Below are 115,343 nucleotides of genomic sequence, written 5' to 3'. Positions count from 1 at the left end.
CGTTTAAAAGATGCTTTTGTACTGAAAAATATTGGCGAAGACGAATTTGGACAAGTATTCGAAAAGCAAAATGGATCAGACGCAACGGTAAAAGGAGTCACTATTGAATTGCGTGCAAATTTCAACAGAAAATTACAACTTGAAACAGCTTATACAGTCCAAACCAGTAAATATGCAGAAGCCGTGACCTATATAGACGGCGTAGCTCCAACAAAGAATTTCTTAAGAACACCCAACCAATACGGATTTGCAACAGCGACTTTTACTCCAACAAAACAATGGAACATTAACCTGAATTATGTGTATACTGGAAAGATGAAAATTGCTCATTTTGCTGGCGCACCAAATCAAACGGTAGATGAAATGGTAACAAGTAAAAGTTTTTCGGAAGTCAATTCTAAAATTGGCTATACTATTGAAAGCAAAAAACTAGGTTTTGATTGTGAAATTTATGGTGGTCTAAAAAACATCTTTAATGCCTATCAATCTGATTTTGATATTGGAAAAAATCGCGACAGCAATTATATTTATGGTCCTGCTCAACCCAGAACAGCTTTTATCGGAATTAAATTGAAGAATTAAATACTGAACAGCAATAGAATTCTTTATTTTTGAAAAGAATTCATTCCAAATCCATGAAACACTACCATTATATTTTTACCGGTTCTGGTCTGGCCGCTTTGATGACGGTCTATAAAATGGTTCTATCAGGAAAATTTCAGAATAAAAATATTTTGTTATTGGATAAAAATCCTAAAAAAACCAACGACCGAACCTGGTGTTTTTGGGAAAAAGAAAAATCAACCTGGGAGACCATTATTTCTAAAAAATGGGAATCTGCTTTGTTTGCCAATGCTGATTTTAAGCGAAATTTAGATTTAGCACCTTATCAATATTGCAAAATTCAGGGATTGGATTTTTACAATCTGGTTTTTGAATTCATTTCTAAACAAAAAAACATCAGTTTCTTAAATGAAAAAGTAACTGATATTAACGAATTGGAGAAGCATGTTTTTGTGGCTACCGAAAATCAATCTTTTACTTGTGATCAGGTTTTTAATTCCATTTACGACAAAGCTATTGTAACAAATCAAACCAAGTTTCCGGTTTTACAACAGCATTTTGTGGGTTGGTTTATTACATCCAAAGAAGCCGTTTTTACTCCGGAACAAGCAACTTTCATGGATTTTTCTGTGGAACAAAAAGGCAATACAAGATTCATGTATATGTTACCAACATCCAAAACCGAAGCTTTATTGGAATACACCTTGTTTTCACATACGCTTTTAGCAAAAGAGGAATACGAAACCGAAATAGAAAATTATATCAAAAAACTCGGCATTACTGATTACAAAATCATCGAAAAAGAGCAAGGAAGTATCCCGATGACGTCTTATCCTTTTTGGAAAAAAAACACCAAAAGAGTAATAAATATAGGTACTGCCGGCGGATGGACGAAAGCCAGTACAGGTTATACTTTTAAGAATTCCGATAAGCAATCGTCACGCTTGGTCACTTTTCTAAAACAGCAGAATAATTTTAGAAAATTCCATCGCAAAACGAAATTCTGGTTTTACGATTTGTTATTATTAGACATTCTAGACAAAGAAAACGAGTTAGGTTCTGGCGTCTTTTCTTCTATGTTTAAAAAAGGAAATCCCGCTTTGATTTTTAAGTTCCTGGATGAAGAAACCTCACTAATTGAAGATATTCAGGTTATTCTAAAATGTCCTAAATGGCTTTTTATAAAAGCATTATTCAAATCGGTTCGTTATTTATAATTTTAAAAACACGCTGTTTTCGCTTTCAAGAATAGCTATTAAACTATAACAAAACTTTATAATCCAAAACATTTTGTTCAGCAGATTCTTCGTAACTTTGCCTATTCAAAAATTACAAATTAAAATTCAAACAATATGTATCCACAAGAAATGGTAATCCCAATGCAAGCTGAATTAACATCTGCAGGATTTCAAGATTTACATAGTGCACAAGACGTAGAAAACGCTATCAAAGCTGAAGGAACAACATTAGTAGTTGTAAACTCTGTTTGTGGTTGTGCTGCAAGAAATGCACGTCCAGGAGCTAAAATGAGTTTAGAAGGAGCTAAAAAGCCAGATCATTTAATCACTGTTTTTGCAGGAGTTGATAAAGAAGCAGTTGATGCTGCAAGACAACACATGTTCCCTTTCCCTCCATCTTCGCCATCTATGGCTTTGTTCAAAAACGGAGAATTGGTTCACATGTTAGAGCGTCACCACATCGAAGGTCGTCCAGCTGAAATGATTGCTGAAAACTTGCAAGATGCTTATAACGAATTTTGCTAAGTAAAGCTTTTTAAAAAATATAAACCGCAGATTCGCAAATTATTATTTTTAATTTGTGAATTTGCGGTTTTTTTATTTGGTGCTATTTCCAAGTTATTCGTTTCAGTCTTTTCAGAATAAAAATCAATATATACATTTGATTTGCTTGCAATCTATTAAACAACTCTAAAAATTTAAAAATGATTTCTGAAGAGGAAGCAAATGAATCTCTAAATAGAATTGAGAATCTTGATAAAATATTAAATAAATTATCTAATCATTATTCAGAACTTAATTCTAAGTCGATTTTAAGAGAAGATATTTTTGATGCTCTATATCTATCTTTAAAAAATAAATTGGACTGGGAACACCCACTTGACTTTTGGGATTTAGAAATCAACGAAGATGAGGCAAAAAATGTGTTATCTGACTTTGATTTTAAGACTGTATTTTTTAAAGTACATACAAATAAAAATATAATTCCTCAGGACTTATTGATGCAGTACAAAGTCAAAATTAAATCTAATGGTTTAATTTGGCTAATTCATAAATATGACGCTGACCCTTTTCCTTCTAATCCTCACGCACATGAATTAAATAACGGAATAAAACTAGACTTAAAAAATGGTAACTGTTATCGAAAAACTCAATTTTTGCATACAATAAAAAAGAAAGACTTACTTGAAATAAGAAAACAAGCTAGTAAAAAATTTAATTTACCTGAATTAGAAATCTAAAGGATACTTAAAAACTTTGCATCTTTGCGGTAAAAAAAATGGAAAAAGAACTCAAAACCATCAGCTTCACAGTTATTGAAAACGGAACTAGAATTCCCATTTCAACCCGTCATGGTCGATATCCTAATTTGATGTTTTTGCTCAAAGACGAATTACAGCTGGAAAGTTTTGGTGAATGTGGCGGTGTTGGAAGATGTGCGACCTGTGTGGTACAAACAATGGGAATCACAGGAAATTCAGCCCTAAAAGACCGAAACGAACCCGCAACCTTATCCAAATTAGGTTTCGAAGAAGCATCTATTCGCCTTTCCTGCCAAATCTATATCACAAAAGATCTTGATGGAGCTGAAATTACTATTTTAGATATTTAATCACAATTTTCTATTTGCGGTAAAAAACAAAAAAGCCACAACATCTCTGTTGCAGCTTTCTGTATAAAAAATTCCCGTTGCCGGTCTCACTTTATGTGATTGCTTCGTCCCTCGCAATGACGAACTAATGGTATTATCTTCTCTTCACATAATCCAATTGCTCGTCCTGATCGATGATTTCAAATTCGGCATCTTTTTCCCAAATTTCCATCTCACAAGGTTTGCAGTTGAATTTCAGTTTGTATTCGTTTTCACCATGTTTTAAAGTAAGCGGTTCTGCTACTTTTTCCCCCATAGTTTCACGTTGGAAACGGGCACATTTACCCAACTCGTATTTCACACAATATTTGGTGGTCATTACACGGGCTTTCCCGGGATCCCATTGCAATTCGAATGCTTTTTCAATCTCAGTTACCCCGTGTCTTTTATAAAAAGCTCTGGCTAATTTATTCGAAACATTAAACGTAAAATCCAGTTTTTCTGTTGGATAAGGATGATCCGTTGGAACGATTTGGAATTCCTCTCTGTGGTATTCATTAATACGGATATCTATTAATTGTTCCAAAGCAATTCTACGTACTTCATTCACCTTTGAAATAGGTAAAAACCAGTTGTTGCTGAATTCCACTTCAATCGCATCCACGATAAAAGGTGTATTTCCTGTTTTAGCTAAGTTTTTCGTAATATTTGGAACAACTGATTCGGCACTTTTTGCTTCTTCTTTTGCTGTTTCTAAACTAGCAATACTTTGATGACCGTCTTCATCGGTAACAATCAGTTCAAAACCATTTGCTGTTTCTACAAATCGCATTGCAACACCAATTTTACGAACCGCAGCATTTTCTTTTTCTACAATGCGGTTAAATTCCGCATCCGAATTACGGTAAATCATGGTTCCAACAGGAATATTTTTGAACGTATTCGGCACCACAATATCATTCACAATAATATTGATTTGTACTCCATCAGCAATTCCATCTGCATTTATAAAATACAGACCATCGCCATTGTTCAGCTTTTCGGAATTTTCAATTACATAACCATTGGCTTTGATTTCTGTTACTTTACCAATATGCTGTCCTTGTGATTTTGGACTTTCCCAGTTACCAATTTTCTCTTTTCGTTGGTTTACAAAATAATCGGTGTAGCCTCTGTTGAAACTTCTGTCCATTTCCGGTTCGAAATTATAGAACGTTCTACCGGAAGATGCTTTTTGGAAATTCTCATTATTTTCTAAGAAAGCATCTAATTTCTTTCTTAAAAACGAAGTATTGTTTTTTACATAAACAATATCTTTTAATCGGCCTTCGATTTTAAATGAAGTAATTCCCGCTTCGATCAAAGCCGGTAATTGATCACTTAAATCCAAATCTTTAATCGAAAGCAGATGACTTTCGGTCAATAAAGTCGTTCCGTTTCCGTCAATCAGATTGTACGGTAAACGGCAGTTTTGAGCACAGGAACCGCGGTTGGCACTACGTTCTCCACCCGCAATACTCATGTAACAATTCCCGCTAAAAGAAACGCATAATGCTCCGGAAACAAAGAATTCTAATTCTACATCAGTTGCAGCAGCAATATCACGTACTTGGTCTAAATTCAGCTCACGCGCTAAAACCACACGTTGCATTCCGGCATCTTTCAGGAACTTCACATGTTTAGGGTCACGATTGTTCGCCTGTGTACTGGCATGAATCACAATGGGAGGCAAATCCATTTCCATAATAGCCATATCCTGTACAATCAATGCATCGACACCAATATCGTATAATTGATAGATTAATTTTTTACAATCTTCTAATTCGTTATCGTACAAAATGGTATTAATCACCACAAAAACCTGTGCCTTAAACAAATGGGCGTATTTGACCATTTCGGCAATATCTTCCACAGAATTCGTGGCATTAGTACGCGCTCCATAATGTGGTGCTCCAATATATACAGCATCTGCACCCGCATTGATAGCGGCAATTCCCTGAACCAGATTCTTAGCCGGAGCCAGAATTTCTACTTTCTTCTTTGTCATTTCAGTCCTTGAATTCCTTTTTTTTTGGAATCAGAGTGCAAAAGTATAAAATACTTCTCAAAAAAGCAGGATTTTAGTGGGATTAAGATTTAAATGATTTGAAAAACAACAACTTATACAACAAAGAATTAATTGAATTAAAATAGATACATAAAATTGAATTTATATCTTTATTTTTGATAGTATCAAATGATAGTATCAAAATGAAACCGCCATACGAAATAACCTCAGTAATTTTAAAATATATTTCTTCCATTTCTGAAAAAATTGGGGAAGTGAATGCTAAATATCTAGTAAAGACAAATCCAACTTTACGAAAACAGAATCAGATTAAAACAATCTATTCATCATTAAGTATTGAAGGGAATACTTTATCTGAAGAACAAATCACAGCAATATTAGAAAACAAAAGAGTTGTTGGTCCCCAAAAAGACATAATAGAAGTTTTGAATGCTTTAGAAGTTTATAAAAACTTAAATACCCTTAAACATCATTCTGAAAAAGATTTTTTAAAAGCACATAAACTGCTAATGAAAAATCTTATCGAAAATTCAGGGAAATACAGAACCAAAAGTGTTGGGATTGTAAAAGGTTCAAAAGTAGAACATATTGCACCTCCTTATGAAAATGTTCCTTTTTTAATGAAAGATTTATTTCAATATTTAAAAGATAAATCTGAAATCTCATTAATTAAAAGTTGTTTTTTTCATTATGAGATGGAATTTATTCATCCATTTATAGATGGAAACGGAAGAATGGGAAGATTGTGGCAAACTCTAATTTTGAAAGAAGAATATTCTGTTTTTGAATTTTTGCCTTTCGAAACATTAATAGCAAAAAACCAAGAAGCTTATTACAATTCATTATCCGTTTCCGACAAGGAAGGAAAATCAACTAAATTTATTGAATATATGCTAGGTATTATAGATGAATCTTTAAATGAGCTTTTAGATAATTCAACAAAAAAACTTTCTGATGAAGAAAGAATTCAAGTTTTCATTGAAAATTTCACATCTATTTTTACAAGAAAGGATTATTTAAATTTCTTCAAAGATCTATCATCAGCAACAGCTAGTAGAGATTTAAAAAAAGCGGTAGACAACGGAATCATTTCAAAAACTGGGGATAAAAAAACAACTGTATATCAAAAAAACTAACATTCACAGGAATGACAAATCTATGAGTTTAACAAAAAAAGCACGAATCGAAATCCGTGCTTTTTAAACTAAAAATATCGAAAAAATTATTCCACTTTAATATTCACAGTAGCAGCCGTAATATTTCCTGCTGTTGTGGCTTCCAAAGTTATATTTTCGGCCTTTTTATTTGATTGCAAAATTACTACGCATTTTCCGTTGTACAATTTGCGATAATCGGCTTTAAAAGGTTCTAAACTGGCTTGGTAACCATTATCAACACCAACAATTTTAGCACCTCCCGAAACTTTAAAGTTAATTAGATTATCAGCTTTTGGAAGTGGATTTCCGTCTTTGTCCTGCAAAGAAACCGTCACGTAAGCCAAATCATATCCGTCGTTTTTAATACTCGTTTTATCCGATTTTAAATCAATTTTAGTGGCTTCGCCAGCAGTATGAATTTCAGTTTCTTTCACCACTTTGCCTGCTTTTCTGGAAACGGCTTTCAAAGTTCCTGCTTCAAAAGGCACTTTCCAGGCAATATGCAATTCATCTCCTTGTTTGGTTTTCGAACCTAAAGATTTTCCGTTTAGGAATAATTCCACTTCATCGGCATTGTTGTAATACGCCCAAACATCTATCACTTGACCTGTTTTCCAGTTCCAGTGTGGCAACAAATGCAAGACTGTTTTATCACTCCATTCGCTTTGGTACATATAATACACATCTTTAGGCAAACCAGCCAAATCTACAATTCCAAAATACGAACTACGGGCAGGATACGGATACGGATCAGGTTCTCCAATATAATCGAAACCGGTCCAAACAAAAGTTCCTGCTATAAAATCATATTTCTTAGCCGCTTTCCAGTTTTCCTCATGCGTAGTTCCCCAGAAAGAAGCAATATTATCAAACGCAGTTACGGTCCAATCATCATTTCCATCAAAAGGCGCATTGTATTTTACGGGCCACATTCTGATGGTGTCTGTTGGCATATCATAATGACCACGAGTTTCTAATGCCGAAACACTCTCAGAAGCTATGATTTTTTGTCCTTTAAAACGTTCGGGGAAAGTTCCGTAATCAGCATGTTTGTAGTTAAATCCTAAAAGGTCTAACGCACCCGATTGATAGATAAAATTCTTCTCTGGAACATTCTCTGTCAGCGCCGAAGTTACGGGTCTGGTTTTGTCTAAGGATTTCACAATTTGTGCCAGTTCTTTAGTAATCGAAACTCCCGTACTATCAAATTGTTCCCGGATTTCGTTCCCAATACTCCACATCATCACCGATGGATGGTTACGGTCTCTTTTAATAAAATCTTCCAAATCACGTTTGTGCCATTCGTCCCAATATTTGTTGTAATCATGGCTTACTTTTTTCAGTTTCCAAACATCAAAAACCTCATCTTGCACGATAAAACCCATTTCGTCGCACAGCTGAAGCATTTCTAACGAAGGTGGATTATGAGCCATTCTGATAGCATTCACGCCCATTTCTTTCATGATAGTCAGCTTTCTTTTGATAGCATGATAATTAGCTACCGCTCCTAAAGCCCCATTATCATGATGCAGACAAACGCCATAAATTTTCATTGGAATACCGTTTAAAGAGAAACCTTTTTCGGCATCAAAAGCAAAAAATCTAAATCCAAGAGGCGTTTCATATTCGTCTATCAAAGTCGATTTTTCATAGATTTTTGTCACTACCTTATACAAATTAGGATTTTTAGTATCCCACAATTTTGGATTTTTCACTTCAAATTTTTGTCCTTTTTCCAAAACAGCATTTGCAGCAATAGTTTCAGTAGATTCTAATTTGGTCACCACATTATTATTAGCATCCAGAATAGCTGTTACCACTTTAAGCTGCTTTTGCATAGCAGCATCATTTTGAATATTAACCTGATAATCTACCGTAGCTTTTTCCTTTGAAACTTCAGGTGTAGTGACATAAGTTCCCCAATGTGCCACATGCACTTTATCGGTAGTTACTAAACGTACATTTCTGTAAATCCCAGAACCAGTGTACCATCTGGAACTCGGCTGAGCATCATTATCCACTTTTACAGCAATGTAATTTTTTTGGTTGCCAAAGTTCAGATACTTGGTCAAATCATACGAAAATGAAATATACCCAAACGGACGTTTTCCTAAATAATGGCCATTAATCCAGACTTCGCTATTGCAAAAAACGCCATCAAATTCGATAGCAATGCTTTTATTTTTTGCCGATTCCGGCAACGTAAATGACTTTCTATACCAACCTATTCCCGCAGGCAATGCACCTTGTTTCGGTTTTGTTGGATAATCTGCGCTAAAAGTACCTTCGATACTCCAATCATGCGGCAAATCTAAAGTACGCCAATCAGTAGCATCAAAATTCTCTTGAATTGCCGATGGATAATCGCCCAATTTAAAATTCCAATCGGGATTAAAATCGGCAACAACACGGCTATCCTTTTTTGTTGAGGCACAAGCAACCAAGAACAACAAACCAATTACTATTGCTCCTTTTCGTAAAACACTTTTATTCATATAATATTCGTTTAATTCCATTAATTGCAAATGTCAGTCTGAGCCTGTCGAAGACATCTGAAACACTTCGACAAGCTCAGTGTGACAAAACAATTCTATTATTTATTGAAACTCAAAAGATTCCAAACGCAATCCTTTCATGTTATCCGATTCAATTCTGATTTTATAATTTCCAGCATTGATGTAGCCTCCTGAAGTGGTGTTTAAAACCTTCCATTTCTCTGTTGGCACTGGAAAATCAATTTCATCGTTTCGTAACAAAATTCCATAAGCATCTTCGATAATCAATTTCACTTTTATCGGTTCATTGGTCATGTTCATGTATCTAAAACGCATCAAATACACATTAGCAACACCTGGATTCACTTCAAACTCGATGCTGTTAGGCGTATTTTTAGTGAATTCGATATAATCACTATTTTTAAAATTCCCTTTTTCTACTCCTTCTCCAGTGGTTTTAACCGCTTCGGCTTCTAGTTTTAACGATGGTCTATCGTCTTTAACTTTTCCCAAATCAGAACTTGGCACCACCACAAGGCTACTAGCATTTCTTTCGAAAAGAACTTTATTACCTTTTTTAACTTCTTTTTCGAAAACTGAAAAAACAACTCCTTTACTATTCTTAGCCCTTTCTTCTGATTTTTTATAATCCGAAAGCCAAGCCAGAGTAGTTCTAATTTTAGAATCTACTAAAACGTAGACCGTAGCATCTTCTTTTGAAACAAAAGAACCCGAAATCTCTTTTTCTTTCGAAAAGCGAAGATAATCGGCAGTGTATAAATTAGCTGGTAATTGTGTAAAAACATCCTCAGCATCCACATATTGTTTCTGATTAACATTTAACCAAGAACCAACTTCGAACGGAGTTTTAGTGACTATATTCAAGATATTTTTTGGCGAAGACGCAGCCCCTTTCAATGATTTATCTTTGGAAGCAATGGCAATAGCTGAAATAATTCCTTCTCCAGAAGTCACTCTAGGAAAATCTATAACCAATTGACCATTTTTGCTTTTCACTACAAAAGTTTTCTTTACCGCTTTCGCAAAACCAACTTCCTTCCAAATATCAAAATCTTTTAGAACTACTTGGTCGTTGATGGCTACATCAAAAACGCGCCAATCTTTACAATCCAATCCGCCACCGGTTCCGTACCAAGGTTCAGAGAAATACAAATCGACTACATATTCGCCATCAGCAACAGGAAATTCATATTTTAACTTATCCATTCCGTAACGAAAATTTTGGAATAAGCCATCGTTTTGAGTTCCATCAACCTCGTCAAAAGTCATTCGTTGACTGGCAAAAAAGGCTGGTATATTTTTATAATCATCTGTCCAAGACAAAGAACCCCAAGTATTCGCTTCTGTTTTATGAACATCAGCAAACCATTGATTTCCATCTGTATCTAGGAAATCTGGGCCACCACAATTGACACGATAGATGTAATTGTACTTGCCTTTAGATGAAACTACTTCTTCTTTAGAACGTAATATTTTTAAATGCGGTGCTTCTGGCAAATTATTCAAAACAATATAATCTTTGGCAACAGCCAAACCATTTACATAACCCACAGCGAACAACACATTATACTGAACACTCACATTATTCCATTGAAAATGTTCTCCTCTTCCAGGATTTTTCAACTTCCCTAAAGACTGATTGTTGACGTCATTGAACAATTCGACTTCATCACAATTCGAATAAACATCGATTCCGTTTTTAATTCCTGTAGCATCCCAACGATTCGGCCAAGTGTGCGAAACAATATACACCATCGGATTGGTTTTATTGGACACATAATTAGCACGGTACATATAATAGGCATCCAAAGGTTCGCCCCAAATGCTAAACAAACCTTTATAATTGACTGGTCCCACTTGGTCAATGGCTCTAAATCCTTCACCATTTTGATCACGCCCTGGATTTTCATGCGAAGCAAACAACCAGTTGAATTGTCCCGCCACCTTATCCTTTACTGATTCTGCTTCTCGCACTTTAATTTCCATTAATTGCGAAAAACGATTTTCGCTCAAAATTCCTTTTTGGTCAAATTCGCCTTCTGTGTGCAAGTCGATACTGCGCCAGGCACCATATTCGCCATTTAGCAATTGTTCTGAAAGTTCTACATGATAATTGGACGGATTTCCACCATAAGTACCTGACCAGTTTTGTACCACATTCCAATCCGTTCCTTCCCCACCGTTGCAAGTGGTCACTTTTCGTTGCGAGGATGCTGTGGGATCCATTTCGCGAATAATCGCTGTACATTCCTCGGCAAATTCCTTTGGAATGGTGCTTTCATTTTGTAAACCCCATAAAACAACGGAAGGATTATTACGACGTTCTTTAATCCATTCGCGTAATAAGGTTTTGAAATTCTCCTTAAATTCAGCCGTATCATACCAAATATGAGCCGAAAACTGACTCCAAAACAAGATACCGCTTTCGTCTAATAATTCCTGATATTTCAAATTATGTGGCTGGTGCGCTTCTCTAAACGAATTGAATCCAGCCGCCTTGATTTGTTCAATTCTGGCTTTGATTTGCGTATTCGAAAAAGCATGACTTTGACCTAATTGGTGTTCGTATTCACAAGTTCCATTAATAAATACGGGCGTATCATTGATAAAAAAGCGTTTATCATCTCCTTCTCTTCCAACTGGCCAAGAAATCCAACGAATTCCATAAGGCGTTGTAATTTTATCCAAAACTTTATTTTTTTCTAAAATAGTAGTCGAAAGGCTATACAAATACGGATTTTCTGGCGACCATAAATTTGGATTTTTGATTACTGGTAAAGTTTGCGGAATCTCCTTTGTTTCATTAGAAATCAAAACGGAACTCTTAGCCGAAACCACTTCTTTTCCATTTTTGTCCAAAAGCGTATTGACTACGGTTATCGTTCTATCCGACGCACTGTAATTTTGAATTTCGGTTGTGGTATGTAAAATTGCTTGTTCTTTAGACACCGATTTATCGTTCCAAATATGAACGCCAAAAGGTTCAACACGAACGGCATTAGTAATGACTAAAGTTACCGGTCTAAAAATCCCCAAAGGTTGTGAACCTTCCGAGAATCCCCATTCGCCAGAACAACCTCCGCAAACCCAAGGCAAATCGGCAATGAAAGCGGGATGTGCTGCTTTGACCAGAATTTTATTATCTGTATTGAATTTTACCGCATCGGTAATATCTAGTGTAAAAGTCGTTCGACCGCCTTTGTGCTGCCCTACTTCTTTTCCATTTACCCAAACCGTCGCGTAACTGCTAACCCCTTCGAAAAACAAAAAGAGTCTTTTTCCTTTTTGCTGTTTTCCAAGTTTCAATTTTTTCGAATACAAAGCTGTTCCGTGCAAGTTCCCATGTTTCATTTGGCGAAAGCCTTCGTATTGGTCCCAATTATGGGGAACATCGACGGTTTTCCAATTGGCATCAGCTTCAGAATTCTTCGAAAAATCTTGGTCAGAATTTGGGTTTGCTTCTACCATAGTAGTTTTCCAATTGGCATTCAACGGAATTTCTTCACGCGTTTGCGCCCACGCAAAAGTGGTTATTAGAAATAATATGTATAGTATTTTTTTCATTTTTATGCATTTAACCCATTCAGAGTTTAAAACTCTGAATGGGTTGAAATCTATTCTCTTCTTAGTAAAATAACCAGTCTACGGCTTCTTTTTCGTCTTTTCCAATATAACCCACATCACGGGCATTGATTTTTTGATTCGCATCAATAAAACCTAAAATAAGCACTCTTCCTTTTCCTAGTGTAAGTTGGTTTTCACCTACTTTAAAAGTATAAGTATGAATATTAATTCTTGGCAATTCTTTTAAATTCATCGCATTTGCCAAAATTACTTCGGCTTCACCTCTTTCATTTCCTGCTGCATTAGTTTCGAGACTTGGAGGAAATAAAAATCGTTTTTGATCCGAATTGAAATAACCCACAACTAATTTTACTGCGGTATCATTTTTAAATTTAATTGTTGTTCCTCCTGTATTTTGTTCGTCTTCTACAAAAGTAATTCCTTTTAGATTTTTAAGTTCCGGTGCTACTTTTTCTAACTCAGAAATATCCGTTCCATATACTTTAGTTCCAGCTTTCACATCATAAGAACCTAATTTTGGACTCAATACAGTAACCTTAGCTGTTTTCCAAGGTGTCACTTCTTTTGGTTTGATTTTTCCATCTTTAGCTTCTTTTAGCAACACTAAATTTCTTTTAAAATTAGCCAATTCGCGCTCATAATGCGGCAACAATTCCGTCCAAGTTTTATTGTTTCCATCATCTCCACCAATTGGAATTCTACGTTGAGCCGTTTGCATACTATTAGCATACAAATAGCTATCCTTAGTCAATTTTACCAATTCTTCATAGTAGTTCAATGCTTTTTCCAAATGAGGAACGGCTTGGTCTAAATCGGCAATATCATTAGAATAACTATATCTTAAAACCAACATAGCGGCTTTTACTTTTTCAGAAAAACAATTGGCAAAAGCATCATAACAATACACATCATTTTTAAGACGGTTGAATTCTTCCTTGTCTTTAGTCACCTTTGGCGCTGCTTTTTCGATGGCTTGCACGGCAATTTTTCCGTGTTGCACAATCTCGCTAATCAACTGCGGAGGTATTTCCCCGGAATGAGCTTCATGGTTCCATTCTTTCTTTGCATATTCCTGAAGCAATTCTCCCGGAGGTCCGCAAGATTCGTGAAATCCAGGATATACACGCCATTTGGCTGGATTAACCAATTGACTTTCGAACATTCCTAACAACAGCGTTTGGCGATTGCCTTCAGTAATTCCGAATTTTCGAAGCGTTTTAGGCGCAATTTCGCCTATTTGTTCGTAGGCTTCTAAAATATTTTTTCCTGCTTCAGCATCTACTCCGTATTTTTTAACAAATTGGTCGTCCCAATATCCAATTTCTTTGGTTCGGTCTCTTTTGCTATCCCAGGCATAACGCGCCCAAGCTTGATACCAAATCCAATCACGATCCATTTCCATGATGCGTTCACCAGTTTTAGTTTTATCAGCAGTATAAGGCCAATCCCAGTAAGATGCTTGCGGATACAAATGCAGCGCATTAGCCCCGTGAGCACTGTGCATAGCCTGAACTGTTTTCTGAATAAAATCAGGTGAACCGTATCGGAAAGGTTCTAGATTAGCCAAAATATGCACATTTTCGATATGAATGGAACCCAGTGAACTCAACTGCTTGTGTGTTTCTCCCCAAGGTCCTCCCGGTGTATAAGTCGTCAATGACTCTCCGTTATACTTACTCATGGTATATAAATTTTTGTATAAAGGCAAAGCTTTAGCCATAACCGCTGGCGCATCGGTATCATGAGAACGCAAAATAATGGGTGGTTCTTGCGTTTTCCCTAAGGCTTTCAATCCGTCCTGAACGCCCGGAATAATCGTTTTGGTAAACCAATTTACGTCATCTTCAACGGTATTCATGGCTTCCCCTAAACAAACTAACAAACCTACATTTGGGTATTTTTCTATAAAAGCAGCAATTGATTTTTGAGTATAATCGGCAATTAAAGGTGTAATAGGACGCTCTCGATCTTGAGTTTTAATATTGTAATGCTCTGCAAAAGGTTTGGAAACAATAATATTATAAAACATCTGAATCACCCAAATTCCTCTTTTATTTGCTTCCTCAGTTAAGTATTTGAATATTTCCTCGTTCTTTTTAAAATCTTCGTCGCTTACCTCAACGGCAAAAGGATAATCCTTTAATCGCACTAAAGATGCAAAAGGATGTCCATTCCATAAATACAAAGAGTTCATGCGGTTTTCCACCATCATATCCAAGTACTTTGTCCAAAGCGCTTTGTCATAAAACCAAGGAAAACTTTTTGGAGTATACGGATATTCATATACACCGCGACCTTCTAAATAAACTGGTTTTTGAACCCCAATACAAGTTCCTCTTAAAACCATTTCAGGACTGTCACTTTTATTAATTTCAGTTGGCAATTTCCCAACTTCTTTAATCTTGTCCGCTAATTCCAAAGCACCATATAAAGCACCCGAAGCATCAAAACCTTCAATAAAAATGATGTTCTTTTGCGTGCTGATTTGAAAACCTTCCTTATTAGTCAATTGACTTTCGTCTAAAGTAAATTTGGCTGTATTTTGTTTCCAACTTGCAGTTCCTTTTTCACCAATTACAACTACTTCATTTTTAGATTTTTTAGGTATTTTTTCTAAAAAAGCAACTGTATAGCCTTTTTCAGTGGCAATTTTGGCTAATTTTTCGGCTCCAAATTGAATACGAGGTGAATTAACATCACGAACAATAGTCAGTTTTTGCGCACTTGCAAAAGTCACACAAAAAAATAATAGTATCAGGCTTAGATATCTCATCTATGATAGTTTTTGAATTATTAATTTTGAAAAATCTTTTTTAAATAGGCTACATTAGCACCATAATTGGCTTTCACGTTATGTACCTGAGTGGTATCTCGGGAGCGCTCTACAATCAACCAGCCTTTCCAATTCATTTTATCCAAGGTGTTTTTGATTTTTGGCAAATCAATAGCTTTATCATTTTGAATCCAAAATCCATCGGTATTAGAAGCATGAATTTGAGCCAAATGTTTTTTGCCTAAAATTTGTAATTCCGATGAAATGTCTTTACCGTTTTCAATTGCATTCGAAAAATTGAACGAACTTTTTATTCTTTTACAGCCTATTTCTTTTAAAAAATCTTTTTCAGCTTTGGCATCTAAAGTAGTTTCAACAGCAATCACTCCTCCTATTTTAGCTACTTGTTTTCCCGCCCAACGTAAACGCTCGATAATTACAGGACGTAATTCAGGGAATTTTTTCAAATCACATTGATTTCCTAACGGCAAATAAGCCACTTTGACTTTCATGGTTTTCATAGCATCAATACAATCCTGAACCATACGTTTTACTGTCTCACGCTTTGCAAATGATTGTCCGTAAAACCCAGACATCGCAATTGAAGAGATACCAACATTGAATTCTTTAGACTTGTCCTTAAATTTTTTTACTTCAACAGGATTAGCCAGCTTACTATCAAAAGTTTCCCGATTACCTAAACCGCCCATATCCAGTTCGATTCCGTCCGCTTTTATTTCACTTGCTAATTGAAATGAACCTAACTTTTGTCTTTTTAGAATCATCCAATCGCAAACGGCTACTTTGTAACGTTGTTTTTTTGAGGACTGTGCAGAAACGGTACTATTGAATATCCCTGACAAAACAAGCAGCAATACACAAATTACGCTCCTTTTAAAATTCACTTTGTTCATGTTTTGTATTTTTACCATTAAAAAATTAAGTTTATTAAGTTCCTTGCTTAATTTTCTTAATTCCTTAATGGTTCAATTTAAATTCTTATTCTTCTTCAGCCTTAACAGCCTTTACTTCTTTTCCTTTTTCACCTGGCCATATTCCTTTTTTTATAGGCAATGCCACTAATTTAGAAGGGTCAATTTTTACATATTTGATTTTTTCTCTTCTCCAAGTGTACACAATATGCACCATTCCGTCTGAACTCTGAATTATTGAAGGATATGAATATTGGCTGATATTTGAATCTTCTAGTACTAAAGCTGCTTTCCAGTGAATTCCATCGTTAGAAATAGAAACGTTTAATGGAGTTCTTGGTCCTTTAGTTTCGGTTCCCGGTGGTAAAACGTGATTGTAAACCAATAAATGTTTTCCATTTTTCAAAGTCACCGCATCAGTTCCTGAATTGTTGTTTGGCATGTCTAACAATTTTAAATCAGACCAAGTTTTCCCATTATCTTTAGAGAAAGTACTAAACAAAGCTCTGTTTCGGGTTCTTCCTATGGCTTGAATGCTTCCATCTTTATGAAATAAAATACTTGGTTGAATGGCATTGATTTTTTGTTTTCCTCTTGGTAAAGAATCAGTCATGTGCCAAGTTTTTCCATTATCAGGAGTAGACTCCATACGCAAGTGCCATCCGCCTTCACCTTCAATACTAGAAGGACATAAGAGTGTACCGTCACTCAATAATACTGGTTTATTTTTTACCGGCCCTATGTAATCTTTAGGCATTTTAACAGGTCTTGACCAAGTTTTTCCATTATCAGAAGAAGTCAAATACATTCCCCACCACTCAGATGGTTTAGGGCCAATTTTATAAAACAACATCAAATCGCCACCAGGAATTTGATACAAAACAGGATTCCATGTTGGAAGCCTAGGCCCATCGGCCATAATTCCATCGGCAACATTTACACCTTCACTCCATTTGTCACTTCCTTTCTTTTTGATACTTACCCAAATACAAACATCAGGATGTCTTTCATGTGTACCACCAAACCAGGAAGCTACTAAATCGCCATTAGTTGCCTCAACAATAGTAGCTGCGTGGCAAGAAGGATACGGTGCTTTATCATAAATAAATTCGTCAACCAAAATTCCTTCTTTCCAAGTTTTATGTTTCAAAGCAGAGCTACAACTCCCTAATGTTATTAATCCAATAAGCAATAATGCTACTTTTATTCCTCTCATTTTTGTATGTATTTAATTATCTGTATTTCTATTTAACATTAATAGTATATTCTCCTGATGGCAAACTTAACAGTTGTTGATTTCCTTCCTCCTTATGGACAATGGCCGTTTTTTCAAGTTTGGTTTTGTTTACCACAATATTTTTTATGTTTTGTGTTGGTAAATAAACCTTAGCCGTTGTATTAGCCGGAATAGTAATAGTCCAATCCAGTCCTTTTTTAGTTTTTTTCCAGTTGCTTTTTATTAAGCCGTGAATCGATTCGTAAGAGGCATTTACAAAAGTCAGTCCTGCATTGAAATCGGGTTTCATAATGATTTGTTTAAAGCCCGGCAATTCTGGATTAGACTTGATTCCCGCCATATTTTCGTAGTACCAAATCATTAAATCGCCCAAAAGCATCACGTGATTTTGAGAATTCATCGTTGGGTCGGCAGTGTTGCCATTCCATAATTCCCAAATGGTTGTCGCTCCGTTTTCGACCATATACCCCCAGCTTGGGTAGGTTTTATTAGAAGCTAGTTTATAAGCCAAATCCCCTCTTCCAAAATTGGTCAAGGTTCGCATCAAAAATTGTGTCCCAATTACTCCTGTGCTGATATGACCGTTTTTAGTTACTTCTACTTCATGAACCATATTTTGGAATACTTTCTCTTTCAGGTTTTCTGGAACCATTCCAAAAGCCAAAGGCAAGACATTAGCTGTTACCGTATTATTTGCATAGCTATTTGTGGAAGTATTCAAATATTTCGCATTAAATGCTTTTTTGATTCTTACTGCCAAATCATCATAATGCGCAATATCCGCTTCTGCATTAGCGATTATGGCAAACTTTTTCAAAATTCCCAACAAATGATAATAAAACGCACTTGACAAAACCTCTCCATCCGTTAGACGAGCTGGATCTTTGGAACGAATCAACTCTAAGGATTCCGGTGGTACGCACCAATCACCGTATTTGTCTTTGTTCATCAAATCGTTCTTCAGATAATTTTCTTCCATATACGTCATCCATTTTTTCATAGATGGGTATTGCTTTTTAATTACTTCAGCATCCGCAAATTGTTGGTATAACATATCCGCAACCGTAATATAAGTTCCTGGCCAAGTTACATTATCACCATAATAACGCCAAAAAGCAGGTGCGACATCCGGTAATCCTCCGTCCTGTGTTTGCGAGTATTTAATATCATCGAGCCATTTGGCATACAAAGTTTGGTTATCAAATAGAAAACTTTCACCATAAGCACCCGTAGTTCTGTCTCCCAACCAAGGCTGGCGCTCGTTACGTTGCGGACAATCAATAGGCATTCCTTTGTAATTTCCGCTGATTCCCCACCAAGCATTTTTGAAAATCTGGTTCATCGTTGCATCCGAAGATTCAAAAGTTCCAGTCGTTTTGATATTGTCATAAACGACTTTTCCAACAAAATTATCCACAGTTGGTTTGGTCGGAAATCCCGAAATTTCTACAAATCGGAAACCATGAAAAACAAATTTAGGCTCCCAAACTTCTTCTCCTTCTCCTTTTAAAGTATAAACATCTGTTGTTTTTGCATCACGCAAATTGGCAATGTATAGCGAACCATCATCTTGTAAAGATTCGGCAAATTTCATTGTGATTTGGTCTCCAGCTTTTCCTTTTACTTTCAGTTGCAACCAACCCACCATATTCTGACCCATGTCTAAAATGTAAGTTCCACGTGGAGTTGCCTTAATCGCAATTGGTTTCACCTCATCCATAATTTTCATGTTAGGAGTCATTTGGGCTTCAAAAAAACCACCCGGTTCCTGCACATATCTGGCATTTACCCAGGATGAATCATCAAAATTGGTCGTGTTCCAACCCTTCATTTCCTTGCGAGCATCGTATTCTTCACCGTCATATTCGTTGTTTGCCAAAATAGGTCCATCGGTAGTCAACTTCCAGCTATCGTCAGTTCGAATTATTTCGTTAGTACCATCGGCGTATTCAACAAACAATTGCAAAGCCATTTTAGGGAAACCAAAAGATTTTATTTTATACGGTTTGTAATCCTGACGCATCGCAAAAAAACGTCCGTTTCCTAAAATAGTTCCCAACATATTTTTGCCTTCTTTCAATTGCGCAGTCACATCAAAAACATTGTATTTTACGTTTTTGGTATAATCTGTTGGAACAGGAGCTAAGACTTGGTCACCAATTTTATTTCCATTGATATACAACTCATACAAGCCCATTCCCATGATATAAACCTTAGCACTTTTGACTTGTTTTTTTAAATCAATTGCTTTTCGCAAATAACGGGCTGAAAGTCTGGAATACTGAGAAACACTATCATCCTTCGATAATTTTTCATAACCAATCCAACGGGTCGATTTCCAATCGGCATAGGTTAAAATCCCGATGCTAAAATGGGCATTTTCCGTCGATTTGATTTCTCCTTTATTGGTAAAAACGATTACTTTCCAAAACGCATTTTGTCGGTCTCCCAGTTTTTTCCCGTTGTAAATTATATTGAGCGATGCATCGCTTTCTACTTTTCCGCTATCCCACAAATCAGCTTTGTTGGCATTTAAATTTTCTAAAGTTGAAGCCACTAAAATTTGATAAGCAGCTTGTTGTACATCATTAACAGTAGCTTTTATTTGCCAGCTCAAACGCGGTTGCACCACATCAATTCCTTCTGGATTGTTCAACATTTCGCATTGCAGATTGGAAATGCTGATTTTATTTTGGGCTTTCGCCAAAGAAAAACTGAGCGCCACAATGAGGATAAAGGTATATTGAACTATTTTTTTCATGAGTTTTATTTTGTTTTTCAAACTAATACCTAACAGGTTTTAAAAAACTGTTAGGTCTATTCTATTCTGAAACTAATCTTTCTAATTTATCCGAAGCGGCAATTTCCTTTCCGTTTTTGAAAATTCTGAAACCTTTTCCTTTATGGTATTTCTCTCCTGTTTTGTCCCAAAGAATAGTGATGATATTCCCGTGATTCAATACATTATCTAAACAAAACCAATCCCATTTGTCTTGTGGAATTAATGGATTTACTTCAATTTTCTCATCGGCTCTCGGACGTAATCCTACCAATCCTGTAATCACTAAATCGTTAAAAGTAGAGTGATTGTAGTAACGACTGCGCTCTTTGTCGCCCATTAACCAATAGCCCGTTGTTTCGTCTAAATATTCACCCACGTAAGGTCTACCACGGTAATATTGCGATTGCACATACAATTCCAATTGTTTGAAATAATCAGTTTTATCTACCACCTTTTGGTCATAATTATTCAAAACATTGGCCAAAGCCGTCAAGGTTTGCGAAGTAGCAAAAGGCCAAATAGCACCATCCCATTCGCAAGTTCCAGTTCCATGCGTTCTAAATCGTGGACTTCTTCTCTCAGCAGTAGTTAAACCAAACGGAGCCGAAAATCCTTTCTCATCCTTTAGTTGTTCCCAAGCTTTCTCAAAACCTTTACCTTTTTCAGGTAAATTAAAATACCAAGGAATAAAACCAATGGCTTCTCTTACTTGTGCCAAGGTATCTTTCTCGGTAAAGGTTTCAAAGAAATCAGCTTTTGGATTCCATAATTTTCTTTCGATTAAGCTTTGCAAATTATTCGCTTTGGCTTTGAATTCGTCTTCCAATACTTTATCCCCTTTCATAGCAGCCATTTTAGAAATTGCCACCGCATTTCCGTACATATAACTGTTAATGGTTGGTCTTGCATTTTGCACTTTTCGCCCGCCACTAAGAGATTCTTCCATTCCGTCTTTCACATCGTGTTGCCAAAACAATCCATCTTTACGCATGCGGTCTTTTTCCCAAACTGCATAATCCGTAACCATATCGGGCATCATGTCTAGCAGGAAATTTTTATCGTTGTTTACCAAATACATATTATACAATGCATCAGCAGTCCAACTACTAAATTTATATAATTTGTTCATCGGCTTTCCTTCATTGCCTCTATACCACAAATGCACATCTTGTTCAATGTATTTTGGATCATGTAACCAACGGAATTCGTTAATATGATGTCCTAAAGCGCAGGCAATCATATTGTATTTATCGGCATACGAACGGTCTACCAAAAATTCCGTAATAGCATAACCTTGAGGGGTATTTTTGATGTGCTTACGTGCCGACCACCAACGAAAATAATAGATTTCCTCTACATTTTGCTGCGGACATTCAAATAATGGAATATTCTTTTCCATCCAAGTCCAAGCACTGTCATTTGGAATGGCAAATTTCAAATTCTCGTCTTCCATGGTGTTGAAATAATCAACATAATGCTTGAAGTTTTCTTTTTGTAAAACGGCTGCCGTATCTCTTTCTGTATGTGTCACAGTCGATTTACAACCGCTAATCATTCCCGCAAGTACTACTGCAGATGCTATTATTTTATATTTCAATTGGTGTAACATATTTTTTATTTTAATTTTCAACATAAACCTAACAGGTATTCAAAACCTGTTAGGTCTAATTCTAATTTGCAGAGAAAACATAGGTTTGACCCGCTTTCATTTCTACATCATATTCCTGATACTTTGGCAATTTTACTTTTGGTAATTTTGCCTTATCTGAAATAATTGGTTTCTTCACATTAGCTGTTTGAAACAATGGATTTGGATTTTGTCCTTTGGCTTTTTTCATTGCAAATCCATCCGCTTTTAAAGTATTTTCCAGTCTTAATCGGCAATTTCCATCTAATTTAGCTTTAATTTTCAACATAGAAACCTTATTATTTTTCCATTCGATATCCAGTACATAACCGCCTCTGGCTACTATTCCTTTTATTGAACCATTTTTCCAAACCGATGGTAAAGCTGGTAATAATTGAATGGCTCCTTCCTGACTTTGCATCAGCATTTCTACAATTCCTGCGGCACATCCAAAGTTACCATCAATTTGGAATGGTTGGTGCGCATCCAGCATATTTGGGTAAGTTCCGCCACCTTTTCGCTGTTCAGGAGTGACCAAATGCAATTGATCCTGAATTAATTTATAGGCATGATTTCCATCTAATAAACGAGCCCATAAATTTACTTTCCACCCCATAGACCAACCTGTAGATTCATCGGTTCTGTAAATTAAGGATTGTTTGGCCGCTTCAAAAAGTTTCGGTGTTCTAAAAGCCGAAATCTGGTTACTTGGAAACAAACCATACAAATGGGATACATGGCGGTGATTGTCCTTTGGATTATCCCAATCGTCCTGCCATTCTTGTAATTGATTGTGTTGTCCGATTTTCATCGGAGGCATTTTAGCCAAAGCTTCCTGTACTTTTTTGGCAAAAGTCGCATCTTCTGACAGAATATCGGTAGCCCTAATTACATTAGTAAATAAATCAAACAACAATTGGTTATCCATTGTGGTTCCCGAAGCAATAGTTGCTTTACCTGAACCTCCTGCATGTGTATTTTCAGGTGAACTTGCCGGAACGACCACCAGATATTTTGTATTTGGGTCAACTACCATAAAGTCCAAAAAGAATTGCGCCGCACCCTTCATCAAAGGATAAATTTCAGCCAAATATTTTTTGTCTCCGGTGTATAAATAACGCTCCCATAAGTCCTGACAAACCCATGCACCTCCGGTTATCCACATACCCGAAGTAGCGTGGTCGATAGGACCTGTAATACGCCAGATATCCGTATTATGATGCAATACCCATCCGCCACAATTGTACATGGTTTTAGCCGTTTCGGCACCAGTAACCGCTAATTCTTTTGCCATTTGGATAAATGGCTCGTGCATTTCTGAAAGATTGGTCAGTTCAGCTGGCCAGTAATTCATTTCAGCATTGATGTTCATGGTGTATTTACTTTCCCATGGCGGCGCCAACATATCATTCCAAATTCCTTGCAAGTTGGCTGGTTGTCCGCCGGGTTGCGAGCAAGAGATTAAAAGATAGCGTCCAAATTGATAATAAAGAGAAACCAATTGTGGGTCAAATTGCTTTGCAAAATTCTTGATTCGTTCATCAGTCGGTGCATTCATTGCCGAATTGCTGCCTAAATCTAAACTAGCGCGGTTGAAGAATTTTTGATAGTAAGCCACATGAGTTGCTTTTATTTCCTCGAAATTTTTAGTCAAAGCCGCTTCAAGAAAACGTTTACATTTTTGCTCCTGATTTTCGTCTAAAGTTTTGTAATCAACAAAGTTTGTTGCAATAGAAACATAAATAGTAGCTTCATCAGCAGCATCAATACTGATAATTCCGTTTTTAGAGGTTACGGTTCCGCCAATATTCTTTACAGCGGTGCGTCCCTGAAATTTAATTCTTCCTTTTTGTCCTTCTACAGTACTACCTACTCCCGAAAGTACACTTTCGCTTCCTTCAGAATATGGATCTGTTTTATCAAAAGGACTGTTCATCATTAGGTTGCAAGTAATCATTCCCGGCTTACTTGCCGTCAATCGAACGGCTACCACTTGATCGGCAAAAGCGGTTAATATTTCTCTTTTGTATTCTACACCATTCACGGTATATTTTACCGTAGCCGTAGCGTTTTCAATATTCAAATCACGATAATAATTGCTGAATTTATCATGACCGGAAAAAGAAATATACAGACTTCCAAAGGTCTGATACGGCATACCATTATTGGTTTGCGACATGATATCTGAATCAGCCAAAGCCTGTGCTTCATCAAATTTACCTTCGAAAATTAATTTTCTAACTTTTGGCAAAGCCGCTAATGATTTGGAATGCGCGTTAGAATTGGGCGAACCAGCCCAAATGGTTTCTTCATTCAATTGCAATCTTTCAATTGATGGATTACCAAAAACCATTGCACCCAAACGTCCGTTACCCAAAGGCAAGGCTTCGTTCCAGATAGCGGCAGGTTTATCGTACCATAATTTTAAAGGTTGTTGTTGTGCCCATGCAAAATTCACTCCCAATAAAACCATTAGGAATTGAAAAAAGAATCGGCATTTTGTACTTGTAAAATTCATTATTGTTTTAAGTTTTTCTCTCCAAAAAGAGCGTATAATTGATTAATATCTTTTAATGCATTTACCGGTAGTTTTTCACCTTTAGCACCAAAAACCAATAAGTTTTCTGTTGGTTCTATCACACAAGTCGATTCGTCAATTTGCCCTTCTTTATTTTTTACTTTATTGATATCTAAACCTAAGTGTTTCGCCATAAAAGGGTACATCGCCATGCGTTTCGATTCACCATAATTATGTCCTTCTTTAGTAAAATGAGCATTTTCGACCAAACTTTGCTTTCCATACAATCCATAAGTTTTTTGGATAAATGGAAATTCTAATTCCGGTACTGTAGCCGTCCAATCACCACCATCAGAAACTACTAATTGTGGTTTTGGAGCTGCCATAGCTGCAATTTCAGCATTATTGGTACCGTTTCCGCACAGATGCAAACCGCGACCACTCTCACAAGGACAACCGCCTGAAAAATGAGATGACGTCATCACTACCGGCACAGAAACGGTTATTCTATCATCAATTGCAGCCAGAAACATTGTCATGGAACCACCACCAGAACCACCGGTAACACCCACTCGGTTTTTGTCTATATACTTTTGCGAAAGCATATAATCTAATAATCTTTCGGCACTCAAAACCTGAATGGTTTGTGCGATACTCTGTCTGTGCAAAGTAGAATCAAACTGCAAAGTCGATTCGCCCCAGGCAAACAAATCAAAATTTACTACCACTGCTCCCATTTTGGCCAGAATAGCACAACGCAATTGCTCGTCTTTTCTGTATCGTCCATCCCCAAAATGTCCGTTAGGTGTAATCACTACCGGTGCTTTTCCTTTTAACGGATAAGGTTTGTAAATGGAACCCGTAGCATAAACGCCCGGCATAATTTCTAAACCAATATTCTCCACTGTATAATTACCATATTTTCTAACTTTAGTTAAAATTGGTTTTTTGTTTGGCATTGCCGGTGCTTTGTCTAAACCAATGGAACTAATCATACATTGTTTCAACTCCGCTTTTCTGGTTTCCCAAGCTTTCAAATTAGGATACAAATCCACTAAATATTCCAACCGCGCTTTACCTACAGCATCCGAATTTCGGGCATATTCAAATTTACGAATGCGATACACAGAATCATTTTCCTTAAAATAAGTCAGATTAAAAGGCGTCAAAACAGCTGTCAGGGAAACTTCTAAATTGTCCTGACGGATTCTCCATCGGGCATACTCTAATTCTTTGTCTTTAAGCAAACCATCTTTGTCATTTATACTAACCTTGAAAATGGATTCAATCGTTTTTATCGTTTTTACAATCGGTTCTTTGTAATTATCATCCGAAGTTTGCGCTATTGCTTTTGGCAGTATCAATAACAGCATTAGCAACAAAAATGTCTTTTTCATTATATCTCTTATCATCTTTAAAAGTATCATTTTATTTTTATTTACAAAGCACTTTCCACGACATATATTCCTGAACCTAAGACAAATGTGGTTTTTCCATTCTCATCTTGGCTCTTTTTAGCCTTACTCAGTTTTTTTCCATTTACTTTGATTACTGCATTTTTAGCTACCGCTAATTTTACAGTTGCCGTTGTATTGGCAGGAATCGTGCATTTATAAATTAATTTATTCCCTTTTTTCTCCCATTCTGATTTGATTTCGCCATAAACCGAATTATAAGTTCCTTTAACAAAAGTCATAGCTCCTACCATTTCTGGTTGTAAAAAGAAATGGGTAAATCCCGGATTTGCTTCATCGGGTACAAGCCCAACCAAACTTTTATAGAACCATTCTTCAATTTGCCCTAGCATAAAATGATTCCAAGAATTCCCTTTTCGCGGATCCCATTGCTCGGTTAAAGTGGTCAAGCCAAATTTAATTTGGAAACCATAACCTGGTGCGTCAAAGTGGTTGTGCATTTTATACATCACCTCATTCAGACCATTATCAGCTAAAACCTGAAACAAATAACGGTTTCCTACATCGCCAGTGGTCAATCTATAATTTCTGGCTTTGATGTCGTTGACCAAATTGTCTAAAACAGCCTGCCTGTCTTCTGCCGAAACCATGTTTAAAAACAACGGAATGGCATTAGAAAACTGACTTCCGGTACCGTATTGTTTCGTCTTTTCATCAAAAAACTTGCCATTAAATGCATTTTTTACACTTATTGCTAAATTTTTATAAGTAACGGCGTCTTCATTTTTACCCAAATGCTTTGCCGCTTTGGCAAGTAAATCAATTCCAAAGTAGTAATGACTTGTTGCTGAGAGCGCTATAGGACTGTTTTTAGAATAACCCGCAGCATGTTCTCCGTAGTCATACCAATCGCCTAGACCGTAAGAAACAATTCCATTATCAGCTTTTGAAGTCAGGTAATCCACATATTTTTTCATCACGGGATAATATTCCTTTATTAAAGAATCATCTCCGTAATATTCATAATACATCCATGGCAAAATGACTCCTGCAACTCCCCATTCAGGCGAATCTGTAAAATCACCACCAAAAACCACATATTCAGGAGCAATAGTTGGAATCATTCCGTTTTCACGCTGTGCATCGGCAATGTTTTGCATGATGCCCGGAATATAATTTTTTAGCTTGTAATTGTAAATTAATCCTGGACCGTTTAAATGGGATTCTTCCAACCAACCTAATTTCTCACGATGCGGACAATCCGTCAATACCGATTGAAAATTACTCTTTATGGCATTATTAATCAATTCATGTGTACGGTTGAAAATTTCATTGGAAGATGTAAAACTCCCAGCCGTTCCCGCCGAATTATATATAAAATTGGACTTTAAGTCAACAAGCGTTGGCAAGGAAGCATCTTTAATTTCTTTGTAATTGATGCCTTCAATCTGAATGTATTGGTAGCCGTAATAACTAAATTTAGGCTGCCATTCTTCAACACCTTCACCTTTTAAAGTGTAGTCATAATAATAAGGTTTTCCAGATCTTCCCTGGCCTACCGTTCCGTCATCGTTTAAACCTTCGCCTACCCAAATTCGAACCGTTTGTCCTTTTTTTCCTTGTACTTTTATCGTTGGGAAACCGGATAAATTTTGCCCCATATTAAAAACATGAACACCTGCTTTAGGTTCCGTTACTGCTTTAACAGAAAATTGTTCTTCAACCTTTACCGGAGCCAATTGTTGCGGTCTTAAAACTCCTTTTGGCGCTTCTTGAACAACCACTGGTTTCCAATTTTCATCATTAAAATTAGCCGTATCCCAGCCTTTTTGTTCTAGATTAGCGTTATAATCTTCACCACCAAAAATACTATTGAAAGTAATGGGACTTTTAGCATACTTCCAGCTTGCATCTGTTTTTACAATTTGTTCCGAACCGTCCTCATACTTTATTTTCATTTTTAAGAATAAAGTTGGCGGACCAAAACTTACATAAAATTTAGCATATCGTTCAGCAAGCGTATTGTACATTCCGTTCCCTAAAACCACCCCAATCGCATTATTCCCTTTAGGCAAATCAGCTGATGGGATTTCATAAGTATTGTAATAAACGGTCTTATCATAATCTGTCCACAAAGGAGCAAATTCGCTATTCCCCACTTTCTTTCCATTCAAAGTCAATTCGTAATGCCCCAAACCGGAAACATAAATCACGGCTTCTTTTATTTTTTTAGAAATAGAAAATGCTTTTCGCAACTGAATACTTCTGCGTGACAAGGAATCACTAGCATCGATAATAGCTTGTTTTTTCTCTTTTTTGAAAGTCACCGCGTGGTAATTTCGGCCTTCCGGCAAATGACTGTCGGCTTTAGTAATGGCACCAATCCAAACGGGATTCAAATCCGAAGGCTGAGTTCTGAAATAGGCGCTTTCACTCCATGAAGACACCTTTTTATCATTAGACCAAACTCTGACTTTCCAGAAATATTTGGTTTCACTTTTTAAAGCTTTTCCGCTGTAAGGCACATCCTGACTTGTTCTAGAAACCAACTTCCCACTATCCCAAACATCTCCATTATTTTGCTTTAAATTTTCTTCAGAAGAAGCCACTAAAAGTTGATAACCTAATTGCAAAACATTAAAATCCTTTGCTGTTAGTTGCCAACTAAAACTTGGTTTTAGCGTATTCAAAGCCAAAGGATTCGTTGTGCTATTGCAAGTCAAATGGCCAACAGCAATTTGTCCATTAGAAATGAAAGTTGTCAGAAGACAAAAGAGGAATAATACGGATTTTGAAATATTCACTTTGTAAATTTTTAATTGAACCATTAAGAAATTAAGTTTGCTACGCCTGTTCGCTATCACTCGAGTCATTAAGCTTAATCTCTTAATGGGGAAAACATTATAATTTTTTCGTAACCAACGATTTTATATTGAATACCGCCTCTGGAATTTCTACACCTGTATTAGGTAAATCAACATAATCTGGTGTATCTGGTTCCGTATCTGGATTTGGCGTGTAGCGTTGCTCACCTGTACGGAACATAATGCGTGAAATTCCATCAACTGGTGCGTAGAAAATTTTGAACGACTCTTTACTATCGTTTACTTTCACTGTGTAGGAACGAGAAGTTACGTCTAATTTTACGCTAATAGTGTATTCTTTTCCAGCTTCGTATTTGGTAATTCCACCATAACGAGCTCCATTTTTAGCTTTTAAAACACCATCAGCATCAAAAACCAATCGGATAGCAGGCAAACCTTGTTTATTTAAAAACTCAATTTGCAATAATCCTTTGTCATTTTGCTCTGGCATCACGGTAAAAGTCGCCTCCATTTTTTCAGCAAAAGGCAAAACACGTTCCACACGAGAATAATCAAAAGCATCATGATCACGAAGTGTCAACCATTTTTTACCATCGGCTTTCTTTTCTATTTTGGCGGAAGCCCAAGCTAAATCATAGGTGTTCCAAAGTTTTAATTCTTGGCCGTTTGGCAACTTATCAAACACCTCATTCACATCTTCATTGACTTCGCTAGTTACAGGAACCGGAACAGAAGCCACCCAAATATCTTCTTTATTCACACTATAAGAAACCCAAAGTTTCCCATCAGGAGGTGTTCCGTTTCCTTCTTGAATACCACGAACATATTGTGGTCCTGCCGATTTGTAATTCCCACCGTAACGCATTGGCGAAATTTCTCCATGTACCAATAATAAATCCTTGTAATTCATACCGTCATCACTAGTTGAAATGGCTAATGGCCAACGGTATTCAGATGGATTATAAACCGTAGCATAACGGTTATCAGATGTTTTTTGTCCCCAGATTTTTGCATTACTATTTACAAATCCGGGCGCTCTTAATGGTTCATATTTCCAAGTTTTACCATTATCTGTACTCATAGAAGTCAAGGCGTGTTTCCACAAACCTATTACATTTCCGTTAGGCAAATGATAATATGAAAAAGCTTTGAATTGTTTCTTTAACGGAATCAACTCGTCATCTCTGTCTGCTTCTTCCACCCATTGTTGCATTTGCAATGGTTTTGAAAGCAACTCATCGCAAGCTTTGATAAATTTCTTATCCTTACTTTTTTTGTAAAAAGGAAAAGAGGTATTCTTTTCGTTCCAATTTTTATTGTATCGAATAAAATAAATTGGACCAAAACTACCGTCTTTATAAATTTCTCTCACCACACGACCAATTCCTTTTCCGTCATTTGGATCGTCTTTTTTATTCATGGCAATTCCGTAATACCCAATTGAAAGTAATCGGTTATCCGAAGTAACATAAAAGCCCATACGCTGGTGCATAACGGCATCCAAATCTTTAGCCACACCTTCTACTCCTTCTTTTTGTGTTCCATCAGGCACACGATAAATAGGAAAAATAGTTTTAGGTTTGGTCCAAGTTATCCCATCTTTAGAAGTCATATAAAGTGTTTGTCCTGGCGGAATATGTTCTCCCGAAGGATCCGTTAAATAATGCAAATAATAGGTGTTGTTCCAATAAGCCATCATGGGTTGGTGGTTATAGGTCCATCCTAATCCATCTGCTTTTTCAGGATGTTCACGGCTAGCACGCATAATTTGTGTAGCATGAACTCCTACGGCTGGACTCAATTGTCCGTGATGGTAATCGATATTTGAAAGTGTTTTGCCTACATAATGAATAGTATCTTGCTGCGCCGAAACCGAATAAACAGTTCCAACAGTCAACAAAGCTGTTGCTACTACATTGTGTTTTATGTTTTTAAATAGAATCATTTTTTTATTTTTTTTCCATTAATCCTTTCAAAACTTTGTTTGAAATCTTAGTAATCGTTCCATGCTTGTGTCCTTCCGGCAATTGAATTTGAGTACTTACATCTTCAAAATGTACAAAATCAGAAGTCTTAGCGGCTTTGTAATTTTTGGCTCCATAATTATCATAATAAATCAGCCAATCGTTTCCTTTTTTCAACACCGTTGGTCCTTCTGAAAGAAAATCTGTAAAAGGAGCTGAACTTTTTCCAAATGGCCCTAAAGCCGATTTTCCAAAAGCTACTTTAATATTTCGATTGGGTCTGGTATTATCTTTTAAGACCAAAACATAGTCGTCCTTAGCTCTTTTTACAATCACACAATCAATTACACTGAAACCAGGTTCGTAAAACAATTTGGCATCCGAAAATGTTTTAAAATCCTTAGTGGTTACATAATACATTCGGTGATTGTTTTTTTCTTCTTCTTGCCCTTTTTCATAACGAAATGGAATGGTCGAAGCCCAAATAATGATGTACTGATCTTGTTCGTCATCATAGAAAATTTCTGGTGCCCAAACATTCACTACTTCAGGTTCGTTTTTCATTACTGGAATATATTCTTGTTTGGACCAATGAATTAAGTCCTTAGAACTGGCGTAACCAAAACCGTTTCCTCCTTTCCAATCCGTTGTCCAAACCAAATGATAGATTCCGTCTTTGCCTTGTACAATGGATGGATCACGCATGATTTTAGTTTCGCTATTCCCAATTTCAGGTTTTAAAAAAGAACCTTCTAATCCATTCCAATGGTAGCCGTCTTTGCTGTATGCTAAATGCAAACCATCTGTTGCCGGCTCTCTAAAAGAAGTAAACAGATATGCTCCTTTAGAGTTAGAACAACTCCAAGTACTCAAAGCAATTGCTAGGATAAATAGAATTTTTTTCATGAATTGTAATTTGTTTATTGAAAAACCTACAAGGTCAGAAAAGACCTTGTAGGATTATATTTTTATACTATTCAACAATAGCATTTTTGTCTAAGGCTGCTCCTTTTTTCACAACAGTACTCACATTATTGAACACATTGTTTTTTAAATAAATCCCTTTGGTTTCCTTGCCATCTGCTTCAATAAAAATAGCTGTTGCATTGAATGGAAAGTTATTAGCAATCATTGCATTCGACACATTGTCTAATTTAATCACAGGAACTCCTTTTACAGGAGTAGAAGAACCCACATTGTCTAAAATAATGTTTTTAGCATCGGAAATTTTAAAAGAAGAACCAATACTTGCGTTTACTTTCACATCATGGAATTCCACATCAGTGGCAGTACTTACTGTAAAACCTTCTTTGGCATCCATGTTAATATTTGAAAATGAAATATTTTGAACCGGCATCTCGGCAATTCCTAAAATCATCCCCGCTTTATTTACATTCGAACCCGTAATATTGCTCAAATGAATGTTTCTAAAAGTTGGAGTTTTCTCGGTTACCGGCTCAGCTTGAGTGCCTTTGTCATAAAAAAGATTCAAGACAATAGCTTCTTCTTTGATGTTTTTCATCACAATATTATCCACGCGAATTTCTTCTACAACGCCACCGCGACCACGAGCCGATTTGATTCGGATTCCTCTATCGGTTCCATCAAAAACACAATTAGAAATCGTGATTTTTTTAATTCCACCCGACATTTCACTTCCTATAACAACACCTCCATGACCACTTAACATGGTGCAATTAGTAATGGTTACATTCTCAGTAGGTCTTGCATATTTACGTCCATCCTCATCACGACCTGATTTAATGGTAATACAATCGTCGCCCACACTAATATGGCAATTAGAAATATGTACGTTCTTGCAAGAAGAAGGATTTATTCCGTCCGTATTAGGCGAATGTGGATTATTAATAGTGATTCCCGTAATGTTTATATTATCGCAAAAAACAGGATTTATCGTCCAGAAAGGAGAGTTTTGAAACGTAACACCTTCTATTAAAATATTCTTGCAGTTAATGGTTTGAAAGAAAGCAGGTCGGAAAAAATGTTTATCAATCGTTCTTTGATAATAAGGCATATACACAATGTCTTTGTTTTGTTCCACCCACATCGTTTGGTATTTCGTTGGCGGAATCGGTCCTTTAGCAGTTTCAATTCGGTACACTTCATTCCACCAAGCTTCACCTTGTCCATCAATAACTCCTCTACCTTTGATGCTAATGTTTTCGACATCTTTAGCATAAAACAATGGCGAAAAAGTCTTCATCATGATTCCTTCGTAACGCATTTCTACATAAGGCAAGTAATCATCAAAATTATTGGAGAATTTCAAAACCGAACCTGCATCCAGATAAATCGTGATATTGCTTTTGAATTTTATTGGTCCTGTTAAATAATTTCCAGCAGGAAAGAAAATAGTTCCACCTCCATTTGCAGCCGCTTTTTCAATGGCCTTTTGAATGGCTTGAGTACACAAAATACCTTTGTTATTTCCGCCTTCGTTCAAGATGTTAATCCATCCCTCATTTTTAGCTTTGGCTGTAGCCAATGTGGAAATACAAACCAAACAGAGTACTACATATTTTTTTATAAAATGCATCAATCAATTATTTTGAAGTTAAAACTAAAACCCAGTCATTACCATCTACTTTTTCTCCTGGTGGATCAAAGTCTAATACTCCTTCGTTCTTGAATTCACCAATGGATTTTTCTTCTCCATTTCTAGGATCGAACCAAGCAGCTTTTACTTTTTCTCCTTGAATTTTACCCATATTCAACTTCATTGATTTTCCATTGTAGGTATACACTAAAGCATAATCATTTCCTCTTGTTGCTGCTAAATAATCGTATTTTTCACCTTGATTTACAACCATTGATTCATCCGGAATGCGGTCAAAATAATTGTGTTCTAAAATCAATTTTTTTACATATTGCATTTGACTTGCACCTGGATCATTAATTGCATCACTCCAAATATCTTTGTTCCCGTAAGCGCCTTTCTTTTCGCCTTTATGAAACATTTGCATTACCGCATTATTCCCATAAGTAAAACCAGCTCCACCGGCAAAAACAGACCAATACGCATATCTTCTTAAATCATGATCTTTCCATTTAGGTTGCAAGGTGTCGTGTAAACCATGAGGAATTCCTTCGTATGATGGTTCTCCGTCCAATGTTGGTTTTGTAGGTTTTAAATCCCAATCTCTACTAACATATTTATAATTATCTTCTTTAAAAGCACCTTTAGTAGTGTCCTGAGCATAAGTTCTATGACCAGATTGGAACATATTGAAATCCAACCATTCGGCATTGTGATAATTCTCAGAAGAATCCGTACGCCCAAAAGGGTGAAAAGTCACTAATTGGTTTGGATTATTGTTTTTCAACGTACTTCCAATAGCATTCCAGATATCCATGAATTCTTCGCCATGGGTATCGCCACCATTTAGCCAAATTACATTGGTTCTGTTTTTAAATCTATCTGCTAAAAATTTAGCATATTTTTCAACATCAGCTTTGGTTACCTTACTGTCTTTACTACTCACATTAGTTCCCCAAACAGGAACCATTGCTAAATAAATTCCATTTTTTTGCGCTACATCTAAGGCATAATCTACATGATCCCAATAATCGTATTCCTCTGGATTTTTAAAATCATTTCCAGGCGTTGTCAATGGTTTTGAAACATCACCATCTACTAAAGCGAAATCTCCATAGACATTTTTTACAGCCAAAGTATGTAAAACCATAACTTGAACTACATTATAGCCTTTTTTCTTTCTATCTTGAAAATAGGTATTCATCTCTTCACGACTCAATTTCCCAAAAGTCAACCAACCCGTATCACCCAACCAAAAAAATGGTTTTCCATCTTCTGTTTGGAAATAATGTTTATTATTAGACACTTCTAATTTGGCTAAAGGTTTCGCTTCCTCTTGATTTACTTTGCATGAAATAGCCACACAGCTCAATACTGTAAATAACGCTATTCTACCAATCTTCTTTTTAGAAATCATTATATTCATGTTTTATTTCTTTTTAATGTATGCTACCATTTTAGTTCCTTTTCCAGCTGGAATTGTCAATGTATGTATCGATTTTCCTTGAATTACTTCTTTTGCAACTTGACTTCCATTTTCAGGATTTATCCAATATACTTCATAAATTCCTTTATAATCCGACAAATCTAATTTTGCTTGATTTGCTTTTTGGAAGTAATACAAATAAGATTCTCCTTTGTCTTCTAGCGTCCAAACCGCGCTGTTGTAGTTTTCATTTTGAACCGTTTTCATGTTTGCCACAGACTCATAAAAATCAGGCACTGCAATCTTAGGAATGGCTGGTAATGAACCTCCTGCCATTAAAACCGGCCAACCAAATCTATTAGCTCCCGGAGTAGAATAAATTACGGCTTTGTGGTATGTATCGCGATATTCACGTACCGCTCTATACACCTGCTCATCACTTTCCTTACCTACTTTCATTTGTCTAGCGTGCTGTCTTGGCGCTAAATTTTTTCCTCCTTCTGGTGCGTAAGCAGTTCTGTCATCTTTATAATACCAATATCTAATATCAATGACATCCACTGTTGTAGCTCTTTTGGCATCATTTAAAATAGCATCTTGAACATCTTTAGTAGCACTTAATGCAATTTTAGATTCGTTTTGATGTGTCTTTTTATAATTTGCAGTAACATCTAACCAAAATTGCATGAAGGTTAATGGACCTGTATATTCGGCACTAGTCATTTGCAATACATTGGCATTATCTTTAAAATTCTCTAAACTTTTTTCGATAAAACCTTGGTGTAATTTTCTAATATTTTCATTTCGAATATCATAAAACTGTTCCGCAATAAAAATCCTTTTATCCCCCATATATGGTGGCGGTTCAGGAAGTCCTGTATTGTTTACATTATTGGCCGGACGCCAAGGAGAACTAGCCCAATGTGCTCCCGCTTCTAAAATATTATGTTGAAAATATTGTTCGTTCATTAATATTTTATGCTGTTGAGCGGCTAAATCAGCAAAGGTTTTTAATCTGTTCCAATACCAGATATTAAAACGAGTTAAATCGTATTTACTCAAATGATCCCAAGCTGTTCCTTGTCCGGTTCTATCAAAAGGTTGTTCGTAAAAAGGAGCCCAAACATCTGCATCCATGCGACGAATGCGTTCGTGATCGGCCATTCTTTGTTCGTACCATAACCCATAATTATGGTCTAAAGAAGCTTTATTGTTATTTACCAAAAATTGTACGGTTTCCGATAAATTATCAGTATACCCCAAACCATCATGCCCCGGAACAAAACGGGTAATATGTGGTCTTGCTTTAGACACATCCGATTCGCGCAAACTACCTCTCCACCAAGGAATATCGATAAGTTCACCAGCAAGTAACTTTTTATTAGCTACTAAAAGTCCGTTTTTAATTTCCACTTTATCTGCTTCCGCTTCCGCAACAGCTACTGCTGCTTTCACTTCGTTAAAACGTTTTGCTTTAGAAAAATCTATTGCAATTGGGTTTCTTGTAGCTGCTTCGGCAATCCATTCTTTTAATGTTTTTAGCAAATGATAGGATTCCTTAGTCAAGGCAGCTGCTTGTTCAATTGTTGGGCTAGAAGAAGGTTCTGAACCTAAGTCCATGATTTGCGATGGCATTGGCAATTTTCCAAGACGTTGTTCTAACAAAGCATAATACAAACTTCTAGGGTTAATATGACTGTTTACATCATTCCAATGTCCGTTACCAGCCCATTGTGCCCAAACGCCAAAAACCCAGTTATCAGCCGTAGGTGGACTAAAGTTATCAATTTTAGAAGCCGAAGTTTCCCACATGACACTATTGGCAGCATTCCAACCAATTCCACGACCATCTTGTCCTAGATTTTTAAAGCTTAAAGCATTGCCGTCAATTAAAGTTACGTCAAACAAAATTCCTGTTGCCCAACTTCCAATAGAACCACTAAAACTATACGGTATATACGATTGACATTGCAAAAACACATTAGGTCCAGCAGTAGCATAACCTCCAACAGCAAAATCATTATAACCGTATTCCGAATAACAACGTTGAAACAAGGTTTGTTGCCCTTCGGTATAAAAAGTATTTCTTCTAAAAGCGGCAATTTCTGAAATAGGATTCAAGGACATACAATCCTCAACCGTTATTCTTTTAGCCGATTTTAAAATCGAAACAGCACCTCCGGCAAATTGTTCGAAATTAACTTGTCTTACCCAAATATCTTCGGCATTTTGAATCGAAATTCCGTACCATCTGTGTTGTTCGTCTTTAGCATTTGTAGCATCAAAATCTGATTTTAAAGTCAAATTTTCTACACCCACATTATTAATTCGGCCTGACCATGAATAAACTACCACATTTGATGTGGCTAATTTTTCATTTAAAGCATTGGTTAATGGAGCATCAATGGTAATTTTGTTTTGCTGTACCTGAGTCACTTCTCTATCGGCACGAATTACAAAATCATCTTTTTTCCAACCAATCCATCCTGTTTCTCCACCAAAATCTTTCACCCCCAAACTATCAATCCAATTTTGAGTAATAGGAGTATTGATTAAAACATGATCTCCTTTTTTAATAGCAGTGGCACTTTTTAAAGCAATAGTGGTACTTCCAAGCGGCGTATAATCAGCTGCTACTTGAAATGTATCTTTTAAAACACGATTATTAATTCCAGAAATAGAAACAATGGCACCTCTGTCTGTTCCAGTTGCTAAAAGAATGGTTCCGTTGTTCCCAACACCACTTCCGCGTAAAACGATTCCGCTTTCTTTTAAAGATAAAACACCCGAAACCTTAAAAATTCCTTTGTCTAAAAGTACTACACCTCTAAAACCTTTAGAATCTGGTTTTAATGTAGCCACATAATCAATTGCTGCCTGAATGGTAGCTGTGGCATCGTCTGAAATATGAGGTATAAATGCTTTTATGGTAACATCTGGAATGGCATATTCGCCAGCACGATATCCAGCAAAAGAAAAATCAGGAATTTGATTTCCAAGCTTGTCTTTTGTTAGGATTACTTTTCCAGCCTTATCTTTAGTAATTGTTGGAAATTCATTTTGCGCATTTAAAGATCCCACTAAAAAGAACAACAAAAGTGTCTTCAAAAGAAGACACTTGTTGATTATGTTGTGATTACAACATTGAATACTATTCAAATATGGATATTTGTTTTTCATATATAAACCCTAAGGGGAATTAAATATTAAAATTCAAAAACTATTGTAACAACACCGCTGTAAGCGTTTCTTTGTTGTTTTCTGGTTTTGACCAATCTACCTTTTTAGTAGGATCAATTCCGTTGATATACTTTTCAATATTGGTGTATCCATCACCATTTAAATCTCCATTAGCATCAGAAGCATCTTTAGGATTTAAACCATATTTTTTCTCCCAAGCATCTGGAATTCCATCGTTATCTGAATCTTTGTATGCTTTTCCTTTGTACACAGGATAACCTCCTACTTGTTCTGGACTTGTAATAATTCCTTTTTTATAAGAATCAGCAGGCAATCTTCTTTTGATAAATGCTGCACCAATACTGTTTTCTAAACCGTCTTTTACTTCAATTTTACCTGTACGAACCTGCTTGATCACTCTTTCATCTACAGCATCTCTTTTAGGCAAAGTAGCTCCTACATTATTCAATACAAAATCATAAGCCTCTTCAGCACTCATAACGGTAATTTTTGGCATAGGAAATGCTTTATCTTGTTTAATATAAGCCAACTTATCTTTAGCTTCTTCGAAGGTAAGATTTTCTAATTGAACACCACCATTCCAGTTGTCTTTAGTAACTTCAGGAACACCATCAATATAATTTCCGTTTACATAAGCACGTCCAAAAGTTTTTGGAACCATATAACCCGATTCTGGTTTTAAAATTCTATAACGAATAGGTTCGTCTTTTGGAGTAATAGGTCCTGGTTTGAAATAATTATTGATAATATTAAACATCGAACGATAATCGCCTCCATCTAGTGAACGATTCCACCAATTAAACACTACATTATTAACAAAATTAAAATCGCCATACATACCGATAGAACAGTTTCTTGAAATATTATCTGCCCAAAGGTTACGCATAAAAGTACTGTTTAAGCCTCCAATAGTACTTCCAAAAGCATGGTTGTAAGTATCTAAACCTTCTGCCGAAATGGTGTTTTGAATGGTAATATTACAAGTAGGTAATTTTTCTAATTTAGACTTTTCATTTGCTTGAAATTGGTGACGGTACATTGAAATGTTTTCATCTAACCCCCAACTTACAGAGCAATGATCTACAATTACATTTCCAATAACGTTTCCGCCTAAAGCATCATCTCTGCGAGTTACATCAGTAGCTCCTCTTCTAAAACGCATATGACGAATAATAACATCATGAGTATCTACTTCTAAGGTTTCTCCCGCAATGCAAATTCCGTCACCTGGAGCAGTTTGACCTGCAATGGTAACATAAGGTGCTCGCATACTAATGCGCTTTTTCAAATGGATAATCCCTGAAACATTAAACACAATTGTTCTGGCTCCAACAGCTTCACAGGCTTCTCTAAAAGTACCTGGTCCACTATCTTCTAAACTGGTAACCACAAATATTTTTCCACCTCTACCACCTGGTGTAAATTCTCCTCCACCTTCGGCTCCAGGAAAAGCTGGAATAGATGCATGTATAAAATCTTTTGGATACGCTGCCCAAGGTAAATAAGGACGACCTTGTAATGTTTCGGCTTTAATTACATCAGCATTATCAGCCCAAATTTTAGCTAATCGTACTTCTTCTTGTGCTAAAGTAGCATCTGTTTTATCTTGAATTTCTTTTGGAATTTCAGGATATTGGGCATGCATAACGGAGCAACTAAATAAAAATATGCTTAGGTTAAACAGCTGTTGTATATTGTATTTCATTTTAAAGGGTTTTATGAATGAATTATAGTAGCTTATATTATTTTTTGTTTTTCTCTCTTTCTTCTAATCTTTTATGCCAGTCAGCACTTTCTTTGTTCAAATCATAACCCTGTTTAGAAAGATAATTATTGATTCTTCCTTTGTATTTACCAAACCAAGCGTGTTTTTCTTTAGAAGAACCTCCATCCATAGCATGCTCTCTAGCTTCAACCAAAGCATCATAAATGTATTTTTGTTGTTCTTGAGTCAAGTTAGGTAACATATCATTGTAACCTAAAACGGTAATGGGCAACACTCCATAAGTCATTCCATCTTTAACCTGAACAATTTGACTGTTATTTAGCTTTTTACCTAGTTTTTTCAAATAGGATTTATGCAAAGACATGATTTTTTTATCGGCATCATTCTTTAATTTTTCAACTGCTTTTTTTTGTTTTTCTTTATCAGAAACAGTCTTTTTTACTTCGTCAATCTTGGCATCACGACCATCTTGAATTTTACTTAACGAGCGGTATTGTTCCGCAATAATATTTCTAACTGCTAATTGATCATCCGGAGATTTTAATTTTAAATCATCCACAATTTTTTGGGCACGTTCGTTGGTTACTTTTACATATTCAGGATCATTCCCAGATTGCGCTAAAACTACATTTGAACCAACAAAAAGCATTATAGCCACTATTAATTTTTTGTACATTTTCATTTTATTTTCTTTTAAAACTTAAATCTTATAAAGCAAAATTCTTGCTCAATCTGTTACCAGATTAGGCAAGAATTATACCAAAAAACATCGATTTACTTCTTATACTCCGCTAATCCTTGTTCATTTTTAGCTAAAGTATCTTCATTATTATCCAAGTTTTTCCAATCCACTTTTTTAGTTGGATCGATACCGTTGATGTATTTTTCGATGTTTGTATAACCATCACCATTCAGGTCTCCATTAGCATCAGAAGGATCTTTAGGATTCAAACCATATTTTTTCTCCCAAGCATCTGGCATACCATCATTATCTGAATCTTTATACGCTTTTCCTTTGTATTCTGGATAACCACCTACTTGAGAAATATCAGTAATAATTCCTAACTTATAAGAATCTTGACCTAAACGTCTGTGTTCAAATTGATAGAAAGACTTTGGATCCAAACCTTTTGCATATTCTGGTTTTCCAGTTTGCACCACTCTTATAATTCTGGTATCAACAGGATCTCTTAATGGCAAAGTTGCTCCCACATTTTTAACAACAAAGTCGTAACTTTCTTTTGCTGTCATAAAATTCTTTAACCATGGCATTGGCATTGGCTTATTGACTCTCATCTTAGGAAAATAAGTAGATGCTTCTTCAAAACTCATTGCATCTCCTTTTTTGTTTTCCATTTGCACGCCACCAGCCCAGTTATCATTAGAAACTTTTTCATTTCCTTCAACAAAATTCCCATTTACGTAAGCTCTACCAAAAACTACATATGGCAATTTACTTCTACCTGACTCTGGTTTTAAAATTCGGTAGCTAATAGGTTCGTTTTTATCCGTTGCAGGACCTGGTTTAAAATAGTTATTAATGATGTTGTATTGAGCTGTATAATCCCCTCCGTCAATAGAGCGATTTACCCAGTTAAAAATCACGTTATTAGCAAAATTAAAAATTCCATTCCAACCAATAGATGGATTTCTTCCTGTATTAGAAGACCATAAGTTCCTTACAAAAGAACAATTTTCTCCTCCTAAAGTACTACCAAAAGCATGGTTATAAGTATCTAAACCTTCTGCAAACAAACTGTTTTGAATAGTAACATTTACTGTTCCCAATTTCTTATCAGGACCTCCTGTTCCATCAGCATACATGTGTCTGTAAAAAGACATATTTTCGTCTAATCCCCAAGTTGCAGAAACGTGATCAATAATAATGTTTCCAACTGGATTTCCTCCAATAGCATCATCACGACGACCTACAAAAGTTTCTCCTCTACGGAAACGCATGTGACGAATAACCACATCATGTGTATCAATCCAAATCGTTTCTCCGGCTACACAAATTCCATCTCCTGGAGCGGTTTGACCTGCAATAGTTACATAAGGCGCACGAACAATTAATGGACTTTTTAACCTGATAATTCCCGAAACATTAAAAACGATAATCCTAGCTCCACCTTGTTCCAAAGCTTCACGCAAAGTACCTGGTCCTCTGTCCTCTAGACTGGTAACGGTATATACCTTACCTCCATGACCTCCAAAACTGTACATTCCTCCTCCTTCAGCACCTGGAAAAGCAGGAATATCAGCTTGTGGTAAATCAGTTGGTCTAGATGCCCAAGGAATATAAGGTTTTCCTTCACGCTCTTGTTCTTCCACAATGACTTTAGCTTTTTCCCAAGCCTCATTAGAAAGCTTCTCAGCTTCCGCCTTAATCGCATTTTCTCTCGCCTGTACTTCAGGTGATATTTTTGGGTATTGTGCAAAACAATTTACACTAGCTCCAAAAACAAAAAAAGCCAATAAAAAATTTAATTTGTTCATTTTAAAATTTTCTTAATTAATAAAAAACATTTGGTTAGAATTGCTATTTATTAGAGTAAAATTTTGGTAGTTGTAATAGTAGAAATGCCTGAATAAATCAGGCATTTCTTTATTTTATTATTCTAATTTTGATAATTAAAAGTTCCTGTTGAACCTGAAGCATCACCCCATCCTATAGTTTGTTCCAACCAAGGATTTTGTTGCAAAGCTGATAAATTAAGCCCACTAATATAATAATTTTGTCTCCATAAAATATTGGTTGCTACACTATTTACAGCATCCATAGGTGTTGGAGGAGAACGTAACTCAAAATTAGTATTATAAAAGTTAGCTAAAGCTGTTATTTGAGTAGCAAAATTAGCATTATCCGGATCAACAGAAATAGAAGCACGAGCAGACGCTAGTGGATCTGTACCAGAAGCGCTAGTTCCTAACTTATAATGCAAATAATTACCTATTCTCTGTTTTCCGTTTAATGGTTCTACATCAAGTTTTGCACATGTCGTATTATTAGCAGTTGCATCATCGTTAAACAACATCCAACGTTGAATATCCCAGAAACGTTTTCCTTCGTAAGCTAACTCAACACTACGCTCATATAAAACAGCTTCAATAGCTTCATATTTTGTCGCTAAGATTCCAATTCCATAATGATCACTGTTAGTATTAGTAATACCCACTCGTTTTCTAATTTGTTCCAAATAAGAAGTTGCATTCGTAATATCACCCGTAGCCGCATAACATTCAGCAATGTTTAACACCAATTCTGCAAAACGGTATTCCATAATATCAGTTCCTGAGTACTGGAAATTACTTGCATTACTTACAGTAGGACTAGACATTTTTCGAACAAAAGCTGGACTTGCTACATCATTACCCATACTATAAGCTACACCTGTAGTGGCATTTGTTGACCAACGATAAGCCCAAACAGTTGGCTGAGTAGTATTTCCAAGAGTATTATTATATGGCCAATAACAACCTGAAAAACCAAAAGTTCTGTAAAAACGAGGATCACGATCTACGAAAAACGTGAAAGCATTATATCCGTTAATTGCAGTTCCATTAACATCAATTGGACGTTTACCATTACTCATTGGAAATAAATCAATCATCATCTTAGGAACATCAACTCCTCCGCTACCATTACCTCCCTGACTAGCAAGACGCATTGTTCTTTCCCAAGAATTATTTGAATATAATGATGTTGTTTGGTCTGATAAAAGTTTAACGGTAATAGCTTCACTAATCTTAGCATTATTACTAATGTAGAACATTTCTGCCCATTGCTTAGCTGTAGTTCCATACAAACCATAACCATCGGCTTTTAATTGTGTTTCGGCCGCTAAACCAGCTGCTAACGCTGCATTCCAACGCGTCATATCAGTATCCCAGTTTTTATTAAATAATGGGCTGGCATAAGTTAATAATACACGAGACTTTTGAGCCATTGCTGCCCCTTTTGTAAAGCGACCATAGTTAGCTGAATCCCAATTTGGTGGCAATAAAGTTGCTGCCATATCTAAATCAGCAGTAATTTGATTAACCACTTCTGTTACAGAAGCTCTAGGTAACTGAATACTAGGATCATCGTTTGTAGCATTCTGAACTGTTAAAACTATTGGAACCCCTCCATAGGTGCGCATTAAATCATAATATTGAATGGCGCGTAAATAAAACAATTGTCCTTTAATTTTATCACGGAAATCCTGCGATAAATTAGCACCTAAAACATCAATGTTTTCTAACATAGCATTACAGTCTCTAATTCTGGTGTAAGGTACATTATCCAATCCATCTTTTAAAACATTCCCATAATAACCTAATGCATCTGATGCATTGGTAAATGTAACATTAGGATTAATGAAATTAGAAATTCCTCCAACTTCTTCAGTATACGAAGCTTCAGTAGTTGTAAAAGAACCTACTCTAATCCCTGCAGGTGTTTTAAATCCATCAAAATAACGATAATACAAACCACTCAAATACTGATTAACACGTTCTTCACTTTGATAGAATTCTTCATCGTAAAATTTATATTGCTTTTTATCTTCTAAAAAATCATCACTACAGGAAGAGGAAATCCCTAATACAAATAAAAGCGATACTATTATATATTTATTAAATCTTGTTTTCATAATTTCAATTAATTTTAAATTAGAATGCCACATTCATACTAAGAGACCACGTTCTAAGCGTAGGATATTTAGTTGTTGAATCATCATACATATTACGGTATTTTTTTGGATAAGGATTATACAAATCCCAAAGGTTATTTCCAGTAATTCCGAATTTAATACCATCGACTTTAATAGTTTTTAAAGCTTCTTTTGGAATTTCAAAACCAATTGTTAAATTTCTAACTACACATCTAAAATTACTTAATTGCCAGAAATCTGATGGTGCAAAAATGTAATCCTGTTGCCCCATGCTAGGATATTTTCCATTAGGATTATCTGTAGCATCATACATATCATTCCAGAAAATTTCGTGAGCCCAATCATTGTGTGCTGAAGATGTCCCTTGTTTTATTTGATCTAAGGTATTATATCCTCCCCATGATGTAGCAATTTGTGATCTCAAATAAAAATTGTTATATTTAAATCCTAAGTTAGTAGTAAAACCATAAGTTCTATTTTGATTCACTAATTTTTGATAATCTTCATTTCTTACAATTTTACCATCAGCATCACCTCTTTCACCTGTTGCGGCATTATAAGTACTTGCTACATCCTGATAAGCAAGCATACCTTTTCTTAGACCTGCAGAAGTAGTAATTGCTGTACCAGTTGGATTATATACTGGTGTCCCCCCAAAAGCAGTAGCACGCTCCGTTAAATAATTCCAGTAGTTTGCAATATCCTCATCTGTACGTAAAATACCATCACCTGTTGAAGTTCCTTTCCAAACTTTGAATCCCCAAACCGGCATATACATCGATCTTCCTACAATTCTATCATTGAAAGACGGATCCCTATCAGCTGCCTGCGGATATTGTTTGATTTCGTTATTAGAAAAACCAAAGTTCACACCAACATTATAACTAAAATTATCTTTTATTTTATCATTCCAGTTTACTGCAAACTCATAACCCCACGCATTAATTGCTGCATAATTTTGTTCAGCAAAGGCTCCTCCTACAGAAATAGGTGTTCCAACTTCACCAGCCAAACTAATTAATGCATCTGTTGTTTTATCAAAATAATAATCTGCACTAATTTGTAATCTATTATTAAAAACAGCTAAATCAATACCGTAGTTATTTTTAATAGTATTATCCCATCTAACATCCGGATTTACAGTTACCCTTGGATCAATAGAAGCTCCTAAGGTACCTCCGGCTGAACCGAATTGAGCACCTTTATCCACTTTAGGATCCCATAACTGCAACCATCTCCAAGCTTGGATATTATCTTTTCCTGTCTTACCAATTGAATAACGCAATTTTAAATTATCAACCCAAGACACATTATCTCTAAACCAGTCTTCCTTAGAAATCACCCATCCAAATTGTGCTCCCGGGAAGAAAGCTCTGTAATTTTGAGGTGCAAACTTTGTAGAAGCATCTGAACGGAAAATAAATTGTGCCAAATATTTGTCTTTAAAACTATAATTCAAACGCCCTAAATAAGATAAAGTACCTGCTTCACCTTTATCTGCTGTAGAGTTTGTACTAATTGTCCCAGCAGATGTATTAGATCCTAAATAATCTTTACTTGTTCCTTCATAAGCTAAACGCACGTTACTATAATCTGATTCAGAACGCTCGATACCTGCCATCGCATCAACTGCATGATCTCCAAAGGTTCTGGTATAGGTGGCAAAAATATTAGACTGAACCACTTTATTTAAATCGGTATTATAATATACCCTTGATCCACGCACATTTGTTTCAGGCTTACCGCTATTTGCATAAGTAGAATTTTCATTCAACAAGTGATTACCCCCAGTATTATAATTTGAAATTCTCAATAAATCATAAGGCAATTGCACCTGCTCAGTTTTAGAACTTGTTTGACTTCTGGCATAACTTCCTTTAATAGACATCCCTTTGATAAAAGGCACTTTATAGGTCAAATTCAAATTAACATTATAAGCAAATTCCTGGTCAATTTGTGTCCCTGAATCTAATGCTGCAAAATAGTTCCAACCTGCAATTGTAGTATTGGCATTTGCAGAGTTTAAGTTTCTATCAGTACGTGCAAACGGAGACATCCAATAAGTTACACCATCCTTAGTTGTTTCCCAAGGAATGTATTTAGGCATGTGTAACAAATACATATAATCTGCCTGTTCTCCTCCTCCAAGCGCACCAAAACTACTATCATTCAAGTTTGCAGAAGCTTTTGTAAACGACTTTTGTATATCAGTTGTATTAACAGAAATAGCTGCAGAAAAATCTATATCATCTGTAACTTTTGCATTAATACCAGTTCTGAAATTCCATTTATTATAATCCTGATCACCCATATTAGCACCTTGAGTAAAATATGTAGCTCCTGCAAAATAAGTAAACTTATCCGTACCACCACTTACATTAAGTACGTGTCTTTGTTGGGTAGCTGATTTCCAAGCTTTTTTCAACCAATCATAATCCAAACCTTTCATTGCCTCTAACTCATCTGCAGAAAAATAATTTGCAGTATTAGCATCACCTCTTGAGTTTAAGAATCTATTCTTCCAAATTCCGTGCTCATACGCATTCATTGTTTTAACATGACTGATTGCATCATTAACTGCAAATTGAGAATAATAAGTAAACTTCGTTTTTCCTTCTTTACCTCTTTTTGTTTTAACGATAATAGCACCTTGTGAAGCACGAGAACCATAAATAGCTGCAGAACCATCCTTCAATACTGTAATACTCTCAATCTCTGAAGGATCTAATCTATTAAAAGCCTCCTGAGAAGGCAGCCCTGATTCAGGGTCAATTTGTACCATATCATCAATTACAATCAATGGAATACTTGAATTTCCATCTTTTGAAAAACCAAAAGTCTGACGAATAGTAACATCAGCAGCTCCACCAGGACGACTGGAACCATTAGCATTGCTAATTGACAAACCTGGAATCTGACCTCTAAGTGCTTCTGTTAAATTTGAAACAGGTAAATCCTGAATATCATCAGGTTTAATTGTCGCAATTGCACCCGTTAAATTCGATTTTTTCTGAGCTCCATACCCTACCACAACTACCTCATTCAAAGTAGAAGCATCCTCCTGCATCGTTATATTAATAGACGAAGCAGCACCAACGATTCTCTCTTGGGTTTTCATTCCGATGTAAGAAAATTGCAACACCGCCCCCTTAGGCACTTGAATTTTGTAATTACCATCCATATCGGTCAAAACACCATGTTTTGTACCTTTTTCGATAACATTTAGACCAATGACTCCTAGTCCATCTTTATCCACCACCTTTCCAGTGATAGCAGTCCTATCATTTGTATTTTGAGCAAAACCATTCAGACTCATTATACTGAATAGCAATACACTAAATACCATTTTAAATGTTTGTTTCATAAGTGTGTTCTTTTGGTTAAAAAATTAATTAATTAGTTTGGTTTAATATTTCTATATAAAAAGAGAAATCAATTTGAAATGTTTTTTAAATCAGAACCATCTTTAGATTTAATTAACATTGTTATTACATTCATTATTACCAACTTTCTAAATGTAAACGTTTACATTTTTGTAAGATTTATAAACTATTAGACACTAATTTTGAGCTAATTAAATCAAATGTAAACGTTTACATTTTTCAAATGTACTAAAATTTTATTACAACACGATTTTTTAGCACATTTTTTTTAAGTTTTCGTGTTTTTTTTATGTTAATTTTTTTTAATTCTTTTATTTTTTAAATTTTAATAAGATTTTAATGTAAAAACCACACGCTCATTTCTTTACTAGAACCATTCCCCCAAGCAAAATAAGGTACTAATTGTAAGGAAACTGTTTCTTTATGATTATGTAAAGGTTGGTATAGTTTTTTATCCCAAGAGTTGCTATTTAAAAACCCATTTGCCGTAATTGCAATTAAATTTCTATTATCTTCTTTAATATTTTGGATTTTAAAGTCTGAATTAACATCTAAAACAACTTCATTAATTGATGTATTTTTTGAAATTCCATTAGACTCTAAACAATATACAAGCGGTCCTCTTTTTACAGCGACTTGATTTCTGGCTTCTTCCACCAGCGGATTCGCCTGCATTAATTCCACAGGCATTGGGATGTTTAAGCTGATAACATCTCCTTTCTTCCATTTTCTTTCCAATTTAAAATAAGTACCGGAAACTGGGCTTGCCTCTACAACCTTATTGTTAACCATAATAGTTGTTCCATTACTCCATCCCGGAATTCTTAAAAACAAAGCATAATCTTTCTTTGGTGCTTTTTCTACTGTTATTGTAATGGCACCATCCCAAGGATAATTCGTTTGTTGATGCAACTGAATCTTAGCTCCTTCTTCAGTACTGGTATTCAAATTGTTACTTCCGTATAAATTAACATACAAGCCTTCTTTAGTCAGACTGTAAGCATAGTTACTGACTTCGGCAATGGTTCTGGTAACATTTGGCGCACAACAATTAGACAAAGCAATATAACCTTCGCGTTCATTCCCCCATCGTTGTTTAAAAGGCAAATCAACGGACACATTCAAAGGATTGTTATAGCAGAATTTATTTCCTTCCAAATTAATTCCTGACAAAACACTATTATATAAAGCCAATTCTACTACGTCAGCATATTTTGCATCAGCAGTAAGTTGTAACATACGCCAATTCCACAATACGTTTCCAATGTTTGCACAGGTTTCTGTATGCGCTGTAGCATTTGGCAATTGAAAAGGTCTTCCATAAGCCTGATGAATTTTTTGAACCACGGTTGGATCATAAGAAGTTCCATCTGGTGAAACTCCATCATACAAAGCTCCACAAGCTCCTGTAATATACATTTTGTGATAAGCTACATCTTCCCAAATGGATACCAGATTGTCTAATAATTTTTTCTCTCCTGTTTCAGCATACAAATCGGCAACACCGGCATATAAGTAATTGGCTCTTACCGCATGTCCCATAGCGGTAGTTTGTTGTCTAAATGGAATTCGGTCCTGATTGTCATCCGTTCCGTCATTAGTAGTTCCTCTGATATCTATTAAATTATTCGCTAATTCTAGATATTTTGGGTTCTTTGTGGTACGGTACATTTCGACAATTCCCATATAATGCGAAGGACAAATCGCATTTCGTGCTAAATCAGGAGATGCTTTTTTATAGAAATCATATAAAAAGTCAGCTACTCCCTTGGCAATATTTAGAAAATTCGTTTTTCCGGTGGCCCGATAATGCACACAGGCTGCAGTCATTAAATGACCCATATTATATTTTTCAAAACCCAATTGTTTTTTCACTTCTTCAGGACCTAAAGTTCCCCAACGTTCATCGATTAAAACAGGAGTATGCAAGTAACCATCTTTTCGTTGCACTTTTTGAAACAAAGCAATCGCTTCATCCATTTGCTTGTCTAATTTAGGATCTTTAGTAACGGCATAAGTTGCCGCCATTCCTTCAAAGATTTTGTAAAAATCACCATCATGAAAAGAAGGTCCTTTGAAAGTTCCTTTTCTGTTTCCTGCTGCTATTTCAAAATTAGCATAAGCATGGGAAATGTCATCATCATGATACAAATCCCACATATAAGGTAAAGTCTCCTGATTTTCTACATTCAGTTGCTCTTTCCAAAAACCGCCTGTCCAGTTTACATCCTGCAAACCAACACTTTTCAATTTCGTGTAAGGACTTGCAGAATTATCGACTAAACCTTTGTTTTGCGCATTAATAACAGTCGAAAAAAGCACGGCTGACAATAGAATGATGTTCTTTTTCATTTTTACTTATTTTTACCATATAAGTCATATAAGTTCATTAAAGTGTTTTCTTTAAAACCAAAACTTATATGCTATTTATACTTACTTATAATTTAAACTAATCCTTAATTATTAAAACATAAAGTTCATAAAAGAATACATTAAAACACTTATTTTTAAAAAACTTATATGACTTATAGGCTTATTTTTATTTTAAAAACACATTGATAATTCGGCTCATAGAATCTCCGTCAGCATCTTCAACTTTAACTTCAACTGAAGCAAAACCCTTTTTATCTGAAGTAAATTGAATTTCATTTTTAAACATCGAAGCAGAACCATTTATAACTGTTGTTACAGTATATTTAGGTTTTTTAGTATAGCCTTTAAAAAATGCCTCAGCATCAATTTCTAAAGATTCTCCTGCATTTATAAAATAATGCGGTTGTGCCATCCAGTTCAAATAATCTTCTAATTGTGTATAACCATCTCCTGTGTGCTCATTTGCATCAGCAAAATCTCCTTTTGCAGAATCTGGATTCAAACCTTTGGCTTCTTCCCACCAATTTGGCAACCCATCCTGATCCGTATCCCAACTATCCGGACGCGTTTCTGTTGCAAATTTAGGCCATCCACCTGCATCCTGTTCATTATCAATCATTCCGCCCAAACCACTTTTACTGCCTTTAAAACTATAAGTCCCTTTTAAGGTTTCCTCGATAATTCTCTGGTCGTGTGTATCAAAAACAGGTTGAGTCGCTCCTACATCTGACAACACATTTTTGTAAGCTGCTTCTGCTGATTGTGTTTTAACATGTGATTCAAAAAATGGTTTGTCCACAAATGTTTCATAGGTTTCTTTATCTCCATGAGAATAAGTAGCCGTTCTTCCTTTTTGCTGGTTTTTTTCATTAAAATGCCCCGGCATCACATTTCCATCAAAATAATATTCTTGTTTCCCTTTCCCAACGCCTTCGTGCTGCGCATTTAGAGCAAAAAAGAAATTAGTTGAAGCTCCTGGTTTGTAATAGTTGTTTACAAAGTTAACCTGGCTTGCTCCTCCATCGGTAGCACGGTGTCCCCAATTGTAGACTACATTATTTCTAATATCAACTTTTCCTCCGTAAAAACCATTTCCGTTTAATCCTCCACCAATACTCCAGTTACGTCCGTAATTGTGTGCTAATAAGTTGTGGTGAAAACTACCTACATCACCACCAATAGTAGCTGCATAACCGTGCATTTTTCCTGCCGGATATTTATCATGTCCCGCCACATTTAAAGCTTCTGAAATTAAAGTGCGTTGCAAACTGATGTTGTGCGCTCCTCTTGAACTAAATGATTCATCAATGGTCCAACTAATCGAACAGTGATCAATGATACTGTTATTTGCTCCCGTTAATCCCATTCCGTCATAAGTAGTTCCTCCGCCGATACGAACTCTTAAAAAACGAATAATTCCATCATTTCCTGTCAATCCTATTGGCGCTCTAGTAATTGTAATCCCTTCACCTGGTGCTGTTTGTCCTGCAATGGTTACATTAGGCTGACTAACAACTAAACGAGATTTTAATTCGATATTACCAGAAACATTAAATACAATTGTTTTTGGTCCAATTTCCTGTTCCACCGCGTCACGCAAACTTCCTGGTCCGCTATCATTTAAATTGGTTACTGCAATCACTTTTCCGCCTCTTCCTCCTATTGCAAAACGCCCATAACCTTCAGCTCCCGGGAAGGCAATTTGGGCTGGTTTAAAAAACCACACTTTTCCTTTAGTAACCTCTTTATTTGCATCAATTTCATCAATTCTCCAATAATAAGTATTCAAATTACTCAAAGAAGCCCCATCTACAGCTGCTGTATTTTTGTTTAAATTCCCTTTAAATTCAGCTGAACTATGAATAGCATTAGCAACACTTTGTTCCTCTGTACCAAAATAAAAATCGTGAGAAGCTGTTCCTTCCGGCGAATTCCATTCTAATTTAAAGTCATTCCCTAAAACAACATGCTCGTCATTATTAGCCGGACTTGGCGTACTGGCTTGTTTCTTTAAATTAGGTAAATCCAATTCGAAACCATTAATAATTACTTTTTGTATAGCCGAAGCTGCTTTGGCATCAGCCTCAAACTTAATTACGACATCTTTGCCTGTTTCAGCATTAAAATGGATATAAGAAGTAGCTGCGTCAATAGTTGCTGTCGCTCTATTGGTTGGTTTAATCGTTTGCGAAAAAACACCATTCACATACACATTAATCGGAGCATAATTAGCCAGCTCTGGACTATCAAATGTATTATTGAAGGTTAACAGACTGTGTTTGCCTTCTGTCAATCCGCTAATAATTAATTCTACACTTTTATCCGCTACAATTCCGTCATTCACTAATCGCGCATAAAATGGCGCCTGAATTCCGGTTTTGTACCAACTCGAATGAATGGTTCCTTTTAACGTCATTTTGATTGTTTCAAAACTTTTTTCAATAGACGTTCCTTCATTAATAGGCCAGGAAATATAATTAGGATCATTAACTTCTAAAGTGCGGCGTTGTGCCAAATCAAAATCTACTTTTAATGATTTTGAAGCTGAAATTACATTTTGATTTTGCGCGCTGCTACTCAATGTAAACGTTATCATTGTTCCCGCGCAAAATGCCAGTTGCTTTACTAAATTCATATTAATTTATTTTTTTAGGGTTATATATTACCATTCGGTATTTCTACCAAATTCAGATAACATTTTCTATTTTAATTGTTTTTTATCTGCCAAGCTCGTTCCTAACAGATTTACGATATCTTTTTCTCTTTCTTTTGGAAAAACACTTAGAAAAGTCACTTTTCCGTTTTCCATTTTCACTTCAACAGTGGTGTTTTTTGGTGCATGCAATTTAAAATGCACATCCCATTCTTTTGGCCAGGCGGGAAAAATATAAATTTGGTTTCCGTTTGTTTGCAAAAGCATTTCCTGCACGCCTATCATTCCACTGCCGCCCCAATTGTGGTCCGGAACCCAGTCAAATCCAGGCCCCCAAAAAGCTGGAAATCTTCTTTCGGAATTCGTCATTTTCAGCAAATTATATTTGGCCGCTTCCTCGGTTAATCCTAATCTTGCTGCAAAAATATTATCCTGTTTCCAGCCAATGTGACTTCTGAATTTAATAGCATCCGTGTCAAATTTCCAGGTATTCAAGGCTGTTTCCAAATCCGGTTTTCCCAATCCGTGAATTTTCCAAGGATAAACCGAATACAACTGTGGCACCTCTGAATTATTAATACGTTCCCAAAGTTTGGCCGGAGCCAATGTTTTATGTCCGTCAAATTCTCTGTAACTCAAAGGAGGAATTCGGTTTTGAAAGCCTTTCAAATAGTCCACCTCGTCTTTTGATAATTTATTTTCCGATTGTCTCAAAAACTGTTCCGTAATTACTTTTAAAGCTGAAATAGTGCTATTAGCATTATAGGCCATTTTATAGGTTTCAGCTCCTGAACCCGGATAAAGTATCAAGTGACCATCACTGTCCAACGCTTTTCTTCCTCTTTGTTTGGCTAAATATTGGTAATGTTCGTCAAAAAATCGCAGACAACTCATAACAAACGAATGGTATTTTTGAATATCTTCGCCGGCATATTCTTTTTGTTGCAACATCATTTGGCAAAATTCCAAAACGGTATCCCATTCATATTCTAACCAAGCATTGTATTCCATACCGGGATCATAATCTGCCGGACGTTTCCATTCGTATTCGGCGGGATTTGGTAACCCAAAATTTTCCAATTGTTCCGTAAAAGAAGCGCCATTATGTTTCCAATATACCTGAGAACGCAGTTCGGCATTTTTTTGTAAACTCAAGTAATAATCCAATTGGGATTTCATCATATCAAAATCACCACTTTTCAACATTGGAAAATAAACCAATCGTTGGTTTTGCTGTGTCATAGTTCCTCCGCCCCAATTCCTGAAATCAGGAGTAAAATTCAAATCTTTGTTAGTAAAAACCGGATCTACGGTGAATAATCCTCCATTGAATTTTGTTGGGTATTTTCCATACGCATTACAGCCCAACATATAACGAAACAATTGATAATTCTGTCCGATTTGATATACGGAATCATTTTCACTTTTAGATTTTTGAGTATAAATAAAAGAACGATTCCAGAAGTTATGCCACCAAGAAATCGTCTTTTTAGGGTCTTTTTTATAAGTCGAAATCTGCCTTTCCAATTCTTTTGTCCATAAAGTCGCATCTGCCGATTGATTGGTATGCAACTGGATTTGGAACGCTTGCTTTTTAGAAGCTTTGATACTCGCCAATTGGAATCCTTCAAAATCAGTATCCTGATACATTCCGTGATAGGTTCCGTTAGCTTTTAAATTACTCCCAAAAAGCTTCCCTCCAAAAGTGAGATTCGCCAATGGATTCATCATTTGATCCTTTACCGATTCCATTTTTTGTTGTTTCACTGCAACATCAAAAACTGTATAAGCTCTATTTCTGTGATAAAATTCCACTGCATTCCCTTCCAATGAAATAGAATCTTTATAAGTTACAATTTCGCCTTGCGGAGCCCATTTATAGGAATTGGCATTATTGGCTTTGCCTTTAGATTCTCTGTTTTTGTAACGCCAACTTTCATACGCTACTTTCATTTCGGTGGGCGTTTTACTGGCAACTTCAACATGAATTACTGGATTGAATACATCTACCCATAGTTTCACCGTAGTTCCATTTTGAGAAATTTTGATTCCACCATCTTTCAAAAACAATTCCTGTTTGAAGCCTTCTTCATCAGTAAAAGGATTTGGACTCAAACTTACTTTCACTCTTCCTAATTTCAATAAAGTGTTGTGCTCATCAAATGTTCCGGAACGGGAAAAATAGAAATACAAATCTCCTTTTTCTACCCAAACATTTGCGCCAATATCGCCACCACCCAACGGCATGGATTCTGATGAATTATTGCTTTGCGTATTCCAAACCTGATTGTAAGCATCAAGCACAGGAAGTTGCGCTTTGACACAAAACGTTAGGAAAAGAAGAAATGTAAGTATTGTATTTTTCATTTTAAAATTGAATTGAAAATCTTTTTTAAACATATAAGTCATATAAGTTTATTCACTTTTATGTTCTTTAACATTTGAAACTAACTTTATAAGTTCATATAAGAAAAACTTATATGACTTATATGTTTAAATATTTACCAATTATCCGTTCTAAACGACGAAACAGGCAATCCACCTGTGCTAAAAATTTGTGCCTCAGCAACATCTTTAAACAAATAACGCACAGCAACCGGATTGGTCACTTTATCCGATTTTAACACCACCGACTTTCTTCGTACTTCTGCTTTTGCTGGATAAAACACTTTATCTTCACCAGCTATTTCAAAACCAGTAACTTCTTTCCCATTTGCTGTAATTCCGTTAGGAGCGTTATCAAAAGCAACTATTACCGAACCTTCTTTGATTTCCATTGCTTTATATTCAGGACTTTCAAACTCAAAACCACTTAAACCATAGGTTTTGGTCAAAGCCAAATACCCCAATCTGCTTCCTCCTGCTTCTTTATGAATAGGATGAATGTTATTTTCTTCGCCAATATCCATCAAAACTGCCATTCCTGAATTCGGAATTTCTTTTGAAGCTTTTAATTGTGCTTCACGCAAAAAAGCCGAATTGTATTTTTCTACATAATCATTCGGATGAAATTGCGCATAATTAAACGGTGCAATCTGACAATAATAAAACGGAAATTCTCCTTGTCCCCAAAGTTCTCTCCAACTGCTTACCATTTTCTTCATCAAAGCAGTATATTCCGATGCTCTTTCATAATTGGATTCACCCTGATACCAGATACATCCCTTGATTCCATAACCAATAACCGGCGACAACATTCCATTGAATAAAGTCGTTGCTACACGATTAGGATCTTTGGCCAAATCTTCTTTTTTGGTTGGAATTTTGGCACTGCTAAAATCTTTCAGCATTTCCTGATTCATCCAGGCTTCCATGCTTGATCCACCGTAAGAAACGTGAATTAATCCCACCGGCACATCTAATACTTCCTGCAACAACGAACCAAAATACCAGGCAGTTGCACTGAAATCGCCTGTAGTTTGTGGCCCTGCTGCATTCCATTTCCCAACAAAATCTTCATTTGGTGTCAAAACAGTAGCACGTGGAATGTTGATAAAACGAATTTGATTATTTTTTGAATGCACAATGGTCTCGTTTCCTTTATAAACAGGCTGACCCGGAAATCCTTTCAAAGGCATTTCCATGTTGGATTGGCCGGAACACAACCACACCTCACCTATCAAAATATTTTGAATCGTTTGAGAAGTCTTACCATCTGAAACTGAAATTTCATAGGGTCCACCGGCAGCTGGAGTTTGCAAGGCGATTTTCCATTTTCCTTCCTTATCGGCTTTGACTTCGTAAGTTTTAGCATCCCAGGAAGTTTTGATTTTTAGGCTTTGATTTTTTTCTGCCCAACCCCAAATTGGCGCTTTGCTTTTTTGTTGCAACATCATATTATCCGAAAACAAAGCCGGTAATTTAATAGCTGCATTTATTTGGAAGCTTCCAATCAAACATAAAATTGCGATAATTGAATTTCTAATATTTCTCATTTCTTTTTATTTTTTTTGCCACGAATTCACGAATTATTGTAAAAATTTTATTTAATAAAATTCGTGAATTCGTGGCAATTTATCCTCTATTTTTTACTTTCTAATGTTACTGGCCCAAGCAATCCTGCTTTTAATAAATTTTCACTTTCTACCAATCTGTAGCGAGCCGTTGTCCAGGTCAATCGGTCTTTTTCCGGTAATTTCTGATCACCAATCAATCGATTTGCCCAGGTATTGGTCACCTTAATAACAAGGGTGTTTTTTCCTTTTTTCAGTGCTTTCGAAATATTGGTTCGGTATGGAAAAGTCCAAATCGTTCCGCAATCTATTCCGTTTACGCTCACTTCAGCCAAATTAGCTATCGAACCTAAATTTAAATAAACAGCTTCTTTTGTATTTTGATTCCATACAAACTCCTTCGTATAAACCGCCGTTCCCGAATAATATTTAATACTTTCATTTTCCGATGTACTCCAATCAAAAAGCGAATTGATTTTCAAGGCTTTTTCCAGCCCTTTAAAATTGGGATCAAATTGTAAATTCCAGTTTTCATTTAAAGTTTTAACCGTTTCATAATGAAATATATTCGAACCATTTTCAGATTTCGAAACTGCAGTTTTTTCTTTAAAAATCACGAAACAAGATTCGTTTTTATCCAATTCCAATGGAATAATGGTTCTTCCATTCTTAACTTCCCATTGTTTCAAAGCAGTGGTTTCATCCGTCACAGGATTGTACAATTGCGGAATTTTACCGCTTTCGCGAAAAGAAAAAACAACAGATCGTTTTTCTTCCAACTGATTAGAAATAAAATAAATTTCTTCATCGGCTGCTCTTCTGTGTGTCCAGGCTATAGAGCCTCGGTCATTAGTTGTTGCATCCTCAAATAACAAATCGGCATTAATTCCAATTTTAGAAAAATCAGTACCTAAAAACGGAAGTTGGATTACTGTTCCTTTCCCTAATTGTCTTGATCCGGAAGTTCTGTTTTTATTATTAGACCATAATTCATCTAAAACATTCTCCCATTTTTTAGCTTCGTCGGCAGTTTGAAAACTTGGTGCGTCAATAGGTTTTTCGTCAATAAACAAAGTGGCTCCGTCCTTAACTAATTGCAGCATTTTTTCAGCTACCGCCAATGAAATAATATTATTCGGAGCCATTCTTCTGCTTCCCGGAAATAATAAAGCACCATATTCAATTCCGCCACCAAAACTTACTTTTCCATTTTCAACTTTGGCTCTGTTCAATAAAACATCAGCATTAAAAGAATCATATTGATAACCATTCATCGGATTTACCCATTGGGATAAATCGGTATTATTTTTTGAAAACGTGACCTCTTTTGGCATTTTGGTTGTCGGCTGACCTTCATTTTCCAAACGATTTTTTTCACTTGCCACTCTTTGCTGTCCAAAAACATTGGGAACAAAAGGAAACAATCGATCCGGAACCAAGGAACGGGAAGGCAAATCTTCACCAATAAAAACTGCTAAATCCACTACTGGTTTCCCCTTTTGTAATTGGAATTGCACCCTTTGACAATAATCAAAAAATGCTTTTCCGGGTTTCCACCAGGTTTGGTCTCTTTGGAAAAACGAACCAATATCGTCCAAAGTCATTCCCGGTTTTCTGTCTAACCAAGGATTATGCACAAAAACATGATAGAAAAAACGGTTGATTCCCAATGCATAATTACGGTCAGCAATCACTTTCAAATTTCCCGGATGCTCATCCCAATCCATTCGTAAAGCGGTAAAAGCTTCGGCCTGAATGATATCTTTTCCATAAATATGTCCGCCCGAAATGGCATCTAACATATCAAAAGGTTTATCGTGCGTAGGGCTTTTTAACCAAAACTCCCCACTCGGATAATCTACATATTTAAAATGCAACAGACCATCACTCATCATCGTTGGTGCTACATTTTCTGAGCTGAATTTGACCTTATTTTCTTTTGCAATTGCTGCAACCGTTCCAAAGAAATTATCGGCTACCAATTCGGCTATGGTTTTTCGAACATCATACAATACTTTTTCGGTAGTAGCAGCACTTTCGATAGGAATTCCCGCCATAACCGGCAAATAATCTACAATATCATAACCTCTTCTTTTTTTGAATTCCCCCTGAAAAACGGCGGACCAATTCTGGCTTCCACATTCCCAACTATCCAAATGTAAAATTTCCAATACTTTCGAGGTCAATTCCGAGCCAGCGGTACGCACGGCTTCTCCAAACCAATGGTCGAGTTGAAAACGAATCAATTTCGGATTGAATTTATCCACTTCCAAACCTTTTCCTGCTCCACCAGTTGCATTTTCATGCCCTGTTGACGTATGTCCCATGCGGATGATTTTCCATTTCCCTTTTGGTGCTTTCCAACTTAAATTACCATTGGCATCCACAAATTGGGAAACGTTGATAAGGTCTGATTTAGGAAACGCATCGGAATTTGGAATCAATGCTTCTGTAGTCGCTGGCGCTAATCGCCATACTGCTCCCGATTTTCCTTCGTAATTATCAATTACAAATTGATTGGAAAGGGTGATTTTGCTCACTTTTAAATTCGCCTGATTCCATTTGGCAAAATCCAAATCCTCGGCACCCGGTTCTGTCCCAGCCGGATCAAAAACAAATCGGAAATATTTGGCCGAAACTGCCTTTAAACTGCTTGTTGTCCCGTAATCGGTATTTTGCCAACCCTGACGCGGTGGTTGTAAGCGTTGATGAAAAGTAAAATTCACTCCATCATTACTGGTTTCAACAATCAACCGTTGTGCCTGAAAATCCAATCCCTTGGTTTGAATATTGATATTTCGGCATAAAAACGGGCTTTCAAATTCATATAAAATCCAGCCTTTGTTGCTGATTTTCAAATTCCCGTCTTTTGATGGATCTGCTAAAAAAGAAGCTTCTTCCCCATTGGAAGTACTCACCTTAGGAAGGATATTTTTCGAACTTTGTTCAAATTCTTGTATTGGAATCGCATAAGTAGCAATGTCCTTATAAAAATCTTTGTAATGTTCCGGAACTGGCAATTTTACAGCAACTTTTTTACCTCCAGTGAATTCAGTCGTGGACCAAACCACCTTTTGCATCGACATTTCAGGTGTAATCCAAGGTCCACCGGCAACGGCAAAACCATCTGCGGCATGAAAAGCTAGTTTTACCCCCAATCGATCCGCTTCAATAAAAGCCCATTTCACCATATCCCAAAATTCAGGACTCAATTGCAAAACCGGAGGCGAAATTAAAGGTGGCTCAGCCGGTCCTTTAATGGTCATTAAATAAGCACCTTCAATTCCCACTTGTTTCATGGCTTCTAAATCGGCAGTTATACCCACTTTAGAATAGGCCGATTTCATCCAATACCAATACACCCAAGGTCTGGAAGATTCGATTGTAGGCTGAAAAAGTGCATTTTCTTTTTTATGAAGTTCCTGTGCAGAAAGCATTCCCGCAAAGAGTAATATAAGAAAGAAGTATTTTTTGTTGAGCATTATTTTTGTTTTTATCCGTTTACTTTGTCATTCCGACGAAGGAGGAATCTCACTTAGTTACTCTCTCTATGTGATTGCTTCGTTCCTCGCAATGACCTCATTAATACTTAAATTTCTTTAAACTATTTTCCAATCCGTTTTTTGCTTCCGCAAAAGGAAGGATATAAAAACTATATTGATAATCGCCCGAAGGAATTTGATATTTTTCCATAGGTGCTGCTACTGGTGACCAACTATCATTTCCGCCCACACCCATTTGTTTTAAATCGATATTTACCGTCAGGAAACCTGGATTCACGAGGTCAAAAGTATGTTTGGCATCATCCAAATTTTGTTGTGTGTAAGGCCAGGCACTCATGCTCAAATTGGTATTGTCTTTCACCACCACTAAACCGGAGTTTTTTGTTGAAGTAGTAAAAGCCATCCAACGTACTTCGGTACGATTAGCATTTTCTTGTGGCATTACATAAGGTTCAATGAATTTGTCAATTGGCAGCGAATATTTTCCAACCGTGAAACCAAAACTACGATCGCTGTAATTTTCTAATTCCCCTTTCCCGTACCATGAAATTTGGTCGAAATCCTGATTGATTCCCATTTGCATTCCAATTCTAGGAATGTTCGGCAATTTAGAAGACGCTTTGAGTTGGTAATCCACTTTTATTATTCCGTTGGGACTTATATTGTACACTACTTTTACCGCAGCACTGTCTTTAATGATTTCGTAATCACTGCTAATTTTTATTTCACCAGCTGATTGCTCCATTTTTATATTTTTCAACATTGGCTTAGCCAAAAACCATTGTTTCAAAACTTTTTGAGGTTTCCAGCCTTTACGATCGTTATCCGTTAAAGCACGGGTAAAATTTGGCATTAATGCGGATTTTAACTGCTCTTTGCCTTTGTACACATACGAACTCAAAGCTCCATTTGCTCTATTAATGCTAATGCTAAAATCAGTTCCGTTGATGGTGTAGGCTTCTTTCGTTTCTTGTAAATTGCTTTTTTGTTTGGCTTCCGCCAAAGTAACTTTGGCTTTCTTTTGCAACAAAAATTGGTCTGTAGCCACCGCATAACCTTTAGCTACCCAAAATTCGTCTTTCGATAGTTGAAATTCGATATTCAAAAAGTATTCTGAATCCGATTTCATTTTAGGAAGGTATTTTTTCACATCTAAAATAAAATCAGTTCCGGCAGGAATATTCAATGGTTTTAAAACTACTTCCTTAATCACATTTCCATTCTCTAAAACTTTCAAAACAGGAATAAAATCACTTAAATTTTGGACCGTTTGTCGGTTGTGAATGGTCAGTTTATCAGTATTTAAACTAGAAGTCGCAGGCTGATAAATCCATTTGTTTTCATACATAGCTGCTTTTGGTCTTCCGTCAGAAGATACCATTCCGTTGATATTGAAATTTCCATCGTGTTTTTTCTCTCCAAAATCACCTCCGTAGCCAAAATATTCCTGACCCGTTTTTGGATCTTTTCTAAGCAAACCCTGATCTTTTAAATCCCAAATACAACCACCAATAACTCTTGGAGTCGAACGGAATTCATCCCATAATTCTTTTAAATTCCCTGTAGAATTCCCCATCGAGTGCGCATATTCAACAAACAAAATCGGACGGGTGTCTTTCTTTTGATCTACCAAAAACTTAGGTGTAAAAACTCCTGGATAAAAACGGCTTACCATATCTACATAAGGTTCGTCTTGCGGATTTTCATAGCGATGGGAATGATCAACGGTTTTAGGATAACGCGGATCCAATGGATCGATATAGCCATCCAAACGTGGATTTCCCTGAGCTGGCTCATAATGTACCGGACGTGTAATATCATAATCATGTGTCCAGGCTGCCATTGCCGCATGATTGGGTCCTTTACCCGATTCATTACCCAAACTCCACATCACAATACTCGGATGGTTTTTGTCACGATGCACCATTCGGGTCATACGCTCCAAATAAGCACTGGTCCACAGTTGATCATTGCTCAAATGACCTCCCAAACCATGGGTTTCCAAATTGGCTTCGTCCATGACCATCAGACCGTATTTATCGCATAATTCATAAAAATAAGGATCATCGGGAAAGTGAGAAGTACGCACAAAATTGAAGTTGAATTTCTTCATCAGTTTTACATCCTCTTCTAAATCCTGGTGATTCACTGCTTCACCCCGAACAGGATGATGCCCATGATGATTGACGCCATAGACATAGGTTTCTTTTCCGTTGATGAGCATTTTACCATTTTCTTTCGAAAATTCGATAGAACGGAATCCTAATTTGCAACTTTTCACCTCGCTAATACTTCCATCAGGATTTTTTAAAGTCATTACTAAAGTGTACAGATTCGGTTTTTCGGCGCTCCATTTTAATGGGTTTTTGATGGTTTCCTGAAAAAAACCAAAACGCACTTTGTCCAATCGTGGCGATACTTCTTCAATGATTTCAGATGCCTTTCGCACTAAAGCTTTTTCAAACAAAGGTTTATTTTGAGCATCATACAATTGTACTTCAAAAGTTTGATTTTTGATGGTATCTCCTGTAAAATTATCCAAACGCGGACGCAATTGAAAAACGGCGTCTTCATAGTTTTTGTCTAATTTAGTTTGGTAAAAGAAATCGGCAATGCGCAATTTAGGCTCTGCCATGATATACACTTCACGTTGAATTCCGCTCAAACGCCAATGATCCTGGTCTTCTAAATACGAACCATCGCTGTAGCGCATGACACGAACCGATAAGGTATTTTCTCCTTTATGAAGATAAGGGGTAATATTGAATTCAGACGAATTAAAACTATCCTGTCCATAACCTACAAAATCGCCGTTTACCCAAACCTGAAATGCCGAACTAACGCCCCCAAAATGAAGACTAACGGTCATTCCGTTCCAATTTTCAGGAACGGTAAATTTACGTTGGTACGAACCTACAGGGTTATCGTCCTGAGGCACGAAAGGTGGATTTACCGGTCGGAAAGAATACACGGCACTTTTATAAATCGCCATTCCGTAACCTTTCATTTCCCAGTTGGATGGTACTTCGATTTTGTCCCAGCCTTTTACTTCGTTTTTATAAAAATCCTGAGGTGCGTCCTGTAAGTTTTTGGCAAATTTAAAATCCCAGTCGCCATTGAGCATTTTTATTCTGCTTTTAGCGCGATTTCCTTCTAATGCATCAGCAACCGTGGCATAAGAGTATGAAGTTGCTCTTGCCGGTTCTCTGTTGATGCTGGTAATCATTGGGTTTTCCCAGGGATTAAAGGAATATTTCTGCGGAATTCTTGGAATTCCGGCAGGTTCACCCGTAACCAGTTGTGCCTGTATTAGGCAAGAAGTTAATAAAGTAAAAACTAGTATTTTAAATTTATTCATGTTAGAATACTCTATTGGTTTATTTCAGGCAGATTCTGCAGATTTTGCAGATTCTATTCTTTTAAATTAATTAATTTTTAAATGCCAAAAAGCAATCAAAAGCTTCATCTTTAGCCCCGATAGCAGTGGAAATCCTTTTCTTTTTTTATAAAAAAGAAAAGATTGAAACGAATAGCGGGACTGTTGTTTCGGATAAATCCCCAATCATTCTGCTCCAAAACTTGCTATTTATGCTTATTTCTTCTTTTTCTCTGGCGGAGCAACAAAATTCAATTCGCTTTTCCCTAAATCCTTAGACGTTGCTACGGCTATCCCTCGTTGTTCTGCTTTGTTTACAGCACAATAAAAATGATAAACCACACCATCGTGTTTTACCACAAAAGATTTGTGTGCAAATAGATTATCATAAGGTTCTGAGGACTCCACTAAATTGTCGCCTTCCCAATCTTTCCAATGAATTAAATCGTTTGATACAGAAAAGCGGTTAAATGCACCCTGATCCCAACCCGTCCAAAAAGCGCCAAAATAAAACATCACCCAAGTATCATTAATGCGCTGAATATAAGCATCTCCTGAGATTCCTCTATGATGATTGATTAAAGGTTTATCGCCGTAACGTTCCCAATGTTTCATATCGTTAGACACTGCCATTGCAATACGCTCAGCTCCTTTAGCAGGATTCAAACTATCGCCACGGGCATTGTAATACATAATGAAATTGTGTCCTGTCAACTTCTCTTTGTCACGAATCACACTATTTTTATACATGGTGCTATTGTCCCACCAACGCACATCTTTGTCTTTTGGAGTAAGCACCGGATCGGGCAAACGTTCAAATTCGTGGGGTTTTGTTGGAGATTCTTTAGTATAGGCCATTCCGATTGACAAAACTCCTGCTTCGTAACCTTTAGTATTTCCGCCAAAATAACTCATCCAGTATTTGTCATCGTATTTATTCCATTCATACGAACCGCCCCAAGTGTAATCCTGCAAGGCAATATATCCTGCTTTTTGATTCACATCCCAATGCGTTTCATCCTTAGAAAAAGACATTACTTTTCCAAGGTGTTTCCAATTTAGCAAATCGTCACTTTCAGCAAGCCAGGTTTCATAACCTCTTCCGTCATAAATCAAATAGGTCATGAACCATTTTCCGTCTTTACGAAATACAGAAGGACAATCCATTTTATAAGAGTTGTCTGTTGGCACCATTACCAAACCGTATTTATAAGGCGTTTTGATTTCGTTGTAAATCTCATTCATTACGGCATCAGTGATTTCACGCTTCTTGTAATGTGTGGCACAACTGGCTAACAAAATTGTTGCTATTGCAATAAACAAATATTGTATTGAGTTCTTCATTTCCTGCTCTTTATGGACAATTCTTTTGTCTCTTATCTTTATTCTTTTCTCTCTATTCTTATTTCAATTCCTTCAATCGCTGCTCCATCACCTCACGATTCAATTTTAATTTCACCATTCCTGTTGGATGGAAACGTTTTTTCAAATCGATAGCATTGTACACGATGGTATACACATCATTTCCTTCGGGAATCAAACACAAAGGAGTACGCATGATATCCCACCATTTATCAACCTTAGTTTCTATTGGCCAATAATGAGCTTCCGACCAATTTACTCCGTCTTTAGAAAGCGTATAGCCCATCATATTTGGTAAATGATGTCCCCAACCGTCCGGACCTCCATCAAAAACAGCGATGTATAAACCATTTGGTAGCTGACTCACAATTGGATTCTCGACAAACATGGGGTGAATGGATTTTATAGGTTCCAAACCTTTATTTAATCTTGTCCAAGGACCTTCTAAACTATTGGATTCTGCTAAAGCTACAAACCAGCCTTTTCCGGATTTTTTAGGGTAGTCGGCCCAAGAGGCAAAAGGATAAGCACCACTGTAAAATCCAAAGTATTTATCGCCTACTGGATAAGGAAAAAAAGAAGCTACGCCCTGACGCCCTTCCCAAGGTTGTGAATCCAATCCAGGTTCCATAATGATTCCGATATCTTTGTAAGGACCTGCAATTCCGTCAATACCTGCTACCGTTGATTCGCAACGCCAAATGCGACCAAAAGAGTGATTGGGTTCTATTTCTTTATGAACGGTATAAGCCAAATAATAGCCGTACCATTTATTTGCTTTTTCACTAAAAACCGGCATATACGACCAAATTGCCGCACGACGATCGTTCATAGGATTATCATCTTCGGTAACTGCATAAGTTCCGCTGGCCTGTAAAATAGTCGATTCGCGTTTCCAATGAATGGCATCTTTACTCGTCCAGTGCCCAATTTTGGTCTTTACACGATCATAGTACATTTCCACTCCTTTTTCTCCGGCTCTTTCCGTTGGAAACATATGATAGGTGTCGCCCACTTTTACCACACGACCGCCTTCAAAACCACCTTGAATACCTTCTGTACCAGGAAAACCTTCGTCGATAACCGGTTTATTTTCGCCACCGATAATTTCGAATAATGGTTTTTCATCTGAAAATCCTTCCACGATAAATGTCGGATTCCACAGTTTCCCATCTGGAAATTCGGCTTTTCGTGCTACTAAAGCCTGCTTCATTTTGACCACACCTAAAACTGCAAAAAGTCCTTTGGCGTTGGGTAAAATAGTGTGAGTTCCTTTTTCATACGAAAGCGCATAAACATTAACAGCTGGCAATCCTGTGATAGTTACGCCATTTTGCAACAATAAAGTCGCTTTGTAAGGGGAATTATCTAACTGCAAAAATTGCTCATTTTTTTCCTGAAAAATCCCTACCAACACCACCGATTTTTCTTTTAACTTAAGACGCAAAGGCGACTTTGTTCCGTTTTTGTATAATTCTAACGGAATTTCAACACCTGTTAATCCTTCTAATTCAGGTGCTAATCGCACAATATTGTTTTTACTATTTGAAAAAACATGCGCATATTGAGTTGTTTTGAATGTCTTGTAGTTAGACTTCACCACTTCAAAAGAAGCGGATTGCCATGCAATGTTTTGAGCGTTTACGAAAGTAAAGCACATTATAGACACTATTAAAAAAGTATATTTTATTTTTTTTAACCACATAGATTCATAGATTTTTAAAGACTTTGTGTAATTATTAGTGTGATTGCTTCGTTCCTCGCAATGACTAAATTGCTTTATAACTAATTTGGTAATTCACATTAGGTTTTACCGTTAATTGATATTTGTTTTTTCCTAACGCAACAACCGTTCCTGAATTGGTTTTTGGCTTGCTTTTACTTTCAATAATTAACTTCCCTTCGCCTTCAGCGGCTTTCACTTTGATTTCAGATTTGCTGATGTATAATGAAACTTCGCCTTTAGGTGTTGGTACTTTTCCTTCCATCCACTGCAATCCACCTAAATTAGGTTTGATTTCATATTCTGCATAACCCGGAGCGGTTGGTTTTACACCCAAATAATATTTTCCTAACAAATAAATCGGGCTGGAACCCCAGGCATGGCAAAGACTTTTTCCATAAGGACGCCCGTACATCGCTAAATGTTCGGTTCCTTTTTTGTTTGGGTTGTATTCTTCCCAAAATGAAGTAGCGCCTTCTTTTAACATACCACCCCAATAGTCTTTCATTTCTTTCAGTACATAATCCTGTTCGCCCATAGCGCACAAGGCTTCTAATTCGTAAAAACGCATGTATGGTGTGGTGATTTGTAGCACATCATCATTCAACAATACCTTATTTTTGATACTTTGTTTTTGTTCTTCATTAAAATAATTAAAGAAAATCCCAAACATATTGGCGTATCTGGTCACAATATCCTGCATTTTACCATCGATACGTTGGTGCTTCATGACATTTTCTTTTTTGTCCCAAAACACATCAAACAATTTAGTTTTTAAATCATCTGCTAATTTTTTATACTCTTTTTGGTCCTCTTTTTTATCTGCAATTTCAGCACTAACTGCCATGGCTTCTAAACTTCTGGCTAGAAGCATTTGCTCAAAACTAACCTCACCTGTTTTTGGTAATCCGTCAGCCCAGTCAATAAAAACCCAATCTCCTTCTAAAGGTTCCAGGAATCCGTTTTTGTTTCTTCTTTCCAGACAGAAATCCATCAATGATTTCATTCGCGGATAAAAGGTTTTGATAAATTTTGTATCGCCCGTGTGCAAATAGTAATCGTAAACCCCCACAAACCAATACAGCGAATAATCCATGATGATATTAATATGAGCCGTTACAGGTTCTTTTCCTCGAAGTGCTAAAAGTGTTCTTTCTACAGAAGCCGAATCAAAGAATAAATAATAATTCATCAAATAACTCTGATAAGCATCGCCGGACCAAACCCAGCGGTCACGCTTGATTCCGTCTATAAAAAATTCACGAGATGTTAAATGCATCGTGTAAGCCGACACATCCCAAATTTTATTCAATTGTTCATCCGATGATTTGAATGCCCCACGATAGTCTAATGGCAAATATTCATACAACATTGAAATCGAATCGTATTTTACTGTTGGATCTGCTTGTACCCGAACATAGCGGAAAGCTTTGGACCCGTCATGCGTGTAGGTTGCAGACTGTTTCCCATCAAAATACAAATGGTCTAAGGTTTCGCATTTGGCCGTATCCAGCGCTTCCTCACGAGATTCACCATAATACAAGGCTAGTTTACCTTTTCCTTTTAACCCGTGAATTTTAATGTAACCAAAAGTTTCTTTTCCAAAATCGACCAACTCACCAGTTCCAATTTTTTCTGTTTTTTTGGCATTCCAAGGCGTCGTTGTTAGTTTAAACTCTGAAGGTTTATGCTCCGGCGAATCAAAATTCCAGAAACCAACAGGCACCCATGGCGTACCGGATTGTTGCGCTTTTCCATTTTCATCAATCCACAATTTATCTTCATTGGTCACCTTCCATGATGCGTCTGATTTCACATATTTACCGGCAATATAAATAGCGGGCAACACTTCCTGATTGTAAACTTTAAAGGAAATTTTGTGCTTCCCGGCAGGAATTTTTAAAGATTTTGGTTGCCCATAAATCTGAACACCATCCAAAAGTAACTGAAAAGGTCCTTCGGTGAAGATTTTTACCTCATCGGCTTCCGGGATGTCTACTTCTGTTTGAAAAGTGACTAAGGCATACGGACTATAATATTGCCAAAGCGGTGGAAATACCGCTTCACGTTCGGTACGTCTAACCTGCATTTTGTTACTTAACCAAACTTCAAAATCACCAGGATACCAAATCCACGTTGCTTTGCTATCATTTGACTGTGCAAAACTTGGGAAAGAAGGAAATAAAAGTACGATTGCAAAAGCAATAAGCCACACATTTTTTCTCAAGGAAGCAGTGTTTTTCATATTTATTTGATTTTAATGTCCATTAAAAATAATATAAAGCGCTACCATAACCAAAGTTAACAGCACCCATAATATCTTAACCTGTTTGTCGGGTTTAGCCGCAGGATTGATTCGTAATAAGGTTTGATGGTCTTTTTGCCCTGCTTTATCGGTAATGGTAATAATATAAGCCAACACAGAAAGTCCTACAAAAATGTAAAATGACAATAATAAGAAATGAGGCCACTCATACACTTGATTTGGAAAAACCCATAAGTACAAAACCCCTGTTCCTAAACTGATAAATGTTCCTAAAGTCAATACCAAATTAGCTGCTCTTGTGGTAGTTTTATTCCAAAGTACTCCAAACAAAAATACCACCGACATTGGCGGAGCAATAAATCCTAGAACCGATTGGAAAATATCAAAAAGGTTCAATCCTTTAATGCTATCTATCGCTAAAGTGATTAAAATGGCCAATAATGAACCAAATAAAGTTACTAGTCTTCCTATTTTAACAATTTCTTTGTTAATCGCATTTGGTTTGTGATTTTTCACATAAACATCCATCGTGAAAACGGTACTCAAAGAATTCAATGCCGAACCAATAGTACTAATTAATGCTGCAATCAACACCACAATAATCAATCCACGTAAGCCCGCCGGAAACAATTGGGTAACCATCGTCATATAAGCTTCGTCCGGATTTTTTAAATGTGGAAACAAAACAAAGCATACAATTCCAGGCAAAATAAACAAAGGCACATCCAGAATTTTCAACCAACCGATAAAGTTGGCTCCTAATTGTCCCTGTTTTAAATTTTTGGCTCCTAAAATAGATTGTACCATAGATTGATCGGTACACCAGAACCAGACTCCCATAATAGGATATCCTAATAAAATGGCAACCCAAGGATAGTTTTTATCGTCTGCCGGTAATAATAAATTCCAATATGAACCTGGAGTACTGTGATAAATATGTTCTAATCCTCCTGCTTTATTAATCCCCATTACTACCAATAAAAGCGAAACGGCTATCAACAATAACATTTGGAAAACATTCGTATAAGCAATCGCTTTTAATCCTCCCGCTGCCGCAAAAAAACCAGAAAGCACCACCATCAATATCACCGAAAGATACATGGGCATATCCAACAATTGTTTCACCAAAACCCCACCTGCAAATAAGGTTAAAGACAACCATGAAATCAAAATCGTAATCAAGGTGTACCAAGCCAAAATGTTTCGGGTTGAATCGCCAAAGCGTTTTCCCATAAATTCGGGCAATGTCAGTACTTTAGCTCCTAAATATCTTGGTGAAAAAACCACCGCTAAAAGCAGAATAAAAATAAAGGCATACCAGGCAAAATTACCTGCAACAATACCGGTGGTAAAACCCACGCTCGCCGAAGCAATCAGCATCGAAGGGCCTACATTAGTTCCCCACATATTCAAACCGATACTTCCCCAACCTAAGGTGTTTCCTGCCAGAAAAATACTCTCATCCTCTGATTTTTTATTCTTTACAAAAGAAATATAATAGCCAAATGCAATCAACACCAGAAGATATCCAATAACTACGGCATAATCTATGGGTTCTAAAAAACTACTGATTTTACTCATACAAATTGGGTTTTATAATTGAATATCATATGCTGCTAATACATCAGCAATTTTTACTGGCATTCCAGTTTGTAATGTTCTGTCCATTGCCTGTAACAAAGCCACGGTTCCAATTCCTTCTTTCATATCCGGATAAGCGGTGAAACCTTGCTCAATACTATCGGCAAAATATTCTAAATAATTTTGGTATTCACCTCCATGATGACTTTGTCCCTCAAAACGGAAATAGTATTTTATAGTAGCATCACCCCAGTGAATGATTTTTTCTTCGCCTTCTTTATCAGTAACCGAATAACGTAATTCATGATAATCCGCCTGACTTGCTCCTTCGGTTCCTCTTAAAATAACTGACATTCCGCTGTCTCTTTTGGTTGGCTGTGTTGGCGAAGTATACACTCCACTAACTCTGGCAATTCTACCATCCGTTGCTTTGAAAATAAAATGCATCGTATCTTCGTTTTTCAACCCGGCAGTTTTTCCGTTGCTGCTGATCATTCCGTAGCCCATTACTTCTTCGATATTGGGTAAATACCAACGAATGAAATCAACAGGATGACTCAATCCACCATACAACCATTTGAAAGATTGTAACAACGACCATTCTTTCTTTAAAAACCAGCGGTGGTCTGCGTGATAATGGGATTCAATGGTAATTAAATCGCCAATAACTCCTGCTTCAAAATCTTTTCTTTGTCTTTTAGCAGGTTCAAAGAAACGCGAACTTTGACCTACGAATACTTTCTTTCCCGTTTGTTCGCTCAATGCAATTAATTCTTTGGCTGCAGCCAAATCATCAATAAATGGTTTGGTACAAACTACGTGTTTGCCATGCAATAAAGCCTGTTTTACATGTTCGGCATGCAAATGATCCGGAGTATAAATAGCAATGATATCAATAGCCTCATCCTGCAACAAATCATCATAATTCGTCGTGTAATGCGGTAAATCAAATTCCTTTGCACGTTGCTTGCACAATTCTTCATTTCTGTCACACACTTTTACCAGTTCTACTTTACTGCTTTCTATTGCGGCTGACATGGTACTGCGTCCTTCTCCAAGACCTAAAATGGCTATTTTTAACATTTATTCGTATTTAAATTGTTTTTTGCCACAAATTCACAAATTATTTCTTTTTTAATCTTTGTCATTACTACTCCACTAATTTTAATAGAAATTCGTGAGATTATAAGCTAAAATTAGTGATGCCATTCGTGAATTCGTGGCTTTATTTTTATTTTATATTTTTCAGTAAAATCCAGGTTTCTCCCGCTTTTGCATCATCAATTCCGGTTTGGTATTTTTTCATCAAAGCATTCCAATCGTCTACTCGCGGATTGTTTTCGGTAGTTTTCGGATTTAATTTATCCAAATCTTCTCCTTTTGGAATACTGATCACCAACATCAATTGACGACCATTTTTGAAAACCTGCAATTGTTGAAAATCGGCATTGCAAAAACCTTTGGCTATTTCCGGCCATTTTTCAAACTGGGTTTTATGGTAATCCAAATATTCCTGTTGCATTTTTGGATCCTCAACCAAATTTGCGGTCAACACAATATTCTCCCATTCCGAAGCGGGTTTAACTCCCGGACATCTTTCAAAATTTTGAAAATCATAAACCAGATTTTCATAAATTTTTATTTGCAAATCAGGAAAAGCCAAAGCTAATTTTCTCTTGGTTCTTTCCGGCTGATTCATCAAACCATAAATCACCAGATGATTTTCCCATTGGTACAATTCTTCGCCTACAATTCGGAAACCTTTTATGGTCGATTTGATTTTTGCAACATCAAAATCCTTTCCTATCAATTCGATGGCAACTGATTTTGGCATTTCCTGTAATCCCCAGGATTCGTCAATGACCACTTCTTTTCTCAAATTGGCAAAAGGCGCACGAATTCCGGCGTTTTCTTTTACAGCAGTACTTACAAACTGATTGTTATCCTGCCAAATATTACCTTTCGGACCATTGTTGTTTTTTAATATTTTCTGAATTGGAATCCAGTTGTTTTTAATGGTAAAACCCTGAGAACCTTCATCGGTGTACAAATACAACCATAAAAACGGATCGTGAGCATACGGGCTGTAATATACCTTGTCAATATAATTTTCCTCTATTCGGCTATCTGGCTGAGAAGAAAGCGTATAAATCCCAGCTACATCGTGTAAATGCTTGGCATAATGATGAATTTTGTTTCCAATGATTTTGTTGTTTCGCATCACATTTTCGGTATGTGTCCAACCCCAACCCATCGAAATGCCGCTATAAGCCACATCCGAAATTTCATTGTGTGCAATGGTTATATTCTTCACAAATCCGGCTGCAATTCCTAAGCATCCCCAATCATCATTGGCTACATTGGTAATTAGATTATCTGCAATCAATTCGCTAGTGCAAACTTCTCTTTCGTCTTTTACTTGTAATGGCAAATGCGATTCATATGCCTCTTCTGAGAAAACACCTAAACTGATTCCGTTTCCACCAATATCTTTAAATAGATTTCCTTGTACAATATTATGATTCGTTCCTTTGTTCAAATCCAATCCTGTAGAAGATAAATGTTCAAAACTACAAGATTCAAATACGGTATTATTCGCATAATTTACTTCTACAGCAGCTCTTGGTCGGCCTACCCAACCCTGATTTTCCAAAGAAGCCTGATTAGGCGTTCCCGGGATTTTTAATTTGTAGGCATCCAGCAAATACATTCCGGCCTGTAACGGTACATGACCTTGTTGTGATGGACGAAGCCAGTTGCTATACTGAAAAGAAATACCTTTGAATTTCACATTATGAACCGGTCTGTCTATAGTTCCTTTTATATCTACCAAATTTTCAAGAACAGGTGCGATTACTTTGGCAGTAACCATATTCTCGCCTGCTCTTGGAATATAGTAAATCTTCGCATTTCTTCTGTCCAGATACCATTCACCCGCTTCATTCAACATTGACATTCCGTTATTTAAAAAGAAGGCAGAATTTCCATTATTTTTAGAAATCCAGGGCGCTGGCCAGGGATGCTCGCTTTGAATGCGACTTTCCGGTTTTTCAAATGAAAGTCGGGCGCTGTCCTTAACTACTTCGATATTTTTGATTCGCAAATGAGCGATAGCCCACCATTGCACGATGAACATTTCCATGCCTGGCTCATATTTCACCGATTTATCTTTAAATGGAATCCAACAGGTTTCAGTTTCCTTTTCCCAGGACAAAATTCTTTCCATTTTATTTCCGGCAGTGCTTTTTGCTCGAACTGCTTTTACACCATTTACCCAAAGTTGGCGGTAATTGATCACTTCCCCTGCGATTGTTGGCGCATCAGCAACCCATACGGTTCCTTTCTTCAAACCATTGATAGCAGCGGTTGATTTTTTCCAATTGTTAATTGCAATTCCACCGTTAAAAACAGGTTTTGCATTGACATCCGCCTCAATGGTAGTTGGACTATCAGCAGTTCCAGAATCTTCCGGTCTGACAAACAAAGGCTCATCAAAATAATACGTACCGTCTTTTATGATAATATGAATACCTCCTTTTACTGAAGCATCTTTCAATCGACGTAATTCTCTGGCTTTTCTTAAGGCCATATGAACAGTAGCTAGCGGATTTGCTTTTGTTCCTTCATTGGTATCTTTTCCGTTTACAGCTACCCAAATATCGGCAGCTTGCATAGAAAACACCGTAAAAAAGACGACTAAAAAGGAGAAGAAATTATTTCGATTTTTTAAAAACATAAACTATATTTTAATTACAATTGACTTCAGATTCTTATTTGTTTACAACTCCCATTTATTATCTAAAAACAAAAATGTAAACGTTATCATTTATAAAGTTAAAAAAAAGCCTTTCGACTCTAATCTTATTGATAATAAATAAATTGGGTTGGCCAAGATACCGATTTTAATACAAAAAAAATCATATTTTTAAACAACGGTCGATTTTATAAAAACAGATAGTATTCTAATAAATAAATTTAATAATTATCTTTATACCAATTTAATATAAAATATTTTATGAATTCCTTTTTATTGCCAAAATCACTCAAACAGAAAGACGAATATGGTAATTATGGTGTTTGGTGGCATGAAAACAATCCTGGACCACTAAAAAACCTTCCGTTTATACGTCAATTTGGTAGTATGAAATTCTCCAAAGTGCGTATTGATGACAGCATGCGTCCCCACCTGAATGACGGAATTGAAATTCATTACGTAAATAGCGGAAAATACGATTGGGTTATTGAAGGCAAAGAAATTGAATTATTACCCGAAAATTTATCGGTTACGGCACCCTGGCATGAAAACGGAAGCATTTCGGGAATTATGGATATTGGTCAAATCAATTGGATCATCATAAAACCTTTTGAATATGTCGAAGGAAAATCTTTAAAGCTTGGTAATTGGAGTAAATTATCGGCAGCATTTCAACAAAATTTGGGCGAAATGATAGGCGATGCCAATAACGCCGTACTTGAAAAGGCAAAAAACTTCAAAAAATATTTTGACGAATTGCGCAACGAATTGGCTTACCAAGAAGAAGGTTTTGAAATTAAGGTGCAAAATATTCTCGAAAATCTTTTTATCGATTTGCATCGCCAACTCTCAAACAGAATTCAAAAAAATCAAGAAAGTGACAGTTTTATAGACAAGTTAAGTCAATTAATTGAAAGCGATTTTACTAAAAAATGGCATATTGAAGATTTAGCTTCTGCTTTCAATATGGGCAAAACCAAATTTACTTATGAGGTTAAAAAACTTACCGGATTTCCCCCGAACAGTTTTATTATAAGCCTCAAACTAGAAAAAGCAATTGCATTGATTAAAGGAAACAGCACGATTAGTATGGCTGAAATTGCGTATATCTGCGGTTTTTCGTCGTTACAGCATTTCACTTCTACCTTTTCGCAGCGCAATGGAATTAGCCCTCGAAAATATCAGATTCAACAACAGAAAAAAAGGAAATAAAAAAGCCTTTCCGTTAAGAAAGGCTTTGTATTTATAAGGATTCTACCAGTAACCAAGCTTCTGGATTGTCTGATTCACGAACTTCGTTTTTAACTTTTTGAGCTTCTGCATAAGTAGCAAAACTTCCGTAAAGCACAGGATAAAGACCATGTTTATTAACCTCAAGTCTTCTTGCTTTAAAGCCCATTTTTATTAATTTATTAAACACATGCTCGGCATTTTTTTCATCTCTAAAAGCACCCGCAACCACATGATAAGGCATTTTTAGCTCTTTTTTTGCTTTTACAGAAAGGGTTACAGGAGCCATTGGACTTTTAATAAAAAAAGTAGCTTCTTGAATTTTGTTTTGTACTTGTTTCTGAACCGCTTGTTCTACTAAAACCGTTTGAGCTTCAATTTGACTTTGATATACTGAATAACCAACACTTGAAGTCAAACCTAATCCTAAGATAAAAATCGCTGCATATTTTAAATAAGAACGACCGTTTCTTTCTTCTGTAACCAAGGAGATAACTTCTCTTTCTTCAACAACAGTCTCTTCTTGAACCGCTTCACGTTTTACAACTGGAGCAATAAAAGATCCTAAACCAAAAGAACTTGTTAAATAATTCTTTTGTTCTGTAGGAGTAAAAATCAAGTTCCCAGTAGCGTTCATTGTAAAACTACCTACATTTTTAACCGTCAAACTTTTGTTTTGTTCCAATTCTTTTTTCCAATTCAAAACTTCATATTGAATAGCGCTTATAGCGTATTCATAAGATGTTTTCTCCGTTCTAGCAATATGATTCGCTAATAACCCATCATTATTTTTAATGTTAGTATTAAAAGAAATCAATTTTTTAGGAGGAAAAAAGGAATTTACGCTTTCAACCCATTGAGCCGATTGAATTTCAGTCAAAAAAGCACCGAAACCTGGAACGGTAACACATTGATAACGATATAAAAGTTGGCCTATGTAGTGTTCTATATTCATAGTTACAAAGTTATACAACCAAAATAGTTATCAAAATTTTATTCACAATTTTTATTAACAATCTGACGGAAAATTTATACTTTTCAGTTTCAAATATTTAGCATGACAACATCCGATTTATTTTACACACTTGCTTTACTAAGAGTTGAAGGCGTAGGCGACATCATGGCAAAAAAATTAATCGGCCATTGTGGTTCGGCGGAAGCGGTGTTTAAAACCAAAACCAATCAATTGGCTGCAATTGATGGTATTGGAACCATGTTGCTTAAAAACCTAAAAGACCAAACTGTTTTTGATAAAGCCAATAAAGAATTAGAATTCATCCAGGCGAATAATATTAACGTAGCTTATTTTCAAAACGAAAATTATCCTGACAAACTCAAACATTGTGTTGATGCACCCGTATTGTTGTTTACCGCTGGAAATATCGATTTAAAAAACAGAAAAATAATCAGCATTGTGGGAACGCGCCAAATTACTTCTTACGGAACTGAATTTTGCAAAAAACTCATTGAAGATTTAGCACCGCTAGATCCGGTGATTGTTAGCGGATTTGCTTATGGGGTCGATATTGTTGCCCATCAATTGGCAATGGAAAATGATTTGCAAACCATAGGCGTACTGGCTCATGGTTTGAACCAAATTTATCCCAAAAACCACAAGAAATACATGGCAAGAATGGAACAAAATGGCGGTTTTATGACCGAATTTTGGAGTTCCAGTAATCCCGACAAAGAAAATTTTGTAAAAAGAAACCGCATAGTAGCCGGAATGGCAGAAGCTACCATAGTTATCGAATCGGCAGAAAGAGGCGGTTCTTTAATTACAGCCAATATGGCGAATGATTACAATCGCGATGTTTTTGCCGTTCCGGGTCGCACCACCGACAAATACAGCGCCGGCTGCAACCACCTTATCAAAACCCAAAAAGCAAATGTATTGACCAGTGCCGCCGATTTGGTTTATATGCTCAATTGGGATATTAAAGAAGAGTCAAAAGCAGTTCAAAAACAATTATTTGTTTCCCTCGACAATGACGAACAAAAAATATACGATTACCTTTTAAAAACAGGCAAAGAATTAATGGATATTATTGCGCTGGAATGTGAGTTTCCTATTTACAGAGTTTCCAGCATTTTATTGAATATGGAACTCAAAGGAGTAATTAGACCTTTGCCTGGAAAATTGTTTGAGGCGATTTAATTTGACAACTTTTAGAAAGTTGTCAAATTTTAAAAAACCGCAAATTCGCAAATTTTAACTTTTTAGACCCTTAAAATATGAAAAAAATACTTTCGATCTTATCAATACTGATCCTGAGTTGTTCATCAGATAAATATGATTTTGAAAACATAGAAATCATGTCTTATTATTATTACTACGATGATAATTCAAAATGGGTTGTAGACAGAATACTCTATTCTTCTATCAGCCCAAACGGACTTTCCCAAACAATAAGAAAAACAAAAGCCAAAGGTGGAGAAATATATTATGAATCAAAAATAAATCCTGAAATTTTAAATCAAATTATAACAGAAACAAAAAACAAGGATGAAAGCTATTTTAAGCACTTAAAAGACACAACAACTCTCCGAATATATTGTGGGCCAATAATCCGCTTTAAAATAACTGACAAAAATTCAAAAACACTAAGTTTCATCTTTGAAGAAGACAATAAAATCTCAAAATTCAGCACATATTACAAATTATACAAAAAACTTTTTGAAGACACTTTAAACATTAGATATAAAGATGATTCATTCAATTTAAAACAAAAAGAATTTGAAAAATTTGCTATAAAGAGAGATATTAATGAATATCCTTTACCACCTCCACCAAGCATGAGAGTGAAATTTATAAAACCAAATTTGAAGAATATAAACCAATAAAAAAAACCGCAGATTCGCAGATTATTCAATCATAAATAATTTGCGAATCTGCGGTCTATATTTATTATAAAATTACTTTACTATAAATCCCAATTTAGTTCTTACTCTAGCCAAAACACCATTGGCTACAGCCGAAGCTTTTTCAGCACCTATTTTCAACAAAGCATCAACTTCTTCTAAATTGTTGATGTAATAGTGGTACTTTTCTCTTTCGGTTTTGAATTTTTCACAGATTAATTCAAACAAAGCCTGTTTGGCGTGACCATAACCATAATTTCCACCTAAATAATTAGCACGCATCGTTGCAACTTGTTCTTCATTCGCTAATAAAGAATAAATAGCAAAAGCATTACAAGTATCCGGATTTTTAGGTGCTTCTAGCGGTGTACTATCCGTTTCAATGCTCATTACCTGTTTGCGCAAGGCTTTATCATCTAAAAAAATATTAATAATATTATTAGCCGATTTACTCATTTTTCCTCCGTTAGTTCCCGGAATCAACATATTGCTTTCTTCAATTTTAGCTTCAGGAAGCACAAAGGTTTCTCCCATTTGATGATTGAAACGAGAAGCCACATCACGTGTAATTTCAAGGTGTTGCAATTGGTCTTTACCCACAGGAACAAACTCGGCATCATACAATAAAATATCAGCAGCCATCAACATTGGGTATGAAAACAAACCTGCATTTACATCATCCAATCTATCGGCTTTGTCTTTGAAAGAATGAGCCAAAGTCAAACGCTGAAACGGAAAAAAACAGCTTAAATACCAAGACAACTCTGCCGTTTGCGGCACATCCGATTGTCTATAAAAAACTACTTTATTTACATCTAATCCAAAAGCAAGCCAAGCTGCAGCAACACTATAGGTATTGTTTCTTAAGGTTTCTCCATTCTTTATTTGGGTAATCGAATGTAAATCGGCAACAAAAATAAAAGACTCGTTATCTGTTTTTTTTGTTAACTCAATTGCTGGAATAATTGCTCCAAGTAAGTTTCCTAAATGTGGTGTTCCTGTGCTTTGAACTCCGGTAAGTATTTTTGCCATTGTATTTTTTCTTGAACGCAAAGTTCGTAAAGATTTTTATTTTTTACTGCAAATTCGCAAAATTTAAAAAATTACTTGAATTCAATTTTATTGAACACATAAGTCATATAAGTTTTTTTGAATCATTGTTACTCAAAGGAATTAAAAAAAGAGCAGTGACTTAAATAAACTTAAAGTACATCTAAACCTTAAAGCAGTAACAAAATAACTTAAATGACTTATACGGTTTAAAAGATTCATTTTTATAAAAATGATAACATTTGATTCCTTATTTTTGAAGACATGAAAGGCATAAAAATAATTTCTTGGACACTGTGGCGCATCTGGTTTTACATCCTTATGGCTATCCCTATTATCATTATGTTTCCATTTTTGATCTTGTCCATTCTTACCGAAAAAGGCTATCCTTACTTTTTTGTAATGGCTCGAATTTGGGCCAAATTCATCCTCTTTGGTATGGGATTTCATTACAAAGTAGAAAGTGAACAGGAAATAGATCCCAATAAAAGTTATATGATTGTAGCCAATCATACCTCGATGGCTGATATTATGCTCATGCTAGCGGTCATTAGAAATCCTTTTGTTTTTGTAGGCAAACAGGAATTAGCTAAAATACCCATTTTTGGTTTTTTCTATAAAAGAACTTGTATATTGGTTGACAGAAGCAATTCAAAAAGTCGAATGGCGGTTTTTACAAAAGCACAAAAAAGAATCCAACGCGGTTTGAGTGTTTGTATTTTTCCTGAAGGAGGAGTTCCTGATGACGAATCTATTGTTTTAGATCATTTTAAAGAAGGCGCTTTTAAATTAGCCATCCAACATCAAATTCCTATTTTACCCATCAGTTTTGGAGATAACAAAGAACGTTTTCCTTATACCTTTTTTGCAGGAAGTCCTGGAATTATGCGTGTTAAAATACACCAGCAAGTTGAAACATTAAATAAGACGGAAGCAGACAGAAAAGAAATTAGAGAAAAAATAAGAAGCACTATTTACATGCAATTACTAGCTTTTGATTCCAACAAAAAAGTAGAAACAGTATAAAACAAAAAATCACCTTAATAGGTGATTTTTTGTTTTTAAAGTCAAAAGAATTATTCTTCGACAACAATATCTACTTCTTCAAATATATTTTCGCCTGCATCATCATCTCCTTTATAGAATTTAAAAGTGTAGGTTCCTGCTTCAATTGGAGCAAAATTAAAAGAAACTTCAGTCAATGGCTGAGTCGAATTATCAGAACAGCTTTCCCCATTTTTTTTATCCGATAAAATACCAATGATTCTTTCTTTTGTATCCTCTACAGCATAATAATATATCCCTCTGTAATTATAACAAGCTGTAGGTTTTTCATATTTTAATTTCACTTGATAAGTTTCTCCTACAGTTAAAGTACCTTCAGGCAAAGTATAACTATCAACTGGTAAAACATAATTAGTATACGTATCTGGATCACCCACACTACAACTTAACAAGGTGGTCATTAGGACTAAAAATAAAGCAATTTTTTTCATTTTTTTCGAATTTTATAAATTAACAATCTATCGTTGGTTCTTCAATAAAGACCACATTACATGAAAAAGGTTGCTTTATCAAACGTATTTTTTTCAAAAAAATTACATTTACACTTCTCATCAAAAACAAAAAAGCCCGGAAAATACCGGGCTTTTTTTTAGAATATCAAAAAGACAAATTATTAATTTTCAGCTAATTCTTTAATTCTAGCTTTAATTTTTTCTTCTAATTCATCCGCTAATTCTGGATTGTCTTTAATTAACGATTTTACAGCATCGCGACCTTGTCCTAACTTAGTTTCACCGTAGCTAAACCATGAACCTGATTTTTTTACAATTTCGAATTCTACTGCTAAATCCAGGATTTCTCCTGTTTTAGAAACTCCTTCTCCATACATAATATCAAATTCAGCCACTTTGAAAGGAGGTGCCACTTTGTTCTTCACAATTTTAACCTTGGTTCTGTTACCTAAAACATTTTCCCCATCTTTAATTTGTGTAGAACGACGAATATCTAAACGTACCGATGCATAAAACTTTAAAGCATTACCTCCTGTAGTAGTTTCTGGATTACCAAACATTACACCGATTTTCTCTCTCAACTGGTTAATAAAGAAAACAGTACAATTGGTTTTACTAATTGTTCCTGTTAACTTTCTCAATGCTTGCGACATCAAACGCGCGTGAAGACCCATTTTAGAATCTCCCATTTCGCCTTCAATCTCACTTTTTGGAGTCAAAGCAGCAACCGAGTCAATTACAACAATATCAATAGCCCCAGAACGAATTAGGTTTTCAGCAATTTCTAAAGCTTGCTCCCCATTGTCTGGTTGCGAAATAATTAAATTTTCGATATCAACACCTAATTTCTCTGCATAATTTCTATCAAATGCATGTTCCGCATCAATAAATGCAGCAATTCCTCCTGCTTTTTGCGCTTCGGCAATAGCGTGAAGCGTTAAAGTAGTTTTACCGGAAGATTCTGGTCCGTAGATTTCAATAATTCTTCCTTTTGGATATCCGCCAACTCCAAGTGCTAAATCCACACCTAAAGAACCTGAAGAAATTACATCAACTTCTTCAATGGCCTTATCCCCCATTTTCATAACAGTCCCTTTTCCGTAAGTTTTATCTAATTTATCAAGGGTAAGCTGTAAAGCTTTTAACTTGGCTTCTTTCTCTGTACTCATCTTTTCTTTTAGCTTTTCTTTCATTAAGTTAATATTGCTTTTATGGCGATCAGAAGCCTAAAAAAGTAGTTTACTTCTTCTAACTTCTATTGTTTTCTTTTTTTGTGTTTGTAAAAATACTTCTTTTTTTGATGCAAATTTTCCGTTTAAAAAGATTTCGAATCAAAAAAATAAAATCTTACGCAAACAAAGCTTTCAACTCCGTTGCTTCGCTAGCTTTCATTTTTCCTGCCAAAACCAAACTCAGCTGTTTGCGTCTTAGTGCTCCGTCATACCGTTGTTTTTCTATTTCGGTTTCCGGAATAATTTGAGCTACCTCCACTGGTTTTCCTGTTGCATCCACAGCTACAAAAGTATAAATAGCTTCGTTAGCCTTAGTCTTTACTCCAGAAACTCTATCTTCGACCCAAACATCAATGTAAACCTCCATCGAACTCTTGAACGCTCGAGAAACTTTGGCTTCAATAGTTACCACACTTCCTAACAAAATAGCTTTAGTAAAAGCCACATGATTCACAGAAGCCGTAACAGAAATGTTTCTCGAATGACGCTGCGCCGCAATACTAGCTGCGCGATCCATCCGAGCCAATAGCTCACCTCCAAAGAGATTATTGATATGGTTAGTTTCACTTGGCAAAACCAAATCAGTTAATACCGTTAAAGATTCGGATGGATGTTTAGGAGTTAAAGACATAATCTTATTTGATTTCAGAACGTTGATTAACGATTTTAAATTTCAGATTTGGTTGGAATGATGAATATCTAGTTCAACCAATATACCGCCATTACAGCTGGAATAAAATAAATTACAATGGTTCTTGCCCCATCATAATCCTTAGCTAATCGTTGTCCAAAAAGCATCATCAATAAAGTAATTGCAGAAAATACTGCTCCGTAAAATCCAAAAATTCTTCCGTTGCTAACATACAATTCGATACAGCCAACAAAACACAGAATAGTAGAAATTAATTCCATAATAACGAGATTGATTAAGGCTAATTTCACATGATTTTTAAGTCTTGTTTTAGCAAAATGTTCTCTCAACCAAGTTAAATTATCCTCCCAATAAAAAAGCTTTTCATAACTAGATTGCAAATAGGTAATCCCGAAAAAAACCAGAATTAAAAATGAAGCTGGATTATTCATACTCGTTATTTTTTATGGATTAAACGTGTTAATTTGATTGATAAATCAGTTAAAATTAATTTAGCATTTCCGTTGCGTTCAATATGATACATAGCATCCGAAAGCTCTTTAAAAATATCTTCAATATTATTACCATTTACAAATGGTGCAAAATTTTCTAATTTGAATTTATCGACTTTTGGTTCAAAATAAACCAAATCAGGAGTTTCATAATTAATCAACAAAGCTTGACGAAACATCTCCATACAAAACTGCAAAAACTTCTTTTGGGCTTCTCTTCCTAAAGCAGCAATTTTTTCGCTCCAAAGAATTAAATCCTGAATGGCAGCCGCATCTTTTTTAGCCTTAAAAGCGGCACGAACCCAGGTAACAAACCATTGCTCAAACGGATGTTCTTCGTCTTTGTCACGCAACAAATGCAAAGCAGCATTGTAATTCCCCTGTGCCTGATGCGCTAATTTTGCAGCAAACTTGGTATCAATTGCTTCACGAGCGACCAAAGCATCTGCTATAACCGCTTCGCTCAATCCATTGAAATGTAAAATTTGGCAACGCGAACGAATGGTTTGAATAATATCTTCTTCGTTTTCTGAAATCAGAATAAAAATAGTTTTCTCTGGTGGTTCTTCGAGTAGTTTTAGTAATTTATTAGACGCTGCAATATTGAGTTTATCGGCCATCCAGACAATCATAATTTTATAACCGCCTTCATAGGCTTTTAACGAAAGTGATTTCAAAATTTCCTGAGCATCATCTACTCTAATTTCCCCTTGTTTGTTTTGAACACCTAAAACAGCATACCAATCAAACAATCCACCATATGGATTTTGAGTTACAAATTCTCTCCAATCGGCAATAAAATCAATACTTTTTGGGTTTTTCTTTACCTCATCGGTAGTAACGGTTGGGTAAGCAAAATGCAAATCGGGATGCGATAATTTTTGAAATTTAATATTACAGGATTGATTATCGCCATTATTCTCTCCATCAGCATTACCACATAAAATATATTGGGAATAAGCAATTGCCATTGCCAGCGTACCACTACCTTCTGGACCAACAAACAATTGTGCGTGCGGAATTCTTCCCAAATCGGCACTTCTGGTGAGATGGTTTTTAATGTGTTCCTGTCCTAAAATTTCTGAAAACTGCATAAGGCAAAGATAGCAGAAAATGGATAAGTCTAAAATATTAGATTATTAAAGTTTCTACACGTATACAGCTTGGTTTGGAGGTTGAAAAAAAATCAATTGGAACAGATTAAACTTAAGGTAGTTTATAAATCTGTTCCATAGGCAACCATTTTTCTCCTTCTTTTGCTCCCGGAGGTGCTTGTTGAAATTGCCACATCAATTTTTCCCATTCTTGCACTTTGGGGTTATTCAAATCCATTTTTTGTTTGCGTTGCGGAGTATAGTTTTCATCTACTTCCATTATCATAAACAAACGGTTAGCAAGAATATAAATTTCCATATCTATAATACCTGAATCCTTGATACTTTTAGTGATTTCAGGCCAAGCATTTTCCTTTGAATGATAGCGTTTATACTCTTCTATCAACTTTGGATTATCAATTAAATCACAGGCGTAACAAAATTTTCTTGAGGTCATAATTTTAGATTTCATTCAAAGAGTATTACACAATCTCCAACACATTTGCATAAGAAGCTTCCGGTTTTTGATTTCGAAAAAAGACTTCAAGAGTATCAGCATGTTGTTTAAACTTTAGCTTCTCCCCTGTACTTACTAACCTAATCTGTCTTATTTTCTTAGTATGATATTGAGATTCTTTACCTAAACTTTTAATAGTAACAGTTCCACTTTCTGGCCACGCCATTACGGTTGCAAAAAGTGTTTTGTCTTTTTGTGCAAAACGAATATCCTCAGACGTATACGGTTTTCCTTTTCCTTCGTTAAAACCCTGGGCAGTTAAAGCCCCAGCACTTGCTTGTTGCGGACCTTCACCAAAAATTTTCCAGGGACGCGTACCGTAAATACTTTTGCTGTTCAGTTTCATCCAAACACCAATTTCTTTTACAATAGCTCGTTCTAATTCATCGATACTTCCATCGCCACGCACCGGAATATTCAACATTAAATTTCCGTTTTTACTCACTACATCCACTAGCGTATGAATAACCGTTTTAGCCGATTTATAGCGTTTGTCATTATAGAGCCTTCTATCATAATGCCAGTTTCCAATACAGGTATCTGTTTGCCAAGGCAGCGGTTCGATAGTATTACTTTGTCCTTTTTCAATATCCCAGACCATGGCTTTACGCTGCTGCTCATCCAAAATTTTACCTGTAATTACAGTCTGAACTGCGTTGTTTTTTTGAAGACTTTTATTATACATGTGTGCTGCAATACGCAAACCTACATTACTAACAGGCCACAAAGGCAATGCTGTATCGTCAAAATAAATCATATCCGGATTGTATTTATCAATCAGATCAATGGTTCTATCATGAAATTTTTCACAATATTCCGGGGTTGGTATGGAAGCTCCATCTCCCCAATCCCACTGGCTGTGAACAGATGAATCACCCGAGGGTTTTGCACTTAATTCATGATTTTGTGCATATAAAGCCTGAGGATCTAAACCTTCCCACCAAGTTCCTTTTCCATCTGTCTTAGTCAATTTCCCATCATAAGGCACTCCTGCCAAAGGACCATTTTTATCCGCTCCCTGAGAAGTATCATACCAATTCCAGGCATGAGCAGCGTGGACGCTCACAGCAAAAGGCAATCCCGCTTTTCGGGCTGCTTTTTCCCATCCGGCTATAATATCTTTTTTAGGCCCCATTTTAGTCGAATTCCAATCAGGCTGATATTTACTGTCGTACAAATCCAGATTATCATGATGATTAGCCATTGCCATAAAATATTTGGCTCCGGAATCTTTGTATAAATTCACTAATTCTTCCGGATTCCAATTATCTGCCTTCCATACTTGGATCACATCTTTAAATCCAAATTTGGATGGATGACCGTATTTCTCCACATGAAATTTATATTGTCTCGAACCTTCTTCATACATTCCTCTCCCGTACCAATCACCAGCTTCGGGTTCACACTGAGGTCCCCAGTGTGCCCACATTCCAAATTTGGCATCACGAAACCAATCCGGTACCTGATATTTTTCCAGCGAATCCCAGCTAGGCTCAAATGGTCCTTTGAAAGCAGGAGTATTAAGTATATGGGATTGTCCCAATAAAGGAGACAAATAAAGTCCAGCCATTGCTGACACACCTAATTTTAAAGCATTTCTTCTGTTCATCTATATATGATTTGAATAATATTATTTATTTCCGATTTTATTAAATTACTTTGTTTTAAAAACCAACATTAAAATCAAGACTTATATTTTTTAAAACAGCATCTATTTTAGATATAAATTTGATTATTAGTTTTTTTAACTACTTATTTTGTTATTAATAAAAACAAATGTAGCTTAGTCATCAAATATCTTAATTATACAAAAACGACTTTTTATTACTCAAAAACGATTTTTTTCATATTTTTTGCTACCATTATGCCCAAAAACGTTTTCAAATACTCATTCTCCTTATTACATATTGATTATGTACAACTCAATAATAAGTGGAATTTTAACAATGTTATCAGTCCGTATTATCGATTATACTACATTAATGAAGGTAATGGCACAATATCAAATAATTCCGGACTTATCAATTTAGAAGCTGGCTATATGTATCTTATCCCCAGTTTTACCATCTGTAACTTGAATTGTGATAACTATCTAAGTCAATACTTTATTCAGTTTTTTGAGGAATCTCCCGATGGAATTTCGCTATTTAATCAGAATAGGAATGTGATGAAATTAGCCGCTACTGAAACCGATATCATTCTTATCAAACAAATGCTAAAAGGCAATCCCGGAAGAGGAATCAACCGATCAGACAACCCAAAAGAATATGAAAAAGAAGCTTTTTATAAAGAATACCGTTCACTTAATGACACCATGAAAACCCATTTGAAATTTGAAAATCAAGGAATCCTGCTTTTATTGATTTCTAGATTTTTGAACGATAAAAATTTCAAGCAAAATGCTCCACAAAGCATCCCTTCAAAAATTTTGGACAGCATGGGTTACATCCAACTTCATTTAGACAAAAACCTAACAGTTGCCGAATTGGCTCAAAGAGTGAATCAAAATCAAGATTATTTCTCAAAGCAATTTTTACTTCACACCGGACAAAGACCCTTAAATTACATTCACGAAAAAAAAATTGAACGGGCACAATATCTTATTGCCACAACTAACAAGAGTTTTCTGGAAATTGCTTTGGATACTGGTTTTTCTAATTTGCCTCATTTTTCAAAAATATTCAAGCAAATTGTTAGTTTGACTCCTGGTGAATATCGCAATAAAAATGACTTTTACCTCAATAATTAGAATACAAAAAACAAGAATCTTAACTTTGATTTACCAAATCCATATCTATGAAAAAAAATCCCACCCCATACTTGCTAGTTTTTTTTATTTGCATTGCATTCATGCTATTGCCATATATGTTTACCTCAACAGGAAGCGTTTTAAAACTGCCCGATTTATTTAACAATCCCCATGATCGGATTTATTTTTTCATCTATTCGATGCTGCTTATTTTCTTTTTATTTAACTATTACTATCTAATTCCTAAAATATATTTTTCACAAAAACAACTTTTATATTTCGGAATCATTAGCATGTTTTTACTCTTCTTTCTTTGGATTTCAACCTATTTTGACCATCCGGAACGCAATTTTTTAGACTTCGGAAAACCTCCTCAGTTTCATCACGACAAACACCCACCACTTCCTAAAATGAACAACCATCATCTTGGTGGTCCACCTACACAATACAGCCACACCATATTAGTTTATCTCATTGGAGTCATTTCCAGTTTACTATTTGCCATTAATAACAGATTAAGAAACGTTGAAAAAGAAAAAATGCAATCAGAATTATCTTTTTTAAAAGCACAAATCAACCCTCATTTTTTATTTAATACTTTAAATAGTATTTATGCTTTGGCTATTAAAAAAGATGATAAAACGGCCGATGCTGTTATACAGTTATCTGAATTAATGCGTTACATTATTACTAATGCAAATGATAATGTAATTGCTCTAGATAAAGAGCTTAATTATATTGACAATTTTATCCAATTGCAAAAAACAAGATTGGGCAATACGGTTAAAATACTATATGAAAGAGAAACAAACGTTTATAGTAAATGTATAACTCCGCTCATTTTAATTTCGTTCATTGAAAATGCTTTCAAACATGGGGTCAATCCAAATCAGGATTCAGAAATTAAAATCACAATAAATATTGAAGATAATTTCTTAACTTTATTTGTATCAAATAACAAAGTCGAATCTGTTCAATTGCAAAGCGGTATCGGCTTACAAAACACCATTGAAAGACTAGCTTATTTGTATCCTCAAAAACATGAATTATTAATTGATGATGCAAAAGAAAAATATACTGTTACTTTAAAGATAAATGTAGGATGTTAAAAGCAATTGCACTTGATGATGAACCTTTGGCACTGGAAGTATTACAAAGTTTTTGTAACCAAATTGACGACATCTGTCTCGACAAAATCTTTACAAAGTCGGAAGATGCTTTTAAACATTTGAAAAAATTTCCAGTTGACTTATTATTTTTAGATATCAATATGCCTTCTATTTCAGGCATTAATTTTTACAAAAAACTACCTCATAAAACCATGGTTATTTTCACCACGGCTTATTCTGAATTTGCTGTAGATGGCTTTAATTTAAGTGCAACCGATTATATTTTAAAACCTTTTTCTTTCAGTCGTTTTAAACAATCTGTCGAAAAAGCTATAAACCAACATAAACTACAAAATCAAAATCCAGAACAACTCTATCTCTTTATCCGTGCCGATTATAGTTTGGTGAAAATTCTTTTTTCAGATATTTTATTTATAGAAGGTCTAGACGACTACTTAAAAATTCATATACAAAATCAGAAAACAGTTGTAGCCCGAATGACGTTGAAAGCTATTTTAGAGAAACTACCATCTCCAGAATTTATTCGCGTTCACCGATCTTTTATCGTACCTATTTCTAAAATTGACAAAGTACGCAACAAAATTATTTACATTAACAAAGAAGAAATTCCAGTAAGCGCAAGTTATGAAGCTGCTTTTTATGCCTTGATCCATAAACAATAAGCATCCTCTTCATCAATAACTGAAACTGGTTATTAAAAATAACATTAGCCATTTACCGCAACAATCTACGTGGTAACCTCATTATTTTTTTCAATAAAATGAATTAAAATACCTTTATATCAGCAACTTATAAAAGTGTTTATCATGGAAAGAAAAAAATTTTTAAAAAGATTAGGATTAGTAGGATTAGGTACAGTAGCAATGCCTATATTAAGTTCATGTGGCGGCGATGATGATTCTACTACAGATTCAAGTACAACCGATACTACTGAAGCTACTGACACAGGTGGCTCTTCCAGTTCTTCTAGTTGTACAGTAACAGCTACCGAAACAGCAGGTCCGTTTCCTACAAAAAGCCCTTCAACATTGGTAAAATCAGACATTACAAGTGACCGCACAGGAGTTCCTTTGACTATAAACATCACTATTCAGAATAAAAATGCCAGTTGCGCTGCTCTACAAGGTGCTCTGGTAGACATATGGCATTGTGACAAGGATGGTTATTACTCTGAATATGGAGGAACAGGAATGCAATCAGCTGATTTTACTTCTGTTCATTTTTTAAGAGGAAGACAAACTACAAATGCTAATGGATTAGTGAGTTTCACATCTATTTTCCCTGGTTGGTACAGCGGAAGAGCAACACATATTCACGTACATATTTACAATGCTTCCGGTACTTCACTATTAGTAACTCAAATTGCTTTCCCGGAAGGTTCAGGAAGTGCTGTTGTATTAGTAAATGCTTCTACAACCAATGGCTATACTAAAGGAATGAGCGGTTACACCTATAATGCAAATGATAATGTTTTTTCAGATGGTGTAAGTACCGAAATGTCTACAGTAACTGGAAGCGTTGCTACTGGATTTATACTAACACACACAATAAACGTAGCTGGTTAACATTAAACATCAAGAGATGATAAAGCAAAATTCAGCTCAAATTTATCTTGCAGATAAAAGAACAAAACGGCAATCAATGGGTTATCATTGTTGGTCAACGTTTGATTTAGATAATTATCAGGAAGAAACTAAAAGAGGTTTTGGGGGATTATTCCTTTTTAATTATCAGATACTAGCACCAAATCACAGAACATCAATGGTAATTCATGCCGATTGTTTATACTATATTTTACCGCTTTACGGTGGTCTTCATCTTGAAGACGAATTAGAAAAGAAGCTGATTCTTACTCAAAAATTGAAACAACTAGTTTGTAAAAAAAGAACTTCAGTTCAAATATCAAATCCTTTTGAAAAAAACATAAGTTACTTAACTATTGGTTTTAAAGCAGAAAAAAACAACCTTAATAACCAATTATTATTATTTGATTTTCAAGAAAAAAACAAACTAAAATTAATTTTGGACAACAAAATCACTTCTATTTACATTGGAAATTTTGATGGTCGAAAAGAAGCAGCCTATCATTTAAAAAGCAAGCAAAATGGCATATTTACCTATATCATCCAAGGCGCCTTTGAATTTGAAAACCGATTGCTGGAAACTGGCGACTCCTTAAGCATAACTAACATTGACTGGGTAGAATGGGAAGCCTTATCGGAAAACGCTATGCTTTTACTCATCGAAATTCCATTAGTATGAATTACAAATCCAAAATACAATTAGCTTACCGTCTCGTAATCGACAGCAATTCAACATTTCTTTGGGACAAATATGTTTTAGAAGATACTTTTCAGGAATATTTGCTGCAACATCAACAATTCAATTCTAAAGAAAACCCCTTAAAAACTTTTAGAGAATTATTAGCTGAAAATGAAAAAGCTGAAAAACTTCATTACCTCACAGGTATTGCTGCCGCAAATTATGTGCAACAACTCAAAGGGAATTTTCATCGTGTAACCGATGCACTTGGTAATAGTTATTTTCCATTCATAAATTATCGCTTAGACATCATAAATACCGATATCACAGATATAAAAAAACACAAAATAGGTATTACATTCTATTCGCCCCTGCTCACTTACTTAGGAATGGTGGATAATCATTTTTTACTTTCTAAAAATACTGACGACAGCAACGAATTTGAAACTTTTATGATTCCTTCTCAGGCTAATTTATCAGTCTACTATCTGAAAGATTAAAAATTGGTTTTTAAAGACATTTTTCAGAGAAGACAAAATTTAACTTTTATAAGCTTTTTTTTAAAACAAGGAACATAAATCAAATTATTTGTGAGTTTACATCGTTTTCGTTGCAATAAATTGAATTTTTTGAATTATTGAAATTTATTAGTACTAGAAAATTTCTATATTTGTTTCACTTTCAAAAAAATAAACTAAAATTATACTTAATGAAGACTCTAAACGATTTTGATTTTAAAAATAAAAAAGCAATTATCCGTGTTGATTTCAATGTGCCTTTGGACGAAAATTTTAATGTAACTGACGTTACTCGTATCGAAGCTGCAAAACCTACTATCTCTAAAATCCTTGCCGATGGCGGAAGCGTAATCTTAATGTCTCATTTAGGTCGTCCAAAAGGAGTTGAAGATAAATATTCATTAAAACACATCTTAAAAACGGCTACAGATATCCTTGGAGTTCCAGTAAAATTTGCTTCAAACTGCATAGGCGAAGTAGCTCAGCAAGCTGCAAATGACTTAAAAGCTGGTGAAGTTTTATTATTAGAAAATTTACGTTTTCATGCTGAAGAAGAAGCTGGAGATGTTGCTTTTGCAAAAGAATTAGCTTCATTAGGAGATATTTATGTAAACGACGCTTTTGGAACAGCGCACAGAGCTCACGCTTCCACTACAATTATCGCACAATTTTTCCCAACAGCAAAATGCTTCGGAGCATTATTAGCTAAAGAAATTGAAAGCATCAATAAAGTATTAAAAGACAGCGAAAAACCAGTAACTGCTATCCTTGGAGGTTCTAAAGTATCTTCTAAAATTACAGTTATCGAAAACATCCTTGACAAAGTAGACCACATGATTATTGGTGGTGGAATGACTTTTACTTTCGTAAAAGCACAAGGAGGAAAAATTGGAAATTCAATTTGCGAAGATGACAAACAAGAATTAGCTCTTGAAATTTTAAGATTAGCTAAAGAAAAAGGAGTTCAGATTCACATTCCAGTGGATGTAGTTGCAGGAGATGATTTTTCTAACAATGCAAATACACAAGTGGTTGATGTAACAAATATTCCTGATGGTTGGGAAGGTATGGATGCCGGTCCAAAATCATTAGAAGCTTTCGAAAAAGTGATTATGGCTTCAAAAACAATTCTTTGGAATGGTCCATTAGGCGTTTTTGAAATGGAAACTTTTGCTAAAGGAACTATAGCTTTAGGAAACTACATTGCAGCGGCTACAGCTAATGGAACTTTCTCACTTGTAGGTGGTGGAGATTCGGTTGCGGCAGTAAAACAATTCGGTTTTGAAGACAAAATGAGTTATGTTTCAACTGGTGGTGGAGCAATGCTTGAAATGCTTGAAGGAAGAACTTTACCTGGAATCGCAGCTATACTAGACTAAATATCACAACTTTAACAATATTTATTGATTTTTTTAGTTGTAACCTATTAAGTTTGCATTACGAAATCGTAATCGTTTAAAATTAAGCCCGTTGACAATAAAAATATGAATATAAAAAAAATCACTTTATCGTGTTTTCTATTACTAACAATTCCCCTGTTCTCGCAAGAAATTGCCGAAAGCAAGGGAATTGCTGTTATGGAAACTAAGCTTTCTTATCTGGACTCTATAAAACGGAGCTTTGTTAATGATAACATGGCAAGTTGTGTTGATAGTTTGTGGACCAAAGAATTGACTGACTTAGATATCTACAATGATCTTAGCAAGGATATAGAAAGTATTAATACCGATGAAAAAGTAGATTATGAATTACCTACCGAATTATTAAAATCCAGATTGGAAGCCATGAATGCTAAATCTCCATTTAACATTCAATACAACCAAGGACTGGAAAACATCATTAAATCGTTTTTAAAAAATAGAAAAAAATCTTTTGAGCGCTTAATGGCCATTTCGGATTATTACTTTCCAATGTTTGAAGAAACATTTGCCAAAGAAAACGTTCCTTTAGAAATTAAATACTTAGCCATTGTTGAATCAGCTTTAAACCCTAAAGCAGTTTCCAGAGTAGGTGCTACCGGACTTTGGCAATTTATGTATCAAACCGGAAAACAATACAATCTAAAAATTGATTCTTATATTGACGAACGTAGCGATCCATTAAAAGCTACCGAAGCAGCAGCCCAATACATGTCGAATATGTATGCTATTTTTGGCGATTGGGAATTAGTTTTAGCCTCTTACAATTCAGGACCAGGAAACGTTGCTAAAGCCATCCGAAGATCTGGAGGAAAACAAAATTTTTGGAGCATTAAACAAAATCTCCCAAGAGAAACTCAGGGTTATGTTCCTGCTTTTTTAGCTACTATGTATTTGTACGAATATCATAATGAACATGGTATTCGACCAAACAAGACCATCGTACAACGCTTTGCCACTGACACAGTAATGATAAAAAAACAACTATCATTTAAGCAAATCTCTGACTTATTGGATGTACCTGTTTCTCAATTACAATTGCTTAATCCATCCTACAAACTCAATGTAATCCCATATTATAATGACCAAAATCATTATTTGCGATTACCAAAAGACAAAATTGGCGTTTTTGTTTCTAATGAAGATAAGATTTATGCTTATGTGCAGCGCGAATTAGATCAAAAAAACACCAATCCGTTTAGAAATGTAACTAGCACTCCAATTGCAGCTGTCGAAAAACCAACATATCCTATTGGAAGTACAACCCAATATTACAAAGTAAAACAGGGCGATAACTTAAGCGTTATTGCCAACAAATACAATGTTGATATTAATGACTTAAAAAAATGGAATAAACTTAAAAGCAATTCCATTTCTTACGGTAAAGTTTTAACCATCATTTCAACCGAAAACAATAATACAATTGCTGCAGTTGAAACTAAAACAAACAAAACCGAAAAAATTAAAAAAGAAGTTAAAACAGACACTTTAATTACCAACAACAAGACCTACATTGTTCAAAAAGGTGATAACCTAAACAGTATTGCCGAAGACAATAACGTAACTGTTGCACAAATTAAAGAATGGAACAAACTTTCTGGAAATATCATTCAGGCTGGAATGAACTTACAAGTAGCTGAAAAAGAAATCGAAACTAAAGAAGCAATTGTTGCGGCTCCAGTTGTTGAATTAAAAAACGTTGAATACACAGTTCAAAAAGGAGATAACCTAGGGAATATTGCTAAAAAATTTGGTACTGCTATTGCCGATTTAAAAGAGTGGAACAGCTTAAAAGACAACAATATTGCATTAGGAAAAACATTAATTGTAGCTAAAAACGAAATCGCCATTCCTACTTCTAATGCCACTGCAGCCTCTTTTAAGAAACCTAAAACAGATGCTAATACACAACACGACTACTTGGTAAAAAAAGGAGATTCATTGTTTAGTATTGCCAAAAAATATTCTGGCGTTACTGTTTCTGATATAAAAAAATGGAATAACATTAGTAACGAAGACATTAAACCAGGAATGAAATTAAAAATAAGAAGTTAATTCTTAAAATTCATACAACACAAAAAAGGGCTTTATTTTGTAATTAAAATAAAGCCCTTTTATTTACACAAAGATTTTATATTACTTTTATTCTGTTTTAAAAAAAATTGGAACGATATTAGCTGAGTAATCAAAACAGCTAACAAAATACTAATTGTTATTTAAAATTCAATTGCAGTTACAATACATACAAAATGAATAAATTCCATTTTATATTGCTTTTCATTTCCATTTTTTTCTTTTCCTGCAAACAGGAAGATACAAATACTAGAAAAACTACTGGAAAAGTCAATAACATCTCTGTTATTATAGACGATTTGCTGTGGAATGGTGAAATTGGCGATAGTATTCGAAATAAATTTGCTTCACCCGTAATCGGTCTTCCACAAGAAGAACCTCTGTTTACCATCAACCAATATCCTGTAAAATTGATGGAAGGTTTTATGACCGATAGTCGTAACATTATTGTGATTAAAAAAGACGGCAAAGAGAACTTCAAAATTGTAAAAAACCAATATGCTTCTCCGCAAAATGTATTTCATATTTCAGGTAAAGTGGCCGATGATATTCTTTGTTTGATTCAAAAAAATGCTACAGAAATTATCCAAACCATCCATCAAACAGAAATTGAAGAATCGCAACGGATTAATAGAAAATCACTTTTAACACCAAAATTTTTCAAAGACAGCTTTAATATCTCATTAGAAATGCCTTCTGATTACCAATTGATGGTTCACAAAGGAGGTTTTGCTTGGTTCAAAAAGGAAATTATAAGCGGAAACAATAGCATTTTGATTTACCAAGTACCAATGAGTACCACAGAAAGAAAACTAAACAAAGTGACTAATATTATCCGAATGAGGGATTCCATCGGAAAATTATACATCCATGGTAAGGAATTAAATACTGATATGATTACCGAAGAAGCTTACGCACCTTATTTTTCTAATGTTGTACTTAACCACAAAAGGGCTTATGAAACTAAAGGAACCTGGGAACTAAAAAATGATTTTATGTCCGGTCCATTTATCAATTATACCATTGTAGACAAAGAAAACGACCGCCTGCTTGTTTTAGAAGGATTTTGCTACTCTCCTTCAAAAGAAAAAAGAGATTTAATGTTAGAGCTAGAAGCCATCATAAAATCGATTAAAATAGACAAAAAACAAACGCCAAAAGAAAAATCCAAGATTATGGCATTGTTTAACGGTAGAAACTAATTTTTAGTAATTAAAAACTCAACTCTTCTATCGTATTCATCACCTTTACCCGATGGAAACTGATTTCCTAAGCCTTTAACACTCATTCTTAAACTGCTCACATTTCTAGAAATCAAATATTTAAAAACATTTTTAGCACGATTTAAAGACAATTTCCTTTCTTTAGTTGCCCGATCTATAGCATCTTTGTAATATTTTGGCGTACAGCAAACATGACCACGGATTTCAAATTCTACACCCTTGTTCTCTTGAAGTATCTTGGCAATTCTGTTCAATTCTTTTTGAGAACTGACAGTGAGAATACTACTTCCTAATTCAAAAAAAATATTTTCCAGAAAAATACGGTCTCCTACTTCATGATGATCTTGAAATGAATTATAAATACCTTTTCCAAAACTGTTTTTCTTAACAACTAACATATCAACCCGTCTGTTTTTAGATCGAATATCGGCTAAACTTCCTCCAGAATAGGCATCAATAAGCACACGTCCTTTACCTTCAACAATAACAATTTTGTTCTTATTAAATCCATTAGCAACTAGAATACTTTTAACTGTATTTACTCTATTTTCGGATAATTTTAAATTGTAATCATTATTCCCTCTATCATCACAATAGCCATAAATCTGAATCGATTCGAGCTGTGTAGTATCTATTTCCCGAACAAAATCAACAATCATTTGTTCCTGAATTGCATCAATACTGTATTTGTCAAAATCAAAATAAACCGTTCCAATTTTCTTTTCTTGAGCATGAATTGCCCCAAAAGCAATAAAAAATATTAATAGAACGGATTTTGCCATTAGATTTTTAAAATACTTTTATAAGTAGCTGTATCGTTTAAAATAGCAATCGCTTTTTTAATTTCAGAATTGGTTTTCATATAATAGGCATAAAAACCTTCCTGATATTGATAGCGCTTAATAATTTCTTCCAAAATCAGATTTTTGATTTCTTCCTGATTGGAATCCAATAGCGTTTCTTCACTTTTTTGAACCACAGCCAACAATTGCTTGTACTCGTTCAAAATAGCCCCATCAATAGCTTCTTTTTTGGCTATAGCCAAAGTATTTTTCAAAGCTTCTTCGGTTTCAGTATCAAAAGTGATTTTTTGACTTTTTAAAAATTGTTTGAAGTCCTGAAAATCAGCATTGGTAAAATTTGGTATTTGATTTCCTAAGTTTGGATTTTTATAATAATAAGCGGTTGCATAATTAAAAATACCATCGTTTTTAAGCAATGCATTTGCAATTACACTCGTTTTGGATTCGGGCATTTGTACATCGGGCAAAATTCCGCCACCATCATACACTGTTCTACCTTTACGGGTTTTAAACGAGTTATAATTAGCTTCTTTGGTACGAACGGCCAAACCATTTTTGTCTTTATGCGCATAATCCAAGGCTTGAATACATCTTCCAGATGGTGTAAAATACCTGGAAATAGTTACTTTCAATTGGGTATTATAGGTTAAATCAATTGGTTTTTGGACCAAACCTTTCCCAAAACTTCTACTTCCTACAACAACTGCCCGATCCAAATCTTGTAAAGCTCCCGAAACAATTTCGGATGCCGATGCGCTTCTATCATTGACAATAATCACAAGTGGAATATCTAAATCAACGGGATCAAAAGAAGTTTTATAAGTATTGTTGTGTTTTTCGTTAATGGATTTTGTGGTTACAATTACTTCGTTTTTGGGAACAAATAAATTACAAATATTAATAGCCTCACTTAAAAGTCCGCCGGGATTATTTCTCAAATCCAGAACAATTTGTTGTGCGCCTTGTTTTTTTAATTCCAATAAAGCTTCTTTGGTTTCGTTTGATGCTTTTGTGTTAAATCTACTTAGCACAATATAACCGGTTTTATCATCAATTTTAGAAAAGAACGGAACTGATTTAATGGCAACCTCATCCAAGATAATTTGAGTCGAATTGGTTTTTCCTTGACGAATGTATCGAATATCAATTTTTGTGTTCTTAGCTCCTTTTAACAACTGAGAAGCATCGTCTTTAAAATCAGCCATTACCACATCGCCTATTTGGACAATTTCATCCCCTGGTTTGAATCCGGCTTTATCGGCAGGAAAATCTTTAAAGACTTCTCTTAAAATTAATTTACCTGATTTTTGAGTAATTAAAGCACCTATTCCAGTATATTCGCCCGTATTGTTGATTTTAAATTTCAACACATCCTGCTCATTAAAAAACACTGTATAAGGGTCTAAACTAGCCAACATTCCTTTGATAGCACTATCCATCAACTCACCAGGATTTGTTTCATCTACATAGTTTGTATTCAACTCTTTGAACAGCGTAGTGAAAATTTCGATTTGCTTAGCAATTTCAAAAAAGTCATCTTTAAAACTTGAACCAATAAAAATAAAAGCCGAAGCGATTACAGGAATAATGTATTTTTTCTTTACAAGATTTATCATCTTAAATTGTTTTTTTCTTAAATCGTTTTTTAATAAAATACCCTAAACCACCTAAGATAATTAAAAATGGCCAAACACTTATTAAGCCCACAAAAAAACTTGAAAAACTGTTAAATCCAGATTTAAATGCATTCCAAATTTTTGTTCCGTATGAAACTGTTGCCCCACTACCAGGAGCTACATTTTTATAAAACTCAACCGTAATGGTACTGAAAGAAACTCTATTTTGCAAATAATTCAATTGCCCTTGCTTAGCTTCAATCTCTTCCCGAATTGCTGATAATTGCGCTTCAATCTCTAACATCTCAGAAACCTTGTTAGCTTTTTTAAGCAGTTCTATATAACGATTTTCAAGCATCTTTTTAGCATTTAAACGGGCGTCAATATCAATATATTCTGCCGTTACATCTTCAGCAGTTATTTCTTTGTTGTCAAAATAAGTAACTCCTTTTGAAATATCTTTTATAAACAGATCAAAATTCTGGTTAGGTACTCGAATAATTAATTTTCTAAAAATTGTTCCATAATTTTTTCCTTCAGTATCATTTTGTATTGTTGCTTTATAACTTTTTAGTGCAGCTTGTATTTGAGCATAAGTAGCACTTAAGTCAGTAGTTTCAAAACGAAGATTACCCTCTTTAATAATTTTTTGTTCTACTTCTTCAATAACCTCTTTTGCATTAGCAACAACAGGTTTAACAAACTTAACCTGATCAACTTGTTTTGAAGGTAACGCAACCGCCGAAACTGTATCTTCAAAATTTTCTTGTTTTTTACAATTTGAAAAGGAGAATAGAATTAATAAAAACAGAATAATAGATTTCATATAAAGAATATTTTTATAGTTAAAACTACAATTTTTTTTACAAACTCTGATTTAAATATTTTGGATGGAAATTATCCCTGATTATTTATCTGAGCCACAAATTTCTCAAACAATTGAATGGTCTTCGTATTAATTTCTTCGTAAGTCAAACGTTCTTTGGTTTGATAAAAAAACATAAACGCATAAGGCTTATCTAAATTATCCAGAAGAATATGTTTATTAAGTCTATAGGTTTCTCGAAGAATACGCTTGAAACGATTTCTATCTACTGCTTTTTTGAAGTTTTTTTTAGAAACAGAAACTCCCATTTTAATTTTCTCATTTTCATTCAAAGAACCAGAATGATAAACCAAACGCAACGGATATTTGGAAACTGATTTTCCTTCGGAGAACAACAATCCAATACTAATTTTACTTTTAAGTTTTTCGTTTTTGGGATAGTTAAAGCTCATTTTATAGGGAAAATACATTATTTTAAGACCACAAAGGTACAATTTAACGTCAAACCTATTATTATTTAGGAATTAAATACGGCTAAAAAATTATTTACTACTTTTGCAGCTAATTTTTTTTAAAATGCAAAAACTTATTTCGTATCCTATATCGATTATTTATTATTTGTGTTTTGGACTTACTTTAGTCATTTTCCATCCTATCCAATGGATTTGTCTAAACATTTTTGGTTATGAGGCTCATAAAAAAAGTGTTGATTATTTGAACTTTTTTTTGCTAAAATGTACTAACTTAGTAGGAACAACATATAAATTTGAAAATAGAGCACTAATACCCGAGGGGGCTCCTTTGATTTTTGTTGCCAATCATCAAAGTATGTATGATATTGTTGCTATGATTTGGTATTTGCGCAAATTTCATTGTAAATTTGTAAGTAAGAAAGAATTAGGCAAAGGCATTCCAAGTGTTTCTTTCAATCTTAGACACGGTGGTGGAGCATTAATTGACCGAAAAGACCCTAAACAGGCCATCCCTGCAATAAAAAAATTATCCGAATACATTGAAACCAATAACCGTTCGGCAGTAATTTTTCCAGAAGGAACTCGAAGTAAAACAGGAAAACCTAAAGAATTTGCGCAAACAGGCTTAAAAATATTGTGTAAAAATGCACCTTCGGCATATATTGTTCCTATAAGTATCAATAATTCTTGGAAAATGGTAAAATATGGTTTTTTTCCAGTAGGTTTAGGAAATCATCTTACCTTTGTAGTTCATAATCCACTAAAAGTGAGTGATTATAATTTTCCTGAATTAATGGAGAAAACGGAAAATGCAGTAGTAAAAGGAATAAAATTTTAAAATATATAAAATGTCTATAAAAAACATTCGATTAGAAGTTATGCAGTTTTTGGAAAAAAACGTGACTGGCTATATGGATCAGTATTTGATTCCTGTGGAACAGATATGGCAGCCATCTGATTTTTTACCAAATTCTGAAGGAGATAATTTCTTAGAAGAAGTAAAGGAGTTACGCGAAATCTCAAAGGATTTACCTTATGATTTTTGGGTAGCAATGGTGGGTGATATGATTACCGAAGAAGCACTACCTACATACGAAAACTGGTTGATGGAAGTAGAAGGAGTTGATAATGAAGAAAGAAACGGTTGGTCTGCCTGGGTACGTCAATGGACAGGAGAAGAAAATCGTCATGGAGATTTATTAAACAAATATTTGTATTTATCAGGTCGTGTAAACATGCGCGAAATTGAAATGACTACGCAGCATCTTATTAATGACGGATTCGATATTGGTACCGGAAGAGATCCTTATAAAAACTTTGTTTACACTAGTTTTCAAGAGTTAGCCACTTATGTTTCGCACAATAGAGTTTCACAGTTAGCCAAAAGCTATGGCGACAAGAAATTGTCTAAAATGTGTAAAATGATTGCTGGAGATGAAATGCGTCACCATCATGCTTACAGCCATTTTGTAAGCGAAATTTTCAAAGTAGATCCTAGCGAAATGATGCTTGCTTTTCAATATATGATGAAGGCTAAAATTGTAATGCCTGCCCATTTTTTGAGAGAATCAGGAGCAAAAATTAGCTCTGCATTTGAATTATTTTCTGATTCAGCACAACGTATTGGTGTGTATACTGCCCAAGATTATGTTGAAATCATGCAAAAATTAATTGACAAATGGGAAATTGATAAAATTGTAGGACTTACTGACGAAGCCGAAAAAGCTCGTGATTATTTGATGAAATTACCTGCTAGAATGGCTAAGATTTCTGAAAGAATTGTAATCCCTAAAGAATCTCATATCTTTAAATGGGTAGAACCTGCGAGATTGTAGATTTTAGAAAACAGAATTCAGATTGATTTTTGTTAGAACTAATAAATAAACATTGAATAACTGATTTTTGAGGTTTAGACTTTAAAAATCAGTTTTTTTATAGCCAAATTTCAAATATGAACACGCCTGATTTAATAAACAATACTATCCTTTTTGTCAAACAACAATTAGAAAATGCCGAAGGTGGACACGATTGGTTTCACATAGAAAGAGTCTATAAAAATGCCCTTTTGATTGCAAAAGAAGAAAATTGCGATTTACAAATAATCCAATTAGGCGCTTTGCTTCATGACATTGCAGATAGTAAATTTCATGGAGGCGATGAATCCGTAGGCCCTAAAGTAGCTAGAACATTCTTAGAATCTCAAAATGTTGCAGAAGATATCATCAACCACATCATCAACATTATTGAAAACATTTCCTTTAAAGGAGGTAATTTTGAAAAAAGATTCAAATCAATTGAATTAGACATCGTTCAAGACGCCGATCGTTTAGATGCTATTGGAGCCATTGGAATTGCACGTGCATTCAATTATGGTGGTTTTAAAAATAGAGCACTCTACAATCCTGAAATTGCTCCAAATACTAATATGAGCATTGAAGAATATAAAAAAAGTCAAGCTCCTACTATTAATCATTTCTACGAAAAGCTATTATTGCTTAAAGACAAAATGAATACCAAATCGGCTAAAAAGATTGCTCTACAAAGACATCGTTATATGGAAAACTTCTTAGCACAATTTTATGCCGAATGGGAAGGCGAAAAATAGACAGTTGTATTTTTATTTTTGTTGTTATATTTGCATATATGATAATTTTTATTGATATTTGAAAATAATTTTATTTGTTATGTCAAACTGGGATAATAAAGCAAAACGGTTGTTAAAATCAGAATTAGTCAGACGTGGTGTGTCTAATTTAGATTTAGCGCTTATGCTAAATAAAATTGGCATAGAGGAAACCAAAGCAAGTATAGACAGTAAAATTAGTCGTGGTAGCTTTAGTGCTATATTTTTATTACAATGTTTATCCGTTATTGGCTGTCATAAAATTGAACTTGAGGATTACGAAAATCAGTTGCTGATGGTTGCAGAACCAAATGAATCTTATAAAAAAAGAGTAAAATGAAAAATACTGTAAAATTCATAGACCTTTTTGCAGGTCTTGGAGGCATTAGATTAGGTTTTGAACAGGCTTTTAAAAATGTTGGCATTGATACAGAATGTGTAATGACTTCGGAAATAAAACCATATGCAGTAAAAACATTGAAGCATAATTTTGAACAAGATTTTTTGGCAGGTGATATTTTTGAAATTCGCAATGAATTTATTCCAGATTTTGATTTTCTATTAGGTGGTTTTCCTTGTCAGCCTTTTAGTGCTAGTGGCAAACGCCAAGGTTTTCTGGACACAAGAGGTACTTTATTTTTTGAAATTGAAAGAATTATTAGAGATAAAAAACCTTATGGTTTTATCCTTGAAAATGTAGAGGGGTTAGTAAAACACGATTTAGAAAACAAGAATGAAGAAATAGGAAGAACATTAAAAACTATCTTACATACACTGGAAAAAGATTTGGACTATAAAGTGAGCTGGAAAGTTTTTGATAGTTTAGAGTTTGGCTTACCTCAATCAAGAAAAAGAATTTTTATAGTTGGTACAAAAGATCTTAAGATTAATTTGAACGGTGTTGAACCAAAATTTAATTCTTTAGAAAGTATTTTAGAAAAAGGATTACCTACATTACAATCAGAATTTACCAATAAACTATTGTCTCATTTTAAATTTGAAGATCTATACGGCAAATCAATAAAAGACAAACGAGGCGGTAAAAATAATATCCACAGCTGGGATATAGAAATAAAAGGCAGTGTAACTAGACAACAATCAGAAATTTTAAACCAATTGTTCAAACAAAGAAGAAAAAAACAATGGGCAGAAGAAATAGGCATTGATTGGATGGACGGAATGCCACTTACTTTGGAACAAATCAATACGTTTATTTATATACCAAAAGAGGATTTAAAATCTCTTTTAGATGATTTGACTAAAAAAGGATATTTAAAATTAGAACACCCAAAAAAATTAATTAAAATCCAAACATCAAACGGAATTGTAACATCCCGTGAATATGATGAAACGAAACCTAAAGGCTACAACATAGTAACTGGAAAATTAAGCTTTGAAATTAATAAAATACTTGACCCAAAAGATATTGCACCAACGCTTGTAGCAACTGATGTTTCAAGACTTGCTGTTCCTGATAAAAATGGTTTACGAAGATTAACTATTCGTGAAGGCTTACGGTTATTCGGTTATCCTGAATGGTACGAAATCCCTACAAAAGAATACGATGCCTTTGATTTGTTAGGCAATACAGTTGCAGTCCCTGTGGTAGAGTTTGTAGCTAGTAAATTAGCCGAAGTTTACATTAGCGAACCTGTAATTTAACACCCGTATGTTCTTCGTAATTTTTTAAAACATTTTTCAACCAATGTCCATTAGTATGCCTTGTTTGTGGATATTGATAACGGGTTTCATTAAGAGCTGAAAGAAATTCTTCTTTACAAGTAAATGGCTTAAATTTTGTTCTTTCAGAATACCAAGTAGAAGGTCTAATATTATAAATAACACTTTTCTTTTCTTGAACTTTGAGAGGATAAGTACCGCTTGGACACGCTAACTCCCAAATTTTTTTTATCCAAACATTTTTGATTGTAATTTCACTACCTTTCATTTGATAGGCAAAAATCAAATAATCAGAATCTATTCGATATGCAGAAGTTAATAAAGAATTACAGTAAGAATCAAAATTAGCCAAATCAAAGCCAGGCCCTCTGTCCCAATCAAAAGTTTTCACTTCAAGTAAGTCTATTTTCTTATCGTGTTTATCTAAATGAAAATCTGGAAAAACCTGAGAATTAGCATTTTCTTCAAATTCAACCTTTTCTTTTATCATCCATGCTTTCAACCATTCCTGTAATAAATTACCAACTGTATCTTTAGTTTCAACAGAAATAGTCAGATCTTTTAATGAAAAATTGATAACTCCCTTCTCTCCAATAATTTTATATTCGTGAACTAATTTATTATACAATTCTTGTCCAGTTAATTTCATTTGTTAGATTTTTCGTAAATATATTATTTTTTAGATACATTACTCATGTTTAATTGTCGTAATTCTAATAAAAGGACAAAATGAATACCAAATCGGCTAAAAAAATTGCTCTACAAAGACATCGCTATATAGAAAACTTCTTAGCACAATTTTATGCCGAATGGGAAGGCGAAAGATAGCAAGAGAGGTTTTTCTTGTGTTTTAACATAAACACTGGTTTTATCACAACAAAAAATGTTTTTTAACAGGTTTTTTAGTGGTTTCATCATTATTAACAAATATTTATTAACTAAAACTTGCTAGTATAAGTTACAAAATATAGATTTGCAGCATTAATGAGAAAAGCATTAAAACATATCATCCCTTTATGTCTATTGCTGTTAATTGGCAAGAATCCTGTATTTGCCACAACTTTAACAGCGTCTCATTCTACGACTACAATAGTTAGCATTACACCAAAGGAAAAAACAGGCAAAATAGGATTAGAACATTTGTTTTTAGAACAAACCAATGCTGACAATCCAGTTCTTGAAATCTATAAAAAAAGAGAACTAACCGTTGACAATGAAGAAGAAGATTCTGAATTCTTGGCATCCAAAAAGATGCTGGAGAAAACAAATTCTTATGTTTCTTTCTTCAAACCGCAACCTTCCAATTTTTCGTCTTATTACACAAACAACTCTTTAGCAATCAGCAAAGAGATTTTTCATTTACCTTCATACCATTCACTATACCTTATTTTTGAGGTTTTCCGAATTTGATTTTACTTCTTTAAGCAACTCTATGTTGCTCATTTACACTGTATTCTTAGCTGCTTTTTCTAAAGCAATAGGCAAATAGAGTGCATCGCTGTTGTTGTATATTTTTCCACAACTCAAATATTATCACAAACACCTTATCGTTAAAACACAAATTATCATGAAAAAGATCTCAATTTTAATTGGTCTTATAGCTGGGCTATGCACCATTGGTTGTAATTCACACAAAGAAGAAAAGAAGGAAGAGAGGACATTCCAAGTTACAAATCCAGTTGCTATGGACACCTCAATTGTTAAAGAATATGTATGCCAAATCCACTCCATTCGCCATATCGAGTTAAGAGCTATGGAAAAAGGATACCTTCAAAAAATAAGCGTTGACGAAGGACAAAAGGTTAGAAAAGGACAGGCAATGTTCCAAATTATGCCTAACATTTACCAAGCAGAATTACAAAAAGCAAAAGCAGAAGGTAATGCCGCTTCAATAGAATACCAAAACACAAAACTTCTGGCCGATAGCAAAGTAGTATCTCCTAATGAATTGGCTCTTTCTAAAGCAAAATTTGACAAAGCAAATGCTGAAATCAACCTTGCACAAACACATTTAGGCTTTACAAGTATCAAAGCTCCATTTGATGGTGTTATTGACCACTTAATGGCCAGAGAAGGAAGTATGTTAGATGAAGGCGAATTACTTACAACGTTATCAGACAACAGTAAAATGTGGGTATATTTCAACGTTCCTGAAGCTGAATACTTAAATTATGCTCTTAGTACGCATAATGGAAAAAAACAGCAAGTTGAATTACTTATGGCTAATAATCAAAAATTTAACCAAAAAGGAATTGTAGAAACCATTGAAGGGGAGTTTGACAATGAAACTGGAAACATTGCTTTTAGAGCAACTTTCCCTAATCCACAAGGAATTTTACGTCACGGTGAAACAGGTACTGTTTTAATGACAATCCCATTAAAACAAGCGCTTTTAATCCCTCAAAAAGCAACTTTTGAAGTATTAGACAAACGTTATGTATTTGTAATTGATAAAAACGGTGTAGTAAAACAAAGAGAAATTACAATTGGTGAATCATTAGAAAACCTATTTGTAATTAAAAAAGGCTTAGATACAAACGATCATATCTTATTGGATGGAATTCGATTGGTTAAAGACAAAGATAAAATTAAATACAATGTTGCAAATGCTCAAAATGTATTATCTCATCTAGATGTCTACGCTGAATAAAAACCCTTAAAATTTAAATAAAATGTTTAAAAAGTTTATTCAAAGACCGGTCTTAGCTATCGTTATTTCGGTCATTATTGTATTTACAGGGTTACTCGCCATCAATCAATTGCCTATTTCGCAATTCCCTGATATTGCACCAACTACTGTAAATATATTTATTGCCTATCCGGGATCTAGTTCGGATGTATTGGTAAAATCAACCTTAATTCCTATTGAAACAGCCATCAATGGTGTTCCTGGAATGCGTTATATAGCTTCTGATGCTACCAGTGCTGGGGAAGGAACCTTACGTATTATTTTTGAACCTGGAACCGACCCCAATGTAGCGGTAATCAGGGTTAAAACTAGGGTTGACCAAGTTATGCCTTTGCTACCTGAGTTAGTACAACGTGAAGGGGTAATCATTACTCCGGTACAACCTAGTATGTTGATGTATGTTAACTTATATGGTAAAAACAAAGGAATGGATGAAAAATTCCTTTATAACTATGCATATACCAAGATGATTCCTGAAATCCAACGTGTTAAAGGAATCGCCAGTGCTCAAATTCTGGGTAGCCGTAAATATGCGATGCGTATTTGGTTGAAACCAGACCGTATGCGTGCTTACAAAATTTCGGCAGACGAAGTAATGAAAGCCATGGAAGAACAAAGTATTCTTGCAAGACCAGGTCGAATTGGACAAAGTTCCGGTAAAAAATCACAAGCACTTGAATATGTATTAACCTACAGAGATAGATTTAGTGAACCTGACGAATACAAAAACGTAATTATTCGTGCCAATTCTGAAGGGGAGGCAATTAAACTGGGCGATGTTGCCGATGTGGAACTAGGTAGTGAATTTTACGACATCTACTCTAACTTAGATGGAAAACCATCTGCTTCAATTGTATTAAAACAAACTTTTGGAAGTAATGGTAGTGATGTAATCAAAGAAGTAAAATCAAAACTTAAAGAATTAGAAAAAGACCTTCCTCCTGGAATTGATTATAAAATTAGTTATGATGTTTCTAACTTCTTAGATGCTTCTATTGAACAAGTATTACATACCCTTAGAGATGCCTTTATATTAGTTGCCATTGTGGTATTCCTATTCTTAGGAGACTGGCGTTCAACTCTTATCCCTATTATTGCCGTTCCGGTTTCTTTGATTGGTTCGTTCTTTATTATGCAAATGTTTGGTTTATCTATTAATCTTATTACATTGTTTGCATTAGTATTAGCTATTGGTATTGTGGTCGATAATGCGATTGTAGTCGTCGAGGCTGTCCATGTGAAGATGCATGAAGAACACCTCACACCGTTTAAAGCTTCTCAAGAAGTATTAGGCGAAATTGGAGGAGCTATTATCGCAATTACACTGGTAATGGTTTCTGTATTTATTCCTATTTCGTTCATGACAGGACCTGTTGGAGTTTTCTACAGACAGTTCTCTATTACCATGGCGGGATCTATTATTATCTCTGCAATTGTAGCCTTGACATTGACTCCGGTTCTTTGTGCCATGTTGTTGAAAAACAACCACGGAGAAGGTAGAAAAAAATCACCTATTGACCGCTTTATTGACTGGTTTAACAGAGGTTTTGAAAGACTTACAGGACGCTATGTAAACATATTAAAATACATTGTTAACCGAAGAGTCATCACATTTGGAATATTATTAATATTCTGTTTTGGAACTTTTGTAACCAACAAAATCTTACCAGCTGGATTTATTCCAAGTGAGGATCAAGGAATGATTTATGCCATTATCCAAACTCCTCCAGGTGCAACATTAGAGCGTACCAATGACGTAGCTAAGAAATTACAAGCTATTTGTGAAGACGTAGATGGTGTGGCTTCCGTTTCCTCTCTTGCAGGTTATGAAATTATGACCGAAGGTCGTGGATCGAATGCAGGAACTTGTTTAATCAACTTAAAACCATGGGGGGAAAGAAGCAAAAACGTACATGAAATCATGGAAGAATTAGAAGAAAAATCCAAAGATTTAGGGGCTGTTATCGAATATTTCGAACCACCTGCAGTACCTGGATTTGGTTCTTCAGGAGGTTTCTCATTACGTTTATTAGATAAAACGAATGGAACAGATTACCAAGAATTCCAAAAAGTAAATAATGATTTCATTGCCGAATTAGAAAAACGCAAAGAATTAACAGGAGTATTTACTTTCTATTCTGCTAATTATCCGCAATACAAATTAAATATCGATAACAAAGCAGCCATGCAAAAAGGAGTTTCTATTGGTAATGCCATGGAAAACTTAAATATCCTCATTGGTAGTACATATGAGCAAGGTTTTATCAAATACGGACGATTCTTTAAAGTATATACTCAAGCTGCTCCAGAATACAGAAAATTACCAACCGACATTGAGCAATTGTATGTAAAAAATGATGCTGGCGAAATGGTTCCCTATTCTTCTTTTATGAAAATGGAAAAAACCTTAGGACCTAATGAGATTACAAGATACAACTTGTACAATTCGGCAGCAATCCGTGGATTACCAGCTAAAGGATATACTAGTGCCGATGCCATTAATGCTATTAAAGAAGTAGCCAAACTAAAATTACCTAGAGGCTACGACATTGCTTGGGAAGGATTATCCTATGACGAAGCAAACAGAGGAAATGATGCCTTATATGTATTTGGGGTAGTACTAATTTTCGTATACCTGGTATTAGCAGCACAATATGAAAGTTTCTTATTGCCTTTTGCAGTATTACTTTCCTTACCTGTTGGGGTATTTGGTTCCTTCGCTTTATTACAATTTATGGGACTTTCTAATGACGTTTATGCCCAAATTGGGGTTATCATGCTCGTTGGATTACTCGGTAAAAATGCCGTATTAATTGTAGAAGTCGCCGTTCAACAGCGTAGGCAGGGCGCCAGTATCATGGATGCTGCCATTGAAGGTGCTAAAATGCGTTTCCGACCTATTTTGATGACTTCTTTTGCCTTCATCGCTGGTCTTATTCCATTAGTAGTTGCTTCAGGAGCTGGTGCTATCGGTAATAGAACTATTGGTGGTTCTGCTATGGGTGGAATGTTAATAGGAACTCTTTTTGGAGTTATCATTATACCAGGACTTTACTATGTATTTGCTAAAATGGCCGATGGTCGTGGTATGATAAAAGACGAAACTTTTGAACCAGTATCTGAAGAGTTCATGAGAGCTAGTGAGAGCGAAAGCAAACTCAAATTAAGGCTAAAAGAAATGAACAAACAATTGAAAAAACTAATGAAAAGAGACGAAGAAAATGAATAAACCAATTTTCAAAATAATAAACATAAGGTCAGTGTTAACACTGACCTTATCCACCATAGTTTTGCAAAGCTGTGTGCCTACAAAAACTGTTCGTGATGAAAAAAAGGATTTACCGGATCAATTTCAAAATGTAGTTTCGAATGATACTACTAATTCTGCCCAAATGAAATGGAAGGAATTCTTTAACGATGCTAATCTAACAGCACTTATTGACTCAGCTCTGGTAAACAATCAAGAGTTGAATATCATGCTGCAACAAGTAGATATGGCTAAGAATGAAATTCAAGCCAGAAAAGGAGAATACTTACCATTTGTAGGTCTTCAAGCTGCTGCTGAAGTAGAAAAAGTAGGTCGTTATACCAGTCAAGGTGCTAACGATGCCAATACTGATATTAGACCAGGTGAAGAAATGCCAGAACCACTACAAAATTACAAAGTAGGTGCCTTTGCTACTTGGGAACTGGATGTTTGGAAAAAACTTCGCAATGCTAAAAAAGCATCTGTAATGGAATACCTTTCTTCTGTAGAAGGTAAAAACTTTATGGTAACGAGTTTAATTGCTGAAATTGCCGATTCTTATTATGAATTGCAAGCCTTAGACAATAAATTGGCTATTCTTACTCAAAATTTAGAATTGCAAAACAACGGTTTAAGAACCATTCGTTTACAAATGCAAGCAGCTAAAGCAACTGCTCTTGGTGTACAAAGATTAGAAGCTGAAGTGTTCAAAAACACTAGCGAATTGTACAATGTAAAACAAGATATTGTTGAAACTGAAAACAAATTGAATTTCTTAGTAGGTCGTTCTCCGCAACACATTAACCGAGATTCAGATCATTTTATTGATCAAAAAATAGATACTATGTATGTAGGTATTCCTTCTCAGCTCTTGACTAATCGTCCTGACATTAGACAAGCGGAATATGAATTGCAAGCAGCCAAGCTGGATACAAAGGTTGCCAAAGCAAATTTTTATCCGTCTTTTACGTTAAGAGCTGGTGTTGGATTAGAATCGTTCAAGACCAAGTACCTTACCTCTACTCCTGAATCATTATTGTACGGTTTAGCCGGTGATATGGTAGCGCCTTTAATTAACAGAAATGCCATTAAAGCTACGTATTACAATGCTAACGACAAGCAATTACAAGCGGTCTATGATTATGAAAAAACGGTTTTAAATGCTCATATCGAAGTATTAAATGGTTTGTCAAAAATTGAAAACCTAAAGAAAAGCTACGAGCAAAAAGAACATCAGGTGGAAGCTTTGACCAATTCTATTGAAATCACCAATAAACTTTTTAGTGCGGCCAGAGCCGATTATATGGAAGTTTTACTAACCCAACGTGATGCTTTGGAATCAAAACTACAATTGGTGGAAACCAAACAAGAGCAATTATCCGCTAAGGTAAATATGTACAAATCATTAGGTGGAGGATGGAACTAATTCCTTTAGGTTAAAGTTTGATAGTCTTTAGCCCTACTTAATGGTGCAGCAAAGCCACTTCAATTGAAGTGGCTTTGCCATTTTATGCTATTAGGTATTTGCTTAAATACCTTTCTCTTTCATCTCCAAAATCACATCCGAAGCACTTTTAAAAGTAGGTACTTGTTCAATAATTGACCCTACTCTTTTCTTATTGAGTTTAAAAGTAACATCATTTTCGGTGGTGAATAATAATGCCGTTAAAAACGGATTATTCATGTAAGGAAATAAAATAGCGTAAGTATCTTCTAAGCTGTGAAAACTTTCCGTTTCTTCGGTTTTATATCGCGCTATCACCGACATTTTCATTACATCGTTTTCTAACAAAACAGGGCGTACATAAATATTTTTTAATTCAGTATCTCCAATGGTTTTTGCCAGCGTTAATTTGGCAAAAGTTTTATCGGCAATACTTTGTTTTACTCTCTCCCAAAAAAGAGCAAATAGAGGCTCGTATGACATTTTATTTTTATTATTATTTAATTCTGAAACTCGCAAATCATAGGTAGATGATCGCTTAATTCTAACCACTGTTCTACATTTCCTACGCTAATACTTTTCAATTTTGTTGAAAAACTTTTAGACCCAAAAATATAATCAATATGATAAGACTTTTCTATTTTTCTTTGAAGAAAAAAAGTTGGTCTGCTTTCTTTTCCTTGTTCTTCATCATAAAATTTATGATAAAAACTTTCAACTTCTATTTCTTTAAGCCCATTTACAACATCCGAATGATTCCACCATCTGTCCCATTTATCCCAAATTTGATTACTATTAAAATCCCCAAGAATCAAACAATTACTCAATTTGTCTTTATTTAATTGCAAATATTTCCACAATTGACCAATATAGCCAAATGTTGGAGAATTATTGTAATGAGTCCAAACTGCCAATAAATCAAATTTATTATTTACTGTGCAAGGTAAAAAGTATTTGACTTTGTGATCTTTGAAATTATCAGACCAATCTAATCTTTTTAATTCTATGTCCTTTTTTGCAAAAATCCCAATTCCTTTATTTTTATTGTCTCCAAACCATAAATAGTTTCCAGACCATTCTTTGTACTCACCATGATTTATTTCAGAAGGATTTTCACATTCTTGAATCACATAAATATCAGCATCAAAATTATCTAAATACCGAAATTTTTTCCTCAAGGCACCATTACAATTCCACGTTACAATTTTCAAATTGATAATTTTAATTATTTAATACTGTAAACTGCTCCCGTGGCTTCGGGACTGAACACTGAACACTAAAAACTACTCTCCTGTAAAAACCGCTTTCCTCTTTTCTAAAAAAGCTTTGGTTCCTTCTTTAAAATCAACGGTACCAAAACATTTTCCAAAGGATTTTATTTCAGTTTCAAAACCATTTTCACCTTCTTTATGACTCGCATTGATTGCATTAATAGCCATGCTAATAGCCGCAGGCGAATTTTTAATGATGTTTCCTGCTATTTCTCTACAATAAGACAACAAATCCTCTTGCGAAACCACATGATTCACCAAACCAGTTCTATAAGCTTCATCAGCAGAAACCATTCCTGCCGAAAGAATCATTTCCATAGCACGACCTTTGCCTATAAGATGTGGCAAACGCTGTGTTCCTCCATAACCTGGAATAACACCCAATGAAACCTCCGGAAGTCCCATTTTAGCATTATCAGAAGCAACACGAATATGACAGGCCATAGCTAATTCTAATCCACCACCCAGTGCAAAACCATTGATCGCTGCTATAACAGGAAGTCTCAAATTTTCGACAAAATTAAATAAGGTTACCTGTCCTTGAGCCGATAATTGTATGCCTTCTTCCACCGAAAAATCAGCAAATTCAGCAATATCTGCACCAGCCACAAAAGCTTTAGAACCACTACCGGTTAAAATAATAGCTCGTGTATCTTGATTTTGCTCTAATTCCTCAAAAGCATGATGCAATTCTTGAATCGTAATTCGGTTTAAAGCATTTAATTTTTCAGGACGATTGATTGTAATAGTTGCAATAGAATTCTCTTTTGCAATCAAAATATTTTTGTAGCTCATGATTTTGATTTAAGAGTTAATAATTGGCAAAGAAACTGTAAAACGGGTTCCTTTTCCGTATTCGGTGTCAAAGTTAATGCTGCCTTTATAATTTTCGATGATGTTCTTAATAATCCCTAATCCCAATCCCATTCCACTACTTTTTGTAGTAAACTTTGGTTCAAAAATACGAGTAATATCGGCTGTTTTAATCCCAATTCCATTATCCTCAACAACAATTAATACATTATTAGCTTCTTTTTTAACCGAAACAGATACGGTTTTATCCTCTTGTTGCTCAGGAATAGATTGAATGGCATTTTTTACTAAGTTAGTAATAATTCGAATTAATTGGGTACGATCAATCTTAGAAATTATCTCTGGCGCATCACTTTCAAAAACAATATGGTCTTCATTGAAAATATCCAAGGCTAATTCGACAACCTCAACCACATTTAAAGTTTCATTTTGCTGAGCAGGCATCGAAGCAAAATTAGAAAATGCGGATGCTACCGAATTCATTGTATCAATTTGTTGAATCAAAGTTTCCGAGTAATCATGCATTTTTTGCTTTATTTCTGGATCTTCAGGATTAAATCGGCGTTGAAAACTCTGTACCGTCAATCGCATTGGTGTAAGCGGATTTTTAATTTCATGCGCCACTTGTTTGGCCATTTCGCGCCAAGCTTCCTCTCTTTCGCTTTGTGCTAATTTAATAGCACTTTTTTCCAATTCATCCACCATTTGGTTGTAACCACTAATCAATAAATTAATTTCTTTACTACTGGCTGAAAGTAAAATCTTTTCGTTTTTTTGATTCAAACGGGTTTCATTCAACTTATCTGAAATGGTTTTCAATGACTTCGTAATGTATGCAGAGAGAAAATAAGCTAAAGCAAAAGCCACAATCAACATAAAAGAATACACCTGTCCCAAACGAATGAGAAAACTATGTAACTCTTTTTCATAAAAACCATCATCTTCTAAATAAGGCAAATTTAAAACACCCAAAGGCTTGAATTTATCGTCTTTAATTTGGGTAAAGGAGGAACGATTTTTAATTCCGTTAATGGTTTTTATGTCCACGTACCTTTTTTCAATGGAAGAACGAACGAGTTTCAAAATGTATTTAGGAATAGGTGGTGCTACTTTATCTACCGAAAAAGATTCCTTTGACGATTTCAATAGTTTCCCTTCCAGGTCATAAATATTGATTTCGATATTATGAATATGCGCTAATTCGTGGATTTTATCCTTGAAAATAAAATTTAAATTCTCCGTCGTTAACGGATAAGTAGTAGTAGAAAGCACATAATTAATGTGTTCCCTAACCGCATTTTCTTTGCGCTCTAAACGTTCTTGGTGGTATTCTTTAGCTTCGTTTTTAAACTGAATAATCGAAATAGATGCTAATAAAACTGAAGCAACAATTATCACTACGATCATCGAAAGAAAGATTCGAACTCGTAACGAAAGCATTGACATTTTAAAGTTTTTCAGCATATTTTAGTGGTTAGTGAATCGTAATTAGTAATTAGTCTAGCTATAAAGCCAATAACTAATTACCAGTTACTGATTACTATTTTTCTCGAATT

At 35.2% G+C, this 115,343-nt stretch carries 80 protein-coding genes (2 of these 80 running past the window's edge); 28 read left to right on the top strand and 52 right to left on the bottom strand.

Going from position 1 to position 115,343, the window contains the following annotated elements; genetic code table 11:
- The 5 genes from AC4FRF_RS04105 to AC4FRF_RS04085 all read left to right on the top strand — a co-directional run.
- Positions 1 to 582: the final stretch of a TonB-dependent receptor plug domain-containing protein gene (locus AC4FRF_RS04105; protein ID WP_491158190.1), read on the top strand. It extends 1,506 nt beyond the left edge of the window; the window shows 582 of its 2,088 coding nt (coding positions 1,507-2,088); its start codon lies beyond the left edge, outside the window; the stop codon is at positions 580 to 582.
- 53 nt (positions 583 to 635) lie between these two features.
- A complete protein-coding gene (locus tag AC4FRF_RS04100; protein ID WP_491158189.1) occupies positions 636 to 1,781 on the top strand; it encodes a lycopene cyclase family protein in 1,146 nt (381 codons plus the stop codon).
- 135 nt (positions 1,782 to 1,916) lie between these two features.
- Positions 1,917 to 2,327: a BrxA/BrxB family bacilliredoxin gene (locus tag AC4FRF_RS04095; RefSeq protein ID WP_491158188.1), complete on the top strand. Its 411-nt coding sequence runs from the start codon at positions 1,917 to 1,919 to the stop codon at positions 2,325 to 2,327.
- 179 nt (positions 2,328 to 2,506) lie between these two features.
- On the top strand, positions 2,507 to 3,043 hold the full coding sequence (locus tag AC4FRF_RS04090; protein WP_491158187.1) for a hypothetical protein: 537 nt from the start codon (positions 2,507 to 2,509) through the stop codon (positions 3,041 to 3,043).
- 38 nt (positions 3,044 to 3,081) lie between these two features.
- Positions 3,082 to 3,414, top strand: a complete 333-nt coding sequence (locus tag AC4FRF_RS04085; protein WP_491158186.1) for a 2Fe-2S iron-sulfur cluster-binding family protein — start codon at positions 3,082 to 3,084, stop codon at positions 3,412 to 3,414.
- Between the two features lie 133 nt (positions 3,415 to 3,547).
- Here AC4FRF_RS04085 and AC4FRF_RS04080 read toward each other — a convergent pair whose 3' ends face one another.
- Positions 3,548 to 5,440 (bottom strand): peptidase U32 family protein, encoded by a 1,893-nt coding sequence (locus AC4FRF_RS04080; RefSeq protein WP_491158185.1) that lies wholly within the window; start codon positions 5,438 to 5,440, stop codon positions 3,548 to 3,550.
- Between the two features lie 203 nt (positions 5,441 to 5,643).
- On the opposite strand from AC4FRF_RS04080, the gene AC4FRF_RS04075 reads away from it, so the two are divergent.
- Complete coding sequence (locus AC4FRF_RS04075) at positions 5,644 to 6,597, top strand: Fic family protein (protein ID WP_491158184.1); 954 nt, start codon at positions 5,644 to 5,646, stop codon at positions 6,595 to 6,597.
- Between the two features lie 86 nt (positions 6,598 to 6,683).
- Here the strand turns inward: AC4FRF_RS04075 and galB are convergent, their stop codons facing one another.
- The 32 genes from galB to AC4FRF_RS03915 form a co-directional block, all read right to left on the bottom strand.
- Positions 6,684 to 9,113, bottom strand: a complete 2,430-nt coding sequence (gene galB, locus AC4FRF_RS04070) for a beta-galactosidase GalB (RefSeq protein WP_491158183.1) — start codon at positions 9,111 to 9,113, stop codon at positions 6,684 to 6,686.
- Positions 9,114 to 9,215: 102 nt separating this feature from the next.
- Positions 9,216 to 12,698, bottom strand: coding sequence for a malectin domain-containing carbohydrate-binding protein (locus AC4FRF_RS04065; RefSeq protein WP_491158182.1), 3,483 nt, complete (start codon positions 12,696 to 12,698; stop codon positions 9,216 to 9,218).
- Between the two features lie 61 nt (positions 12,699 to 12,759).
- Complete coding sequence (locus AC4FRF_RS04060; protein WP_491158180.1) at positions 12,760 to 15,492, bottom strand: alpha-d-galacturonidase; 2,733 nt, start codon at positions 15,490 to 15,492, stop codon at positions 12,760 to 12,762.
- A 20-nt stretch (positions 15,493 to 15,512) separates the two neighbouring features.
- A complete protein-coding gene (locus tag AC4FRF_RS04055) occupies positions 15,513 to 16,406 on the bottom strand; it encodes a sugar phosphate isomerase/epimerase family protein (protein ID WP_491158179.1) in 894 nt (297 codons plus the stop codon).
- Positions 16,407 to 16,491: 85 nt separating this feature from the next.
- Positions 16,492 to 17,640 (bottom strand): sialidase family protein, encoded by a 1,149-nt coding sequence (locus tag AC4FRF_RS04050; RefSeq protein ID WP_491158178.1) that lies wholly within the window; start codon positions 17,638 to 17,640, stop codon positions 16,492 to 16,494.
- Positions 17,641 to 17,668: 28 nt separating this feature from the next.
- Positions 17,669 to 20,422, bottom strand: coding sequence for a glycoside hydrolase family 78 protein (locus AC4FRF_RS04045; protein ID WP_491158177.1), 2,754 nt, complete (start codon positions 20,420 to 20,422; stop codon positions 17,669 to 17,671).
- 61 nt (positions 20,423 to 20,483) lie between these two features.
- Positions 20,484 to 22,052 (bottom strand): MGH1-like glycoside hydrolase domain-containing protein, encoded by a 1,569-nt coding sequence (locus AC4FRF_RS04040; RefSeq protein WP_491158176.1) that lies wholly within the window; start codon positions 22,050 to 22,052, stop codon positions 20,484 to 20,486.
- A 61-nt stretch (positions 22,053 to 22,113) separates the two neighbouring features.
- Complete coding sequence (locus AC4FRF_RS04035; RefSeq protein ID WP_491158175.1) at positions 22,114 to 24,588, bottom strand: glycoside hydrolase family 95 protein; 2,475 nt, start codon at positions 24,586 to 24,588, stop codon at positions 22,114 to 22,116.
- Positions 24,588 to 25,985 (bottom strand): prolyl oligopeptidase family serine peptidase, encoded by a 1,398-nt coding sequence (locus tag AC4FRF_RS04030; RefSeq protein ID WP_491158174.1) that lies wholly within the window; start codon positions 25,983 to 25,985, stop codon positions 24,588 to 24,590. The genes AC4FRF_RS04035 and AC4FRF_RS04030 overlap by 1 nt, the downstream gene beginning before the upstream one ends.
- Before the next feature lie 41 nt (positions 25,986 to 26,026).
- The gene (locus AC4FRF_RS04025) at positions 26,027 to 28,807 is read right to left on the bottom strand and encodes an alpha-L-rhamnosidase (protein WP_491158173.1); all 2,781 of its coding nucleotides are present in this window, start codon (positions 28,805 to 28,807) and stop codon (positions 26,027 to 26,029) included.
- A gap of 97 nt (positions 28,808 to 28,904) precedes the next feature.
- Entirely contained in the window at positions 28,905 to 30,773 is a 1,869-nt protein-coding gene (locus tag AC4FRF_RS04020; RefSeq protein WP_491158172.1) for a six-hairpin glycosidase, read from the bottom strand.
- 4 nt (positions 30,774 to 30,777) lie between these two features.
- Complete coding sequence (locus tag AC4FRF_RS04015) at positions 30,778 to 31,698, bottom strand: glycoside hydrolase family 43 protein (RefSeq protein WP_491158171.1); 921 nt, start codon at positions 31,696 to 31,698, stop codon at positions 30,778 to 30,780.
- A gap of 67 nt (positions 31,699 to 31,765) precedes the next feature.
- Positions 31,766 to 33,349, bottom strand: a complete 1,584-nt coding sequence (locus AC4FRF_RS04010; protein ID WP_491158170.1) for a glycoside hydrolase family 28 protein — start codon at positions 33,347 to 33,349, stop codon at positions 31,766 to 31,768.
- 7 nt (positions 33,350 to 33,356) lie between these two features.
- On the bottom strand, positions 33,357 to 34,775 hold the full coding sequence (locus AC4FRF_RS04005) for a glycoside hydrolase family 140 protein (RefSeq protein ID WP_491158169.1): 1,419 nt from the start codon (positions 34,773 to 34,775) through the stop codon (positions 33,357 to 33,359).
- A gap of 3 nt (positions 34,776 to 34,778) precedes the next feature.
- Positions 34,779 to 37,883 (bottom strand): DUF6298 domain-containing protein, encoded by a 3,105-nt coding sequence (locus AC4FRF_RS04000; protein WP_491158168.1) that lies wholly within the window; start codon positions 37,881 to 37,883, stop codon positions 34,779 to 34,781.
- 112 nt (positions 37,884 to 37,995) lie between these two features.
- Entirely contained in the window at positions 37,996 to 39,681 is a 1,686-nt protein-coding gene (locus AC4FRF_RS03995) for a polysaccharide lyase (RefSeq protein WP_491158167.1), read from the bottom strand.
- Positions 39,682 to 39,718: 37 nt separating this feature from the next.
- On the bottom strand, positions 39,719 to 40,384 hold the full coding sequence (locus tag AC4FRF_RS03990; protein WP_491158166.1) for a DUF3826 domain-containing protein: 666 nt from the start codon (positions 40,382 to 40,384) through the stop codon (positions 39,719 to 39,721).
- Positions 40,385 to 40,476: 92 nt separating this feature from the next.
- Positions 40,477 to 42,198 (bottom strand): polysaccharide lyase, encoded by a 1,722-nt coding sequence (locus AC4FRF_RS03985; protein WP_491158165.1) that lies wholly within the window; start codon positions 42,196 to 42,198, stop codon positions 40,477 to 40,479.
- Between the two features lie 122 nt (positions 42,199 to 42,320).
- Positions 42,321 to 44,336 carry a RagB/SusD family nutrient uptake outer membrane protein gene (locus AC4FRF_RS03980; protein ID WP_491158164.1) on the bottom strand — a complete coding sequence of 672 codons (2,016 nt, stop codon included), beginning with the start codon at positions 44,334 to 44,336 and terminating at the stop codon, positions 42,321 to 42,323.
- Positions 44,337 to 44,355: 19 nt separating this feature from the next.
- Positions 44,356 to 47,721 (bottom strand): SusC/RagA family TonB-linked outer membrane protein, encoded by a 3,366-nt coding sequence (locus AC4FRF_RS03975; protein WP_491158163.1) that lies wholly within the window; start codon positions 47,719 to 47,721, stop codon positions 44,356 to 44,358.
- Positions 47,722 to 48,076: 355 nt separating this feature from the next.
- On the bottom strand, positions 48,077 to 50,092 hold the full coding sequence (locus AC4FRF_RS03970) for an aceric acid hydrolase (protein WP_491158162.1): 2,016 nt from the start codon (positions 50,090 to 50,092) through the stop codon (positions 48,077 to 48,079).
- A 187-nt stretch (positions 50,093 to 50,279) separates the two neighbouring features.
- The gene (locus AC4FRF_RS03965; RefSeq protein ID WP_491158161.1) at positions 50,280 to 52,748 is read right to left on the bottom strand and encodes a pectate lyase family protein; all 2,469 of its coding nucleotides are present in this window, start codon (positions 52,746 to 52,748) and stop codon (positions 50,280 to 50,282) included.
- A gap of 66 nt (positions 52,749 to 52,814) precedes the next feature.
- Positions 52,815 to 55,133 (bottom strand): DUF5703 domain-containing protein, encoded by a 2,319-nt coding sequence (locus tag AC4FRF_RS03960; RefSeq protein ID WP_491158160.1) that lies wholly within the window; start codon positions 55,131 to 55,133, stop codon positions 52,815 to 52,817.
- A 134-nt stretch (positions 55,134 to 55,267) separates the two neighbouring features.
- On the bottom strand, positions 55,268 to 56,701 hold the full coding sequence (locus AC4FRF_RS03955; RefSeq protein ID WP_491158159.1) for a sialate O-acetylesterase: 1,434 nt from the start codon (positions 56,699 to 56,701) through the stop codon (positions 55,268 to 55,270).
- Positions 56,702 to 56,787: 86 nt separating this feature from the next.
- Positions 56,788 to 60,201 (bottom strand): glycosyl hydrolase, encoded by a 3,414-nt coding sequence (locus AC4FRF_RS03950; RefSeq protein ID WP_491158158.1) that lies wholly within the window; start codon positions 60,199 to 60,201, stop codon positions 56,788 to 56,790.
- Between the two features lie 100 nt (positions 60,202 to 60,301).
- Complete coding sequence (locus AC4FRF_RS03945; RefSeq protein ID WP_491158157.1) at positions 60,302 to 63,580, bottom strand: glycoside hydrolase family 2 TIM barrel-domain containing protein; 3,279 nt, start codon at positions 63,578 to 63,580, stop codon at positions 60,302 to 60,304.
- A 234-nt stretch (positions 63,581 to 63,814) separates the two neighbouring features.
- Positions 63,815 to 64,942 (bottom strand): glycoside hydrolase family protein, encoded by a 1,128-nt coding sequence (locus AC4FRF_RS03940; RefSeq protein WP_491158156.1) that lies wholly within the window; start codon positions 64,940 to 64,942, stop codon positions 63,815 to 63,817.
- 58 nt (positions 64,943 to 65,000) lie between these two features.
- A complete protein-coding gene (locus AC4FRF_RS03935; RefSeq protein ID WP_491158155.1) occupies positions 65,001 to 66,620 on the bottom strand; it encodes a hypothetical protein in 1,620 nt (539 codons plus the stop codon).
- 109 nt (positions 66,621 to 66,729) lie between these two features.
- Positions 66,730 to 68,928: an alpha-L-rhamnosidase-related protein gene (locus AC4FRF_RS03930; RefSeq protein WP_491158154.1), complete on the bottom strand. Its 2,199-nt coding sequence runs from the start codon at positions 68,926 to 68,928 to the stop codon at positions 66,730 to 66,732.
- A 12-nt stretch (positions 68,929 to 68,940) separates the two neighbouring features.
- The gene (locus tag AC4FRF_RS03925; protein ID WP_491158153.1) at positions 68,941 to 70,530 is read right to left on the bottom strand and encodes a sodium:solute symporter family transporter; all 1,590 of its coding nucleotides are present in this window, start codon (positions 70,528 to 70,530) and stop codon (positions 68,941 to 68,943) included.
- Positions 70,531 to 70,542: 12 nt separating this feature from the next.
- Positions 70,543 to 71,613, bottom strand: a complete 1,071-nt coding sequence (locus tag AC4FRF_RS03920; RefSeq protein ID WP_491158152.1) for a Gfo/Idh/MocA family protein — start codon at positions 71,611 to 71,613, stop codon at positions 70,543 to 70,545.
- A gap of 148 nt (positions 71,614 to 71,761) precedes the next feature.
- Positions 71,762 to 74,266: an L-rhamnose mutarotase gene (locus tag AC4FRF_RS03915; protein ID WP_491158151.1), complete on the bottom strand. Its 2,505-nt coding sequence runs from the start codon at positions 74,264 to 74,266 to the stop codon at positions 71,762 to 71,764.
- A 279-nt stretch (positions 74,267 to 74,545) separates the two neighbouring features.
- On the opposite strand from AC4FRF_RS03915, the gene AC4FRF_RS03910 reads away from it, so the two are divergent.
- Positions 74,546 to 75,496: a helix-turn-helix domain-containing protein gene (locus tag AC4FRF_RS03910; RefSeq protein WP_491158150.1), complete on the top strand. Its 951-nt coding sequence runs from the start codon at positions 74,546 to 74,548 to the stop codon at positions 75,494 to 75,496.
- A 31-nt stretch (positions 75,497 to 75,527) separates the two neighbouring features.
- Here the strand turns inward: AC4FRF_RS03910 and AC4FRF_RS03905 are convergent, their stop codons facing one another.
- Positions 75,528 to 76,469: an HU domain-containing protein gene (locus AC4FRF_RS03905; protein WP_491158148.1), complete on the bottom strand. Its 942-nt coding sequence runs from the start codon at positions 76,467 to 76,469 to the stop codon at positions 75,528 to 75,530.
- Between the two features lie 102 nt (positions 76,470 to 76,571).
- Here AC4FRF_RS03905 and dprA point away from each other — a divergent pair, with 102 nt between their 5' ends.
- Entirely contained in the window at positions 76,572 to 77,672 is a 1,101-nt protein-coding gene (gene dprA / locus AC4FRF_RS03900; RefSeq protein ID WP_491158147.1) for a DNA-processing protein DprA, read from the top strand.
- Positions 77,673 to 77,749: 77 nt separating this feature from the next.
- Entirely contained in the window at positions 77,750 to 78,358 is a 609-nt protein-coding gene (locus AC4FRF_RS03895) for a hypothetical protein (protein WP_491158146.1), read from the top strand.
- A gap of 72 nt (positions 78,359 to 78,430) precedes the next feature.
- On the opposite strand, the gene trpS is transcribed toward AC4FRF_RS03895, so the two are convergent.
- On the bottom strand, positions 78,431 to 79,408 hold the full coding sequence (gene trpS / locus AC4FRF_RS03890; RefSeq protein ID WP_491158145.1) for a tryptophan--tRNA ligase: 978 nt from the start codon (positions 79,406 to 79,408) through the stop codon (positions 78,431 to 78,433).
- A 282-nt stretch (positions 79,409 to 79,690) separates the two neighbouring features.
- Between trpS and AC4FRF_RS03885 the strand changes: the two genes are divergently transcribed.
- Positions 79,691 to 80,452: a lysophospholipid acyltransferase family protein gene (locus AC4FRF_RS03885; protein WP_491158144.1), complete on the top strand. Its 762-nt coding sequence runs from the start codon at positions 79,691 to 79,693 to the stop codon at positions 80,450 to 80,452.
- 50 nt (positions 80,453 to 80,502) lie between these two features.
- On the opposite strand, the gene AC4FRF_RS03880 is transcribed toward AC4FRF_RS03885, so the two are convergent.
- From AC4FRF_RS03880 to AC4FRF_RS03850, 7 genes are all read right to left on the bottom strand, one after another.
- Positions 80,503 to 80,922 carry a hypothetical protein gene (locus AC4FRF_RS03880; RefSeq protein WP_491158143.1) on the bottom strand — a complete coding sequence of 140 codons (420 nt, stop codon included), beginning with the start codon at positions 80,920 to 80,922 and terminating at the stop codon, positions 80,503 to 80,505.
- A 182-nt stretch (positions 80,923 to 81,104) separates the two neighbouring features.
- Positions 81,105 to 82,112: a recombinase RecA gene (recA, locus tag AC4FRF_RS03875; RefSeq protein WP_491158295.1), complete on the bottom strand. Its 1,008-nt coding sequence runs from the start codon at positions 82,110 to 82,112 to the stop codon at positions 81,105 to 81,107.
- Between the two features lie 178 nt (positions 82,113 to 82,290).
- Positions 82,291 to 82,806 (bottom strand): acyl-CoA thioesterase, encoded by a 516-nt coding sequence (locus tag AC4FRF_RS03870; protein WP_491158142.1) that lies wholly within the window; start codon positions 82,804 to 82,806, stop codon positions 82,291 to 82,293.
- Positions 82,807 to 82,874: 68 nt separating this feature from the next.
- Positions 82,875 to 83,258 (bottom strand): DoxX family protein, encoded by a 384-nt coding sequence (locus tag AC4FRF_RS03865; protein ID WP_491158141.1) that lies wholly within the window; start codon positions 83,256 to 83,258, stop codon positions 82,875 to 82,877.
- Between the two features lie 5 nt (positions 83,259 to 83,263).
- A complete protein-coding gene (locus tag AC4FRF_RS03860; RefSeq protein ID WP_491158140.1) occupies positions 83,264 to 84,412 on the bottom strand; it encodes a DNA polymerase III subunit in 1,149 nt (382 codons plus the stop codon).
- A gap of 112 nt (positions 84,413 to 84,524) precedes the next feature.
- On the bottom strand, positions 84,525 to 84,869 hold the full coding sequence (locus AC4FRF_RS03855) for an L-rhamnose mutarotase (RefSeq protein ID WP_491158139.1): 345 nt from the start codon (positions 84,867 to 84,869) through the stop codon (positions 84,525 to 84,527).
- A gap of 25 nt (positions 84,870 to 84,894) precedes the next feature.
- Positions 84,895 to 86,538: an alpha-L-fucosidase gene (locus AC4FRF_RS03850; protein WP_491158137.1), complete on the bottom strand. Its 1,644-nt coding sequence runs from the start codon at positions 86,536 to 86,538 to the stop codon at positions 84,895 to 84,897.
- Positions 86,539 to 86,793: 255 nt separating this feature from the next.
- Between AC4FRF_RS03850 and AC4FRF_RS03845 the strand changes: the two genes are divergently transcribed.
- The 9 genes from AC4FRF_RS03845 to AC4FRF_RS03805 all read left to right on the top strand — a co-directional run bounded on the left by AC4FRF_RS03845 (position 86,794) and on the right by AC4FRF_RS03805 (position 96,281).
- Positions 86,794 to 87,678, top strand: a complete 885-nt coding sequence (locus AC4FRF_RS03845) for a helix-turn-helix domain-containing protein (RefSeq protein WP_491158136.1) — start codon at positions 86,794 to 86,796, stop codon at positions 87,676 to 87,678.
- A gap of 293 nt (positions 87,679 to 87,971) precedes the next feature.
- The gene (locus tag AC4FRF_RS03840) at positions 87,972 to 88,787 is read left to right on the top strand and encodes a sensor histidine kinase (RefSeq protein ID WP_491158135.1); all 816 of its coding nucleotides are present in this window, start codon (positions 87,972 to 87,974) and stop codon (positions 88,785 to 88,787) included.
- Positions 88,781 to 89,470 carry a LytR/AlgR family response regulator transcription factor gene (locus AC4FRF_RS03835; protein WP_491158134.1) on the top strand — a complete coding sequence of 230 codons (690 nt, stop codon included), beginning with the start codon at positions 88,781 to 88,783 and terminating at the stop codon, positions 89,468 to 89,470. Before AC4FRF_RS03840 ends, AC4FRF_RS03835 begins: the two co-directional genes overlap by 7 nt.
- Positions 89,471 to 89,614: 144 nt before the next feature.
- Positions 89,615 to 90,373 (top strand): dioxygenase family protein, encoded by a 759-nt coding sequence (locus AC4FRF_RS03830; RefSeq protein WP_491158133.1) that lies wholly within the window; start codon positions 89,615 to 89,617, stop codon positions 90,371 to 90,373.
- Positions 90,374 to 90,389: 16 nt separating this feature from the next.
- Positions 90,390 to 91,070 carry a pirin family protein gene (locus AC4FRF_RS03825; protein ID WP_491158132.1) on the top strand — a complete coding sequence of 227 codons (681 nt, stop codon included), beginning with the start codon at positions 90,390 to 90,392 and terminating at the stop codon, positions 91,068 to 91,070.
- Positions 91,067 to 91,570 carry a hypothetical protein gene (locus tag AC4FRF_RS03820; RefSeq protein ID WP_491158131.1) on the top strand — a complete coding sequence of 168 codons (504 nt, stop codon included), beginning with the start codon at positions 91,067 to 91,069 and terminating at the stop codon, positions 91,568 to 91,570. The genes AC4FRF_RS03825 and AC4FRF_RS03820 overlap by 4 nt, the downstream gene beginning before the upstream one ends.
- Before the next feature lie 209 nt (positions 91,571 to 91,779).
- A complete protein-coding gene (locus tag AC4FRF_RS03815) occupies positions 91,780 to 92,967 on the top strand; it encodes a phosphoglycerate kinase (RefSeq protein WP_491158130.1) in 1,188 nt (395 codons plus the stop codon).
- A 105-nt stretch (positions 92,968 to 93,072) separates the two neighbouring features.
- Complete coding sequence (locus AC4FRF_RS03810) at positions 93,073 to 95,061, top strand: LysM peptidoglycan-binding domain-containing protein (protein WP_491158129.1); 1,989 nt, start codon at positions 93,073 to 93,075, stop codon at positions 95,059 to 95,061.
- A 194-nt stretch (positions 95,062 to 95,255) separates the two neighbouring features.
- Positions 95,256 to 96,281 (top strand): DUF4837 family protein, encoded by a 1,026-nt coding sequence (locus AC4FRF_RS03805; protein WP_491158128.1) that lies wholly within the window; start codon positions 95,256 to 95,258, stop codon positions 96,279 to 96,281.
- Here the strand turns inward: AC4FRF_RS03805 and AC4FRF_RS03800 are convergent.
- The 4 genes from AC4FRF_RS03800 to rnpA all read right to left on the bottom strand — a co-directional run bounded on the left by AC4FRF_RS03800 (position 96,278) and on the right by rnpA (position 99,999).
- Positions 96,278 to 97,084 (bottom strand): OmpA family protein, encoded by an 807-nt coding sequence (locus tag AC4FRF_RS03800; RefSeq protein WP_491158127.1) that lies wholly within the window; start codon positions 97,082 to 97,084, stop codon positions 96,278 to 96,280. The two genes, AC4FRF_RS03805 and AC4FRF_RS03800, sit on opposite strands and share 4 nt — an antisense overlap.
- Positions 97,084 to 98,721 (bottom strand): S41 family peptidase, encoded by a 1,638-nt coding sequence (locus AC4FRF_RS03795; RefSeq protein WP_491158126.1) that lies wholly within the window; start codon positions 98,719 to 98,721, stop codon positions 97,084 to 97,086. Before AC4FRF_RS03795 ends, AC4FRF_RS03800 begins: the two co-directional genes overlap by 1 nt.
- Before the next feature lies 1 nt (position 98,722).
- Entirely contained in the window at positions 98,723 to 99,547 is an 825-nt protein-coding gene (locus tag AC4FRF_RS03790; RefSeq protein ID WP_491158125.1) for a DUF4349 domain-containing protein, read from the bottom strand.
- Between the two features lie 71 nt (positions 99,548 to 99,618).
- Complete coding sequence (rnpA, locus tag AC4FRF_RS03785) at positions 99,619 to 99,999, bottom strand: ribonuclease P protein component (RefSeq protein ID WP_491158124.1); 381 nt, start codon at positions 99,997 to 99,999, stop codon at positions 99,619 to 99,621.
- A 124-nt stretch (positions 100,000 to 100,123) separates the two neighbouring features.
- On the opposite strand from rnpA, the gene AC4FRF_RS03780 reads away from it, so the two are divergent.
- The 5 genes from AC4FRF_RS03780 to dcm all read left to right on the top strand — a co-directional run bounded on the left by AC4FRF_RS03780 (position 100,124) and on the right by dcm (position 104,305).
- A complete protein-coding gene (locus AC4FRF_RS03780) occupies positions 100,124 to 100,858 on the top strand; it encodes a lysophospholipid acyltransferase family protein (RefSeq protein WP_491158123.1) in 735 nt (244 codons plus the stop codon).
- 10 nt (positions 100,859 to 100,868) lie between these two features.
- A complete protein-coding gene (locus AC4FRF_RS03775; protein ID WP_491158122.1) occupies positions 100,869 to 101,855 on the top strand; it encodes an acyl-ACP desaturase in 987 nt (328 codons plus the stop codon).
- Between the two features lie 116 nt (positions 101,856 to 101,971).
- Positions 101,972 to 102,625, top strand: coding sequence for an HD domain-containing protein (locus AC4FRF_RS03770; protein WP_491158121.1), 654 nt, complete (start codon positions 101,972 to 101,974; stop codon positions 102,623 to 102,625).
- Positions 102,626 to 102,704: 79 nt separating this feature from the next.
- A complete protein-coding gene (locus AC4FRF_RS03765) occupies positions 102,705 to 102,983 on the top strand; it encodes a DUF6471 domain-containing protein (RefSeq protein ID WP_491158120.1) in 279 nt (92 codons plus the stop codon).
- Positions 102,980 to 104,305: a DNA (cytosine-5-)-methyltransferase gene (gene dcm, locus AC4FRF_RS03760; protein WP_491158119.1), complete on the top strand. Its 1,326-nt coding sequence runs from the start codon at positions 102,980 to 102,982 to the stop codon at positions 104,303 to 104,305. The genes AC4FRF_RS03765 and dcm overlap by 4 nt, the downstream gene beginning before the upstream one ends.
- On the opposite strand, the gene AC4FRF_RS03755 is transcribed toward dcm, so the two are convergent.
- A complete protein-coding gene (locus AC4FRF_RS03755) occupies positions 104,286 to 104,972 on the bottom strand; it encodes an NgoBV family restriction endonuclease (RefSeq protein WP_491158118.1) in 687 nt (228 codons plus the stop codon). The genes dcm and AC4FRF_RS03755 overlap by 20 nt on opposite strands.
- Before the next feature lie 335 nt (positions 104,973 to 105,307).
- On the opposite strand from AC4FRF_RS03755, the gene AC4FRF_RS03750 reads away from it, so the two are divergent.
- From AC4FRF_RS03750 to AC4FRF_RS03735, 4 genes are all read left to right on the top strand, one after another.
- A complete protein-coding gene (locus AC4FRF_RS03750; RefSeq protein WP_491158117.1) occupies positions 105,308 to 105,733 on the top strand; it encodes a hypothetical protein in 426 nt (141 codons plus the stop codon).
- Positions 105,734 to 105,890: 157 nt separating this feature from the next.
- On the top strand, positions 105,891 to 106,973 hold the full coding sequence (locus AC4FRF_RS03745) for an efflux RND transporter periplasmic adaptor subunit (protein ID WP_491158116.1): 1,083 nt from the start codon (positions 105,891 to 105,893) through the stop codon (positions 106,971 to 106,973).
- 22 nt (positions 106,974 to 106,995) lie between these two features.
- Positions 106,996 to 110,241 carry an efflux RND transporter permease subunit gene (locus AC4FRF_RS03740; RefSeq protein WP_491158115.1) on the top strand — a complete coding sequence of 1,082 codons (3,246 nt, stop codon included), beginning with the start codon at positions 106,996 to 106,998 and terminating at the stop codon, positions 110,239 to 110,241.
- Positions 110,234 to 111,685 carry a TolC family protein gene (locus AC4FRF_RS03735; protein ID WP_491158114.1) on the top strand — a complete coding sequence of 484 codons (1,452 nt, stop codon included), beginning with the start codon at positions 110,234 to 110,236 and terminating at the stop codon, positions 111,683 to 111,685. Before AC4FRF_RS03740 ends, AC4FRF_RS03735 begins: the two co-directional genes overlap by 8 nt.
- Before the next feature lie 102 nt (positions 111,686 to 111,787).
- Here the strand turns inward: AC4FRF_RS03735 and AC4FRF_RS03730 are convergent, their stop codons facing one another.
- The 5 genes from AC4FRF_RS03730 to AC4FRF_RS03710 form a co-directional block, all read right to left on the bottom strand.
- Positions 111,788 to 112,186, bottom strand: a complete 399-nt coding sequence (locus tag AC4FRF_RS03730) for a hypothetical protein (protein ID WP_491158113.1) — start codon at positions 112,184 to 112,186, stop codon at positions 111,788 to 111,790.
- Positions 112,187 to 112,203: 17 nt separating this feature from the next.
- Positions 112,204 to 112,914: an endonuclease/exonuclease/phosphatase family protein gene (locus AC4FRF_RS03725; RefSeq protein ID WP_491158112.1), complete on the bottom strand. Its 711-nt coding sequence runs from the start codon at positions 112,912 to 112,914 to the stop codon at positions 112,204 to 112,206.
- A gap of 72 nt (positions 112,915 to 112,986) precedes the next feature.
- Positions 112,987 to 113,769, bottom strand: coding sequence for an enoyl-CoA hydratase/isomerase family protein (locus tag AC4FRF_RS03720; RefSeq protein ID WP_491158111.1), 783 nt, complete (start codon positions 113,767 to 113,769; stop codon positions 112,987 to 112,989).
- 9 nt (positions 113,770 to 113,778) lie between these two features.
- Complete coding sequence (locus AC4FRF_RS03715; RefSeq protein ID WP_491158294.1) at positions 113,779 to 115,194, bottom strand: ATP-binding protein; 1,416 nt, start codon at positions 115,192 to 115,194, stop codon at positions 113,779 to 113,781.
- A gap of 133 nt (positions 115,195 to 115,327) precedes the next feature.
- A protein-coding gene (locus AC4FRF_RS03710; RefSeq protein ID WP_491158110.1) for a CopD family protein crosses the window boundary here: on the bottom strand, positions 115,328 to 115,343 show its 3' portion. It continues 530 nt past the right edge of the window; 16 of the gene's 546 nt are visible here — the last part of the coding sequence; the start codon falls outside the window, past its right edge; its stop codon occupies positions 115,328 to 115,330.

The organism is Flavobacterium sp. ST-158 (assembly GCF_058309975.1).
This window is presented reverse-complemented; position numbering and strand designations above follow the sequence as displayed.

Bases quoted from the DNA above. Each gene is read 5' to 3' on its own strand.
- AC4FRF_RS04100 (WP_491158189.1), top strand. From the start codon at position 636: ATGAAACACTACCATTATATTTTTACCGGTTCTGGTCTGGCCGCTTTG.
- AC4FRF_RS04095 (WP_491158188.1), top strand. From the start codon at position 1,917: ATGTATCCACAAGAAATGGTAATCCCAATGCAAGCTGAATTAACATCT.
- AC4FRF_RS04090 (WP_491158187.1), top strand. From the start codon at position 2,507: ATGATTTCTGAAGAGGAAGCAAATGAATCTCTAAATAGAATTGAGAAT.
- AC4FRF_RS04085 (WP_491158186.1), top strand. From the start codon at position 3,082: ATGGAAAAAGAACTCAAAACCATCAGCTTCACAGTTATTGAAAACGGA.
- AC4FRF_RS04080 (WP_491158185.1), bottom strand. From the start codon at position 5,440: ATGACAAAGAAGAAAGTAGAAATTCTGGCTCCGGCTAAGAATCTGGTT.
- AC4FRF_RS04075 (WP_491158184.1), top strand. From the start codon at position 5,644: ATGAAACCGCCATACGAAATAACCTCAGTAATTTTAAAATATATTTCT.
- galB (WP_491158183.1), bottom strand. From the start codon at position 9,113: ATGAATAAAAGTGTTTTACGAAAAGGAGCAATAGTAATTGGTTTGTTG.
- AC4FRF_RS04065 (WP_491158182.1), bottom strand. From the start codon at position 12,698: ATGAAAAAAATACTATACATATTATTTCTAATAACCACTTTTGCGTGG.
- AC4FRF_RS04060 (WP_491158180.1), bottom strand. From the start codon at position 15,492: ATGAGATATCTAAGCCTGATACTATTATTTTTTTGTGTGACTTTTGCA.
- AC4FRF_RS04055 (WP_491158179.1), bottom strand. From the start codon at position 16,406: ATGAACAAAGTGAATTTTAAAAGGAGCGTAATTTGTGTATTGCTGCTT.
- AC4FRF_RS04050 (WP_491158178.1), bottom strand. From the start codon at position 17,640: ATGAGAGGAATAAAAGTAGCATTATTGCTTATTGGATTAATAACATTA.
- AC4FRF_RS04045 (WP_491158177.1), bottom strand. From the start codon at position 20,422: ATGAAAAAAATAGTTCAATATACCTTTATCCTCATTGTGGCGCTCAGT.
- AC4FRF_RS04040 (WP_491158176.1), bottom strand. From the start codon at position 22,052: ATGTTACACCAATTGAAATATAAAATAATAGCATCTGCAGTAGTACTT.
- AC4FRF_RS04035 (WP_491158175.1), bottom strand. From the start codon at position 24,588: ATGAATTTTACAAGTACAAAATGCCGATTCTTTTTTCAATTCCTAATG.
- AC4FRF_RS04030 (WP_491158174.1), bottom strand. From the start codon at position 25,985: ATGAAAAAGACATTTTTGTTGCTAATGCTGTTATTGATACTGCCAAAA.
- AC4FRF_RS04020 (WP_491158172.1), bottom strand. From the start codon at position 30,773: ATGATTCTATTTAAAAACATAAAACACAATGTAGTAGCAACAGCTTTG.
- AC4FRF_RS04015 (WP_491158171.1), bottom strand. From the start codon at position 31,698: ATGAAAAAAATTCTATTTATCCTAGCAATTGCTTTGAGTACTTGGAGT.
- AC4FRF_RS04010 (WP_491158170.1), bottom strand. From the start codon at position 33,349: ATGCATTTTATAAAAAAATATGTAGTACTCTGTTTGGTTTGTATTTCC.
- AC4FRF_RS04005 (WP_491158169.1), bottom strand. From the start codon at position 34,775: ATGAATATAATGATTTCTAAAAAGAAGATTGGTAGAATAGCGTTATTT.
- AC4FRF_RS03995 (WP_491158167.1), bottom strand. From the start codon at position 39,681: ATGAAATACAATATACAACAGCTGTTTAACCTAAGCATATTTTTATTT.
- AC4FRF_RS03990 (WP_491158166.1), bottom strand. From the start codon at position 40,384: ATGAAAATGTACAAAAAATTAATAGTGGCTATAATGCTTTTTGTTGGT.
- AC4FRF_RS03985 (WP_491158165.1), bottom strand. From the start codon at position 42,198: ATGAACAAATTAAATTTTTTATTGGCTTTTTTTGTTTTTGGAGCTAGT.
- AC4FRF_RS03980 (WP_491158164.1), bottom strand. From the start codon at position 44,336: ATGAAAACAAGATTTAATAAATATATAATAGTATCGCTTTTATTTGTA.
- AC4FRF_RS03975 (WP_491158163.1), bottom strand. From the start codon at position 47,721: ATGAAACAAACATTTAAAATGGTATTTAGTGTATTGCTATTCAGTATA.
- AC4FRF_RS03970 (WP_491158162.1), bottom strand. From the start codon at position 50,092: ATGAAAAAGAACATCATTCTATTGTCAGCCGTGCTTTTTTCGACTGTT.
- AC4FRF_RS03965 (WP_491158161.1), bottom strand. From the start codon at position 52,748: ATGAATTTAGTAAAGCAACTGGCATTTTGCGCGGGAACAATGATAACG.
- AC4FRF_RS03960 (WP_491158160.1), bottom strand. From the start codon at position 55,133: ATGAAAAATACAATACTTACATTTCTTCTTTTCCTAACGTTTTGTGTC.
- AC4FRF_RS03955 (WP_491158159.1), bottom strand. From the start codon at position 56,701: ATGAGAAATATTAGAAATTCAATTATCGCAATTTTATGTTTGATTGGA.
- AC4FRF_RS03950 (WP_491158158.1), bottom strand. From the start codon at position 60,201: ATGCTCAACAAAAAATACTTCTTTCTTATATTACTCTTTGCGGGAATG.
- AC4FRF_RS03945 (WP_491158157.1), bottom strand. From the start codon at position 63,580: ATGAATAAATTTAAAATACTAGTTTTTACTTTATTAACTTCTTGCCTA.
- AC4FRF_RS03940 (WP_491158156.1), bottom strand. From the start codon at position 64,942: ATGAAGAACTCAATACAATATTTGTTTATTGCAATAGCAACAATTTTG.
- AC4FRF_RS03935 (WP_491158155.1), bottom strand. From the start codon at position 66,620: ATGTGCTTTACTTTCGTAAACGCTCAAAACATTGCATGGCAATCCGCT.
- AC4FRF_RS03930 (WP_491158154.1), bottom strand. From the start codon at position 68,928: ATGAAAAACACTGCTTCCTTGAGAAAAAATGTGTGGCTTATTGCTTTT.
- AC4FRF_RS03925 (WP_491158153.1), bottom strand. From the start codon at position 70,530: ATGAGTAAAATCAGTAGTTTTTTAGAACCCATAGATTATGCCGTAGTT.
- AC4FRF_RS03920 (WP_491158152.1), bottom strand. From the start codon at position 71,613: ATGTTAAAAATAGCCATTTTAGGTCTTGGAGAAGGACGCAGTACCATG.
- AC4FRF_RS03915 (WP_491158151.1), bottom strand. From the start codon at position 74,266: ATGTTTTTAAAAAATCGAAATAATTTCTTCTCCTTTTTAGTCGTCTTT.
- AC4FRF_RS03910 (WP_491158150.1), top strand. From the start codon at position 74,546: ATGAATTCCTTTTTATTGCCAAAATCACTCAAACAGAAAGACGAATAT.
- AC4FRF_RS03905 (WP_491158148.1), bottom strand. From the start codon at position 76,469: ATGAATATAGAACACTACATAGGCCAACTTTTATATCGTTATCAATGT.
- dprA (WP_491158147.1), top strand. From the start codon at position 76,572: ATGACAACATCCGATTTATTTTACACACTTGCTTTACTAAGAGTTGAA.
- AC4FRF_RS03895 (WP_491158146.1), top strand. From the start codon at position 77,750: ATGAAAAAAATACTTTCGATCTTATCAATACTGATCCTGAGTTGTTCA.
- trpS (WP_491158145.1), bottom strand. From the start codon at position 79,408: ATGGCAAAAATACTTACCGGAGTTCAAAGCACAGGAACACCACATTTA.
- AC4FRF_RS03885 (WP_491158144.1), top strand. From the start codon at position 79,691: ATGAAAGGCATAAAAATAATTTCTTGGACACTGTGGCGCATCTGGTTT.
- AC4FRF_RS03880 (WP_491158143.1), bottom strand. From the start codon at position 80,922: ATGAAAAAAATTGCTTTATTTTTAGTCCTAATGACCACCTTGTTAAGT.
- recA (WP_491158295.1), bottom strand. From the start codon at position 82,112: ATGAGTACAGAGAAAGAAGCCAAGTTAAAAGCTTTACAGCTTACCCTT.
- AC4FRF_RS03870 (WP_491158142.1), bottom strand. From the start codon at position 82,806: ATGTCTTTAACTCCTAAACATCCATCCGAATCTTTAACGGTATTAACT.
- AC4FRF_RS03865 (WP_491158141.1), bottom strand. From the start codon at position 83,258: ATGAATAATCCAGCTTCATTTTTAATTCTGGTTTTTTTCGGGATTACC.
- AC4FRF_RS03860 (WP_491158140.1), bottom strand. From the start codon at position 84,412: ATGCAGTTTTCAGAAATTTTAGGACAGGAACACATTAAAAACCATCTC.
- AC4FRF_RS03855 (WP_491158139.1), bottom strand. From the start codon at position 84,869: ATGACCTCAAGAAAATTTTGTTACGCCTGTGATTTAATTGATAATCCA.
- AC4FRF_RS03850 (WP_491158137.1), bottom strand. From the start codon at position 86,538: ATGAACAGAAGAAATGCTTTAAAATTAGGTGTGTCAGCAATGGCTGGA.
- AC4FRF_RS03845 (WP_491158136.1), top strand. From the start codon at position 86,794: ATGCCCAAAAACGTTTTCAAATACTCATTCTCCTTATTACATATTGAT.
- AC4FRF_RS03840 (WP_491158135.1), top strand. From the start codon at position 87,972: ATGTTTTTACTCTTCTTTCTTTGGATTTCAACCTATTTTGACCATCCG.
- AC4FRF_RS03835 (WP_491158134.1), top strand. From the start codon at position 88,781: ATGTTAAAAGCAATTGCACTTGATGATGAACCTTTGGCACTGGAAGTA.
- AC4FRF_RS03830 (WP_491158133.1), top strand. From the start codon at position 89,615: ATGGAAAGAAAAAAATTTTTAAAAAGATTAGGATTAGTAGGATTAGGT.
- AC4FRF_RS03825 (WP_491158132.1), top strand. From the start codon at position 90,390: ATGATAAAGCAAAATTCAGCTCAAATTTATCTTGCAGATAAAAGAACA.
- AC4FRF_RS03820 (WP_491158131.1), top strand. From the start codon at position 91,067: ATGAATTACAAATCCAAAATACAATTAGCTTACCGTCTCGTAATCGAC.
- AC4FRF_RS03815 (WP_491158130.1), top strand. From the start codon at position 91,780: ATGAAGACTCTAAACGATTTTGATTTTAAAAATAAAAAAGCAATTATC.
- AC4FRF_RS03810 (WP_491158129.1), top strand. From the start codon at position 93,073: ATGAATATAAAAAAAATCACTTTATCGTGTTTTCTATTACTAACAATT.
- AC4FRF_RS03805 (WP_491158128.1), top strand. From the start codon at position 95,256: ATGAATAAATTCCATTTTATATTGCTTTTCATTTCCATTTTTTTCTTT.
- AC4FRF_RS03800 (WP_491158127.1), bottom strand. From the start codon at position 97,084: ATGGCAAAATCCGTTCTATTAATATTTTTTATTGCTTTTGGGGCAATT.
- AC4FRF_RS03795 (WP_491158126.1), bottom strand. From the start codon at position 98,721: ATGATAAATCTTGTAAAGAAAAAATACATTATTCCTGTAATCGCTTCG.
- AC4FRF_RS03790 (WP_491158125.1), bottom strand. From the start codon at position 99,547: ATGAAATCTATTATTCTGTTTTTATTAATTCTATTCTCCTTTTCAAAT.
- rnpA (WP_491158124.1), bottom strand. From the start codon at position 99,999: ATGAGCTTTAACTATCCCAAAAACGAAAAACTTAAAAGTAAAATTAGT.
- AC4FRF_RS03780 (WP_491158123.1), top strand. From the start codon at position 100,124: ATGCAAAAACTTATTTCGTATCCTATATCGATTATTTATTATTTGTGT.
- AC4FRF_RS03775 (WP_491158122.1), top strand. From the start codon at position 100,869: ATGTCTATAAAAAACATTCGATTAGAAGTTATGCAGTTTTTGGAAAAA.
- AC4FRF_RS03770 (WP_491158121.1), top strand. From the start codon at position 101,972: ATGAACACGCCTGATTTAATAAACAATACTATCCTTTTTGTCAAACAA.
- AC4FRF_RS03765 (WP_491158120.1), top strand. From the start codon at position 102,705: ATGTCAAACTGGGATAATAAAGCAAAACGGTTGTTAAAATCAGAATTA.
- dcm (WP_491158119.1), top strand. From the start codon at position 102,980: ATGAAAAATACTGTAAAATTCATAGACCTTTTTGCAGGTCTTGGAGGC.
- AC4FRF_RS03755 (WP_491158118.1), bottom strand. From the start codon at position 104,972: ATGAAATTAACTGGACAAGAATTGTATAATAAATTAGTTCACGAATAT.
- AC4FRF_RS03750 (WP_491158117.1), top strand. From the start codon at position 105,308: ATGAGAAAAGCATTAAAACATATCATCCCTTTATGTCTATTGCTGTTA.
- AC4FRF_RS03745 (WP_491158116.1), top strand. From the start codon at position 105,891: ATGAAAAAGATCTCAATTTTAATTGGTCTTATAGCTGGGCTATGCACC.
- AC4FRF_RS03740 (WP_491158115.1), top strand. From the start codon at position 106,996: ATGTTTAAAAAGTTTATTCAAAGACCGGTCTTAGCTATCGTTATTTCG.
- AC4FRF_RS03735 (WP_491158114.1), top strand. From the start codon at position 110,234: ATGAATAAACCAATTTTCAAAATAATAAACATAAGGTCAGTGTTAACA.
- AC4FRF_RS03730 (WP_491158113.1), bottom strand. From the start codon at position 112,186: ATGTCATACGAGCCTCTATTTGCTCTTTTTTGGGAGAGAGTAAAACAA.
- AC4FRF_RS03720 (WP_491158111.1), bottom strand. From the start codon at position 113,769: ATGAGCTACAAAAATATTTTGATTGCAAAAGAGAATTCTATTGCAACT.
- AC4FRF_RS03715 (WP_491158294.1), bottom strand. From the start codon at position 115,194: ATGATCGTAGTGATAATTGTTGCTTCAGTTTTATTAGCATCTATTTCG.